At 61.8% G+C, this 114,953-nt stretch carries 108 protein-coding genes (2 of these 108 only partly in view); 84 read left to right on the top strand and 24 right to left on the bottom strand.

The annotated features are described in order from the left end of the window. The 9 genes from QA635_RS15145 to QA635_RS15185 all read left to right on the top strand — a co-directional run. Positions 1–57 carry the end of a hypothetical protein gene (locus QA635_RS15145; protein WP_283070008.1) on the top strand. It extends 252 nt beyond the left edge of the window, so the window shows 57 of its 309 coding nt (coding positions 253–309); its start codon lies beyond the left edge, outside the window; its stop codon occupies positions 55–57. 148 nt (positions 58–205) lie between these two features. After that, positions 206–967, top strand: coding sequence for a hypothetical protein (locus tag QA635_RS15150; RefSeq protein ID WP_283070010.1), 762 nt, complete (start codon positions 206–208; stop codon positions 965–967). A 154-nt stretch (positions 968–1,121) separates the two neighbouring features. Beyond that, positions 1,122–1,466, top strand: coding sequence for a hypothetical protein (locus QA635_RS15155; RefSeq protein WP_283070011.1), 345 nt, complete (start codon positions 1,122–1,124; stop codon positions 1,464–1,466). A 195-nt stretch (positions 1,467–1,661) separates the two neighbouring features. Next, positions 1,662–2,663, top strand: coding sequence for a tail fiber domain-containing protein (locus QA635_RS15160; RefSeq protein WP_283070012.1), 1,002 nt, complete (start codon positions 1,662–1,664; stop codon positions 2,661–2,663). A gap of 561 nt (positions 2,664–3,224) precedes the next feature. Beyond that, the gene (locus QA635_RS15165; protein ID WP_283070013.1) at positions 3,225–4,424 is read left to right on the top strand and encodes a hypothetical protein; all 1,200 of its coding nucleotides are present in this window, start codon (positions 3,225–3,227) and stop codon (positions 4,422–4,424) included. Between the two features lie 45 nt (positions 4,425–4,469). Further along, a complete protein-coding gene (locus tag QA635_RS15170; RefSeq protein WP_283070014.1) occupies positions 4,470–4,733 on the top strand; it encodes a hypothetical protein in 264 nt (87 codons plus the stop codon). Between the two features lie 8 nt (positions 4,734–4,741). Beyond that, the gene (locus tag QA635_RS15175; protein ID WP_283070016.1) at positions 4,742–5,233 is read left to right on the top strand and encodes a hypothetical protein; all 492 of its coding nucleotides are present in this window, start codon (positions 4,742–4,744) and stop codon (positions 5,231–5,233) included. Further along, complete coding sequence (locus QA635_RS15180) at positions 5,205–5,405, top strand: hypothetical protein (protein ID WP_283070018.1); 201 nt, start codon at positions 5,205–5,207, stop codon at positions 5,403–5,405. Before QA635_RS15175 ends, QA635_RS15180 begins: the two co-directional genes overlap by 29 nt. Before the next feature lie 61 nt (positions 5,406–5,466). Beyond that, positions 5,467–6,444 (top strand): phage tail protein, encoded by a 978-nt coding sequence (locus tag QA635_RS15185; RefSeq protein ID WP_283070020.1) that lies wholly within the window; start codon positions 5,467–5,469, stop codon positions 6,442–6,444. On the opposite strand, the gene QA635_RS15190 is transcribed toward QA635_RS15185, so the two are convergent. Then, on the bottom strand, positions 6,423–6,968 hold the full coding sequence (locus QA635_RS15190) for an acyltransferase (RefSeq protein ID WP_283070022.1): 546 nt from the start codon (positions 6,966–6,968) through the stop codon (positions 6,423–6,425). The genes QA635_RS15185 and QA635_RS15190 overlap by 22 nt on opposite strands. A gap of 212 nt (positions 6,969–7,180) precedes the next feature. On the opposite strand from QA635_RS15190, the gene QA635_RS15195 reads away from it, so the two are divergent. The 8 genes from QA635_RS15195 to QA635_RS15230 all read left to right on the top strand — a co-directional run bounded on the left by QA635_RS15195 (position 7,181) and on the right by QA635_RS15230 (position 12,272). Beyond that, complete coding sequence (locus tag QA635_RS15195; protein ID WP_283070024.1) at positions 7,181–7,885, top strand: hypothetical protein; 705 nt, start codon at positions 7,181–7,183, stop codon at positions 7,883–7,885. Between the two features lie 2 nt (positions 7,886–7,887). Continuing rightward, positions 7,888–8,244, top strand: a complete 357-nt coding sequence (locus tag QA635_RS15200; protein WP_283070026.1) for a hypothetical protein — start codon at positions 7,888–7,890, stop codon at positions 8,242–8,244. A 3-nt stretch (positions 8,245–8,247) separates the two neighbouring features. Beyond that, on the top strand, positions 8,248–8,631 hold the full coding sequence (locus QA635_RS15205) for a hypothetical protein (protein ID WP_283070027.1): 384 nt from the start codon (positions 8,248–8,250) through the stop codon (positions 8,629–8,631). A 4-nt stretch (positions 8,632–8,635) separates the two neighbouring features. Beyond that, complete coding sequence (locus QA635_RS15210; RefSeq protein ID WP_196238905.1) at positions 8,636–8,929, top strand: hypothetical protein; 294 nt, start codon at positions 8,636–8,638, stop codon at positions 8,927–8,929. 82 nt (positions 8,930–9,011) lie between these two features. Further along, positions 9,012–9,440: a GNAT family N-acetyltransferase gene (locus tag QA635_RS15215; protein ID WP_283070028.1), complete on the top strand. Its 429-nt coding sequence runs from the start codon at positions 9,012–9,014 to the stop codon at positions 9,438–9,440. Between the two features lie 408 nt (positions 9,441–9,848). Continuing rightward, positions 9,849–11,024, top strand: coding sequence for an acyl-CoA dehydrogenase family protein (locus QA635_RS15220; protein WP_425249188.1), 1,176 nt, complete (start codon positions 9,849–9,851; stop codon positions 11,022–11,024). Positions 11,025–11,034: 10 nt separating this feature from the next. Next, entirely contained in the window at positions 11,035–11,589 is a 555-nt protein-coding gene (locus QA635_RS15225; RefSeq protein WP_283070031.1) for a flavin reductase family protein, read from the top strand. Next, positions 11,586–12,272 carry a TetR/AcrR family transcriptional regulator gene (locus QA635_RS15230; RefSeq protein ID WP_283070033.1) on the top strand — a complete coding sequence of 229 codons (687 nt, stop codon included), beginning with the start codon at positions 11,586–11,588 and terminating at the stop codon, positions 12,270–12,272. The genes QA635_RS15225 and QA635_RS15230 overlap by 4 nt, the downstream gene beginning before the upstream one ends. Positions 12,273–12,278: 6 nt before the next feature. Here QA635_RS15230 and QA635_RS15235 read toward each other — a convergent pair whose 3' ends face one another. Both QA635_RS15235 and QA635_RS15240 read right to left on the bottom strand, forming a co-directional pair. Then, the gene (locus QA635_RS15235; protein ID WP_225162346.1) at positions 12,279–13,154 is read right to left on the bottom strand and encodes a polysaccharide deacetylase family protein; all 876 of its coding nucleotides are present in this window, start codon (positions 13,152–13,154) and stop codon (positions 12,279–12,281) included. 12 nt (positions 13,155–13,166) lie between these two features. Continuing rightward, a complete protein-coding gene (locus QA635_RS15240; protein ID WP_283070036.1) occupies positions 13,167–14,264 on the bottom strand; it encodes an LLM class flavin-dependent oxidoreductase in 1,098 nt (365 codons plus the stop codon). Between the two features lie 169 nt (positions 14,265–14,433). Here QA635_RS15240 and QA635_RS15245 point away from each other — a divergent pair, with 169 nt between their 5' ends. The 8 genes from QA635_RS15245 (at position 14,434) to QA635_RS15280 (ending at position 22,914) form a co-directional block, all read left to right on the top strand. Next, positions 14,434–15,315 (top strand): FAD binding domain-containing protein, encoded by an 882-nt coding sequence (locus QA635_RS15245; protein ID WP_283070038.1) that lies wholly within the window; start codon positions 14,434–14,436, stop codon positions 15,313–15,315. Next, on the top strand, positions 15,312–15,797 hold the full coding sequence (locus tag QA635_RS15250) for a (2Fe-2S)-binding protein (protein ID WP_283070040.1): 486 nt from the start codon (positions 15,312–15,314) through the stop codon (positions 15,795–15,797). Before QA635_RS15245 ends, QA635_RS15250 begins: the two co-directional genes overlap by 4 nt. After that, positions 15,794–18,184 (top strand): xanthine dehydrogenase family protein molybdopterin-binding subunit, encoded by a 2,391-nt coding sequence (locus QA635_RS15255; RefSeq protein WP_283070041.1) that lies wholly within the window; start codon positions 15,794–15,796, stop codon positions 18,182–18,184. Before QA635_RS15250 ends, QA635_RS15255 begins: the two co-directional genes overlap by 4 nt. Before the next feature lie 67 nt (positions 18,185–18,251). Further along, on the top strand, positions 18,252–19,505 hold the full coding sequence (locus QA635_RS15260) for an ABC transporter substrate-binding protein (RefSeq protein WP_283070042.1): 1,254 nt from the start codon (positions 18,252–18,254) through the stop codon (positions 19,503–19,505). A gap of 53 nt (positions 19,506–19,558) precedes the next feature. Further along, a complete protein-coding gene (locus QA635_RS15265) occupies positions 19,559–20,443 on the top strand; it encodes a branched-chain amino acid ABC transporter permease (protein WP_038377831.1) in 885 nt (294 codons plus the stop codon). 9 nt (positions 20,444–20,452) lie between these two features. Then, a complete protein-coding gene (locus QA635_RS15270) occupies positions 20,453–21,439 on the top strand; it encodes a branched-chain amino acid ABC transporter permease (RefSeq protein WP_283070044.1) in 987 nt (328 codons plus the stop codon). Continuing rightward, a complete protein-coding gene (locus tag QA635_RS15275; protein ID WP_283070046.1) occupies positions 21,436–22,206 on the top strand; it encodes an ABC transporter ATP-binding protein in 771 nt (256 codons plus the stop codon). The genes QA635_RS15270 and QA635_RS15275 overlap by 4 nt, the downstream gene beginning before the upstream one ends. 3 nt (positions 22,207–22,209) lie before the next feature. Beyond that, complete coding sequence (locus tag QA635_RS15280; RefSeq protein WP_028336862.1) at positions 22,210–22,914, top strand: ABC transporter ATP-binding protein; 705 nt, start codon at positions 22,210–22,212, stop codon at positions 22,912–22,914. 36 nt (positions 22,915–22,950) lie between these two features. Here QA635_RS15280 and QA635_RS15285 read toward each other — a convergent pair whose 3' ends face one another. Next, positions 22,951–23,964, bottom strand: coding sequence for a zinc-dependent alcohol dehydrogenase (locus QA635_RS15285; RefSeq protein ID WP_283070048.1), 1,014 nt, complete (start codon positions 23,962–23,964; stop codon positions 22,951–22,953). A 330-nt stretch (positions 23,965–24,294) separates the two neighbouring features. Between QA635_RS15285 and QA635_RS15290 the strand changes: the two genes are divergently transcribed. The 5 genes from QA635_RS15290 to QA635_RS15310 are packed head-to-tail and all read left to right on the top strand — an operon-like array spanning position 24,295 to position 28,849. After that, a complete protein-coding gene (locus tag QA635_RS15290; RefSeq protein ID WP_069275426.1) occupies positions 24,295–25,302 on the top strand; it encodes an ABC transporter substrate-binding protein in 1,008 nt (335 codons plus the stop codon). 37 nt (positions 25,303–25,339) lie between these two features. Further along, positions 25,340–26,155 (top strand): ABC transporter permease, encoded by an 816-nt coding sequence (locus QA635_RS15295; protein WP_018272804.1) that lies wholly within the window; start codon positions 25,340–25,342, stop codon positions 26,153–26,155. Between the two features lie 4 nt (positions 26,156–26,159). Continuing rightward, positions 26,160–26,945 (top strand): ABC transporter permease, encoded by a 786-nt coding sequence (locus tag QA635_RS15300; RefSeq protein WP_283070051.1) that lies wholly within the window; start codon positions 26,160–26,162, stop codon positions 26,943–26,945. Beyond that, positions 26,942–28,006: an ABC transporter ATP-binding protein gene (locus QA635_RS15305; RefSeq protein ID WP_283070054.1), complete on the top strand. Its 1,065-nt coding sequence runs from the start codon at positions 26,942–26,944 to the stop codon at positions 28,004–28,006. Before QA635_RS15300 ends, QA635_RS15305 begins: the two co-directional genes overlap by 4 nt. 3 nt (positions 28,007–28,009) lie before the next feature. Next, positions 28,010–28,849: a phosphodiesterase gene (locus QA635_RS15310; protein WP_283070056.1), complete on the top strand. Its 840-nt coding sequence runs from the start codon at positions 28,010–28,012 to the stop codon at positions 28,847–28,849. 217 nt (positions 28,850–29,066) lie between these two features. Here the strand turns inward: QA635_RS15310 and QA635_RS15315 are convergent, their stop codons facing one another. Further along, a complete protein-coding gene (locus tag QA635_RS15315) occupies positions 29,067–29,219 on the bottom strand; it encodes a hypothetical protein (protein WP_225645868.1) in 153 nt (50 codons plus the stop codon). Here QA635_RS15315 and QA635_RS15320 point away from each other — a divergent pair. Together QA635_RS15320 and QA635_RS15325 are read left to right on the top strand one after the other, a co-directional pair. Continuing rightward, a complete protein-coding gene (locus tag QA635_RS15320) occupies positions 29,209–29,880 on the top strand; it encodes a Crp/Fnr family transcriptional regulator (RefSeq protein WP_229188843.1) in 672 nt (223 codons plus the stop codon). The two genes, QA635_RS15315 and QA635_RS15320, sit on opposite strands and share 11 nt — an antisense overlap. Positions 29,881–30,000: 120 nt before the next feature. Beyond that, entirely contained in the window at positions 30,001–30,282 is a 282-nt protein-coding gene (locus tag QA635_RS15325) for a hypothetical protein (RefSeq protein ID WP_283070058.1), read from the top strand. 64 nt (positions 30,283–30,346) lie between these two features. Here the strand turns inward: QA635_RS15325 and QA635_RS15330 are convergent, their stop codons facing one another. The 3 genes from QA635_RS15330 to QA635_RS15340 form a co-directional block, all read right to left on the bottom strand. Next, the gene (locus QA635_RS15330) at positions 30,347–31,441 is read right to left on the bottom strand and encodes an amidohydrolase family protein (protein ID WP_283070060.1); all 1,095 of its coding nucleotides are present in this window, start codon (positions 31,439–31,441) and stop codon (positions 30,347–30,349) included. A 103-nt stretch (positions 31,442–31,544) separates the two neighbouring features. Next, a complete protein-coding gene (locus tag QA635_RS15335) occupies positions 31,545–32,537 on the bottom strand; it encodes a Bug family tripartite tricarboxylate transporter substrate binding protein (RefSeq protein ID WP_283070063.1) in 993 nt (330 codons plus the stop codon). Positions 32,538–32,561: 24 nt separating this feature from the next. Continuing rightward, positions 32,562–33,299, bottom strand: a complete 738-nt coding sequence (locus tag QA635_RS15340) for a cyclase family protein (protein ID WP_283070065.1) — start codon at positions 33,297–33,299, stop codon at positions 32,562–32,564. A gap of 111 nt (positions 33,300–33,410) precedes the next feature. On the opposite strand from QA635_RS15340, the gene QA635_RS15345 reads away from it, so the two are divergent. Then, positions 33,411–34,217 carry an SDR family NAD(P)-dependent oxidoreductase gene (locus QA635_RS15345; protein WP_283070067.1) on the top strand — a complete coding sequence of 269 codons (807 nt, stop codon included), beginning with the start codon at positions 33,411–33,413 and terminating at the stop codon, positions 34,215–34,217. On the opposite strand, the gene QA635_RS15350 is transcribed toward QA635_RS15345, so the two are convergent. Both QA635_RS15350 and QA635_RS15355 read right to left on the bottom strand, forming a co-directional pair. Further along, positions 34,214–34,921, bottom strand: a complete 708-nt coding sequence (locus tag QA635_RS15350) for a molybdate ABC transporter substrate-binding protein (RefSeq protein WP_283070068.1) — start codon at positions 34,919–34,921, stop codon at positions 34,214–34,216. The two genes, QA635_RS15345 and QA635_RS15350, sit on opposite strands and share 4 nt — an antisense overlap. Positions 34,922–34,961: 40 nt before the next feature. Beyond that, the gene (locus tag QA635_RS15355) at positions 34,962–35,882 is read right to left on the bottom strand and encodes a tripartite tricarboxylate transporter substrate binding protein (RefSeq protein ID WP_425249189.1); all 921 of its coding nucleotides are present in this window, start codon (positions 35,880–35,882) and stop codon (positions 34,962–34,964) included. A 205-nt stretch (positions 35,883–36,087) separates the two neighbouring features. On the opposite strand from QA635_RS15355, the gene QA635_RS15360 reads away from it, so the two are divergent. The 3 genes from QA635_RS15360 (at position 36,088) to QA635_RS15370 (ending at position 40,242) form a co-directional block, all read left to right on the top strand. After that, positions 36,088–37,158: a substrate-binding domain-containing protein gene (locus QA635_RS15360; RefSeq protein ID WP_038386991.1), complete on the top strand. Its 1,071-nt coding sequence runs from the start codon at positions 36,088–36,090 to the stop codon at positions 37,156–37,158. Positions 37,159–37,282: 124 nt separating this feature from the next. After that, complete coding sequence (locus QA635_RS15365; protein WP_283070071.1) at positions 37,283–39,382, top strand: molybdopterin oxidoreductase family protein; 2,100 nt, start codon at positions 37,283–37,285, stop codon at positions 39,380–39,382. 80 nt (positions 39,383–39,462) lie between these two features. Continuing rightward, positions 39,463–40,242, top strand: coding sequence for an enoyl-CoA hydratase/isomerase family protein (locus tag QA635_RS15370; RefSeq protein WP_283070072.1), 780 nt, complete (start codon positions 39,463–39,465; stop codon positions 40,240–40,242). 86 nt (positions 40,243–40,328) lie between these two features. Here QA635_RS15370 and QA635_RS15375 read toward each other — a convergent pair whose 3' ends face one another. The 3 genes from QA635_RS15375 to QA635_RS15385 form a co-directional block, all read right to left on the bottom strand. Next, complete coding sequence (locus tag QA635_RS15375) at positions 40,329–40,757, bottom strand: GlcG/HbpS family heme-binding protein (RefSeq protein WP_283070074.1); 429 nt, start codon at positions 40,755–40,757, stop codon at positions 40,329–40,331. Beyond that, complete coding sequence (locus QA635_RS15380) at positions 40,750–43,728, bottom strand: FAD-binding and (Fe-S)-binding domain-containing protein (RefSeq protein WP_283071654.1); 2,979 nt, start codon at positions 43,726–43,728, stop codon at positions 40,750–40,752. Before QA635_RS15380 ends, QA635_RS15375 begins: the two co-directional genes overlap by 8 nt. 132 nt (positions 43,729–43,860) lie before the next feature. Continuing rightward, positions 43,861–44,613, bottom strand: coding sequence for a GntR family transcriptional regulator (locus QA635_RS15385; RefSeq protein ID WP_283070075.1), 753 nt, complete (start codon positions 44,611–44,613; stop codon positions 43,861–43,863). Between the two features lie 132 nt (positions 44,614–44,745). Here QA635_RS15385 and QA635_RS15390 point away from each other — a divergent pair, with 132 nt between their 5' ends. The 9 genes from QA635_RS15390 (at position 44,746) to QA635_RS15430 (ending at position 55,908) form a co-directional block, all read left to right on the top strand. Beyond that, complete coding sequence (locus QA635_RS15390) at positions 44,746–45,948, top strand: pyridoxal-phosphate-dependent aminotransferase family protein (RefSeq protein WP_283070077.1); 1,203 nt, start codon at positions 44,746–44,748, stop codon at positions 45,946–45,948. Positions 45,949–46,106: 158 nt separating this feature from the next. After that, positions 46,107–47,390 carry an MFS transporter gene (locus QA635_RS15395; protein ID WP_283070079.1) on the top strand — a complete coding sequence of 428 codons (1,284 nt, stop codon included), beginning with the start codon at positions 46,107–46,109 and terminating at the stop codon, positions 47,388–47,390. Positions 47,391–47,519: 129 nt separating this feature from the next. Next, positions 47,520–48,713: a pyridoxal-phosphate-dependent aminotransferase family protein gene (locus tag QA635_RS15400; protein ID WP_283070080.1), complete on the top strand. Its 1,194-nt coding sequence runs from the start codon at positions 47,520–47,522 to the stop codon at positions 48,711–48,713. A gap of 32 nt (positions 48,714–48,745) precedes the next feature. Continuing rightward, positions 48,746–49,543: an enoyl-CoA hydratase/isomerase family protein gene (locus tag QA635_RS15405; protein ID WP_057020490.1), complete on the top strand. Its 798-nt coding sequence runs from the start codon at positions 48,746–48,748 to the stop codon at positions 49,541–49,543. A gap of 985 nt (positions 49,544–50,528) precedes the next feature. After that, positions 50,529–51,506: a Bug family tripartite tricarboxylate transporter substrate binding protein gene (locus QA635_RS15410; RefSeq protein WP_370144256.1), complete on the top strand. Its 978-nt coding sequence runs from the start codon at positions 50,529–50,531 to the stop codon at positions 51,504–51,506. Positions 51,507–51,743: 237 nt separating this feature from the next. Beyond that, the gene (locus QA635_RS15415) at positions 51,744–52,619 is read left to right on the top strand and encodes an S-methyl-5'-thioadenosine phosphorylase (RefSeq protein WP_283070083.1); all 876 of its coding nucleotides are present in this window, start codon (positions 51,744–51,746) and stop codon (positions 52,617–52,619) included. Positions 52,620–52,660: 41 nt separating this feature from the next. Continuing rightward, positions 52,661–53,761, top strand: coding sequence for an S-methyl-5-thioribose-1-phosphate isomerase (mtnA, locus tag QA635_RS15420; protein WP_283070084.1), 1,101 nt, complete (start codon positions 52,661–52,663; stop codon positions 53,759–53,761). A gap of 76 nt (positions 53,762–53,837) precedes the next feature. Then, positions 53,838–54,380, top strand: a complete 543-nt coding sequence (locus QA635_RS15425) for a tripartite tricarboxylate transporter TctB family protein (protein WP_283070085.1) — start codon at positions 53,838–53,840, stop codon at positions 54,378–54,380. Positions 54,381–54,396: 16 nt separating this feature from the next. Then, positions 54,397–55,908 carry a tripartite tricarboxylate transporter permease gene (locus tag QA635_RS15430; RefSeq protein WP_038380818.1) on the top strand — a complete coding sequence of 504 codons (1,512 nt, stop codon included), beginning with the start codon at positions 54,397–54,399 and terminating at the stop codon, positions 55,906–55,908. A 56-nt stretch (positions 55,909–55,964) separates the two neighbouring features. Here the strand turns inward: QA635_RS15430 and QA635_RS15435 are convergent, their stop codons facing one another. Then, complete coding sequence (locus QA635_RS15435; RefSeq protein ID WP_028343110.1) at positions 55,965–57,158, bottom strand: CaiB/BaiF CoA transferase family protein; 1,194 nt, start codon at positions 57,156–57,158, stop codon at positions 55,965–55,967. 299 nt (positions 57,159–57,457) lie between these two features. Between QA635_RS15435 and QA635_RS15440 the strand changes: the two genes are divergently transcribed. The 7 genes from QA635_RS15440 (at position 57,458) to QA635_RS15470 (ending at position 65,280) form a co-directional block, all read left to right on the top strand. Beyond that, the gene (locus QA635_RS15440; RefSeq protein ID WP_283070087.1) at positions 57,458–59,011 is read left to right on the top strand and encodes a lipopolysaccharide biosynthesis protein; all 1,554 of its coding nucleotides are present in this window, start codon (positions 57,458–57,460) and stop codon (positions 59,009–59,011) included. Between the two features lie 2 nt (positions 59,012–59,013). Beyond that, positions 59,014–60,852, top strand: coding sequence for an asparagine synthase (glutamine-hydrolyzing) (asnB, locus tag QA635_RS15445; RefSeq protein WP_283070088.1), 1,839 nt, complete (start codon positions 59,014–59,016; stop codon positions 60,850–60,852). A gap of 3 nt (positions 60,853–60,855) precedes the next feature. Then, positions 60,856–61,950: a glycosyltransferase family protein gene (locus tag QA635_RS15450; RefSeq protein ID WP_283070090.1), complete on the top strand. Its 1,095-nt coding sequence runs from the start codon at positions 60,856–60,858 to the stop codon at positions 61,948–61,950. Positions 61,951–62,097: 147 nt separating this feature from the next. Next, the gene (locus QA635_RS15455) at positions 62,098–62,940 is read left to right on the top strand and encodes a methyltransferase domain-containing protein (RefSeq protein ID WP_283070092.1); all 843 of its coding nucleotides are present in this window, start codon (positions 62,098–62,100) and stop codon (positions 62,938–62,940) included. Next, on the top strand, positions 62,937–63,506 hold the full coding sequence (locus QA635_RS15460; RefSeq protein ID WP_283070093.1) for an acyltransferase: 570 nt from the start codon (positions 62,937–62,939) through the stop codon (positions 63,504–63,506). The genes QA635_RS15455 and QA635_RS15460 overlap by 4 nt, the downstream gene beginning before the upstream one ends. Then, entirely contained in the window at positions 63,496–64,347 is an 852-nt protein-coding gene (locus tag QA635_RS15465) for a class I SAM-dependent methyltransferase (protein ID WP_283070094.1), read from the top strand. The genes QA635_RS15460 and QA635_RS15465 overlap by 11 nt, the downstream gene beginning before the upstream one ends. A 15-nt stretch (positions 64,348–64,362) precedes the next feature. Then, complete coding sequence (locus tag QA635_RS15470) at positions 64,363–65,280, top strand: NAD-dependent epimerase/dehydratase family protein (RefSeq protein ID WP_341850425.1); 918 nt, start codon at positions 64,363–64,365, stop codon at positions 65,278–65,280. On the opposite strand, the gene QA635_RS15475 is transcribed toward QA635_RS15470, so the two are convergent. Next, positions 65,247–65,720, bottom strand: a complete 474-nt coding sequence (locus QA635_RS15475; protein WP_283070096.1) for a hypothetical protein — start codon at positions 65,718–65,720, stop codon at positions 65,247–65,249. The two genes, QA635_RS15470 and QA635_RS15475, sit on opposite strands and share 34 nt — an antisense overlap. Between QA635_RS15475 and QA635_RS15480 the strand changes: the two genes are divergently transcribed. From QA635_RS15480 to QA635_RS15615, 28 genes are all read left to right on the top strand, one after another. Continuing rightward, positions 65,715–66,461: a glycosyltransferase gene (locus QA635_RS15480; RefSeq protein ID WP_283070098.1), complete on the top strand. Its 747-nt coding sequence runs from the start codon at positions 65,715–65,717 to the stop codon at positions 66,459–66,461. The two genes, QA635_RS15475 and QA635_RS15480, sit on opposite strands and share 6 nt — an antisense overlap. Positions 66,462–66,631: 170 nt before the next feature. Then, the gene (gene asnB, locus QA635_RS15485) at positions 66,632–68,446 is read left to right on the top strand and encodes an asparagine synthase (glutamine-hydrolyzing) (protein WP_283070100.1); all 1,815 of its coding nucleotides are present in this window, start codon (positions 66,632–66,634) and stop codon (positions 68,444–68,446) included. 8 nt (positions 68,447–68,454) lie between these two features. Then, the gene (locus QA635_RS15490; RefSeq protein ID WP_283070102.1) at positions 68,455–69,531 is read left to right on the top strand and encodes a glycosyltransferase family 4 protein; all 1,077 of its coding nucleotides are present in this window, start codon (positions 68,455–68,457) and stop codon (positions 69,529–69,531) included. After that, positions 69,528–70,745: a glycosyltransferase family 4 protein gene (locus tag QA635_RS15495; protein ID WP_283070104.1), complete on the top strand. Its 1,218-nt coding sequence runs from the start codon at positions 69,528–69,530 to the stop codon at positions 70,743–70,745. Before QA635_RS15490 ends, QA635_RS15495 begins: the two co-directional genes overlap by 4 nt. Positions 70,746–70,884: 139 nt before the next feature. Further along, positions 70,885–71,523: a winged helix-turn-helix transcriptional regulator gene (locus tag QA635_RS15500; RefSeq protein ID WP_229190134.1), complete on the top strand. Its 639-nt coding sequence runs from the start codon at positions 70,885–70,887 to the stop codon at positions 71,521–71,523. Between the two features lie 5 nt (positions 71,524–71,528). After that, positions 71,529–72,038 carry a transcription termination/antitermination protein NusG gene (gene nusG / locus QA635_RS15505; protein ID WP_283070106.1) on the top strand — a complete coding sequence of 170 codons (510 nt, stop codon included), beginning with the start codon at positions 71,529–71,531 and terminating at the stop codon, positions 72,036–72,038. Beyond that, complete coding sequence (locus QA635_RS15510; RefSeq protein WP_283070107.1) at positions 72,039–73,088, top strand: Gfo/Idh/MocA family oxidoreductase; 1,050 nt, start codon at positions 72,039–72,041, stop codon at positions 73,086–73,088. Further along, entirely contained in the window at positions 73,085–73,678 is a 594-nt protein-coding gene (locus QA635_RS15515) for an acyltransferase (RefSeq protein ID WP_283070108.1), read from the top strand. Before QA635_RS15510 ends, QA635_RS15515 begins: the two co-directional genes overlap by 4 nt. A gap of 5 nt (positions 73,679–73,683) precedes the next feature. Next, entirely contained in the window at positions 73,684–74,679 is a 996-nt protein-coding gene (locus tag QA635_RS15520; protein ID WP_229190112.1) for an NAD-dependent epimerase/dehydratase family protein, read from the top strand. A gap of 42 nt (positions 74,680–74,721) precedes the next feature. Beyond that, on the top strand, positions 74,722–76,593 hold the full coding sequence (asnB, locus tag QA635_RS15525; protein WP_283070110.1) for an asparagine synthase (glutamine-hydrolyzing): 1,872 nt from the start codon (positions 74,722–74,724) through the stop codon (positions 76,591–76,593). 30 nt (positions 76,594–76,623) lie between these two features. Beyond that, a complete protein-coding gene (locus QA635_RS15530) occupies positions 76,624–77,487 on the top strand; it encodes an ABC transporter permease (RefSeq protein WP_229190114.1) in 864 nt (287 codons plus the stop codon). After that, positions 77,471–78,793 (top strand): ABC transporter ATP-binding protein, encoded by a 1,323-nt coding sequence (locus QA635_RS15535; RefSeq protein ID WP_229190115.1) that lies wholly within the window; start codon positions 77,471–77,473, stop codon positions 78,791–78,793. The genes QA635_RS15530 and QA635_RS15535 overlap by 17 nt, the downstream gene beginning before the upstream one ends. A gap of 5 nt (positions 78,794–78,798) precedes the next feature. Beyond that, positions 78,799–79,617, top strand: coding sequence for a class I SAM-dependent methyltransferase (locus QA635_RS15540; protein WP_283070112.1), 819 nt, complete (start codon positions 78,799–78,801; stop codon positions 79,615–79,617). Next, entirely contained in the window at positions 79,614–82,157 is a 2,544-nt protein-coding gene (locus tag QA635_RS15545; protein ID WP_283070113.1) for a GNAT family N-acetyltransferase, read from the top strand. The genes QA635_RS15540 and QA635_RS15545 overlap by 4 nt, the downstream gene beginning before the upstream one ends. A 6-nt stretch (positions 82,158–82,163) precedes the next feature. Continuing rightward, positions 82,164–82,856, top strand: coding sequence for a metallophosphoesterase family protein (locus QA635_RS15550; RefSeq protein ID WP_229190118.1), 693 nt, complete (start codon positions 82,164–82,166; stop codon positions 82,854–82,856). Further along, positions 82,853–83,908 carry an ATP-grasp domain-containing protein gene (locus QA635_RS15555; RefSeq protein ID WP_283070114.1) on the top strand — a complete coding sequence of 352 codons (1,056 nt, stop codon included), beginning with the start codon at positions 82,853–82,855 and terminating at the stop codon, positions 83,906–83,908. Before QA635_RS15550 ends, QA635_RS15555 begins: the two co-directional genes overlap by 4 nt. A 37-nt stretch (positions 83,909–83,945) precedes the next feature. Further along, a complete protein-coding gene (locus tag QA635_RS15560) occupies positions 83,946–85,100 on the top strand; it encodes a class I SAM-dependent methyltransferase (RefSeq protein ID WP_283070116.1) in 1,155 nt (384 codons plus the stop codon). Positions 85,101–85,190: 90 nt separating this feature from the next. Further along, positions 85,191–86,324, top strand: a complete 1,134-nt coding sequence (locus QA635_RS15565; protein WP_283070117.1) for a DegT/DnrJ/EryC1/StrS family aminotransferase — start codon at positions 85,191–85,193, stop codon at positions 86,322–86,324. A 170-nt stretch (positions 86,325–86,494) separates the two neighbouring features. After that, the gene (locus tag QA635_RS15570; protein ID WP_283070119.1) at positions 86,495–87,802 is read left to right on the top strand and encodes a glycosyltransferase; all 1,308 of its coding nucleotides are present in this window, start codon (positions 86,495–86,497) and stop codon (positions 87,800–87,802) included. A 391-nt stretch (positions 87,803–88,193) separates the two neighbouring features. Continuing rightward, the gene (locus tag QA635_RS15575; protein ID WP_283070121.1) at positions 88,194–89,357 is read left to right on the top strand and encodes a glycosyltransferase; all 1,164 of its coding nucleotides are present in this window, start codon (positions 88,194–88,196) and stop codon (positions 89,355–89,357) included. Positions 89,358–89,746: 389 nt separating this feature from the next. Further along, the gene (locus QA635_RS15580; protein WP_283070123.1) at positions 89,747–90,979 is read left to right on the top strand and encodes a glycosyltransferase; all 1,233 of its coding nucleotides are present in this window, start codon (positions 89,747–89,749) and stop codon (positions 90,977–90,979) included. A gap of 124 nt (positions 90,980–91,103) precedes the next feature. Further along, entirely contained in the window at positions 91,104–92,228 is a 1,125-nt protein-coding gene (locus QA635_RS15585) for a glycosyltransferase (protein ID WP_283070124.1), read from the top strand. A gap of 23 nt (positions 92,229–92,251) precedes the next feature. Then, the gene (gene asnB / locus QA635_RS15590; protein WP_283070126.1) at positions 92,252–94,105 is read left to right on the top strand and encodes an asparagine synthase (glutamine-hydrolyzing); all 1,854 of its coding nucleotides are present in this window, start codon (positions 92,252–92,254) and stop codon (positions 94,103–94,105) included. 22 nt (positions 94,106–94,127) lie between these two features. Then, complete coding sequence (locus QA635_RS15595; protein ID WP_283070128.1) at positions 94,128–95,252, top strand: class I SAM-dependent methyltransferase; 1,125 nt, start codon at positions 94,128–94,130, stop codon at positions 95,250–95,252. Positions 95,253–95,259: 7 nt separating this feature from the next. Further along, a complete protein-coding gene (locus QA635_RS15600; protein ID WP_229190128.1) occupies positions 95,260–96,138 on the top strand; it encodes an NAD-dependent epimerase/dehydratase family protein in 879 nt (292 codons plus the stop codon). A gap of 34 nt (positions 96,139–96,172) precedes the next feature. Beyond that, positions 96,173–97,219 (top strand): non-hydrolyzing UDP-N-acetylglucosamine 2-epimerase, encoded by a 1,047-nt coding sequence (wecB, locus tag QA635_RS15605; RefSeq protein ID WP_283070132.1) that lies wholly within the window; start codon positions 96,173–96,175, stop codon positions 97,217–97,219. 137 nt (positions 97,220–97,356) lie between these two features. Further along, positions 97,357–98,661 carry a nucleotide sugar dehydrogenase gene (locus tag QA635_RS15610; protein WP_229190130.1) on the top strand — a complete coding sequence of 435 codons (1,305 nt, stop codon included), beginning with the start codon at positions 97,357–97,359 and terminating at the stop codon, positions 98,659–98,661. A gap of 401 nt (positions 98,662–99,062) precedes the next feature. Next, positions 99,063–100,436 carry a D-glucuronyl C5-epimerase family protein gene (locus tag QA635_RS15615; protein WP_283070135.1) on the top strand — a complete coding sequence of 458 codons (1,374 nt, stop codon included), beginning with the start codon at positions 99,063–99,065 and terminating at the stop codon, positions 100,434–100,436. Positions 100,437–100,701: 265 nt separating this feature from the next. On the opposite strand, the gene QA635_RS15620 is transcribed toward QA635_RS15615, so the two are convergent. Further along, a complete protein-coding gene (locus QA635_RS15620; RefSeq protein ID WP_283070137.1) occupies positions 100,702–102,063 on the bottom strand; it encodes a hypothetical protein in 1,362 nt (453 codons plus the stop codon). A gap of 447 nt (positions 102,064–102,510) precedes the next feature. Here QA635_RS15620 and QA635_RS15625 point away from each other — a divergent pair, with 447 nt between their 5' ends. The 3 genes from QA635_RS15625 to QA635_RS15635 are packed head-to-tail and all read left to right on the top strand — an operon-like array spanning position 102,511 to position 105,152. Next, positions 102,511–103,572 carry a Gfo/Idh/MocA family protein gene (locus tag QA635_RS15625; RefSeq protein WP_050383792.1) on the top strand — a complete coding sequence of 354 codons (1,062 nt, stop codon included), beginning with the start codon at positions 102,511–102,513 and terminating at the stop codon, positions 103,570–103,572. After that, the gene (locus QA635_RS15630; RefSeq protein WP_283070140.1) at positions 103,569–104,036 is read left to right on the top strand and encodes an acyltransferase; all 468 of its coding nucleotides are present in this window, start codon (positions 103,569–103,571) and stop codon (positions 104,034–104,036) included. The genes QA635_RS15625 and QA635_RS15630 overlap by 4 nt, the downstream gene beginning before the upstream one ends. Before the next feature lie 18 nt (positions 104,037–104,054). Further along, positions 104,055–105,152: a DegT/DnrJ/EryC1/StrS family aminotransferase gene (locus tag QA635_RS15635; protein WP_283070146.1), complete on the top strand. Its 1,098-nt coding sequence runs from the start codon at positions 104,055–104,057 to the stop codon at positions 105,150–105,152. A 35-nt stretch (positions 105,153–105,187) separates the two neighbouring features. On the opposite strand, the gene QA635_RS15640 is transcribed toward QA635_RS15635, so the two are convergent. Further along, complete coding sequence (locus QA635_RS15640) at positions 105,188–105,718, bottom strand: HAD family hydrolase (protein ID WP_283070148.1); 531 nt, start codon at positions 105,716–105,718, stop codon at positions 105,188–105,190. A 104-nt stretch (positions 105,719–105,822) separates the two neighbouring features. Continuing rightward, entirely contained in the window at positions 105,823–107,046 is a 1,224-nt protein-coding gene (locus QA635_RS15645) for a phenylacetate--CoA ligase family protein (RefSeq protein ID WP_283070150.1), read from the bottom strand. Between the two features lie 95 nt (positions 107,047–107,141). On the opposite strand from QA635_RS15645, the gene QA635_RS15650 reads away from it, so the two are divergent. Then, on the top strand, positions 107,142–108,293 hold the full coding sequence (locus tag QA635_RS15650; RefSeq protein WP_283070152.1) for an AGE family epimerase/isomerase: 1,152 nt from the start codon (positions 107,142–107,144) through the stop codon (positions 108,291–108,293). Between the two features lie 63 nt (positions 108,294–108,356). Here the strand turns inward: QA635_RS15650 and QA635_RS15655 are convergent, their stop codons facing one another. The 6 genes from QA635_RS15655 to QA635_RS15680 all read right to left on the bottom strand — a co-directional run. Beyond that, positions 108,357–109,196, bottom strand: coding sequence for an ABC transporter ATP-binding protein (locus QA635_RS15655; protein WP_038380790.1), 840 nt, complete (start codon positions 109,194–109,196; stop codon positions 108,357–108,359). 167 nt (positions 109,197–109,363) lie between these two features. Beyond that, entirely contained in the window at positions 109,364–110,647 is a 1,284-nt protein-coding gene (locus QA635_RS15660) for an ABC transporter substrate-binding protein (protein WP_283070154.1), read from the bottom strand. Between the two features lie 60 nt (positions 110,648–110,707). Beyond that, positions 110,708–111,781: a branched-chain amino acid ABC transporter permease gene (locus QA635_RS15665; protein WP_038380775.1), complete on the bottom strand. Its 1,074-nt coding sequence runs from the start codon at positions 111,779–111,781 to the stop codon at positions 110,708–110,710. Positions 111,782–111,784: 3 nt separating this feature from the next. Beyond that, positions 111,785–112,678 carry a branched-chain amino acid ABC transporter permease gene (locus tag QA635_RS15670; RefSeq protein WP_028343071.1) on the bottom strand — a complete coding sequence of 298 codons (894 nt, stop codon included), beginning with the start codon at positions 112,676–112,678 and terminating at the stop codon, positions 111,785–111,787. Between the two features lie 136 nt (positions 112,679–112,814). Continuing rightward, entirely contained in the window at positions 112,815–114,743 is a 1,929-nt protein-coding gene (locus QA635_RS15675) for a long-chain fatty acid--CoA ligase (protein WP_283070160.1), read from the bottom strand. Further along, positions 114,740–114,953: the 3' end of an ABC transporter ATP-binding protein gene (locus QA635_RS15680; protein ID WP_028338338.1), read on the bottom strand. 608 nt of this gene lie beyond the right edge of the window; the window shows 214 of its 822 coding nt (coding positions 609–822); its start codon lies off the right edge, out of view; the stop codon is at positions 114,740–114,742. Before QA635_RS15680 ends, QA635_RS15675 begins: the two co-directional genes overlap by 4 nt.

Here is a 114,953-nt window from a genome sequence, read left to right on the forward strand (position 1 = left end):
TATCGCGCCAAGCATGTCATCATGGACAAGGAAATTGCGGTCTCGCAGGTGGGTTGACGAACGTTCACTATATGTTCTAGGGTTGATGTTATGCGCCCCCTCAACTCAACGAAGTGCAGGTAAGGTGTTTGGCTTCCGTGGAGTAAATGTAGCGTTTGCTGCACTCCTTTGGATATTTCTGGGTGCGGAAGCTTCGCGTGCCCAAATGCCAGAGGCGGAGAGCTATTCGGATGCGCTCGCATTCTGCCGAGGGGGCAAGGTGGACTCACCGGCGCTTCAGCCAAAGGCAACCAGCCCGTTGACGCTTCGGGACGACAGGAAGGTCCTGTGTGTCCATGATTGGATATTCTCGCAGCAACAGCTCGCAGTGGTGAGCAACCTTCAGCAGGGCGGATATGCAGTCGTCAAAGGATTTGGCGGCGAGATCTCTGCGACGATCATGCTTGCCGACATGCTCCGGAGCAAGCAGGCGGTCGTCATCGTCAACGACTACTGCTTCGCGGCTTGCGCCAGCTATCTCCTTTTTGCTTCCCCAGAGGCGTTCGTACCGAGAGACGCTATTGTTGCATGGACCAATCTCAAGACTGGGTTGTTGAGCAAGGATTGTTTCCGATTCTTGGAGACGTCCGACTCCGACGCGCAGCATTTTGGCACATACCCATGTTCTACTTTTGCCGATGCCCAACACCAGGCGCTCGCCGATCGCAAGGCGGAGTTCTATCATTCGAGGGGCTTTCCGGCCGGGTTCAAGGAGCCACCCGAAAGCACGACCATCAGAAGAATCCTGAAGCGGAAATTTGACCAAACGGGAACGCCTCCAGCAGATCTTTTTTGGACTTGGAATCCACGGTACGCCGTGCGCCAGAAGACAAGGCTGATCTATGAAGCATATCCGCGTAGTCAGGACGAGGTAGATGCGACCTTGGCGCGACTGGGTCTGTCGCAGTCGGTGATCTTCGATCCCTAGCCAGTCCATCCCTCAATAGCGCGATCTGCTAGGATCGAACTCCGGCTGATGAGAACGGGGGCACGTCCGTGACGCGCCTACGCCTTGTGACGTCCGCATCGTATCTGGCGACCGTATCGCATATTTCTGTCTCGAATTGTTTATGGAGGAATTCATGACGGCGCGGTTCAAGGACGATTCCTACCGGGTGCCAAATTTCGGAATCGACGGAGCGATCCCGCAGGAGTCTTGGTCGCGCATTCGCGACAAATTTCCTGACGTCAACGAGCCGGTGGTGCCGCGGATACCCGGATTTCCCTGGTGGATCGACCCGTGGATGCCGCCGGCGTCAGCTCCTGCTCCCCGACGGCCCAGATACCCCTTTCGGCCTGAGTTTCTAGATAACTCGGCAGCTTCGTCAGTGCAGATGATGCCAGACGAGCGTGCGGGGGGCCTTCTGCGTATGCTTTACGATGTCATGCAAGAAAGGGCGGCCTCGCTCGGCGCAAATAACCGCTGATTTCGCGGCGTGCCCCAGAGGCATCGAGAGCGAAGCCGGTTTGTCGCTTGATCTCGCCGTCGTTGCGTAGCGCCCTGCGCTGCGTGCTCATGCAGTGAACACAATCATTGATTCCAGGAGAAATTGATGGGTGGACAATCTTCCTCGACCCAAACGCAGCAGTCCCAGACCACTCCATGGACGGTCGCCCAGCCGATGTTGCAGGGCATCCTCAGTCAGCTTGGTTCAGGGTTGAACAACACTGGACTCACATCAGCAGAGACCGGTGCATTGAACACCCTTCAGAGCAATGCCGCGCAGGGCAATTCTTATGCGGCTCAAATTGGAGGCTATGCCAACTCGCTCTTGAACGGCGGCGGCGCAAATGCGCAGGCCGGAAACGTGCGGGACAATCTTGCCACGTTGCAGCGGCAGCTCATGCCCTATGCTAACGGCAGCATGATCGGAAACAATCCGGCACTGACGGCGCAACTGGCACAAATCCAGAGCGATGTCGGCAACAGCGTCAATTCGCAGTTCGCCGCGGCCGGCCGTGACCTCAGCGGAGCCAACCAGATGGCCTACGGGCGCGGGGTCGCCGCCGCGGAGGCTCCGGTGATTGCCGCGCAGTACAACCAGAATGTCGCCAACCAGCTCAATGCGGCGAACGCGCTCTACGGAGCGGGCAACACCACTGCGAATACGCTGAGCGGCATGCAGCAGAACTATCTCACCAACCAGGGGCAGGGCGTCACGGCCGCACAATCTGCGCTCGATGCGCAGAACTACGGCGCCAACGCAACGCTCGCCGAGGAGGCGCAGCGGCGCGGTATTCCGGTGCAAGCGCTGAGTCTGCTCGCGCAGATCGGTGTGCCGATCGCGCAGCTCGGCCAGCAAAGCAATGGGACCACGAACACCACCCAGCAGATGTCCGGGGCGCAGCAGTTTGGGGCGATCGCCAACGGCATCGGCAGCCTGTTCAAGTTCACGCCGTCCGACATGCGGCTGAAGGAAGATATCGCACCTGTCGGCACACTATTCGATGGGACGCCCGTCTACGGCTATCGCTATAAGGGAGCGCCGGCCTACCACATCGGCCTGATGGCGCAGGATGTGGAACGGACCGCGCCGCATGCCGTCCTGGACATCAATGGTTACAAGGCTGTCGATTATCATGCCGCGACGAAAACCTCTCGCAAGCTCGGCGAGGTGCGCTGATGGGATTGCTTGACGACTATTTGAGCTTTGATCCGAGGCTTTTCGATCCGGCTGGAGGATTGTATGGTCGGCTGGTCTCCCTGCAGCCGCAGTTGAGTTTCGACCAGCCTGCGCAGGGCTCGCCTTTCCCACCAGTCCCCGGCGCCGGGAGTTCGGGTCTACCGGCAAGCAACCGCGACACAGCGCCGCCAGATGGACCGAGCGCAACTGGGGCGCCTCAAACGCCGTCGAGCTGGCCGCGCGACGATGGGCAGACGCTCAACATGCGTATTGGAGATTACTGGATGCCGCAGTTCGGCCGCGCGGAACCTTCCGCGCCGGTCGCCGCTCCCACATTCGGTGATCGATTGAATGCCGGCTTTCAGAGTTGGGCTCATACCCCGCTAGGCAATCCATTCGCGGCTCTCGCCAACGGCTTGACGGGATTTAACACCGGCCAGCGTTCGGTCGAGCAGACTGGTCGAACCGCCCCTGCGTTTCCTGACAATCAAGGGGCGCCAACACTGGGGGGTGCGCCCGGTCGTAGCCCCGGCGCTTACCTGCGGAGGAGAGGTCTGAACAATGGCCGATGAACCCAGCAATGATCTTACGGGCGCTGCCCATGATTTGGCAGTGGCAGGCTACAAGCCGATGCCGGATCGCAGAGCGGACGAAGAGGAGCCGATCGGCAGCGACAATGCATCGCTTCGCGAGGCCGCAGAGAAGATCTCGGAACAGTCTGAGGACGTAGTTGTCCGGCAGTATCGGGACGCGGAGGGGAAGCCCGCTGCGGCGAATGAAGCGGTAACGTTGCGTCGTGCGAGCCGCGATTACGCGGCTGCCGTCGCGGCCGAGAAACTGATCGCCGACGGCGAAGACGCCGAACGATTGGCCGAGCGGGTCGACGCACTGCGCATGGAGGCGCTCGCAAGCGACCCGGAGGCGGCCGAGTTCTACGGCTTCGACCTGCCTGAAACCGATGCCGCAGAAGCCGGGCGAAGCAACGGCGACGTGAGGACGCAAGATGCCGACACGGGCGCCAACTTCAACGAAGGGCTCGATCCTGCCCTGGCGAGAGCGCTGGAGCATCCGCAGGTGCGTCAGGCGATCGATGAGGAGATCGCAGAGACGCACAAAGTCCGCCAGGGCTATCTTGATGCCCTTACCGGCGCGACGCAGATCGCGCAGGCGAGCTTCATCAATCAATTTCCCGAGTTCGTCGGCGTTCCGCTCGAGAACTTGCCTGGCGTCCTCGAGCAGATGTCGCGGCACGAGCCGGCCAAATTTGCGCGCGTTCGGAGCGCGATCGCGGCGACGGACCAGCTTCTTGCACAACATCAGCAAGAGAGCCAACGACAGGCTGAAGCCGCGTATCACTCCTTTCGCGCTCATGCGAAATCAGAGGACGCGCGGTTTGATGCGATGTTGAAGGGAGAGCCCGTCGAAACCCAGCGCGCCGTGATGCAGGAGATCATCGCATCGGCCAAGGCGAGTGGACTCGAGGCTTCCGAGTTGACGTATTTGCTCAACACCGAGCCGCTGATGCGCAACGCCACCTTTCAGCGGATGATGTACGACGCGGGAAAATATCGCCTGATGATGAAGGCGAAGGATGCCGTCACCACCAGGCCGCTTCCGCCGGTGCAGCGACCGGGCGCTGCGGCATCGCGTGGCGAGCGCGAGAACGTGGATCTTCGATCGCTCAATGCAAGGCTTTCGAGCACTGGCGATATCAAGGATGCGGTAGCGCTTTATCATGCGCGAAGAGGTGCCAGGCGGTGATGTCATTTCGTGTGCGTCTGCCAATCCTTTAACTGAGGTCTCCAAATGACAGACGATCGAGATTTTCTCGAGCAAGCCGAATCCATCACGGAAAAGGCCTGTGGCCAGCCCGCTACCGTTAGCGAGATCGCCGACAACTTTGCCCTTTATGGATTGAGCAAGCGCGCGGCCGCCCTGGACAGGCTCGATGCGGAGCTCGCCGGAGAGATCAATTCGGGCTCGCATAGCCTTCGGCGCCACGTGCGCCTTCAGGAGCTGCGGCGCAGGATGACCGATCTCCATCATGCGATGCGCAGGGCGAAGCGCTGAAGCGGGCGATGGTCAATCCCGTGTTGGCAACGCTCGCGCAAGCTCGCTTGCGTGCCGCACCAATATTTGTTCGCTGGTGTGAGTTGCACGGCGCGGTTTCGTATCCCGCAGCGCCAGCCGTCGTTGCCCGGTTCGTGGTCGACTGCGCATCCCTCGGCGTCGAGCGGCTGTGGCCGGCGGTGCAGGATATCTCGAAACTGCATGTGTCGGCGGGTCTCGCCGACCCCACGCTCGGAGGCCTGGCTGCGGCGGCAATAGCGCATATTGCAGGAATTGAACCGCCGAGATCCTGGCCGGACGATCGCAAGACGCGCTTCCGGTCACTGCCTTACGATGTGCAGATATTCATTGCAGCCCACGAGTCGCGTCGCGACAAGGCGTTGCGACGCGCCCAGAACGAAGCGGCCGCGGCGCTGAAGCGATGTGAGGCGCCGCGGCGAACGCCCTGCGCAGAGCCAGAAAGGACCAGAGATGAAGCCAGCCCGCACGCCACCAATTGAAAGCCGTATCAGTGAACTTCGTGCCGAAATTGAAGCCATCATCGATGCACGTGCGCAGGCTGTCGCCAGGGAAAGCCCCGGCGTGCCCATCGGCGTGATCCGCAATCTCCTGATCGCGCGGGCTCCTGCTTGCCCATGCGCCCAATATCTCCAGCTCGGTCGCGCGGAATAACGGCGGGGCTACTGCTCATCGACGAGAGCTGGCCTCGAGAAAATTCATCAAGGAAAGTACCATGACTCTCTACAAATGGTCCCGGATTGCGGCCTCGGATGCAACCGCTGACAGCTCGATCAATTGGCAGGAGGGACAGGCGCCTTCGAGTGTCAATGACTCCGCGCGCGCGATGATGGCGGCCACAGCAAAGTATCGCGACGATATCGCCGGCGCGATCGTCACAACTGGATCCAGCACATCTTATGCGCTGTCAAGCTATCAGCAATTCGACAGCTTCGCGAATATGAACGGTGCGATGGTTGCCTTCACGCCGCACATCACAAACGGCGGAATAACCGTCATCAACGTCGACGGGCTCGGTAACCGTCCGCTGAGAACTGCGCCAGGCGTCGAATTGCAGGCCGGCGTTATCATCCAGGGTACGCCCTATGCGGCGACTTACAATAACTCTGATGCAGTGTGGTATCTGCACGGCTTTTTTGGCAATCCATACAACGTGCCACTTGCGGCCGGCATGGATTATTGGGCGCCTACCGCTCCGAACAGCTCGTTTGTTTTTCCAGTCGGGCAGGCGATCTCGCGCACGACCTATGCGACGTTGTTTGCGCTGGTCGGAACGCTCTATGGAGCGGGCGACGGTTCGACCACGTTCAACCTACCCGACAAGCGAGGACGTGCCTCTGTGGCAGCAGATGCTGGCGCGGGCCGTATCTCAGGTGCCACGTTCTCCAGTTTGTCGCCCAACGGAACGGGCGGTTCCGAGACCCAAACCCTTGTTACCGCAAACCTGCCACCCTATACCCCGACGGGTTCGGTATCAGGCAGTATAACTGGCAATGCCTTCGCGAACTTCTTCTCGACTACCACTGGCACTCAGGCAAACGTGTACAGTCCGACTACTGGCACTGCGAGCCCACTTCAGGTAAGCGGGACTTTCTCCGGAACGCTGGCGGCTAACCCTCAAGGAGGCACGAGCACGCCATTTTCGAACGTTCAGCCAAGCATTGTCTGCAACTACATCATGCGGATTATTTGATCCGGTGAGGGCATGATGCTTTTGCTCACAATGCTGCCGGGCGTAACGGTGACGTTTTTTCCGATCTCCACGCCGCGCAAGATGATCGCACCTGCTCCTATTTGAACGCCATCGCCGATTGTAACCGGGCGATCTGCAAGCTCAACTTGCCGGGGATGCCCGACGGTGAAGATGCTTCTAATTTGTGTGTGTCGTTCTGCGGCGCGTAGCGGGTGCGTGTGATTATCGAAAATATTCACGTTGGGGCCGACTGTGACGTCGTTCCCTATCTTAATTGACACGCCAGACCATATCCGGGCGCCAACATCAATGTAGCAGTTACTTCCTATCTCGATGTCACCACCGTGAGCAAAAACAAACAGTTCACCGCCTACAAATGAATTCTCGCCGATCCTAATGTGTGCGCTGCTTTCGCGTGCGTTGAGAATCCTGGCCCTCAAGCCTAACCTTGCCCCTGGTGCGAGCGTACAAGTAGGGCGTCCAAGAAATGCTCTCGCCAGAAAGCCTAAGTTGGCCTGAACCATTGCCTGACATCGGCCTTGAGGAAGAGCCACGTGGATTTCAGGACAACCTTCCAATACGGAAGAATACGCGGGTCTCGCGCGTAGCGTCGTATGGTTCGATCAGTGTGCATGTCGCTGCGTTTATCATCACACCCCACGATAGACAATATTTGTAAGCTATGTTGCATTGCAGCGTAGGTGGCCTCTGGGCGGCTTTTTCTTTTGGAGATGCTATGACTGACCTCGTTGCCCTAACGGCGGCGAACGCTACCCGCTGGACAAAAGCCAAGTTGACCCGGAATTTCTCCGGTACCGCCAAGAGGCTCATCGCTCCGACTGCCAAAGCTCGGTATCAGGCGGTGTCGGCCAGGACTGGCGTGCCCTGGTTCTTCATCGCGGTCGCCCATGAGCGGGAGGCTTCACAGAGCTGGAACACCCAGCTTGGGCAGGGCGACCCACTCGGAAGCGTCTCTGTCCATGTTCCGAAGGGAAGGGGGCCGTTCAAGACCTGGGAAGACGGCGCCTTTGACGCGCTGGTCAATTGTGCGCCCTTCGCTGCCCGAAACAGGGACTGGTCGATCGGTGGCACGCTGACCATGCTCGAGCAATATAACGGGCTCGGCTATGCCGCTCGGGGCAAACCGTCGCCCTACATCTGGTCCGGCACCGATCAGTATGTCTCGGGTAAATATGTTCGGGATGGGGTCTTCGACTCGAGCGTCGTGGATCAACAACTCGGCTGCGCCGGCTTGTTGGCGGCGATGATGCAACTCGACCCGACCATCACCTTCACCGGGGCGAAGATTACCCCGGCAGGAACGCCGCCTTCGCCAGCGCCAAAGCCGCCTCCGGGCACTCCATCGATCCACGCTCCCGCCAAAGGCTCCCTCGGAGCCTTTTTTGTTGACCTCTTCAGATCTCTTTTCGGAAGGAAATGACGATGCTCTGGCTGTTCCTGACCTTGCCCGGACTGCTTTGCGCGTATTTCATTGTGCTGCGGCCGGTCTTGCACGCGATTCCAGCTCTCAAATCCTTCTACGATGAGGCCGATACGTTCTGGGGCAAGGCCTGGGCGCTGGCCGGACGATCTGTGACGGTGACCTGGGGCCTCTTCCTGACGGGTCTTGGGACCGTCTTTCAGTGGCTTGATCCGATCGCATCTGCCTTCGGCGATCCTGATCTCAAGGCCCAGATCATGGAGGCTCTGAAGAACAACCCGCGATATCTGGCCTACGCCATGATCGGAATCTCGACGATTACGATCGTCGCGCGGCTGCGGTCGATGGGAAAGAACTGATCCATGTGGATGGCTATTCTTTCATTCCTTGGTGGTCCCGTCATCAAGGGCCTGATCGATGCTTATCAGGCCAAGCTGAAGGCTGGAAACCTTGAGAGCAGGATCGCGGCCGATCTCGCTGCAAGCGAGATCGCAGCCCAGACGGCCGAGGCGGAGGCGCAGAATCAACTCAAGCTCGCTGAGATCGGTCATCCCTGGGAGCCAGAGAAGTTGGCGTTCTATGTCACTCTTACTTTTTACGCGAAGTGCGTCGTGTGGGACAAGGTTCTCGGTCTTGGGACGACGCCGCAGCTCGCGGGAGACGTAAGCACCTGGGCTGGCATGATCATGGGCTTCTATTTTGGAAAGCGCACGTTCGAGAATGTCGCGCGCATTATTCGACGGTGACCGCATGCACGAAGCTGATGTCAAAGCGATCGTGATGGAAACGTTGATTGAGCAAGATCGGGTACGACGAAGCGATATCGACGCCGTGGTAGTCAAGACTATTGCGACTGTTCTGACTTCATTCGGTTTTGAAGAGGGAGACCGACGCGAGCTGCGCGCGGATTTTCAGCACCTCCGGCGCTGGCGACGAAGTGTCGAGCAGGCGCAAAGCTACACATTCAAGGCAGTGATCACTGTGATTGCCACGGGTTTTCTCGGAGCCGTTTGGTTGGGCATCAAGGCCACGCTCGGAAAATGACTCGCAGAGTGCGGAGCGGATTAATGTCCTTGGACATAGATCTGGGCGCCTTGGCGGACAACAGAATTATTGGGGCGCAGAAATGTATCGGATACGCGAGGTCGAAGCCCAGGACGAAGCGGTGGCGGACTCGCTCGCCGAGCTTCATCAGCTGATATTCTGCGACGGGACCCGTGTACCGGACTTCGAGCAAGGATATTGGTGGATTGCGTTCCGTGGAGCGAAGCCAATCGCATTCGCGGGTGTCGTTCCTTCAACCCATGTTACAAATGCTGGATATCTGTGCCGCGTTGGCGTCGTGATGCCGCACTGCGGCCACGGCCTGCAGGTGCGGCTTACTCGCGCGTTGGAAGCACGAGCGCGGCGTGCCGGCTGGAAGGCGATCGTTTCGGATACCACCGACAACATTTTCTCGGCCAATAATTTTATCCGGCGGGGGTATCGGCTCTTCGAACCTGTCTCGCCCTGGGCATGGCAGCACACGCTGTATTGGCGGAAGGAGCTCGTCTAGATCCTGCGACGCGGTTCGGGTTGTTGCGAACAATCGATGACGTGGAGCGCCCGGTGGCTTCGGCCACCGGGCTTTTTTTGCGTTTCTGGCCATGGGTAGCCCTCTTTGGCAAGCCGTGGTCGCAGCCGGCATCGAATTTTGGGCGCGGGGATGCTAGAATGGACCTGTGCAGTGCGAATGAAGCATCGCTGGAAGCGTTTCCTCAAATGGGCGCCCCGGCGGCCGTCGTGGATCCTGGGCGTTGAATTCGCGGAATGCGGGCTTGCGCGTCTTGATCTCTGGTGATCGATCGATAAACTGAGTTAACGGCTCGATCGCACGCGCAAATGTCTTGGAGATCGAACGAAGGAAGAGACCATGGTTGAGGTTGGCCGCGGGCTCGATACGAAGGCACAGCCAGGCCCGGATATGAATCGTTATTCGGTCATGGTCGCACGAGCCAGGGCGCTTGTTCCGGCTTTGCGCGAACGGGCACCGCGGACCGAAGAGCTGCGCAGATTGCCGCCGGAGACCGAGCGGGATTTGCTTGATAGCGGCCTTTTCCGGATCTTGCAGCCCAAGCGCGTCGGAGGCAGCGAGCTCGACTATGTTGCGCTGGTCGACTGTGCCGATGCCCTCGGGCAGGGAGACGCCTCGGTCTCCTGGAATTTTGCCAACCTTGCAAGTCACCACTGGATGCTGGCTATGTTCGCGCCCGAAGCGCAGAGCGCGGTATGGGGAGAGGATCCGGATGCGCTGATCGCGTCCTCCTTTGTCTTCCCGGCAGGTCGTGCGAGGAAGGCCGGCGGCGGATATGTTCTGAGTGGTCATTGGCCGTTTTCGTCCGGGGTGGAATCCTGCGAATGGAACATGCTCGCGAGCGTGGTCGCCTCGGATGATGAGGCCGATGGTGTCGAGTATCGGCTATTCCTATTGAACAGGCGGGACTACAGCATCGACGACACCTGGAATGCGGCTGGTTTGCGCGGAACGGGATCGAACGACGTGCGGGTAATCGACGCATTCGTTCCCGAGCATATGACGGTCGCCGTCAGCGATCTTGCGGGAGGTGCGACGCCGGGCAGTGTCGTCAATCCGAATGCGCTCTACATGCTTCCGGTGTTTTCGTTGTTTCCCTATGTGTTGTCAGGGGTTGGTTTGGGAAATGCGCAGGCTTGCCTTGATGACTATGTCGAGATCGCGCGACACCGCGCTTCGACATATAACCGGGCCAAGATCGGGGACCTGCAAAGCACGCAGATCAAGATCGCCGAGGCGTCGGCGAAGATAGATGCCGCGCGGCTGATCATGCGCACGAACTGCGTTGAGGCGCTTGCGGAGGTCCGGCGTGGCGATATCCCGGGCATTGCAGCGAAGACGAAGCTTCGGCGCGACGGTGCGTTCGCGGTCAATTTGTGCACCGAGGCGGTGTCTCTTCTATTTGCGGCGGGCGGCGCACGCAGCCTGTTCACCTCGGGAGCGTTGCAGCGCCAATTCCGCGACGCGCATGCGGTGAATTCGCATCTCGCGTTCAATTTCGACGCGGCGGGCACCAATTACGGGCGGGTGGCTCTTGGGCTGCCGTCTGAAAACCTGACGCTTTGAGGTAAGCCGGATGTCCGACTCGCCCAAACATCCGCTGGATCCCGCCAGTGAGCTCGCAAGCGATAGTTCGTCGATCGATCCCCGTGATTTCCGCAATGCGCTCGGTACGTTCGCAACAGGTGTGACGATAGTCACCGCGATGTCGGCTGAAGGACGGCCGTATGGAATTACTTGTAATTCCTTTGCATCGGTGTCGCTCAACCCGCCATTGGTGTTGTGGAGCCTGGGCATGTTTTCGCAGGGGCTGCCGATCTTCCAGAACGCCAGCCATTTTACGGTCAACGTTCTGGACGCGTCGCAACAGGCGTTGGCGATGCAGTTTGCCAGATCGTCGGATGACAAGTTCGCGGGTGTGAGCTGGACGCCGGGTCTCGGGAATGCTCCCGTGCTTGCCGATGTGGTCGCGAATTTCCAATGCCGTGCCGCCAACCGCTACTATGGCGGGGATCACGTCATTTTCCTGGGCGCGGTGGAAGCCTACGCCTATAACCGGAACAGTCCGCTGTTGTTCGCGCGCGGAGGTTTTGGCCGGTTCCAGGCTGACGGTGGTGACGAGACATCATGAATCGAAAGACGCCCGTCAAGCGTGTTCGTGCCAAGCAGAGGCGACTATCAGCTGTCGATCGTCGCAGTGAATTCGTTACCAAGGCAACCGAGCTATTTGCGGAGGAGGGATTTGGCGGCGGCACGCGCGCCCTTGCTCACAAGCTCGGCGTGACGCAGCCGCTGCTTTACCGCTACTTTCCGAGCAAGGACGATCTCATCAAGGAGGTCTACCGCAAGGTATATCTCGAACCGCTTGAGATCGGCTGGGAGAAGGTGCTCTCGGATCGGTCACGTCCGCTCCGCGTGCGGCTCCAGGAATTTTACGAAATCTATACCAACACGATCTTCAACCGAAGATGGCTCCGGATCTATCTCTACTCCGGCCTGAAGGGCCTCGATATCAATCGCTGGTATGTTGGCATGGTCAAGGACAAGATCCTGACGCGCATTCTCAGGGAATGCCGCCACGACGCCGGCCTCGCGACGCAAGGCAGGCCCAGCGCAGCAGAACTCGAGCTGGCCTGGGTGTTTCACGGCGGCATCTTCTATTATGGCGTACGCAAGTACATCTACGAAGCGCCTGTCCTCGAGGACAAGGCGCAGATGATCAGTGACGCGCTGGATATCTTCCTCGCGGGATTTGAGAGGATGGCCGAGAGTGCGACCGATCGTCGACGGGCGCCGATCAAGGTCGTCGGCTGACCCGCGCTACATTGTCGCCATCTGACCCCGATACCAATCCCCGATCTCGCTTGCCGTCATGAGGGCGACGCCGTCATGGCCGATGACGTAGTCGAGCAGGGCCTCCAGGTACTTGATACGGTGCGGCACGCCCGTGATGTAGGGATGCACCGAGATGGCCATGATCCGCGCATTCTCTGCGCCCTCAAGGTACAGCCGATCGAACTGGTCAGTGCAGCGCGTCAGGAACTGTTCCGACGGAAGGTGTTGCAGCGCGTGAATGACGATGTCGTTGGTCTCGACCGAATAGGGAATCGTCGTCACGGTGCCGTGCGGCGTGGCGATGTCCTGGGGGAGATCGTCAATCACCCAATCGGCCACGTATTCGATCCCGTTGAGCCGCAGGAGATCGAGCGTGTCTTCGGTTTCGGTCAGGCCCGGGCTTTCCCATGATCGCGGCGGCTTGCCGGTAAATCCAGCAATCGTGTCGACCGCGCGCTTGATTGCGTCCGCCTGGTTCTCGACCTTGTGCATCGGGCCCTGAACAAACCCGTGTCCCATGAATTCGAATCCCGCCTCGCGCGCCGCCGACGCCACACGCGGATAGCTGTTGCAGACGTTGGCGTTCGCAGCCAGCGTCACCGGTATCTTTCGATCGGTGAGGGCTTTGAACTGTCGCCAGAAGCCGGCGCGCATGCCGTACTCATGCCACGACCAGTTCGGCACGTCGGGCAGCAGGGGCTGGCCCATCGGTGGGCTCAGCACGGTGCGGGGCATCGCATTCTCGATGCGCCATTCCTCGACATTGAGGATGACCCACACGGCAAGCTTCTTGCCGTCAGGTAATGTCAGTTTCGGTCGGTCGACCTGCGCCTGGTACGGAATGCGATCAGTAAAGGCCATGTCGAACCTCCTTCACGTCGATGATCCGGCAGCGGTGGCATTGATCCGCGGCAGGACCTTCTCGGCCATCAGGATCATCGATTGACGGCCAAGCTCGCGATCTTTCCAATCCTTGCCGGCGTAAAGCAGGGTTCCAAAGGTGCCAATCTCTTCCTGGAACGCCAGCAACTGGTCAGCCACGCTTTCGGGCGTGCCGTAGATGATCAATTTGTCGCAGATCGATTCCAGTGTGACCTCAGCGTCGGCTTGATCCCGTCGCGTCTTGAACAACTCGAGCCGGCCGCTGCGCTTCAGCTTCGTGAACAACTGGTGATAATAGTACACGTACGGACTGTTGGGCGACGTGGCATAGGCCTTCGCGGTCGCTGCATCCCTTGCCACGAACACGCTCTTGGCGACACGCCAATTGGCAGGCTCGGCTGCCCGGTTCACGCGCGCGCAACCCTCGACATATTTCGGCCAGTGACTCTTCACCCAGGCCGGCATCAGGAAGTTGGCCGAGATCGGATCCCAGCCGCGCGCCGCCGCCTCCGTGACGCCCTTTGAGAATGGCGCAACCGCGGTCACCACGATTGGCGGGTGAGGGGCCTGCAAGGGGCGAGCGACGATTCCCTGGCCGATATCCTCGATCAGAGTCCTTTTGACCGAAATGTTCCAATATTTGCCCTGCAAATCATAGGGCGGCTTACCGGCCCAGATATCAAGAACCTGATTGATGGCCTCGAGGAACATGGCATTACGGTCGGCATCGAGATTGCCGAAAACCTCCGCGTCGGACAGCAATCCACCAGGACTGATTCCAAGTATGAAACGGCCGTCAAGCATGTGATCAAGCATGGCGACAGCCGCTGCGACTGCTGCCGGATGCGTGTTTGGCATGTTGATGGTGCCGGTTCCAAGCTTGATCTGCTTGGTTGCGGCTGCGAGCCAGGCAATGAAGGCGATGCTGGAGGTGATGTTCTCGGCCTTGTCGGTGACGTGCTCGCCGACATACGCCTCGGTGAACCCGAGCTCATCCGCGAGCAGAAAAGCCTCGCGATCCTCCCGTAGCGATTGCCGCCAATCCTTGTCGAGAGGATGGATCGGCATCGTAAAAAAACCGAGCTTCATGATCCGCCTCCCCGCGATTTGAACTTTTGTTGGCAAGGAACCTGCGGCCTTCCCGAGGCGAAGACAAGCCCTGCCGCATAAATAATCACTCGATAAACAAGCTTGACCTTTGAAGAGGGCGGCCCTCTAATCGGGCAAACCAAAATTGGGCCCGGGAGGCCACGCCCACATGAAAGCCGCGGCTTTCGCCTACGCCCGCGCGACCAGCGTCGTGAACGCGCTGGAGTTGCTCGCCATGCACGGCGACAAGGCGAAGGTTCTGTCGGGTGGTCAGAGCCTGATGCCGGCGATGAACCTGCGGCTCCTGTCTCCGGACATTCTGGTCGATATCGGCGGCCTCGCCGAGTTGCGCGGCATCACCGTGAGGGAAGACGTGCTGGTCATTGGCGCGCTGACCCGGCACGTCGATCTGCTCAGATCGCCGGAGGTTGCACTGCACGCGCGGCTGTTGCGCGATGCCGTTGCCCACGTTGCCCATCCCGCAATTCGCAATCGCGGAACGATCGGCGGTAGCCTCGCTCACGCCGATCCTGCATCGGAGCTGCCGGCCTGTGTTTTGGCGCTTGACGCCACGATCGTTGTTCGGGGCTCGGGCGGTGAGCGCCGGATTGCTGCGACGGAGTTTTTCAGGGGAATTTACGAAACGGCGCTGCTGCCGGACGAGTTGCTTGTCGCGGTCGAAGTGCCGGTCGCAGGCCAAAGCTCGACATTTTTCTTTCAGGAGTATGCCCGGCGGCATGGCGACTACGCTGTCGTTGGTCTTGCCGCTCGTGCTGTTGTGGCAGCCGGCAGGTTCTCAGCTCTTCGGCTCGGCTTCTTTGCTGTTGGCGATCGGCCATTGCTCGCAGCGGCCGCCGGCAAACTGATCGATGCCACGGTAACTCCCGCCTTGCTCGCAGAGGCGGCGGCCGCATTGGCCGATGAACTCGATCCACAGGAGGACCAGCAGGCGACCGCGGCCATGCGTCGACACCTCGCGACGGTCTTGCTCCGGCGTTGCGTGGCAGCATTGCTCGCACGGCCAGAACTGGAAACGGGAGTCGGCAGGTGAACGCTCCGGTACCGGTCTCGCTTCTGGTCAACGGCGAACCCATCGAAGCCTTCGTCTTGCCGCGGCTCAATCTTGCTGATTTCCTCCGGGAAAATCTCAAGCTGACCGGAACCCACGTTGGGTGCGAGCACGGCGTTTGCGGTGCCTGCACGGTCCGACTCGATGGCGAGATCGTTCGCTCCTGTCTGATGCTGACGGTCCAGGCGCAGGGCGCGTCAGTTGAGACAATCGAGGGGCTGTCTGACAGCGGTGAAATAGCCGATCTTCAGGCGGCATTTCGCGAGCGCAATGCATTGCAGTGTGGTTATTGCACGCCTGGGATGCTGATCACGGCGCAGGACCTGCTGAAGCACCTGTCCGTGCCTGATCGTCGAGCAATCCGCGAGCATCTTTCCGGCAACTATTGCCGCTGCACGGGCTATCAGGCCATCGTGGATGCGGTTGAGGCGACAGCCATCACGCGCGCGGAGCGGGGCGCATGACGGTGACGCGGGCGCCAGCAGACGCGCTTTCGGTGCTTGATCGCCCGAATTCCTACATCGGCAAGACCGTACCGCGGCCGAACCTCGACAGGTTGCTGCAGGGGCGGGGCCAATATGTCAGTGATCTCGAATTGCCGCGGATGGTGCACGTGGTTTTTCTACGGTCGCCACATGCCCACGCCAAAATCGCAGCGATCGACGCCGACGCGGCAAGGCGCATGCCCGGTGTCGTTTCCATCGTCACGGGTCGTGAACTTGAAGCGGTCATCACGCCGTGGGTCGGGGTGCTCTCGCACCTGAAGGGACTGAAGTCCGCGCCGCAGCACGCGATCGCGTTCGACCGCGTGTGCTGGCAGGGCGAGGCCGTTGCAGCGATTGTGGCGACCAGCCGTGCTGCAGCCGAAGATGCCATGGAGCATATTTCGGTCGACTACGAGGAGCTCGAGGCGGTCACGGACATGCGTGCTGCGCTCGATCCGGCAGCTCCCGTCATTCATGCTGCGCTCGGCGACAATCTTGCCTTTGAGCGGACGCTCGACGCCGGCGACGTCGATCATGCATTGTCGGGGTCCGAACTCGTCGAGGCCGACTTCGTATTCGGGCGCCACACCGGCGTGACACTTGAGCCGCGGGCCGTCGTTGCCGATTGGAATGCGGCCGAGGCGCGGCTCACGATCTATCAGGGCACGCAGGCGCCCCATATGGTGCAGAACATCGCAGCGCTGCATCTTGGGTTAAGGGAAGCGCAGGTGCGGGTGGTCTGCAAGGATGTCGGCGGCTCGTTCGGCATCAAGGTCCATATCTACGCCGACGAAATGGCGACCTACGCGCTGTCCAAGCTGTTGCGTCGGCCAGTCAAGTTCGTGGCGGACCGCGTCGAGAGTTTCAACACGGACATCCACGCCCGCGATCATCGATGCAGGGGGCGGATCGGCGTCAGGCCGGACGGCACCATCACAGCCTTCGAAATCGACGACCTGACGGGGATCGGCCCGTATTCGATGTATCCGCGCACCAGCGCCATCGAGGCCAATCAGGTGGTCAATCTGGTCGGTGGGCCCTATGCCACGGCGAACTATCGGGCGCGGGCGCGCGTCGTCTTCCAGAACAAGAACGTGATGTGCCAGTACCGGGCGGTCGGACACCCGATCGCCTGTTCCGTCACCGAAGGCCTGGTCGATCTGGCGGCAGCAAAGATCGGCATGGACCCCGTCGAAATCCGGCGGCGCAATCTGATCGCCGACGATGCCTATCCGTGTGCATCACCCTCGGGCATGAAGTTCGAGCAGCTCTCGCATCACGCCTCGTTGACCAAGCTGCTTCAGATGATGGATTACGACGCGTTGCGCGCTGAGCAAGCGGCTTTGCGCGCCAGAAACGTCCACCGAGGCATCGGAATCGCGACCTTCATCGAGGTGACCAATCCCAGCGCTGCCTTTTACGGCGTGGGCGGCGCGAAAATCTCATCGCAGGACGGCGTTGCGGTCCGGCTCGACGCGCAAGGGTCGGTGGTCTGCCAGACCAGCATCACGGAACAGGGGCAAGGGTCGGAATCGCTGACGGCCCAGATCGTCGGCAGCGTACTTGGCGTTTCGATGGAACGCGTTCGGGTCATCCTGGGCGACACCGACAACACGCCCTATGGCGGTGGCACCTGGGCCTCGCGCGGTGCCGGCATCGGCGGCGAAGCTGCATTGCAGGCAGCCAAGGCCCTGCGAGAGAACATTCTGAACGTCGCCGCGGCCATCCTGCAATCGACGCCGGCCGAGCTCGATATCGTCGACAACGGTATCGTCAGCGCCGCCGACGGCGCGCCGCGCATCGAACTGAACGAGCTTGCGCGGATCGTCTATTTTCGACCGGACACCCTGCCGCCGGGCATCCAACCCGAATTGATGGCGACCCGGCATTTCGTTCCGCGCCAGTATCCCTTTGCGTTCACCAATGGCGTTCAGGCCTCATGGCTTGAGGTCGATACCGGGACCGGGTTCGTTAAGCTGCTGAAGCATTGGGTTGTCGAAGACTGCGGCACCATCATCAACCCGCAACTGGTCGACGAGCAGATCCGGGGCGGGGTCGTGCAGGGGCTCGGCGCGGCGCTGTTCGAGAAGTGCATCTACGACGAACGCGGTCAGCTGACCAATGCCAATATGGCGGACTATCTGGTCCCGATGTCCGGGGAGATGCCCGATATCGAGGTCGGCCACGTGGTGTCTCCGACGCAGGAATCGGAGCTGGGAGCCAAAGGGGCAGGGGAGGCGGGGACGGCCGGCGCGGCAGCGGCGGTTGCCAACGCGGTCAATGACGCGCTCCGGCCGTTTGGCGCAACAATTACCGAGATTCCGCTCACGCCTCAGGTTATCCTGACCGCCTTGGGACGGATCTGAGCGGAGACGTTCCGGGCAACGATAATACGATAAGCAAAGCGCAGACAGTTCTTGGGGAGGAATAGTCATGACGAAGAAGGTCACCAAAGCTGGATCGATATCACGGCGTCGTCTGCTGACGACGGCAAGCGCCGGCGCCGTTCTCGCCGTCTCGCCTTTTCGCATCAATCTGCTTCGGGCCCAGGAAGCGCCCATCAAGATCGGCTTCCCGGTTCCTTTGACCGGTCCATACGGTGCCGAGGCCCAGGATCAGGTGCGGGCGGGTCAGCTTGCTGTCGCCCAGTTCAATGATGCCGGCGGTCTCAACGGCCGCAAGGCCGAACTCGTCGTGCGTGACGACAAGCTGAATCCCGGTGAGGCGGCGACACGGACCCTGGAATTGGTCGAGAAGGAAAAGGTGAATTTCGTCGTCGGCAGTCTGTCCGCGGCGGTTCAGCTCGCGATCAACAACGTCACCAAGGAGCGCGGCGTCATCTTCAATTCGATTAGCCAGTCCGACGCCATCAACGAGGCGGCAGATTTCAGCAAATACACGTTCCACGAAGCGCTGAACCCGCACATGACGTCAGGGGCGGTCGGTCGCTACGCCTTCACCAAATTCGGCAAGAAGGTGGCATTTCTCACGGCGGACTATGCTTACGGTCACGAGATGGTTCGCGGCTTTCTCGAGGTCGGCAAGGAATTCAACATCGAGAATCTCGGTGACATCCGCCATCCGTTAGGAACGACTGATTTCTCGACCCTGCTGCCACGTCTCCAGGCGCTGAAGCCCGATATTCTATGCATCAGCAATTTCGGCCGGGATCAGCAAATCGCACTGAAACAGGCAACCGACTTCGGCATCAAGAAATCGATCCAGATCATCGCGCCGCTGCTGTCCCATGCCAGTCGCGTTGCGGCGGGCCCTCAGGCATTCGAAGGCGTCGTCGGCGGCTGCTCGTTCTTCTGGGGCATCGAGGACAAGTTCGCCTCGACCAAGGCGTTCAACGACGCGTTCCGCAAGATGTATGACGGCAAATTGCCTACCGACTACGGTGCGCTCGGCTATGGCGGTGTTCGGACGGTGCTCGAGGCGGTCAAGGGCGCGGGCAGCGTGGAGACCGACAAGGTCGTCGCGGCGTTGGAGGCTCTGAAGTACGACTACTACAAGGGGCCGCAATACTATCGCAAATGCGATCACCAGTCGGTGCAATCGGTGCTCGTGATCAAGTCGAAGTCCAAGGACATGAAAAACGAGTCCGATGTGTTCGAGGTTCTATCGACCGAAGAGCCTGACGAGAAGAACCTGCGTAGCTGCGACGCGCTTGGCCACAAGAGCTGAGCCATGCGCCGGCGCGCACCGCGGGGCGGTGCGCGTCGTGCTGAGGGGGACAAATGGCGGGCCTGAGCTTTGACCTGATTGCACTGCAACTATTCGCCGGGCTGGCGCTCGGCGCGATCTATGTGCTGTTTGCGATCGGCCTCTCGCTGATCTTCGGGATGTTGACTGTCGTCAACTTCGCCCATGGCGCCTTCTACATGGTCGGCGCCTATGTCGGGCTGTACCTGATCTCGATCGGCGGCAATTTCTGGCTCTGCTTGCTGGCGGTACCGCTTCTGATCGGGCTGTTCGGCCTTGCCGTCGAGCGCGTGCTGATCCGGCCGCTCTACGGTCGCGGCATCGATTATCCGCTGCTGCTGACCTTCGGGCTGAGCTACGTCATGGTCGAATGCGTACGCATTGCGTTCGGCAAGACCGGTTATCCCTTCGATACGCCCGAGCTTCTGCAGGGGGCTGTCAACATCGGTGTTGGATATTTTCCGCTCTACCGCTTGTTCGTGATCGGCGCGACGGCCGTCGTCTTGTTGGCGCTCTGGCTGTTCCTCGAAAAAACCAGCTTCGGGCTCATTATCCGCGCCGGCGCGCGCGATCCGCAAATCGTCCGCGTCCTTGGGGTCGACGTTTCCAGGGTCTGGTTGATCGTGTTCGGGATAGGCACCGCGATTGCTGGCTTTGCCGGGCTGTTGGCTGCGCCGCTTCAAGGCGTCATTCCCGAGATGGGCGGCACGATTCTCGCCGAGGCTTTCGTGGTGACGGTCGTAGGAGGCATGGGTTCGATCGGCGGCGCCGTACTGGCGGGCCTCCTCGTCGGTGTGGTGGTCAGCATGACGTCGCTGTTTGCACCCGAGATGGCCAAGGTTTCGATCTTTGCCCTGATGGCGATCGTCCTGATCGTCCGTCCCCAGGGCTTCTTCGGCCGCGCCGGATTGATGAGCTGAGAGCCAGGGATGACCGGAGCCACCGAATCCATCAAACAGCCTCGTGCCGCGACGGGCAGTTGGTACGAATTCGCAACGCGGCATCGCGCCAGCATTGTGGCGGCGGTGATCCTGATTTTCCCGTTGGTGATGCCGTTCACGGCCCTCGCGGTGAACATCCTGATCTATGGATTGTACGCCGTCGGCTTCAACCTCGTCTTTGGTTATCTAGGTCTGCTGTCGTTTGGTCACGCGGCGCTGTTCGGAACCGGTGCCTACCTCTGTGGCATCGCCATCGTGCATTTTGGCTGGCCATGGTATGCCGCCATCGCGGCCGGGATCGCCGGCGGCCTGTTGATGGCATCGTTGATTGGCGTGCTCGCGATCAGGACCCGCGGCATCTACTTCGCGATGGTGACGATGGCGCTGTCGCAATGTGTCTACTACCTGTTCTATCAGGCGGTTGACCTGACCGGTGGCGAAAACGGCCTCCGCGGCATCAACGTCCGCACCATCGATCTGTTCGGCTTGCGGCTCGACTTCATCAATCCGATGATCCGTTACTATGTTATCGCCGCTTTCGTGATTGCCGCTTTTTTCGTGATGTCGCGCATTCTCGCCTCGCCATTTGGCGCCGTCATTGAAGCCGTGCGGGAGAATGAGATGCGCGCCCGCGCGTCAGGCTATGACGTCACCAAGACCCGATTGCTGACCTTCGTTTTGTCAGGCGGCTTCTGCGGCCTCGCGGGAGCCTTGCAGGCGCTGCATCTGTCGATCGTTCCGATCGAGATCCTGCACTACGAGACCTCGGGCCTGGTCGTGATGATTGCTCTCCTGGGCGGTATGGGGACGTTCTTCGGGCCGATGATCGGCGCCGCCGTCTTCCTGGTCCTGGAGAACGTGGTCTCGGTGTGGACGGTTCACTGGCAACTGATCGTTGGCGCCATTTTCATTGCCTGCGTGCTGTTCTTCCCCGCCGGCATCTGGGGCACACTGATCGCGCGAGGCAGGCGATGAGCGCCGCGGAAGGCCAAACCAAGGAAATCATTCTGCGCACCAGGGGCGTCGGCAAGACGTTCGGGAAGTTTGTCGCGCTGAACGATATCTCGGCGGAGTTTTCCCGAGGAGCGATCACCTCCATTATTGGTCCGAACGGGGCCGGCAAGAGCACCTATTTCAATTTGCTGTGCGGCGCGTTTGCGCCCACCAATGGCAGCGTTGAATTCGAGGGCAGGGATGTCACCGGCCTGCCGCAGCACCGCTTTGCGCATATGGGCATCGCAAAGTCCTTTCAGATCACCAGCGTGTTTCCGCAGCTCACGACCCGTGAAAACATCCGCGTCGGTCTGCAGGCACTGGTGTCGAGATACGATATCTGGCGTCCCCGCGCTCGCCTGACCGAGTTGGTCGAGCGGGCGGACGAGCTGCTTGCCCTGGTCGGATTGTGGGAATCTCGCGAACGTGCCGCCAAGACGCTGGCCCATGGCGAGCAGCGGGCGCTGGAAATCGGCATGGCACTTGCCAGCCAACCCCGGTTGCTGTTGCTGGACGAGCCGACGGCCGGCATGAGCCCGGAGGAAACCCGGACCATGATGGATCTGATCGTGAAGCTCGCAAAGGAGCGTACGGTCATCCTCGTCGAGCACAAGATGAAGCTGGTGCTCGGGATCAGCGATCGCATCCTCGTGCTGCATCACGGAGAACTCCTCGCCGAAGGAACGCCGCAGGAGGTCCGGCAGAACGAGGCGGTGAAGCGGGTCTATCTCGGCCAGCGGGAGCATTGACGAATGCTGCAGATCGGCAAGCTCAATGCCTGGTACGGCGCAAGTCACGCGCTGCAGGACATAACTCTCGAAGTGACCAAAGGCGAGATCGTCTGCCTCATCGGTCGCAATGGAGCCGGCAAGACGACGACGCTGAAATCGATCATGGGGTTGATGGGACGAACGCGCGGCTCGGTCACCTTCAAGGGCAAGGAGCTGCTGAGCCGGCCGGCGCATGTGCGCTTCGCGCTGGGACTTGCCTATGTTCCCGAAGAGCGGCGGATTGTGCAGGGATTGTCGGTCCGGGAAAATTTGCGGCTCGGGCTGGTGGCGTCGCCGGCGAAGAAGCGGGAAGCCGAGCTGATCGACGAGATCGCGGTGATATTCCCACGGCTGGCCGAGCGCATGGACCAGGAGGCGGTCACGATGTCCGGCGGCGAGCAGCAAATGCTGGCGATCGCGCGGGCGATGATCGCAAAGCCCGACCTGATCATGCTGGATGAGCCTTCGGAGGGCATCATGCCGGTCCTGGTCGACGAGATGTTCGAGCTATTTCGCAACATGAAGGCGCAGGGAACGACGGTGCTGTTGGTTGAGCAGAACGTCGAGCTCGCGCTCGGCATCGCCGATCGTGCCTACGTCCTTGATCAGGGGGCGGTGGTGCACCAGGCGTCGGCGCAGGCCCTGCTGGCCGACGACGAGATCAAGGAGCGGTATTGTTCGGTGTGAGCGGGCTTTCCGGTCTCCCGCCGGCGCGAGCGGACCTTACTCCGCAGCGCGCGCGATCGCGTCGGCCTTGCGAGTGGTGACGACGACCTTGATCGCGTCATCCACGCGATCCCGCGCATATCTGAGCGCCGTCGGCAGGTCTTCCAGCGGAAACGTATGCGTGTGGATCCTCGTCGCGTCGAACCGCTTTGCCGCCATCAATTCCATGGCGCGGCGCGTGGCGCTGCGGCCCTCGCCGCGGATCCCGTAAGCGTAGATGTTGTTTCGCACGAGATGCGCGATATCCAGCGTCGCAGCCTTGTGCGGGAAGGCGGCCAGACAAATCTTGCCGCCACGATTGGTCATGTGAATGGCCTGGTTGAGTGTCGCTTCGGTGCCGGCACATTCGACGACATAGTCCGCGCCGATTCCCCCTGTTAGTTGCTTCACGACCTCAACGGCGCCTTCGTCGTTGACGTTGATGACGCGGTCGGCCCCCAGTTCCTGGCCGATCGCCAGCCGCTTGTTGCGCGTGCCGGTCAAAATCACCGGACTTGCGCCAAGCGCCTTGGCCACAGCAACTGCGAGAAGTCCGATCGGCCCCGGGCCGATCACCACGACGCTCTCGCCGGCCACCAATCCTCCCAATTCCGTCAAGCCGTACATCGACGTGCCCGCGGTCACCACGAGCGTCGCCTCCGCGTCGCTCATGCTATCCGGTACGCGCGCCAGCGTATTGATGTGGTTGACTGCGTACTCCGCGAATCCGCCGTCGGTCGTGAAGCCGTTGGCGCGGTGGCCCTTCTCCGGCTTTCCATAGTTGAGACAGGACGTGTACATGCCCTGGCGGCAGCGTTTGCATTGACCGCAGCCGGCATGGATTTCGACGCTGACCCGCTCACCGATCCTGAATTCGTCAACGTCCGGTCCGAGTGCGGCGACCGTGCCCATGTATTCATGGCCTGGCGTGAAGTTCTTGTTGAAGGGCAGACCGCCCTGAATGCTTGCCGGCGACCCGGCATGGATAATTTCGAGATCGGTGGCGCAGATCGCAACCGCGTCGATGCGCACCAGCACCTCGGCACGCGAGGGGACCGGCGTCGACTTTTCGCGAAGCAGGAGCTGGCCGGGGTCACCAAGGACCCAGGCCTTCATCAGGCCGGGAACGGGCAGATCAGGCGATGTGTTGACGCCGGGCGGCTGGTACATGGGCTTCCTCTTTTGGCCGGCAGCCTAGCGCGAAACCAGTGGTTGCCGCGAGCACCCGATGGTCGGCATCGGGGCCGTTGCATTTGCTGCACGGCAGCAAGCGCGTCGCAAAACATTCATACGCGGCCTATACTTGGTCGCCCGGTTGATGTTGAAATCCTCATTGCATCCTCTCCCAGACCGGAGCCTCCCATGAAGACCGTCCGCCTTGTCCTTGCGTTGCTGGCGCTGATGCTGATCGCGCCGTGGCAATCCGCCAGGGCGGCCGACGTGATCTGCTACAATTGTCCGCCGGAATGGGCGGATTGGGCCTCGATGCTGAAGGCGATCAAGGCGGATCTCAACTACGATATCCCGCACGACAACAAGAATTCCGGTCAGGCACTGGCCCAGATCCTGGCCGAGAAGAGCAATCCGGTCGGCGATATCGGCTATTTCGGCGTGACTTTCGGCATGAAGGCCAAGGCGCAGGACGCGCTCGAGCCTTACAAGCCGGCGCATTGGGATCAGGTCCCGGCCGGCCTCAAGGACGCGGATGGCTACTGGACCACGATCCACTCCGGCACGCTCGGCCTGTTCGTGAACAAGGATGCGCTTGGCGGCAAGCCGGTGCCGGCCTGCTGGAAGGATCTCCTGAAGCCCGACTACAAGGGGATGGTCGGCTATCTCGATCCGTCGTCGGCGGCGGTCGGCTATGTCGGCGCGGTCGCCGTCAATCTGGCGCTCGGCGGCTCGCCAGGCAACTTCGATCCGGCGATCAGCTTCTTCAAGGAGCTGCGCAAGAACGATCCTATCGTACCCAAGCAGACGTCGTATGCCCGCGTCGTCTCCGGCGAGATGCCGATCCTGTTCGACTACGACTTCAATGCCTATCGTGCGAAATATTCGGAGAAGGGCAACTTCGAGTTTGTGATTCCCTGCGAGGGATCGGTGGTGTTTCCCTATGTCGTTGGTCTCGTGAAGAACGCACCCGACAAGGAGAAGGCCAAGAAGGTGATGGACTATCTCTTGTCCGACAAGGGGCAGGCGATCTGGACCAATGCCTATCTGCGTCCGGCCCGTCCGATCGAACTGCCGGCCTCCGTGAAGGGGAAATTCCTCCCCGACAGCGACTATGCCCGCGCCAAGAGCGTCGACTGGGGCGAGATGGAAAACGTGCAAAAAGCCTTCGTCGACCGCTATCTCGCCGAGGTTCGCTGAGGCAATATGGTGCCTTCGCCGGGGCACCATTCTTCCGATGTCGCAAAAATCCTTCGTTTGGCTCTGCCTGCTGCCGCTCGCGGTCGTGACCACGGCATTCTTCCTGCTGCCGATGGCACGGCTGGTGGTCGCGGGTGCCGAAGGACCGCACGGGCTCGCCGGATATCTCGCCATCCTGACCGAAGCTCGTTATCGCGCGACGCTGATCAATACCGTGTTGCTGGCGGCGGCAACGACGGTCGTCACGCTGATCGTGGCGACGATTGCCGGAATGTTTCTGCAGCGGCACCGCTTTCCAGGACGGGCCGTGCTGATCGCGATGCTGACCTTTCCGCTGGCGTTTCCCGGCGTGGTGGTCGGCTTCATGATCATTCTGTTGGCCGGGCGGCAGGGGCTGATCGGCGATCTGTCGAACCGGATCTTCGGCGAGAAATTCGTCTTCGCCTATTCGATCTACGGGTTGTTCCTCGGCTATCTCTACTTCTCGATCCCGCGCGTGATCCTGACCATCATGGCGGCCGTGCAAAAGCTCGATGTCGGTCTGGAGGAAGCCGCGCGTTCGCTCGGCGCCAGCCCCTGGGCGGTCCAGCGTGACGTCGTGCTGCCCGCGCTCGCGCCGGCCTTCGTTGCGTCCGGCGCGATCGCATTTGCGACCGCTATGGGGGCCTTCGGGACTGCGTTTACGCTGGCGACGAATATCGATGTGCTGCCGATGCTGATCTATACCGAGTTCACGCTGGCCGCCAATTTCGCGACCTCGGCCGCCCTGTCGGTGGGACTTGGCCTGATCACCTGGCTCATCCTCGCGCTCGCCCGCTCGTTCAGCGGCAGCGCGGTCGCGGCGGCCGGGTGAACGCATGCGCGATCGCTTGATCTTCACCGGCCAGTTCATCTTCACGCTGCTCGTTGCCGCCTTCCTGGTGGTCCCCGCGGGGCTGTCGATCTCCGCCGGCGTCACCGTGAATTATTTCCGAGGCATCCAATCCGGCGTGACCCTGCAATGGGTCGCGCAGGTCTGGGAGCTCTATGCCGGCACCATCCTGCTCTCTTTCGTGATCGCATTCGCGACCCTTGCCGTCACGCTGCTTGCCGGCGTTCCCGCAGCCTACGCGCTGCATGCGCGGGGAGGCCGGCTTGCGCGCATCGTCGAGGAGATCATCACGTTGCCTTTGGCGATCCCCGGGCTTGCGATTGCGCTTGCATTGCTGCTCACCTATGGCAACTTGGGCGACTTTCGCCGTTCCTGGCTGTTCATCCTGGTCGGTCACGTGATCTTCACCATGCCGTTCATGGTGCGGTCGGTGATGGCGGTGTTCGCGACCGTGGACATCAAGACGCTGGATGAGGGCGCCGCCTCGCTCGGGGCGTCGCCATGGCGGCGTTTCCGCGACGTCATCGTGCCGAACGCACTGCCGGGAATTCTCGCCGGCGCGCTGATGGTGGTCACGCTGTCGCTCGGTGAATTCAACCTGACCTGGATGCTGCATACGCCGTTGACGAAGACACTGCCGATCGGGCTCGCCGACAGCTACGCCTCGATGCGGCTCGAAGTGGCGTCGGCCTATACGTTGATCTTCTTCGTGATGATCATTCCGCTGCTGGTCGCGATGCAGCTGCTGGCCGACAGGGATCACAAGCGATGAGCACGGCCGGGCATGGCGCAGCGGTGCGGATCGAGGCATGCGGCAAGACCTTTGCCGACGGCACGCGCGCGCTCGATCCCGCAACCCTCGACATTGCGCGCGGCGAGACGCTGGTGCTGCTTGGGCCGTCCGGCTGCGGCAAGACCACGATGCTGCGCATCATCGCAGGCCTCGAGTTGCCGGATGTGGGCGGCAAGGTCCTGTTCGACGGCAAGGACATGACTTCGGTCCCGATCGAGCGGCGCAATGTCGGGATGGTGTTCCAGTCCTACGCCCTGTTCCCCAACATGACGGTGGCGGACAATATCGCCTACGGGCTGAAGATCCGCGGTGTTGCCAGGGGCGAGCGTGCCGCACGCGTCGCCGAGTTGGTTGCTCTGACGAACATCACGGGATTGGAGAATCGCCGCATCGACCAGCTTTCAGGCGGCCAGCGTCAGCGCGTCGCACTGGCGCGTGCCGTCGCGATCCGGCCCGGCATCTTGCTGCTCGACGAGCCCTTGACCGCGCTCGACGCCGCACTGCGGGACCGGCTGCGCAGCGAGCTCAACCGGCTGTTGCGCGCGCTTGGCATCACGACGATCTATGTCACCCATGATCAGGCCGAAGCCATGGAATTGGGCGACCGGATTGTCGTGATGCGGAAAGGCGCAATCGCCCAGATCGGCACGCCGCGCGAGGTCTACTTCGCGCCGAAGGACCGGTTCGTGGCGGAGTTCATCGGAGCGGCGAACATTGTCGAGGCTCCGATCGAGAACGGCGCATTGATCCTGCCCGGCGGGCGACTGCCGATCGAGGGTGGCGCGACGACCGCGAACGCGACCGTCATGGTCCGCCCCGAAACCATTCGCGTGACGGAGGCGGGCGAGGGGATACTCTCGGGAATCGTCGATTCCGTCAGCTTTATCGGCGACCGGCAGCGGCTCGTCGTGAGTGATGCATCGAGCAAGCCGCTCAATGTCGACGCTCCCAACACGATTCAAGCCAGGATCGGCGATCGTGTCGGGCTTTCGATTGCGCCCGACGCTGTCCGTCTGCTCCCCTTCGAACCACGAGATTGATCGATGCCGTCGAAACCGGTCCTCATCGCCCAGATTTCCGACCTCCACATCAAGCCGCCGGGAGCGTTGGCCTATGGCCGGGTCGATACCGCGAAGGCGCTTGAACGCTGCGTGGCGGCGATCAATGGATTCGAGCCGGCGCCCGAATTCGTCGTCATCTCGGGCGACCTTGTCGATACGCCGTCGGTCGAGGAATACGACTACCTCAAACGACTGCTCGCGCCGCTGCGCGTTCCGTTTGCCGGAATTCCCGGCAATCACGACTCGCGTGCGTGGATGCGCGCCGCGTTTCCTGCCGCACCCTATGTTCACGCGACAGGCCCGCTCGACCAGAAGATCGAGGTTAATGGCCTCGATCTGCTGCTGCTTGATTCAAGCGTTGCCGGGAAGCCTCATGGCATGCTCGAACCGTCGACGCTGCAATGGTTGGACGCGACACTGGCGGCAGCAGTCGACCGGCCCGCGCTGCTTTTCCTGCATCACCCGCCGTTCAAGGGCGGCATCTGGCACATGGACCGCCAGGACCTTTTCAATGCCGCAGAACTGGCAGCAATCGTCAGGCGTCACCCGCGGGTGCGTTTGATCGGCTGCGGGCACGTCCATCGTGCCATGCTGACCTCCTTCGCCGGGATTCCCGTAACATTGTGCCCCGCGCCGAACCATGCGGTTGACCTGGACCTCGGACAACTCCGCGAACCATCGTTCAAGGTGGAACCGCCGGCGTTTCACTTGCACACGTGGTTTCCCGGGCCGGATTTTGGACAATTGGTCACGCACCAGGTCCCGATCGGCCAGTTTGATGGGCCGCATCCGTTCTTTGGGCCAGACGGCAAGCTGCTGTGAGTTGGCCGCGTTGACCCCTCGTACAGACGGATCCACCAGGCGAGATTGTCGCGGATGGGCCGGCTATGTCAGATCAAGGGCAGCCCGCAGCTGCAATTGAGCGTTGCATCGACGCAGATTTATTCCAAATTGTACCTTGGATGCCTTCTATCCCATTGCGCCGGCTCGGACCTTTTGTTGCTGTAGGCCCCCGGGGGGGCTATACTTCCGTCTGCTTTCATTGATCGATGGCTTTGTCGGCGTCCGCTGTGCTGGCGGGCCGATTGAACGCAACACAATCAGTCTGGATCACGATGACCGGTGCGTCGCCCATAGAACGAACTTCCGGCGCGCCGTTGTTTTCGAACAACAAGCTGTCGGTGTTGCGCAAGCATCCCTATTTCGCCGATCTCGAGCCCGAGGCATTCGATCAGCTCTGCCGCTACGCCAAGCACACCACGCTGAAGCGGGGCACGACGATCTTTTCCAAGGGCGATCCGGGCACCAGCCTGATTGCGGTGATCTCGGGCACGGTCAAGATCAGCATCTCGTCGCCGGATGGTCGCAACGCGATTTTGAACCTGATCGAGGCCGGAGAGATATTCGGCGAGATCGCGCTGCTCGACGGCTTGTCGCGGACGGCCGATGCCACCGCCAACACCAATTGCGAGCTGTTCGTCATTGACCGGCGCGAGTTCATTCCGTTCGTGCGCAGCCAGCCGACGCTTGCGATGAAGTTCATCGAGCTGCTTTGTGAAAGACTGCGCCGGACCAGCGATCAGGTCGAGCAGGTCATCCTGCAGAACTTGCCCGGCCGTTTGGCCAGCGCGCTGCTGCGCCTGAGCGACAAGCACAAGCCGCAAGGACGCACCATCTCGATCACCCAGCAGGAGATCAGCGAGATGGTCGGGATGACGCGCGAGAGCATCAACAAGCAGCTCCGCGCGTGGGCAATACGCGGTTGGGTCAGGCTCGAGCATGGCGCGATCGTCGTGCTGAAGCCCGAGACGCTCCAGGAGCTGGTCGACGCCGGGGCGAACGACGGCGAGTAGTCGCGCCGGCTGCCCGGTCGGTCGCGCATTTCACGAAACGGTGAGCTGAACAAGGCCTGTGAAGCCATTCACATCGGCCTTGCGTGCGCTGCGGTAAGTGACGCGTCGGGGGAGCACAATATGGACAAATCCATGCAGAGCTCTTTCGACAAGCGGCGGCAGGACCCACAGCACAATTACCAAAGCTTCAGCATCAAGCTTGTCGCGTTGCCGTTGCTCGTCGTCGTTGCGTTGATCGGGATGCTGGTCAGTCGTCCGGCGGCGGTCAGATGGATATCGGACGCGGCGCAAGCCGAGTTCGTCGGAACCGACACCGTCTACACTGATCCGATACCCAATATCGCGCGGGTGGCACCAACGATTCGGCCGGGCAGCGAGATCCGGACGGTGAAGGCCTACTGATCGTTGATGCTGTCGTTGTGCGGCAAGGCGCGACGACAGCCGCTTGTCCAGCAGCAAGCCGTCCTCACGCGGCTACGCCAAGCAGCTTTGCTGCGGTCCGCCCGAGAATATTGGCCTTGTCATCGTCGCTCAGCGACGACGAGGCGAAGATGTGGTCGACCGGTGCCAGTTGCCATGGATAAGGATAGTCGCTTCCCAGCACGATCTGACCGACGCCAACCTGGGCGGCGAGGTGCCTGATCGCCTCCGGCGTGAAGATCAGAGAGTCGAAATAGATCTGTTTGAGATATTCCGCCGGCGCCTTCTGGAGCTTGATCTCCGGATTGCATCCCTTCGGTCCAACCAGACAGGCATGGTCCGAGCGGTCGGCATACGAGCCGAGATAACCGCCGCCATGTGCGGCGACGATTTTCAATCCCGGGAAGCGATCGAGCGTGCCCTCGAAGATCAAATGGGAGAGTGCGATCGTCGTCTCGAGCGGATTGCCGATCGTGTTGCCGAGCCACCCATTGCCGGAGAGCCGCTTGTTGAGCTCGGGCACGCCCTGCGGATGGATGAACAGCGGGACGCCGAGCTCCTCGGCCTTCGCCCATACCGGATGAAACTTCGGGTCGGAGAATTCGACGCCATCGACGACACCGCCGATCGCCGCGCCTTTCAGCCCCTGTTTTTTCACCGCCGTCTCCAACTCCTGCACCGCAAGGTCCGGAGCCTGCAGCGTCAGCGAGGCGAAAGCCGCGAACCGGTCGGGCTTCGAGGCACACAGTTCGGCGAGCTTTTCATTCTGGATTTTCACGATCTGCGCGGCAAGGTCGCGGTCGCGTTCGTACCAGAACGGATTGATCGAAAGCACCTCCATATCGACGGCCTGCGCGTCCATCGCAGCCAGCCGCTTGTCGATCTCGACAAAGGCCTCGGAGGCGCCATTGACCGGCGGCAGTTGATATTTTCCGGCGTCCGCGCCGAGCAGCGCACCCGCCTCGCGGAAATGGCAATGCGAGTGAATGTCGATCGTCTTGACACGTTTGCCGTTGACCGTGACCGGCAACTGCTGGCGCGATTGCTGCGCATTTGCGTTGTGGACGAGCCCGCAGCCGCAGAACACGATGCCTGCCGTCGCCGTTGCTCCCGCTCTCAGGAAATCCCGCCTTGTGGTCATGACGATCGCCTCCCTGGTTGTTTTGTTATGGACGGGGAGCCTAGGGATGCTGGCTAGTGCTCGCAAGATCACACGCTGTGCGTGTCGCGCAATGTTGATCTGCTCAGACCGGCTTGATCCCCGCCTTTGCAATGATGTCGCGCCATTTCGGCACTTCGTCTGCAATACGCCTGCGCATGCCATCGGACCCGTTCGCAAGCACCTCGAAGCCGTCGTTGCGCAGCTGTTCCGCGATCTTCGGCGTCTTCAGAATCTCGATCGATTTCGCCGACAGCAACGCGACAACGGAGGAAGGCGTATTCGCAGGCGCGAGAAAGCCTTGAAACGTGTCGGAGACGAAATCCCTGTAGCCGAGCTCGATCATGGTCGGCACATCAGGCAAATCGAACCATCGATGGGTTCCGGTGACCGCCAATGCTTTCAACGCCCCTGACTCGATGTGCGGATGGGCAGGCGGAAGCGCCGCAAAGGCGACCTGGGTCGTTCCGCTCAGGATCGCCTGGATGGCGGGACCGGCGCCCGAGAACGGCACATGTGTCATCTGGATCTGACCCATGATCTTGAGCAGCTCGCCGGCGAGATGTGGCGTCGTCCCGAGGCCTGGGCTGGCATAGTTCAGTTCGTCCGGGTTAGCCTTGGCGCGTGCGATCAGCTCTGCGATTGAATTGATCCCGAGCTTCGGATCGACCAGGATCACGTTCGGTGACGTGCCAAGCTCGGCAATCGGCGCGAAGTCCCTGACCGGATCGTACGGGATCTTGGCGTAGAGGCCGGGGTTGACGACATAGGCGCTCGACGTGATCAGGAGCGTATAGCCGTCGGGCTCGGCATGTGCGGCAATGCCGATCCCGATATTGCCACCGCCACCGGGGCGGTTCTCAACCACGATGGTGCCGCCGAGCGCTTCGCCAAGATGGGTGCCGAGGATGCGGGCCATGATGTCGGTCGGTCCGCCCGGCGCAAACGGCACGATGACCTTGATCGGGCGTTCCGGGTAGCCGGCGGCCTTGGCCTGCCCGACGAGGCCAGCGATCGCAAGTGCGCTGCACCCGTTCAGGATCGAACGACGCGAGGGAGGGGCGGATCTACCTGTCATCGGATATGCCCCCGCATCACGAATCTAAAGGTCGAATACCGCTACGGCGCGGATCGGCGACGCCGTCCCGTCGCGCCATTTCATCGGCAGACCGATGAAGGTGAATTGCCCCTGGCCGAGCAGCGCTTCCAGATTGCACAGGCTTTCGATGTGGGTGATGTCGAGATCGAGGCAGGCCTTGTGAACAAGCAGGTTCTCGTCGCTGTCGGGACCTGGGCGCATCGAGTCGATACCGAAATGAACGATGCCTTGTTGCGCCAGCCATTCGGTCGCCGCGACATTCACGCCACAATTGTCGGTCGCATATTCCTTGCGTGGAAACGTCCGGGCATGGTGGCCGGTGCAGAGCAGGACGGTGCCACCCATCGGGATTGGCCGTCCGGCGTTCGTCACGGCAGTTTCGAGGTCGGAAGGGGTGATCTCGGCACGCGGCGCAATGTGGCGAAGGTCGAGACAGATGCCCGGTACAATGCACTTTTCCAGCGGATATTCATTGATCGGTATGCCGCTGGGGCCGAAATGCCGGGGCGCATCGATGTGGGTTCCGCCGTGGTCAGGCATCGAGATGAACATCGATGCCAGGCCAAAGACGTTTCGAGATTCCGCAAGGGCTTCCTCGTGGTTCTTCCACATCCCGTGCATGATGGGCGGATGGCCGGGATAGCTCGGCGTGCGGTGATAGAGCTCTCGGCTCAGGTCAATGATCCTCACGACGGGTGCCCTTTCTTGACGGAGCTGGCGCAGGCGCGCTTCTGCCCACAATGCTGACGCGTTTGCCGCGCTTGTGCAAGATGGCGCTTGCCCTCGGTGTCGAACCTGAAGCAAATCGGGAAAGTGCTGCATTCCGGCAGCGTCGCCGAAGGGAGGATTCACGTGACCGACTATCGCAAGCTATTCGATCTCACCGGCAAGACCGCCGTCGTGCTGGGAGCGGCCTCAGGAATCGGCAAATCCTCGGCCGAAGCGCTGGCCTCGCTCGGCGCGCGCGTGCTCTGCGCCGATCGCGCACAGGAAGGCGCGGAGGCAACGGCAGCTGCAATCCGGCAGCAGGGCGGATCGGCAACGTCAGCCAGCTGCGATGCGGCCGATCGTGCCGACGTCGAGGCGCTGGCGGCGAGGGCGCTGGCGGAATTCACGCGGATCGACATCGCGGTGACGACGCCGGGACTGAATATCCGCAAGACCATCCTCGACTACACCGAGGAGGATCTCGACCGGGTCATCAACCTCAACGTAAAGGGCACGGTCTGGTTCTTTCAGGCGTTCGGTCGCATCATGGTCAAGCAACAGGGCGGCAGCCTGATTGCATGTTCCTCGGTGCGTGCCGTGACCATCGAGCCGGGGCTTGCAGTCTATGGATCGACCAAGGCGGCGATCGGCCTTCTGGTCAAGGGCTTCGCGTCCGAGGTCGGGCGATCCGGCGTTCGCGTCAATGCGATCGCGCCGAGCATCTCGGAGACCGCATTGACCGGTCCGTTCAAGCAGCGGCCCGATATCTACAACCTCTATGCCGGTCATACGGTGTTCAATCGCTGGAGCAGCGCCGACGAGGTCGCGACCGCCGTCGCCTACCTTGCATCGGACGCGGCGAGCTATGTCAGCGGCAGCACGCTGTTCGTCGACGGCGGCTGGACCGCGGTCGATGGACCGCCAACCGGTCTCACGCAGCTGGCGCGCTAGGTTGCGTCGGAAACGAAGCCAGCCTGGCTGCGAACCTCAGACGTTTCCGGCGACGTCAGTAGCGCGATCAGGCGTTGCGCCTGCGATGCCGACGATGCCCGCGTCGGGATCGCAGCCGTATACATCGTCGCGAGCCCGCATTCCGACGGCAAGGCGCCCGACAGCACGACGCCAATGGTGCTGATGATCTCGGTCGATTGCGTGCAACCGATCGGCTGCCGGTCATTGGACTCCGCCAGATGCCGCATCGCGGTCGCGCCATTCGGAAAGATTCTCAGTCGATCCGCGACGACATCAGCGATGCCGAGCTGCGCCAGCAGCTTGGCGACATGAATTCCGGCCGTCGACGCCTTCGTATCGGGCACGAAGATCGCGTCCGCCGCGAGCAACGCCGCACGCAAGCTGGCCGCGTCGTCGGCCCCGACCAATGGAGCGCCGGCCCGAACTGCGAGGGCGGTTTCAACCCGGCCGATGTCCGTGATCGAGCTGCGCAAAACCAGCCCTTCATCGGCGAGCTTCGCGATCAGAGCGGCGGTCAGGATGACGATGTCGGTCGGTACGCCGGCGCGCAATCTGTCGGCCATGGCGCCGACCGCGCCAAAATCGCCGGCAATGCCGAGGCCGGTTTCAGCTTCAAATGCTGGCGCGAGGCTGCGCACAAGGTCCTGCGCCGCACCGCCGCTCAGGATGTTCAACGTCTTCATCTGCACTGTTCCTTCGCTCGCGGTCTTTGCCGCTGCGCGCTTACTGGGGCTTGTCCAGCCTTTTGACGACGCCTGCCCACTTCACGATATCGGCGCGCAGGAATGCGCCGAACGCCTCCGGCGTCATGGTCATCGGCACCGCGCCCTGCGCGGCCCAGAGCTTCTCGACCTCCGGCCGCCTGATCGCCGCATTCACCGCCGCGTTGAGCTTGTCGACGATCGGCTTCGGCGTGCCCGCCGGAGCCATCAGGCCGAGCCAGATCGTCGCCTCATAGCCGGACACGCCCGCCTCGATCACCGTCGGAACGTTGGGCAGCACCGTCGAACGAGTCTTGCCGGTCGTTGCGAGCGCTCGCACCTGGTTTTCGGCGACATTCGGCGCCATCGCGGGAACGGCATCGATCATCATCTGGACCTGGCCGCCGATGACGCCGCCGCGGGCTTCGCCGCTATTGCGGTAGGGCACGTGCACGACGTCGATCCCGGCCATGGCTTTGAACAGCTCGCCCGCCATGTGATACGGCGTGCCCTGACCTGACGACGCATAGTTCAGCTTTCCGGGCTGGGCCTTTGCGAGGGCGATGAACTCCTGCAAGGTCTTTGCCTGCACGGCGGGGTGGACCACGATCACGAGATCCGAAGTGTTCAACGACGCGATCGGCATCAGGTCGCGCATCAGCTCATATTTGCGCTGCGGTACCAGCGATTCGTTCGCGGTCTGGGTGTTCGACATCATCAGGAGGGTGTAGCCGTCGGCCGGTGCCTTTGCGACCTCGAGCGTGCCGATCACGCCGCCGGCGCCGGTGCGGTTTTCCACCACGAAGGGCTGGCCGAGGCTTTCCTGCAAGATGCTGCCGATTTGTCGCGCGACGACGTCGGCCGGACCGCCGGGGCCAAAGGGAACGATGATCCTGACCGGCCGCGCGGGATAGTCTTCGGCGTCAGCATATGAGCCTGACATGGACACGGTCAGCAACGCCGCGACAAACACCAAGGCGTATCGCAGGCTTGCCATTGACTGAATCCCCCAACTTTAGTCTTGTTTCTTGATCAGAAGTCTAGCTGCAACTTGAAGCTTCTGTCGACGACAGACTCCGTTTTCGCGCATCGGAATAAGAGCGGGAGGACGGTGTACTCAAACTTCGCCATCGCGTGCGGGGAATCATATGAGGAAACATCCTGGGCTATCGCGTCGCGACATGCTGAAGGGCTCGGGCGCGGTGCTGGCTGGGGCCGCCCTTTCAACGCGCGTGATGGCCGCCGCGCCACCTGCGGAACCGGTGACGCCGACGTTGATCGAAGCGGCGAAGAAAGAGGGGCAGGTCGTCTACTACACGTCGACCGATCTGCCGGTTGCCGAGAAGCTGGCAAGGGCATTTGAAGCCAAATATCCCGATATCACCGTGCGCGTCGAACGCACCGGCGCGGAGCGTGTGTTCCAGCGGGTCGGCCAGGAATATTCCAGCAACATTCATGCCGTCGACGTCGTGAATTCCTCCGACGCCGCACATTTCATCGTGTGGAAGCGCGACGGCATTCTCGCGCCCTATGTTCCGGAGGAGGTCGCGAAATACTACCCCGAGGAGCATCGCGACGCGGACGGGCAATTCGCAAGCTTCCGGGTCTGGCTTTCGATCATTGCCTACAACACCAATCTCGTGAAGGCAGAGGAGGCGCCCCAGAGCTTTGCCGATCTGCTGGATCCCAAATGGAAGGGCAAGATCGTCAAGGCGCATCCCGGCTATAGCGGCACCATTATGACCGCAACCTATCAGATGCAGCGCGATCTCGGCTGGAGCTTCTTCGAGAAGCTGGCCAAGCAGAACATCATGCAGGTGCAGTCCTCGACGGATCCACCCAAGAAGCTCGATCTCGGCGAGCGTGCTGTCATGGCCGACGGCAACGAATACAACATCTTCCAGATGAAGGAGGCCGGCCGCCCAGTCGAGCCGGTCTACGCCACCGAGGGGTCGCCGATCATTGTCGGCCCCAACGGGATCTTCAAGGACTGTCCGCATCCGAATGCCGCCAGGCTGTTCCAGTCCTTCGCGCTCGGGCGTGAGGGCCAGCAGCTCAATGTCGAGATCGGCGGCCTCAGATCCGTCCACGCGCAGGCCAAGGAGAAGGCTGGACGCAGGCCGCTAAAGGACATCAAGACCATGAAGGACGATCCGGTGGCGGTGGAGCGGGAAGGGGAATCGATCAAATCGCACTACACCCGCATCTTCCGCGTCTGATGGACGGCTCAGGCCAATAGCTGCCCGTCCGGGCGCCTCCCGCATGGCACGTGCCCGGATTTCGCGCCGGCTGGGTCGATAATGCCCCTCGGCGGAGGCGGCATTTGATGTTACCAATTTGGCCATGAACCAGCATGCCAAGGTCGACATCCGCCATTCCACCTGTCCGCACGACTGCCCCTCGGCATGTGCGCTCGACGTCGAGGTGATCGAGGGACGCTCGATCGGGAGGGTGCGCGGCTCAAAGCAGCAGACCTATACGGCCGGTGTGGTCTGCGCCAAGGTGGCGCGCTATGCCGAGCGGATTCATCACGCCGAGCGGCTGATGTATCCGCTGCGCCGGACCGGCCCGAAGGGCTCCGGCCAGTTCGCGCGGATCTCCTGGGACGAGGCACTGGACGAGATCGCGGCGCGCTTCGACGCGGCCGAGCGGGAGTTCGGCGCCGAGTCGGTCTGGCCCTATTACTACGCCGGCACGATGGGGCTGGTGATGCGCGACGGCCTCAATCGGCTGTCGCATGTGAAGAAGTATTCGCGCTTCTACGGCACGATCTGCGCAACCATCGCGCGCATCGGCTTTGCCGCCGGGACCGGCAAGATCGCCGGCGTCGATCCCCGCGAGATGGGCGTCTCCGACCTCGTCGTGATCTGGGGCACCAATCCGGTGAACACCCAGGTCAACGTGATGACGCATGCATCCCGCGCGCGCAAGGAGCGCGGCGCGAAGATCGCGGCGGTCGACGTCTACAACAACGAGACCATGAAGCAGGCCGACATCAAGATCCTGCTGCGGCCGGGCACCGATGGCGCGTTTGCCTGCGCCGTGATGCATGTGCTGTTCCGCGAGGGATTTGCCGATCGCGATTATCTTGCGCGCCATACCGATTGCCCCGACGAACTCGAAGCGCATCTGAAGACCCGCACGCCGGAATGGGCCTCGGCGATCTCAAGCGTGCCGGTCGAGGAGATCGAGGCGTTCGCGCGGCTGGTCGGACAGACCAAGCGCTCGTTCTTCCGTCTTGGCTACGGGTTCACCCGCAGCCGCAACGGCGCCGCCCAGATGCACGCCGCATCGTGCATCCCCGCGGTCACCGGTGCCTGGCAATATGAGGGCGGCGGCGCGTTCTTCAACAATGCCGCAATCTGGCGTTTCGACGAGTCGATCATCGAAGGCCATGACGCGATCGATCCCTCGACGCGGGTGCTCGATCAGTCCAAGATCGGCCGCATCCTCACCGGCGATCCCGAAGCGCTGCGCGGCGGCGGGCCGGTCAAGGCGATGCTGATCCAGAACACCAACCCAATGACGGTGGCGCCCGAGCAGGCGCTGGTGCGCCAGGGCTTTGCCCGCGAGGATCTGTTCGTCGCGGTGCACGAGCAGTTCATGACCGAGACGGCGCAGATGGCCGATATCGTGCTGCCGGCGACCATGTTCATGGAGCACGACGACCTCTATTACGGCGGCGGTCATCAGCACATCTCGGTCGGCCCGAAGCTGATCGATCCGCCCGGCGAGTGCCGTTCCAATCACGAGGTGATGCAGGGGCTCGGCCGCCGCCTCAACGCCGTGCATCCCGGCTTCGACATGACGCCGCGCCAGCTGATCGATGCGACGCTTAAGAAGAGCGGCCACGGCGACATCGACACGCTCGAAGCCGAGCTGTGGCGCGACCTGCAGCCTGATTTCCGCACCTCGCATTATCTCGACGGCTTTGCCCATGCCGACAAGAAGTTCCACTTCAAGGTCGATTGGGGCAAGGTGCCCGTCGGCACCGGCGGGCTGATGGGCGCATGGGACAAGATGCCCTCGCTGCCCGACCACTGGACCATCATCGAGGAGGCGGATGCGCAGCATCCGTTCCGGCTTGCGACCTCGCCGTCCCGCAGCTTCCTCAACACCAGCTTCAACGAAACGCCGTCGTCGCAGGCCCGCGAGGGCGCGCCGACCGTGATGATCCATCCCGACGATGCGGCTGATCTCTTGATCGCCGATGGCGACGCGGTGACGCTCGGCAACATGCGCGGCGAGACCACACTGACCGCAAAACTGTTCGACGGCGTTCGCCGCGGCGTGGTGATCGCCGAGTCGATCCATCCGAACAAGTCGCATATCGGCGGGCGTGGCATCAACATGCTGACCGGGGCGGAGGCCGTCGCACCGCTCGGCGGCGCAGCATTCCACGACAACAAGGTCTGGATCAGGAAGGCGTCCGCCGCCGCATAATCCTGCTTGCAGTCGGCGCCGATCCTGCCGCAAATGTCGGCTGACAACGGCGCACATGGCCAAGAAAACAGGCAGGAAACATGACCGACAACAGCGTTCTTCTCGAGAAGCGCGGGCAGGCGTTCTGGATCACCATCAACCGCCCGGACAAGCGCAACGCGCTCAATGCCGGGGTGATCGCGGGCATCGCCAGGGGCTATCGCGAGGCGCATGACGACAAGGACGTCCGCGTCATCGTGCTGACCGGCGCGGGCGACAAAGCGTTCTGCGCCGGCGCTGATCTGCAGAACAGCGGCGCGGCCTTCTCGATGGATTTCTCGCGCCCTAATGTCGACTATGCCGACCTGCTGCGGCTGTCGCAGAACGCGACCAAGCCCGCGATCGCGCGGGTCGGCGGCGTCTGCATGGCCGGCGGCATGGGTCTGTTGTGCATGACCGACATGGCGGTGGCTGCCGATGGCGTGATCTTCGGTCTGCCCGAGGTGAAGGTCGGCGTGTTTCCGATGCAGGTGCTGAGCCTGCTGCAATCGATTGCCCCGCCGCGCCTCGTCAACGAATGGGCGCTGACCGGCGAGCCGTTCGACGCCAGGGCCGCGCAGGCTGCGGGTCTGCTCAACTATGTGGTGCCGGCGGCCGAGCTCGACGCCAAGGTCGATTGGCTGATCGGCCGCATTGTCGACAAGTCGCCGACGGCGATCCGTCGCGGCAAATACGCGATGCGGGCGATCGCCTCGATGTCGTTCGATGAAAGCATCGCCTACACCGAAAGCCAGATCGCGCTGCTCGCGATGACCGAGGACGCCAAGGAAGGCCTCAAGGCCTTCGGCGAGAAGCGCAAGCCGACCTGGACCGGCCGCTGAGCACTTCGCTTCACCTCGCCCCGTAAGAACGGGGCGAGAGAGCACAGTCCCGTCTCGGTCGCTATTCGACCTGAACTGACCGCACTCTAGCCCGCGTTGGGCTTCAGGCCGGCGGCTTCGATGCCGGCCACGGCGCAGATCTCGTCGTTGTCCGAGGTGTCGCCGCTGACGCCGACGGCGCCGAGCAGGGTCGCACCGTCCATGATCAGGACGCCGCCGGGGACCGGCACCATCCGGCCCTGCGCCAGCGTGTTCACGGCGTCGACGAAGTAGGCCTGCTCCTGCGCGCGCTGAAACAGCGCCCGCGATCCCATCCCCAGCGCCAGCGCGCCATAGGCCTTGCCATGGGCGATCTCGGCCCGCATCAGGCTGGTGCCGTCCTGTGCCGCGGTCACCTTCACCGCGCCGCGGGCGTCGAGGATGGTGACGACCAGCGGCTTGAACTTCTTCTCGATCCCCTTGGCCAGCGCGGCATCCAGAATCTTGCGGGCAATTTCGAGAGTGAGCTCAGCCATGGGCCTCTTCCTTTGTCGGTAACAATCTGTCGGAATTTGATTTCGCACGTTTCAGGCTCATCGCCAATACGCTGGCGACATGCAGCGGCGTCCGCCCGCTGCCGTCCTTGATCTGGTGCCGGCATGAGGTCCCGTCGGCCACGATCAGCGTGTCCTGATCGGCGCCTCTGACAGCTGGCAGCAGCGACAATTCAGCCATCTCGATCGAGGCCTGATAGGTGTCGGCACCATAGCCGAACGCGCCGGCCATGCCGCAGCAGCTCGACTCGATGGTATTGACCTCGAGGCCCGGCACCAGGCGCAGTACCTTCTCCACCGGCTTGAACGCGCCGAAGGATTTTTGGTGGCAATGACCGTGCACCACGGCCTTGCCGGCGACCGCGCCGAGCGGCAAAGCGAGGCGCCCGGCCTCGGCCTCACGCACCAGAAACTCCTCCAACAGCAGCGCGTGGGCGCTGACCGTTTTGGCGGCCTCATCCGAGCGCAGCGACAGCAGCTCGTCGCGCAAGGTGAGAAGGCAGCTTGGCTCGAGACCAATGATCGGCACGCCGCGGGCCGCGAACGGGACGTAGGTCGCAACCAGCCGGTCAAGCTCGGCGCGGGCCTGCTCCACCAGTCCGGCCGACAGGAACGTTCGCCCGCAGCACGGCGGCCGTCCGCCGTCCGATGGCCTCGGCAGATGCACGCGATAGCCGCCGGCGACAAGCACCTCGATCGCGGCGTCGAGATTCTCCCGCTCGTAGCCGCGGTTGAACGTATCGGCGAACAGCACCACTTCGCGGCCATCCACCGGGCCCAGTGCCTCAGCGGCGGGCCGGAACGTGTCGTTGCGAAATTCCGGCAACGCGCGCCTGGCGCTGATCCCTGCAAGTTTCTCGAACAGCGCGCGCAGCAGCGGGCTCCGGTTACGCCAGTTCGCGATCGGGGCAAAGCGCGAGGCGAGATCGACATAGCGCGGCAGATAGCCGACCAGCCGGTCGCGCAGCGACAGACCGTGCGTCGCCGCGCGCGCGGCCAGCACCTCGATCTTCATCTTGGCCATGTCGACGCCGGTCGGGCATTCGTGGCGGCACGCCTTGCAGGAAACGCAGAGTTTCAGCGTCTCCATCATCTCGTCGGAGGCGAGCGCGTCCGCACCCAACTGGCCTGAGATCGCCAGCCGCAGCGTATTGGCGCGGCCGCGGGTGACGTCCTTCTCGTTGCGCGTCGCCCGATAGGACGGGCACATCACGCCGCCTTCGAGCTTCCGGCAGGCGCCGTTGTTGTTGCACATCTCGACGGCGCCCTGGAAGCCGCCGCCGGCGCCGGGATAGGCCGACCAGTCCAGCACCGTCTTCAATTCGCCGACGCGATAATCCGGCGCGAAGCGGAACAGCGAGCGGTCGTCCATGGCAGGCGGATCGACGATCTTGCCCGGGTTGAGCGTGTTGGTCGGATCGAAGCGCTGCTTGACCTCGCGGAAATCGGCCACGATGCGCTGCCCGAACATCGCTTCGTGGAATTCCGAGCGCACCAGTCCGTCGCCGTGCTCGCCTGAATGCGAGCCCTTGTATTCGCGCACCATCGCGAAGGCTTCCTCGGCAATGGCGCGCATTGCCTTGACGTCCTTCTCCAGCTTGAGATTCAGCACCGGGCGCACATGCAGGCAGCCTTCGGAGGCATGCGCATACATCGTGCCGCGGGTGCCGTGCTTGGCGAACACGGCATTGAGCCGCTCGGTGTAGTCGGCGAGATGCGGCAGCGGCACCGCGCAATCCTCGACGAACGAGACCGGCTTGCCCTCCTGCTTCATCGACATCATGACGTTGAGGCCGGCCGCGCGGAAATCGGCGATGCCGGTTTGCAGCGCGGGCTCGACGATCTCGACCACGCCGCCCCATTTGCGCTGCGGCTTGTCCCAGCCGAAGCCGAGGTCGGCCATCAGCTCGCCGAGTTGCTTGAGGCGGGCGAGATTGTCGGCCTGGTCCTCTTCGGCGAACTCGACCACCAGGATGGCGTCCGGATCGCCGCGCACCGCCGCCGAGATGATCGGCTGGAACATCGCGATCTCGCGGCCGAGCGCGATCATGGTGCGGTCGACCAGCTCCACGGCAATCGGCCGCAGCTTGACCAGATGCTGGGCCGCGTCCATCGCCTCGTAGAAGCTGCCGAAATGGCAAACGCCGAGCGCCTTGTTGCGGATCACCGGCCACAGTTTGAGTTCGACCTGCGTCGTGAAGGCAAGGGTGCCCTCCGAGCCGACCAACAGATGCGCCAGGTTGTTCGGCGCGTTGCGCGGCACCAGCGCGTCGAGGTTATAGCCGCCGACGCGGCGCTGCACCTTGGGGAATTTGTCGGCGATCTCGAGCGCCTCGCGCTCGCCGAGATCGAGCATGTCGCGAAACAGCTTCAGTCCGCTGTCGGACGAATTGACCCGCGTCAGGTCGCGCGGCACCTCGCCGAAATGCAGCAGTGTACCGTCGGCGAGCGCGGCATCCATCGACAGCGTGTTGTCGCGCATGGTGCCGTAGCGCAGCGAGCGGCCGCCGCAGGAATTGTTGCCGGCCATGCCGCCGATCGTGGCGCGGGAGGCGGTCGAGACGTCGACCGGAAACCACAGCCCGTGCTTCCTGAGTTGCCGGTTGAGGTCGTCGAGCACGATGCCCGGCTCGACCACGCAGGTCCGATTCTCGACGTCGAGCGAGAGGATCCGGTTCAGGTGCTTGGACAGGTCGACGACGATGCCGTCATTGACGGTCTGGCCGCATTGCGAGGTGCCGCCGCCGCGCGGGGTGACGATCCGCCCGGCGTCGCGGACGATCGCCAGGGCCCGCAGCGCCTCGTCGACGGTTCGCGGCACCACCACGCCGGCCGGCATGATCTGGTAGAACGAGGCGTCGGTCGCGTACCGGCCGCGGTTGAAGGCGTCGAAAAACACGTCGCCGGTCAGTTCGGACCGCAGGCGTTGTTCGTGCGAGGAGGCGTTCTTCATCCCAGATCCGATGTGATCCATGACGCCATTGTAGTTGCTCATGGATTATGCATTCTCTCGACGTGAGAATTACATTATGAATTCATAATGGGCAAGGATGGCTGCCCTCCAGCCATCCTTGTGCCGACCCCTTTAGTCGTTCCGGGGCGTCGTCTCCAGGCCGCTGTCCGGCCCCTCCGCGAGGTGATCGATCGCGGCGGCCCGCTTGTTGCGCAGGTGCTGGAACAGGATGTCGCTGAGCTCGCTTGCCGCGCGGCGGCGCAGCGCATCGAGGATCGCCTCGTGCTCGCGCATCGCCTCGGCCCAGCGCTGCCGCTTGCGGGCGAAATTGGCGGAATAGCGCACGCGGCGAATCCGGCCGGCGAAGTTGGCGTAGGTCGCCTTCAGCGTCTCGTTGCGCGCGGCCGCAACGATGCTCTCATGGATTTGCTGGTTGGTCTGGAAATAGCCGTGCATGTCGCGGTGCAGGTAATGGCCGTACATCTCGTAATGCAGGCGCTCGATCGCGACGATTTCCTCGTCGGTGATGATCTCGCATGCAAGTCGTCCGGCGAGGCTCTCGAGCCCGGCCATGACGTCGAACAATTCCTCGAGGTCGCGCGGGCTGAGCCGGCGCACCCGCGCGCCGCGGTTGGGCAAGAGCTCGATCAGGCCCTCGGCGGCCAGCACCTTGAGCGCTTCGCGCAGCGGCGTTCTTGAGATACCCAGCATCTCGCAGAGCTGCCGCTCGGGAACGCGGGCGCCCTCGGGAATGTTGCCCTCCACCACATAGTCGCGGAGCCGCAGCAGGATCTCGCCGTGAAGCGAGACCTCCTGGCGGTCGCTGCCATTGCCGGCGGCGGGCGGGGTGATTGGAACCCCGGCTTCGGGAATCGCGGATTTCATATTCTGAACAATAATTTGCCCGCGCGGTCGCGTCGATGCTCTCGATCGAATACCAAAATTGGATTGAAAAGACAAAAAATGAATGCAAAATAGCTGGCAGAGGAGCCGAAATCCGGCGATTGGGAGGTTCTCATGCATCAAGGGCGCCATTTTCTGCAGATTCCAGGGCCGAGCCCGGTCCCGGATCGTATTCTTCGCGCGATGGATATGCCGGTCATCGACCACCGCAGCGCCGAATTCGCCGCGCTCGGCCGTGCCGTGCTCGAGGGCAGCCAGAAGGTGTTTCAGACCAAGGGGCCGGTGGTGATCTTCCCGTCATCCGGGACCGGTGCCTGGGAGGCCGCGATCGTCAACACGCTGTCGCCGGGCGACAAGGTCCTGATGGTCGAGACCGGCCACTTCGCCACCCTGTGGCGGCAGATGGCCGGCCGGTTCGGCATCGAGGTGGACTTCATGCCGGGCGATTGGCGCCTCGGTGCCGACCCCACCCAGATTGAAGCAAGGCTCGCCGCCGACACCGCGCACAGCATCAAGGCGGTGATGGTCGTCCACAACGAGACCTCGACCGGCGCGACCAGCCGGATCGCGGACATCCGTGCCGCCATCGACCGCACCGCGCATCCGGCGCTCCTGATGGTCGACACCATTTCCTCGCTGGGCTCGGTCGATTACCGGCACGACGAGTGGAAGGTCGATGTCAGCGTCAGCTGCTCGCAGAAGGGCTTCATGCTGCCGCCCGGCCTCGGCTTCAACGCGATCTCGGAAAAGGCCCGCGCCGCGTCGCGCACCAACAAGATGCCGCGCTCCTATTTCGACTGGGAGGAAATGCTGAAGCCGAACGCCAAGGGCTTCTTCCCCTATACGCCGGCGACGAACCTGCTCTACGGGCTGCGCGAGGCCATCGCGATGCTGCTGGAGGAGGGGCTCGACAACGTGTTCGCCCGTCATCAGCGGCTGGCTGCCGCGACGCGCGCCGCCGTCAATCAGTGGGGGCTCGAGGTGCTGTGCCAGGAGCCCTCGGAATTCTCGCCGGTGCTGACCGCGGTGATGATGCCGCCCGGCCATGATGCCGATCAGTTCCGCAAGGTCGTGCTCGACAATTTCAACATGTCGCTCGGTGCCGGCCTGTCGAAGGTCGCGGGCAAGGTGTTCCGCATCGGTCATCTCGGCGAGTGCAACGAGCTGACGCTGCTTGGCGCGCTGACCGGCGTCGAGATGGGGCTGTCGGTCGCCGGCGTCCCGCATCGCCCGGGCGGCGTCGAGGCCGCGATGCGGCTTCTCGAGCAACGCGACCAGCGCAACGCGTCGTCGCATCTGAAGGTGGTCAGCACTTAGAGCGTTTTCGAGCGAAGTGGACGCCGGTTCGCGTGAAGAAAACGCGTCAACAAAACCTAGAGCTTCGGTTCTGATTCAATCAGAACCGAAGCTCTGGCAGCCACGGCATCCGCAGCGCAACGAACTCAGAACAATCGCGGATCGGGGGAGGGGATGATATGAGGCTTCGGTTCAAGGCCACCCATGTCGTGTTGGCCATGCTCTGCGTGATGTACTTCATCACCTATGTGGACCGGGTGAACATCGGCACCGCGGCCGGCGAGATCCAGAAGGAGCTCGGCCTGTCCAACACCGAGCTCGGTCTGGTGTTCTCGGCCTTCGCCTATCCGTACCTGCTGTTCCAGGTGATCGGCGGCTGGGTCGGCGATCGCTTCGGGCCGCGCCAGACCTTGTTCTGGTGCGGCATGATCTGGGCCGCGGCGACCATCATGACAGGCTTTGTCCATGGTCTTGCCGCGCTGTTCGTCGCGCGATTCGCGCTGGGGTTCGGCGAAGGCGCGACGTTTCCGACCGCGACGCGCGCGATGCAGTACTGGACGCCGGCGAACCGCCGTGGCTTCGCGCAAGGCCTGACGCATTCATTCGCGCGGCTCGGCAATGCCATCACCCCGCCGGTGGTCGCGCTGCTGATCCTCTGGCTGACTTGGCGCGGCGCGTTCGTCGTGCTCGGCGTCGTCAGCCTGATCTGGGGCATCGCGTGGGTCTGGTACTTCCGCAACGAGCCGCGGGACCATGGCTCGATCACCGCGGCCGAGCTTGCGACCTTGCCGCCGCGTCCGCAGGGCGAGCGGCCGAAGGTGCCGTGGGGACCGCTGCTACAGCGGATGTGGCCGGTGACGCTGACCTATTTCTGCTACGGCTGGTGCCTGTGGCTCTATCTCAACTGGCTGCCGCTGTTCTTCAAGAACAACTACAGCCTCGATCTGAAGAACTCGGCCCTGTTCGCATCCGGCGTGTTCTTTGCCGGCGTCGTCGGCGACAGCATCGGCGGCGTCATCTCCGATCGCATTCTCGAGCGCACCGGCAATGTACGGCTGGCGCGACTCAGCGTGACGGTCGTGGGCTTTGCCGGCGCGCTGCTCTCGCTGATGCCGATCCTGTTCGTTCACGACATCACGTTGGTGGCGCTCTGCCTGTCGGCCGGCTTCTTCTGCGCCGAGCTCGTGATCGGGCCGATGTGGTCGATCCCGATGGACATCGCGGCGAAATATTCCGGCACTGCCGCCGGGATCATGAACACCGGCTCGGCTTTCGCGGCCATCGTCTCGCCGTTGGTCGCCGGCTTCGTCATCGACGCCACCGGAAACTGGTACCTGCCGTTCCTGATGTCGATGGGCCTGCTGCTGGTCGGCGGCTTCTCGGCGTTCCTGATGCATCCCGAGCGGCCGTTCGAGGAGACCGGCGAACTGGTGGCGTCGGGCAAGGTGGTGGCCGCCGAATAAGGCGCTGCCGGCCCCGGCGGAGCGCCGTCAGATATGCATGACGGACCCCCGCCGGGCCTAGGACAAACCCGGCGAATAGTGATATGCGAGCGGCTCACCACGACCAAGACGAGACCGGGAAAGACGCTCATGACCGTGCATACTGGAAGGCATTTTCTGCAGATTCCGGGACCGACCAACGTGCCGGACCGGGTGCTGCGGGCCATGGATATGCCGACCATGGACCATCGCGGTCCCGAGTTCGCCGAGATCGGTTTTGCCGTGCTTTCTGCGATGCAGCGTGTGTTCCGGACCAAGCAGCCGGTGATCATCTACCCGTCGTCGGGGACCGGTGCCTGGGAGGCCGCGATCGTCAACACGCTGCAGCCCGGCGACAAGGTCCTGATGTGCGAGACCGGCCAGTTCGCGGTGCTGTGGCATGGCATTGCCGACAAGTTCAAGCTCGACGTCGATTTCATCGCGGGCGACTGGCGCCACGGTGCCGACCTCGAGCAGATCGAGGCCAGGCTGTCCGCCGACAAGGCGCACAAGATCAAGGCGGTCTGCGTGGTCCATAACGAGACCTCGACCGCCTGCGTCACCTATCCGCGCGACGTCCGCAAGATCCTCGACACGCTGAAGCATCCGGCGCTCTTGATGGTCGATACCATCTCCGGCCTCGGCTCGCTGGAATATGAGCATGATGCATGGGGCATCGATGTCTCCATCGCCGGCTCCCAGAAGGGGCTGATGCTGCCGCCCGGCCTCGGCTTCAACGCCGTGTCGGAGAAGGCGCTCGCCGTGGCCAAGGCCAATCCGGGCATGCGCTCCTATTGGGACTGGCAGGAAGTCATCAACATCAACAAGGCCGGCACCTGGCCCTATACGCCCGCCACCAACCTGCTGTTCGGCCTGCGCGAGGCCGTGAAGATGCTGGAGGAGGAGGGCCTCGAGAACGTCTTCGCCCGCCACAAGCGCCACAGCGAAGCGACCCGCGCGGCGATCAAGGTCTGGGGCCTCGAGACACAGTGCCAGGAGCAGGGCGCACACTCGCCGGCGCTGACCGCGGTGCGGGTGCCCGATGGCCACGACGCCGACCACTTCCGTAAGGTCGTGCTGGAGAATTTCGACATGTCGCTCGGCACCGGCCTCAACAAGGTCAAGGGCAAGGTGTTCCGGATCGGCCATATCGGGCACTTCAACGACCTGATGCTGATGGGTACGCTGTCCGGCGTCGAGATGGGCCTTGATCTGGCCAAGGTGCCGCATCGCAGCGGCGGCGTGCTGGCGGCGATGGAGGTCCTGAAGGGCCGAGACGCCGCGCAGTCGAAGGCTGTCGCCTGAAATCGAACCGCAAACAACAGAAAGAGCGAGACATGAACGCGCCCGTCACTTCGACCGAAGACCTGATCTATTCCGTCGAGGACGGGATCGCGCGCATCACGTTCAACCGGCCGCAGGCGCGCAATGCGCTGACCTTTGCAATGTACGAGCAGATGGCGGCGATCTGCGAGAACATCAATCAGGATCGCTCCATCAAGGCGCTGATCATGACCGGCGCCGGCGACAAGGCGTTCGCCTCGGGCACCGACATCTCGCAGTTCCGCGCGTTCAAGACGGCGCAGGATGCGCTCGACTATGAGGCGCGGATCGATCGCGTGCTGGGAACGCTCGAGCAGTGCCGTGTGCCTGTGATCGCGGCGATCGCCGGCGCCTGCACCGGCGGTGGCGCCGGCATCGCCGCCTGCTGCGATATCCGGATCGGCACCGAGGCGACGCGGATCGGCTTCCCGATCGCGCGCACGCTCGGCAACTGCCTGTCGATGTCCAACATCTCGCGGCTGGTGTCGCTGATCGGTCCGGCGCGGACCAAGGATCTGATCTTCAAGGCGCGCCTCGTCGAGGCGCCGGAAGCGCTGGCGCTCGGGCTGTTGAACGAAGTCGTCCCCGATGTGGAAACGTTGCAGCGCCGCGCCACCGAGACGGCGAAGCTCGTCGCCGGCCACGCGCCGATCACGCTCGAAGTGACCAAGGAGGCGGTGCGCCGCATCCGCCGCACGCTGTCGCGCGAGGAGGGCGAGGATTTGATCCTGCGCGCCTATATGAGCGAAGATTTCCGCGAGGGCATGGACGCCTTCCTCAACAAGCGCGCGCCCAACTTCAAGGGCAAGTAGCGGCGGCGCTCAATCATTGAGTTGCCCGACGGGTCAAGCCCTCAAAGCAAAAATATTTCGCTTTATCCGAAAGCCAACTCAGTGCTATAGAAATAGCCGTCTCACCCGATCGAGGGGCGCTGCGCATCGTCATGGGTGTTGCGGTGAGATGCGGTGGACGCCGGTTGCGCGACTGACGAGTGCGCATCCGGCGGACGGCGAAATCGTGCAGGCCTGACGCCCTAGCGGCAGGTGTCCTCTCGCAAAGCGCGCAAGCGTTTTTGCGAGGGCGGTGACAACAAAGCCCAGTCTCGCCGGGGTGAGCACGTATAAGCCGTAAACCATCGCGCAGGGAAAGCCGGGTTGTTTCCGGTTACACCTGTGGTCCTACCCCCGAGCTTTCTACCTTTTGCTCGGGGCCCATGGGTGCGATCGGCACCCGGCTTTCCCTGCGCCCTCCGTTCAAGAGAGGGCGGATCGAACTGCAAAGCTCGGGCAGATCATGTCGCGAGAGCGCGGATGTGTGACTCGCAAATCGCTCCACAAATTGGGTGTCGTCCCGGGCGAGCGAAGCGCGACCCGGGACCCACAACCACCGAAGGTCATTGTCGCACAACGCTGGAGCCACAGCTCGCTTCAACAACGAACGTCTGTGGTTATGGGTCCCTGCTTTTGCAGGGACGACAGCGAACAAGCTGTTTGAAAGTTGAATCAAAACTCACCCCGTCATCCTGAGGTGCGAGCGGAGCGAGCCTCGAAGGATGCACGGCCCGGCTGGTGACCGTCGATCCTTCGAGACGCGCGTTCCGCGCTCCTCAGGATGACGGGACTGTTGCAAAGCGGCTATGCTAAGCGAAGTGACGCACCCACCTCATTCCAAAGTCATAGGCCATGCGGCAGTTCGCGGCTTGAACTCACCTTCATTCTCGGCACAATGACGCGAGCCCGCCACCTCGCAGGTTTTGCCAAGCCGAACAAATAGATAGGGAAGAAACACGTGGGACAGATTGTAAAGACCACGGCTGCAATCGCGGCCCTCTTGCTGAGCACGCCGGCCTTTGCCGGCTGGGAGCCGAGCAAGCCGGTCGAAATCGTGGTCGCGGCCGGTGCCGGCGGCGCCTCCGACCAGATGGCGCGCATGATGCAGGCGGCGATCCAGAAGAACAATCTGATGAAGCAGCCGATGGTAGTGTCGCTGAAGGGCGGCGCGTCGGGTGCGGAAGCGCTGATGTACATGAAGTCCAGCGAGGGTGATCCCAACAAGGTGCTGATCGCCTATTCGCTGATCTACATGTTGCCGCTGTCGGCCAAGATTCCGTTCAACTGGCGCGACCTCACCCCGGTGTCGGTGATCGCGCTCGATCAGTTCGTGTTGTGGGACAACGCCTCCGGTCCGAAGACCGTGAAGGAGTTCATCGCTGCCGCGAAAGCGGCGAGTGCGCCGTTCAAGATGGGCGGCACGGGCTCCAAGCGCGAGGATCACGTGCTGACCGTGTTCATGGAGCAGAAGACCGGCGCAAAATTCTCGTACCTGCCGTACAAGTCCGGCGGCGAGGCCGCGACCCAGCTGGTCGGCGGCCACACCGAGTCCAACGTCAACAATCCGAGCGAGAACCTCGAAGTCTGGCGCGCCGGACAGGTTCGCGCGCTCTGCGTGTTCGACAAGGAGCGCATCTCCTACAAGACCAAGGTCACCGACACGCAATCCTGGAACGACATCCCGACCTGCAAGGAGGAGGGGCTCGACGTGCAGTATCTGATGCTGCGCGCGATGTTCCTGCCGGGCAAGGTCACGCAGGAGCAGCAGGCGTTCTATGTCGACCTGTTCCAGAAGGTGACGCAGACGGCTGAATACAAGGACTACATGGAGAAGCAGGCGCTGAAGCCGATCTTCCTCACCGGCAAGGACATGGTCGAGTTCCTCGAGGATGACGACAAGCAGAATGCCTCGCTGATGAACGCGGCAGGGTTCGTCGCGAAGTAGCGGATCCGCCGTCATTCCGGGGCGATGCGGAGCATCGAACCCAGAATCTCGAGATTCCGGGGGCACCCTTCGGGTGTCCCGGAATGACTGGGCCGGCTGCTTTCCTGTTAGCTTGGAATTGCCTTGCAAGTGGCAGCGGCGCAGTGATTACTGCGCCGCAGTATGGCCGAACGTCCGGCGAGCCCGATTGGGCTCGGTCACCCCTCCGGCGCCGTTGCGGGACCGTGAGGAGCGATCATGACCAAAGCCGTGTTGGGGATCATCGGTGGATCTGGCATCTACGATCTGCCGGGCCTGGAAAATGTCCGCGAGGAGGCGATCACAAGCCCCTGGGGCGAGCCGTCGGCGCCGCTCCGCCGCGGCGAGATGGCGGGACTCCCGATCGTGTTCCTGCCGCGCCACGGCCATGGACACGCGCTGTCGCCGTCCGACATCAACTATCGCGCCAATATCGATGTGCTGAAGCGGGCGGGGGTCACCGACCTCGTCGCGCTGTCCGCATGCGGCTCGTTCAAGGAAGAGCTGCCGCCCGGTACTTTCGTGCTGGTCGACCAGTTCGTCGATCGCACCCACAAGCGCGAGAGCTCGTTCTTCGGCAGGGGCTGCGTCGCACATGTCTCGATGGCGCATCCGGTGTCGCCGTTGCTGGCGAGGCATCTCGCCGCCGCTGCCGAGGCCGAAGACATCGCGTTCGCCCGCGGCGGCACCTACCTCTGCATGGAAGGGCCGCAGTTCTCCTCGCTCGCCGAAAGCCTGACCTACAAGGCGCAGGGCTATTCGGTGATCGGCATGACCAATATGCCGGAAGCCAAGCTCGCCCGCGAGGCCGAGATCTGCTACGCCAGCGTGGCGATGGTCACCGATTTCGATTGCTGGCATCCGGCGCATGATGCCGTGACGGTGCAGGATATCATCCGCGTGCTGAATTCGAACGCCGAGAAGGCAAAGGCGCTGGTCGCGCGGCTGGCGCGGGATTTCCCGCGCGAGCACGAGCCGTGCCCGGTCGGTTCGGATCGGGCGCTGGATACCGCGCTGATCACGGCGCCCGCGGCCCGCGATCCGCAGCTGCTGGCCAAGCTCGATGCCGTCGCCGGACGGGTGTTGCGGTCGTGAAGAAGTCCTCTAGCGAGCGCGCGACGCGAAGGGCGTAGGACATGAAAGTCGATGGACGACATTTTCGCAGCATCTGGCTCGAGCCCGACGGCTGGTCGGTCGGCGCGATCGATCAGCGCCGGTTGCCGCATGAATTCATCGTCGCCAAACTTACCACAGCGGACGAGGCCGGCGAGGCGATCCGCTCGATGCTGGTCCGCGGCGCGCCGCTGATCGGCGCGACCGCAGCCCATGGCGTGGCGCTTGCGATGCGCGCCGATGCCTCGGATGCGGCGCTCGAGCGCGCCGGCAAGATGCTGCTTGCGACCCGGCCGACCGCGGTCAATCTGAAATGGGCTGTTGACGAGATGCAGCGCGCGCTGGCGCCGCTCGCGGCTTCGGCCCGCGCCGAGGCGGCCTATGCCCGCGCGCGCGAGATCGCCGATGAGGATGTCGAGATCAACCGCGAGATCGGCCGTCACGGGCTCGGCCTGATCGAGACGATCGCCGCGACCAAGAGGCCGGGCGAGGTGGTGAACATCCTGACGCATTGCAACGCCGGCTGGCTTGCAACCGTGGATTGGGGAACGGCGACATCGCCGATCTACCAGGCGCATGATCGCGGCATTCCGGTCCACGTCTGGGTCGACGAGACGCGTCCGCGCAATCAGGGCGCTTCGCTCACCGCCTGGGAACTCGGTCACCACGGCGTGCCGCACACCGTGATCCCCGACAACACCGGCGGCCATCTGATGCAGCATCGGATGGTCGATCTCGCGATCGTCGGGACCGATCGCGTCGCCGCCAATGGCGACGTCTGCAACAAGATCGGGACCTATCTGAAAGCGCTCGCGGCCCGCGACAACAGCGTGCCATTCTATGTTGCGCTGCCGTCACCGACCATCGACTTTAGTATCGACGACGGCGTCAGGCAGATTCCGATAGAGCAGCGCGCGGCCGCCGAGGTGACGCACCTCACGGGACGTACGGCGGATGGCCGGATCGAGACCGTGCGCGTGGTTCCGGACGGCTCGTCGGTTGCCAATTTCGGCTTCGACGTGACGCCGGCGCGGCTTGTGACCGGATTGATCACCGAGCGCGGCGTTCTCAAGCCGGAGCGTGCTGCACTTGCGAGCGCCTTTCCCGAACGTTCCACTGTTTAGCTGAAGGCTGCATTGACGGTGGTTGCATCAGCACGCTATCCCAATCGTTGCCCTCGCAACCCAGACCGTCTCATCCATGTCCAATACCGAACTTGAGATCGTCGTCGACGATCCGACCGCCCCTGAAGATAACTCGCCGGCGGTCGTCAGCACCGGCGTCGTCGACGTCGTCGTGTCGCTGCTGTTGCTTGCGCTCGCCGTGGTGCTCGGCTGGGACAATTGGCGCACCGGCGCGTCGTGGGACTCGACCGGTCCGCAGCCGGGCTATTTTCCGTTCTACCTCTCGGTCATCCTCGGCGGCGCCAGCCTCTATGGCCTGGGTGCGGCCTTTGTCTCGCGCCAGGAGGCTGCCGAGACCTTTGTCACCCGCGCCCAGCTTCGCCGGGTGATGGCGGTGTTCGTGCCGACATTGCTGTTCTGCCTCGCCACCCAATATCTCGGCCTCTACGTCGCGAGCTTTCTCTTGATCGCGGGCTTCATGCGCCTCGTCGGCAAGATCGCGCTGTGGAAGTCGCTGCTCACCGCCTTTGTCTTCACCGCCGCAATGTTCGTGACCTTCGACATCGCATTCGACGTCATCATGCCGAAGGGGCCGCTCGAAGCGGCTCTCGGCCGCTAGCGAACCGAGTCGAACCATGGAAGCTTTCGGTCTCCTGCTGCACGGCTTTGCCGTCCTTTTGACGTGGAAGACGCTGCTCCTGATGATGGTCGGGCTGGTGCTCGGTATCTTCGTCGGCGTGCTGCCCGGGCTTGGCGGCCCCAACGGCGTCGCGATCCTGCTGCCGCTGACCTTCACCATGGATCCGACCTCCGCCATCGTGATGCTGTCGTGCATCTATTGGGGCGCGCTGTTCGGTGGCGCCATCACCTCGATCCTGTTCAACATCCCGGGCGAAGCCTGGTCGGTCGCGACCACCTTCGACGGCTATCCGATGGCGCAGCAGGGCAGGGCGGCGGAAGCGCTCACCGCGGCGTTCACCTCGTCCTTTGTCGGTTCGCTGGTCGCGGTGCTGCTGATCACCTTCCTGGCGCCGATGATCTCGTCGTTTGCGCTGAGGTTCGGCCCGCCGGAATTCTTCGCCGTCTATCTCCTGACCTTCTGTTCCTTCGTCGGCCTCGGCCGCGAGGCCAAGCACAAGACGGTCATCTCGATGTCGCTCGGGCTGCTGCTCGCCGGCGTCGGCATGGATACGGTGTCCGGGCAATTGCGCATGACGTTCGGCTCCGCGGAGCTCCTGCGCGGCATCAACTTCCTCGTCGCTGTCATCGGCCTGTTCGGCATCAGCGAGATCCTGCTCACGATGGAGGAGCGCCTCGCGCTGCGCGGACACGCGGCCGGCATCAGCCTGCGCGTCGTGCTCTCGGTGTGGAAGGACCTGCCGAAATACTGGGTGACGCTGCTGCGCTCGTCGGTGATCGGCTGCTGGCTCGGCATCACGCCGGGCGGCGCGATCGCGGCCTCCTTTATGGGCTACAACCTCGCCAAGCGCTTCGCCAAGGATCAGGAGAGCTTTGGCAAGGGCCGGATCGAGGGCGTGTTCGCGCCGGAGACCGCCGCGCATGCCTCAGGCACCTCGGCGCTGTTGCCGATGCTGGCGCTCGGCATTCCCGGTTCGGGGACCGCTGCGATCCTGCTCGGCGGCCTGATGGTGTGGGGCCTCAACCCGGGGCCGCTGCTGTTCGTCGAGCACAAGGATTTCGTCTGGGGCCTGATCGCCTCGATGTATCTCGGCAATGTCGTCGGCCTGGTGCTGGTGCTGACCACGGTGCCGATCTTCGCCTCGATCCTGCGCGTGCCGTTCGCGGCCGTAGCGCCGATGATCGTGGTGTCCTGCGCGATCGGCGCCTATGCGATCCAGAATGCGATGTTCGATATCTGGCTGATGCTGGGCTTCGGTGTCGTCGGCTACGTCTTCAAGAAAATCGGGATCCCGCTCGCGCCGTTCACCCTCGCATTGGTGCTCGGCAACCGCGCCGAGGATGCGTTCCGCCTCTCGATGATCGGCTCCGGCGGCGACATGAAGGTGTTCTGGTCGAACGGCCTGGTCGGCACCATCACGACGCTGGCGATCGTGCTGCTGTTCTGGCCGGTGATCGACAAGGCGTTCGTCGGGCTCGGACGAATGCTGCGGCCTGCGCGGGCGTAGTGGCGGTCCGGGATCTGGCGACCTCGAACCGCTAGGGCGTTGGTGGCTTGATACCGTCAAACCACCTTGCGCTGACGGAGCTCGGCGATCTCATCCTTGCCGAAGCCGAATTCGGCCAGTAGCTCTTCGGTCTGCTCGCCGAACTCCGGCGGCCGGGCGGCCATCCTGCTCGGCGTCCGCGACAGCGTCACAGGCTGGCTGACCAGCTGGATCTGCCGGTTCTCGTCATTGGGCACGTGCTGGGCCATGCCGAGATGCTTGACCTGGGCATCCTCGAACATCTGGTCGATGGAGTAGATCGGCCCGCACGGCACGCCGGCGGCGTTCAGCTCCTGTACCCAGGTCTCGGTCGATTTCTTCGCGGTCAGCGCGCCGATCCTGGCATTCAGCGCGTCGCGGTTCTTCGAGCGCGCCGGCGCGGTCGCGTAGTCTGGGTCGGTGATCAGCTCGGGCGCGCCGATCGCCTGTGCACAACGCTCCCAGATCCGCCCGCCTGTCGTGGCGATGTTGATGTAGCCGTCGGAGGTCTTGAACACGCCGGTCGGGATCGAGGTCGGATGGTTGTTGCCCGCCTGCTTGGCCACTTCCTTTTCCATCAGCCAGCGGGCCGCCTGGAAATCCAGCATGAAGATCTGGGCCTGCAGCAGCGAGGTCTGCACCCACTGGCCTTCGCCGGATACGTCGCGCTCCAGCAGCGCTGTGAGGATGCCGATCGCACAGAACAGACCCGCGGTAAGGTCGGCGACGGGAATGCCGACCCGCATCGGTCCGCCGCCGGGCGCGCCGGTCACCGACATCAGGCCGCCCATGCCTTGGGCGATCTGATCGAAGCCAGGGCGCTTGTGATAGGGGCCGTCCTGACCGAACCCGGAGATGCTGCCATAGACGATCCGCGGATTGATCTTGCGGATGCTCTCGTAATCGATGCCGAGCTTGGCCTTGACGTCCGGCCGGAAGTTTTCGACCACGACATCAGCCTGTTCGGCCAGCCGCTTGAACACCTCGAGCCCCTTGGGGTCCTTGAGGTTCAGCGTCATTGCGCGCTTGTTGCGATGCAGGTTCTGGAAATCGGACCCGCCGCGCGGGCCGCCCGGCTGCTCGCCACCGCCGTCCTCCAGAAGCGCATCGATCTTGACGACATTGGCGCCCCAATCGGCGAGCTGACGCACGCAGGTCGGCCCAGACCGGACCCGGGTCAAATCCAGCACGGTGAAACGGGACAGGGCTTGGGATGCGCGGGGAAAGGGCATTGAGACACCTCTTGTTGGGCGGGCTGCCCGGGGGCTTGAGCCCATCTGCCATAGACAATTTGGCAGGCCTTTCCAACTGTTACCCGGATCACAAACAGGGCCGGAAACAACCAGCCATGGTTCCGCGGAGATCGGCTCCTGCATTTGCCGCGGCCCTGGCCCGGACCCACGCCTCCCCGCCGTCCGCCAACCCTCGACAATCACCGCGCCGGCTGCTAGCCCGTCGCCATGCCGAATGGGGTTTTGCCCTTACGGAAGAGGCACTTGAGGCGTATCGGAGCGATGGACCGAAAGCGGGCATGGCGGTGAAAAAGGGTCCATCCCATCTGCTCGGTAACTCGGCATGGAACGCGACCGCCTTCGCGGTCGCGGTGCTGCTCAATCTCGCGATCCTGCCGTTCGTGATTTTCCGGCTCGGTCTCGCCGCGTTCGGCGTTGCGGGTCTGGTGACGGCCTGTGTCGCGCCGGCGCTGATGTTCAGCAATGCGCTCGGCCTTTCGACGGCGCGCGAGCTCGCGCAAAGGTTGGAACCGTCCGACCGCGACCAGGCGCGGCGATTTTTCGCGACCGCTCTCGCGCTTGCCATCGTCTTTGGCGGCCTGATCGCGGCGTTGCTTGCCTTTGCCGGCGCGCCGCTCGCACGACTGGGATTCCACCTCGGCGGCCCTGCCGCCGACGACCTCGGGCTCGCCTTCGCATTGGCCGGCGCCGGTTGGCTGTTCCAGTGCCTGTTCGCCGTCTTCCTCTCGTTGTTCACGGCGCGTCAGGACTATCGGCGGATCGCGTCGATCAGCATCACGGGCACGGTGGTGACGACGATGTCGATGCTGCTGCTGATCCCCTACGCGCCGCGTGCCTCGACCTTCCTCGGCTGTCAGGCCTTGGGCTTTGCAACAAATCTCGTGATGGCGTTTGCCTGGTCGCGCCACGCCATCAGTGACTGGCTGGCACGGCCGGCGCTCGATCGCGGTGCGCTGCGTGCGCTGGTCAAGCTTGGCGGTTGGCAGTTCGCGGCGCAAAGCGGCGCGCTGTTCGCCGGGCAGGCGGACCGCTATCTGCTCGGCGCTCTGCTGCAGCCGCAATTCGTCGGCTTCTACAGCGTCGCGCAGCGGCTGGAGGAGGCTGTCTATATCGGTGTGCTGAAGATCGGCGAGATCTTGTTCCCGTTCTTCAGCACCCTGCAGAGGGAGGATGACGATCGCAAGGTCGACCTCCTGCTTCGCTCGTCCTGGATTCTCAATGTGCTTGCCGCAAGCGCGCTGGGCGGCCTGATCCCGGTCGCAGGCGCGTTGTTGCATCGATGGACCGGCGCCGAGGTCGCCGCCGAGGCCCAGCTGGTGCTGGTGGTGCTCGCGATCAGCGGAATATTGGGGTCCAGCGCCAATGTGTTTGCGTTCTATCTGCTGTCGCAGGGGCGCTCCAGTTCCAACGCGTTGATCTCGCTCGTCACGGGCATCTTCACGCTGGCGACCAGCGCCGTCGCGTTGCCGTATTTCGGCTGGCAGGCGGCCGGATGGAGCTCCTGCGTCGGGATGGTCGCCCAGATGGTGATCACCGTGCTGTTGCTGCGGCGAACCTTCCGCCTTTCAGGTATGTGGTCACGGATGTTGCATTTCGTATTGATTCCGCTTGGCACGGGAGTAGCCATCGCGCTGGCGCTGCGTTCGCAGCTCGGCCACGCGTCGTTCGACCACGCGCCGTCATGGTGGTATGTGGTGTCGCTCTACGGCGTGTCGGCGGCGGCGATTTTTGTTGCCGCCGTCGCGATGTCGCAGCTCGGTCCCTATCGCGCCGTGTGCTGGCGGGATCTCCGCGTCATCAGCAGTCGCTTCCTACCCTTCAAGGCCATTTAGACATGTGCGGCATCGCAGGCATCGTCAATCTGCGCGGCGCTCCCGTGGAGCCGGTCGACATCTCGCGGCTCACCAATTTGATCGCGCATCGCGGTCCGTTCGGCGAGGGCACCTGGTTCAACGCCAAGCGAAACGTCGCCTTCGGCCATCGTCGGCTCGCCATCATCGATCCCGGTGAGGGCGGCTATCAGCCGATGGTGTCAGGCGATGGCCGCCATGTGATCGTCTACAACGGCGAGATCTACAACTTCCTCGAATTGCGCCGCGAGCTCGAGGCGAAGGGCGCGGTTTTCCGCAGCCAGTCCGATACCGAAGTGATCCTTGCCGCCTGGCAGGCATGGGGCGAGGACATGCTGCTGCGCTTCAACGGCATGTGGGCGCTGGCGATCTACGACACGGCCACCGATGATCTGTTCCTGGCGCGCGATCGCTTCGGCATCAAGCCGATGCTGTATGCGCTGTCGTCCGAGCGGTTCGTGTTCGCGTCCGAACAGCGGGCGCTGGCGCGGAGCGGGCTGGTCGAGACGTCGCTCGATGTCGACGTAGCGCGGCGGCTGTTGCTTGACCCGTTCGGGATCGAAGGCAGCGAGCGGACGCTGTTCGCGCAACTGCGCCGCCTGCAGGGCGGCCACTGCATGTGGTTGCGCCAGGGGCGTGTGCAGGTGCGCCGCTGGTGGCGGACCGTGGATCACCTGCCGGCGATCCCGGATACCGAGGCCGAACGCGTCGAACGCTTTCGCGACCTGTTTCAGGATTCCGTCGCGCTGCGGATGCGCAGCGACGTTCCGATCGGGACCTGCCTGTCCGGCGGCTTCGATTCGTCTGCGGTGATCTGCGCCATGGCGACCCATGAGAAGGCCGGCATGGGGCCGCGTGACTCGACCGCCTGGCGGCACGCCTTTGTCGCGACCTTTCCCGGCGCGAGCAATGACGAGCGGCCGATGGCGGAGGAAGCGGCCGCGTGGGCCGAGGTGGCACCGAGCTTTCTCGAGATCGGGCGCTCCGACGCGCTCACCGACCTTGACCGCATCCTCGACGACAATGACGACGTCTATATCGGGCTGCCGAGCGCGCCGTGGCTGATCTATCGCGAGCTCCGGCGCCAGAACGTCACCGTGTCGCTGGACGGCCATGGCGCGGACGAATTGATGGGCGCCTATCTGCAGGAAGGACAGTCGGCCGCATTCCGGATCCGGAACGCAGCAGCCGCGCTCACCTCACGATCGCAGCTGGCGCAGCGCGGCATCGACTTCTTGCGCGCGCAGATGATCAGGCGCGAGGGGCACTACTTCCTGCGCGGAGGCGCTACGGCCGCGCCCGCGCCGCTGCCGCTGGTCGCCGAGGACGACGAATTGCCTGATGCATGGGGTGCGTTGAACCGGCGCCTCTACCGCATGTTCCATTCGACCACGCTGCCCACCATCCTGCGCAATTTCGACCGGCTCTCGATGGCGCACGGGATCGAGGTCCGCATGCCGTTCATGGACTGGCGGCTGGTCACCTACACGATGGCGCTGCCGGAAACGAGCAAGTCGGCGGATGGCCTGACCAAGGTGGTGGCGCGGCAGGCGATGGCGAACCTGATGCCCGAAACCATCCGCACCGCGCGCCGCAAGGTAGGCTTCAACTCGCCGATGCCGGAATGGCTGAACGGGCCATTGGCGGGCTGGACGGCAGAGCTGCTCGATCGGAATGTTCCGGCTTTCGCCGAGTTCGTCGACGAAACGCCCCTTCGAAAGGCGGTCGGCCGCTTGACGGCGTCGCAGAGCTGGGATTGGAAGAGCGTTGGCCGGATCTGGCCTTACTTGAACATGAAATGGATGTTGGCAAGGTCCGCGTAACCAATGCGTCTGTTCCAGAATAGCGGTCTCTATCCGTCCTATTTGCCGAGGCTGAACCAACTCGCGGCAAAGGCGTCAAGTTTCGACGCGCGCCGCGACGTGTTCCTGCATGACCGGTTTGGCGCCGCGCATTTTCTCAAGCCCGTGCTCGACGGCGCAGCGCAAGCCTTCTTCACGAATGGCGACGATGAGGTGCTGCAGCGCCAGTGGGCACGTGAGCAGGGCATGAAGGAAGCGCCGACGCTCGAGGCCATTCTGCTCGCGCAGATTGAGCATCACAGAACCGAGGTGTTCTACAATCTCGATCCGGTGCGCTATCCGAGCGCGTTTGTCGCCAAGCTTCCCGGCTGCGTGAAGAAGACGCTGTGCTGGCGCGCCGCGCCTTCCGGAAATGCCGATCTCACCGCCTATGGCGCGGTGCTTGGAAACTTCCCCTCGATCCTCGAGGCGTGGCGCACCAAGGGGTGCCGGGCGGAGCTCTTCTTTCCCGCGCTCGACCCTGTCATGGAGCAGTACGGCCACGGCGAACGGCCGATCGACGTGGCGTTTGTCGGTGGATATTCGCGGCATCATAGCGCGCGGGGCAGGACGCTAGAGCAGGTCGCCGCGCTGGCAGCTGATCGCAAGATAGTGTTCTGCCTCGATGCGTCGCGGCTGACACGGCTTGCTGAAAGCGCGGTCGGTCGATTGCTGCCGCTGCGCAAGCACCGGCGCCCCGACGCCATCGCGCGAATCGCGAGGTTGCCGCTGTTCGGCAGGGACCTCTACGAGCTGTTCGGATCGGCGAAGATCGTGCTCAACGGCGCGATCGACATGGCCGGCAACGATCGCGGCAATATGCGCTGCTTCGAGGCGATGGGTTGCGGGTCGCTGCTCGTGTCGGATGCCGGCAACTATCCGGAGGCGATGCAGGACGGCGTCACGATGCGCACCTACGACGCTCCCGAACGGGCCGCCGAGGCGATCTCACGCAGCCTGCAGGATTGGCCTCAATGGGCTGGGATCGCCGCCTCCGGCAGGAGCCGCGTGCAGGAGACCTACAGCAAGGCCTCGCAATGGGCGCAGTTTATCGACCTCGTCGCGCGGATTGAGCCGTGATAGAGCGTTTTCGAGCGAAGTGGGCGCCGGTTCGCGCAGGGAAAATGCGTCAAAACAACAATCTGGAGCCCCGTTCCGATTCCATCGGAACGGAAAAGGCTCTAGACGGTGCACAGGGCCGGCCAGCGGGCGGGCGATCGGGCCGAGATGATGTCTGCAAGTGACTTGATCCATCAGCTGAAATGGGTGGCCGACGGGCTCGCCGTGCCGCTGTTCAAGCTGCGGCCGCGGCCGTTCGGCCCGGGCTATCAGACGGTCAAGCGCGATACCATCACTGCGGCCATCGATGCGGGCTTGCTTCAGGCAGGAAAGGAGCTTCCGCCTGGCTACGGCGTCGCCATGGACGAGCGCGTGGTGGAATATCCCTGGGTCTATGCCCGATTGAACAATGTCGGCAAGATGCTGGACGCGGGATCGACGTTCAACCACGATTTCCTGCTGCAGCGTCCGCCGTTGCGCGGCGCGGATCTCACCATCATGACGCTGGCGCCGGAGAAGCGGTGCTATTGGCATGACGGCTACTCCTATGTGTTCGGCGATCTTCGCAACACGATGTTCAGCGATCAGGTCTTCGACACCGTCGCCAGCATTTCGACGATCGAGCACATCGGCCTCGACAATCAGATGCTGTACACGGGCGATCCGCGCGACGCCGAGACCGATCGCGACGGCTTCGTTCCGGCGGTGCGGGAGTTCAAGCGCATCCTCAAGCCCGGCGGGACCTGCTTGATCTCGGTGCCGTTCGGCAAGCGCGACAATCTCGGCTGGTATCAGGTGTTCGATCTTGCCATGATCGAGCGGATCATCGAGGCATTCGGCGCGACATCTCACCATGTCGATTATTTCGGCTATTCGCGGCAGGGCTGGTCGCGCCGGAGTGCCGAGGCGCTCGCCGACGCGACCGTTTTCGACGTCCATACCGGCAAAGGGCAGGGCAATGACCTTGCGGCGTCGTCGCGCGCCGTCGCTTGTCTGCAGTTGACGGCATGAATGTCGATTACCTGATCCAGCGCCTGATCGGTCGCGCGACTTGCCGGCTGCAGCCGGACGCGGCGCTCGGCCGCTATGCCAGGATCAGAAACATCCGCGGCGATTCCGACAAGATCATCGTGGGCCGCAATAGCCGCATCCTGGGTGAACTCCTGACCTTCGCGCATGGTGGTGAGATCAAGATCGGCGAATGGTGCTATGTCGGAGAAGGAACCCGGATCTGGTCGGCGGCGTCGATCGAGATCGGCAACCGCGTCCTGATCTCGCATTCGGCGAATGTCTTCGACAATCTCACGCACCCGCTGCGGGCGGCCGAGCGGCACAAACAGGTCCAGCAGATTTTCACCCGCGGGCATCCGAACGATATCTCGCTTGATGAGAGTCCGGTCAAAATCTGCGATGATGCCTGGATCGGCGCGAGTGCGATGGTCTTGCGCGGTGTGACGGTGGGCCAGGGCGCTATCGTCGCGGCCGGCGCGGTCGTGACCAGGGATGTCGCGGCGTTTTCGATCGTGGCGGGCAATCCGGCCGTATTGGTGAGGGAGCTTGGGCCCGATGAACGGTGAGCGCAAGTTTACCACCTGGGAGGACGCGGTGGTCTGGCTGCGCAATCAGCCGGACCAGCGCCAGCTTGTGCTCGATGCATTCTACGACGATCCGCTGGCCGAAGCTGCCGAACGCTATTTCCGGAGCTCCGAGTGGCAGGCGGTCGCTTCGCTGCTGGCCGGCCGGTCCGGCACCGCGCTCGATGTTGGCGCCGGTCGCGGCATTGCGAGTTACGCGCTCGCCCGAACCGGCTTTGCCGTGACGGCGCTCGAGCCGGATCCGAGCGCAATCGTGGGAGCGGCGGCGATCCGCGATCTGGCAGGGCAGACGCAACTGCCGATCCGGGTGGTCGAAGAGTTTTCCGAGCGGCTGCCGTTCGCCGACGCGGCGTTCGATCTCGTCTTCGCCCGCGCCGTGCTGCACCACACGCGCGATCTCGAGGGAGCATGCCGGGAGATGTTTCGCGTGCTGCGGCCCGGTGGCATGCTGATCGCCGCGCGCGAGCATGTCATCAGCAACGAGACGGACCTTCCCCAGTTCCTCGCGCAGCATCCGTTGCATCATCTTTACGGGGGCGAGCATGCGTTCCTGCTCGATCGCTACACCGGCGCGCTGACCGCCGCAGGCTTTTCCGCGATCGACACGCTGGCGCCGCTGCAAAGCCCGATCAACCTGTTTCCCTATACGCTGGAGACCCTGAAATCGGCGATCGTGACCAGGTTGACGCAAAAGGTTCCGGTGGCGCCGCTGTGGCGAACCGCGTTTGCGTCACGCCTTGTGTTCGGCTCGCTGCTGTCGATGGCGGAACGCTTCGACAATCGACCGGGCCGGCTCTACTCCTTTGTCTGTCACAAGGCCTGAGCGATGATCGTCTGGGTGACAGGCGCGAATGGGTTCATCGGCCGCCATCTCGTGCATGAGCTGGCGGGAGCGGGCCATGCGGTGCACGGCGTCGGGCACGGCGCACTCGATGCAGCGGAATCCCGGCGGCTTGGTTTGCAGAGCTGGATCAACGGTGAAATCGACGCGGCCAATCTCAACGCGCTTGCCGCCGCGCACGGGCTGCCGGCGCAGATCTTTCATCTGGCTGGCGGATCGTCGGTCGGCATCTCGATCGAGCGGCCGTTCGAGGACTTTTCGCGGACCGTGGCGAGCACCGCGCGGCTGCTCGAATGGCTGCGCGGATCCGCGCCGAACTGCAACGTGATCGCGGCGTCAAGTGCGGCCGTCTATGGAGCCGACCATGTCGGCCCGATCGCTGAAAGCGCGATCACAACTCCGATGTCGCCCTATGGGCGGCACAAGTTGATGATGGAGCAATTGTGCGGGAGCTACGCGCAGTCGTTTGGCATCCGCTGTGCGATCGTGCGGCTGTTCTCGGTCTATGGACCCAATTTGCGCAAGCAGCTGCTCTGGGACATCTGCTCGCGGCTGGCGGCCAAGGAGCAGGTGCTCACGCTTGGCGGGACCGGCAACGAAATCCGCGACTGGACCGACGTGCGTGATGTCGCAAGGCTGCTCGCAAGCGTCGCAGCGCCGTCGTCGCCGGCGGCCTTCCGGGTCATCAATGGCGGGTCGGGCCGCGGGACCAGCGTTGCCGATATCGCAGCCGGTCTCATCCGGCAGTGGGGCGGCAATACCGTTGTGCGGCACTCGGGCGTAAGCCGGCCCGGCGATCCCCTGAGCCTGTTGGCCGACGATGCCGTGCTGCGTCAGATAGGGTTCGATTGGCGCATTCCGCTCGATCAGGGCCTTGCCGACTACGTGGCCTGGTTCAAGGGGCAGGCTTCGTGACGCCCCGCCCATTGCGGTTCGCGTTCAGTCACATTTCGCGACGGCTTTGGGCCGGCGGCTACAATTATCAGCGCAATCTGTTTGCGGCGCTTGCCAGGTTTCTGCCCGGCGAATTCGTTCCGATTGTCTTTGCCGGGAACAGGGCCGAGCAGAGTGAGCTCGCGGAGCTTGCCGCAATACCGAGTGTCGAGGTCGTTCGATCGGACGCGTTCGATGGACAGCCAGGGTTGGCCGCGGCACTCGGGCTTGGTCTGGATCGCGGCGCCGCAGCGGCGTTTCGAGGCGCCGGGATCGATGTCGTCGTCGAATCGGCACGTTTCTTTGGTTGGCGGCTCCCGCATCCGGCAGTGGCATGGATTCCGGATCTGCAGCACCGCTCTCTGCCGCAGCTGTTTCCAGCGACGGCACGCTGGCGCCGCGAGCTTGGCTTTCGCATGCAAATCGCCTCGGGCCGAACCATCATGCTGAGCAGCGAGAGTGCGCTGCGGGATTTCAAGGCCTATTATCCAGGCGCAGGAAACCAGGTCTGCGTCGTTCGCTTCGCAACCCAGCCGCCGGCCGCGTTCCTGAACACGGACCCGGCGGGAGTGATCGCGGCATATAATCTGCCGGCGAACTATTTCTATTTGCCCAATCAGTTCTATCGCCACAAGAACCACCAGCTCGTCGTCGACGCCTTGACGATCCTGAAGGGGCGGGCGATCGACGTGGTGATCTGTGCATCCGGCAGCAAGGAAGATCGGCGCGAGCCGGGCTATTATGATCTGGTCAACTCCGAGATCCAGAAGCGCGGCCTTGAAGCGCAGTTCCGCCACCTCGGTGTTATCCCGCTGCCGCATGTCTACGCGCTGCTGCGCGCTTCAACCGCACTGATCAACCCATCGCGCTTCGAGGGCTGGAGCACCACCGTCGAGGAGGCGAAGTCGTTTGGCGTTCCGATGATCCTGTCGGACATCGACGTGCATCGGGAGCAGACCGCGGGTAGCGCCCGCTATTTCGGCGTCGACGATCCGGTCGCGCTGGCAGACCACCTGATGCAGGCCGCGCAGGAGGCTCACGGGCCCATCATTCGGAACGTCGTCCCGCACCAGGACGACAATGTCAGCGCGTTCGCAGCGAGTTTTGCGGCGACAATGCGACAGGCTGAAGGTCAGGATCTCGGTGAACCGATCGAAAGATAGACGGTAAGTCAGCTCGCGCGATCGCTCCTTCACCCGGTGAGGTTGACGTTCATCGCGTGAACGGGTTAGAGGTGAGCTCAGGCGCCGGATGGGATTTCAAGCCATAGCGGCTCGAATGCGTTTCCTGTCGCATTGTCCACGAAACCCAAGCGGATATAGGTCAGTCACTCGTGTGCGGCATATTCGGCCTAGTCGCCAAGAACGGGCTCGTTGATGCTGATCAAGTCGATCGACTGACCGATCTCGTCGCTCACCGCGGTCCGGACGGGCGCGGAGTGCGGGTCAATGGCGCGGTCGGGTTGGGGCACCGGCGGTTAGCCATCATCGACTTGACCGACGACGGCGCGCAGCCGATGCGCGATCGACTGCTCCCGATTTGGATCACCTACAACGGTGAGATCTACAACTATCTCGAGCTTCGTGCAGAACTCGAAGCGCTCGGTCACGTCTTTCATACCGCCTCCGACACCGAGGTCTTGCTGGCCGCCTATGTCCGCTGGGGCGAGAAGTGCCTCGACCGCTTTAACGGCATGTGGTCGTTCGCGATTCACGACGAGCGCGACAATACGCTGTTCTGCGCGCGCGATCGTTTTGGCGTAAAGCCGTTCTACTTCGCAAATACGGCGACGCAGTTCGCGTTCGGCTCGGAAATTCGCCAGCTGCTTCCCCTGATCGGGCGTTCGATCGCGGACGACGATCTCGTCAGGGATTTTCTCGTCTGCGGTTTGAGCGATCACACCAGCCGGACCTTCTTCAAGGGTATCGAGAAGCTGCCGCCCGGACACAAGATGCGCGTCGACGTGTCGACAGGCCGGATCGAGATCCAGCGCTACTATTCGCTGGCGCCTCGTTTGGCCGTGGCGAACGAACAGGATGCGGCCAAGTTGCTGGCGGAGCTGCTCGACGATGCGACGCGCCTGCGTCTGCGCTCGGATGTTCGCGTCGGAACCTGCTTGTCGGGAGGTTTGGACAGTTCGAGCGTCGCGACGCTGGCCGCAAGGCACTACGCGTCGTCCTCCAATGGTCGCTTCTTTGCCATCACTGCGGTGAGCGAGCAGGCGGCGAACAACGAGGAAGCGTACGCGGCCGACGTCGTGGAAAAGGCCGAGCTGAACTGGTTGCGCACCAAGCCGAGCTATGAGGATTTCGCATCGACTGCGGAAGCCTTGCTCGAGGTGCAGGAAGAGCCGTTCGCAGGCCCCTCGATTATGATGCAATACGAGGTGATGAAGACGGCGCGCGCGAACGGCGTGATTGTGCTGCTGGATGGTCAGGGGGGCGATGAGACGCTGCTGGGCTATCATCGCTATTATGCGGCGTGGCTCCGCGACCAGCTGGATCGCTCCGGTGTGAGGGGATTTCTCACCGCCTTCCGCGCGGCTACACAGGCTGGCATTTCGGCTCAGCGCTTGCTGATGTACCTGTTTGGCGCCAGTTCGGCGGTGCTGAGGGCCACATTCTACCGTTGGCGATACGCCTTCCTGAAGAACCCGGACCTGCCGGAGTGTCTTCGCCGTTTTGCGCGGGAGACGCGGGACGCGCAGGAAATGCAGGTACTGGAGATCACGGAAACCAACCTGCCGATGCTGCTTCGTTTCGAGGACAAGAACTCGATGCGGTTTGGGATCGAGACGCGATTGCCGTTCCTGGATTACCGATTTGTTGAGTTTGCGTTGAGCTTGCCGACGCGCATCAAGTTGAACAATGGGTGGACGAAGTGGCCGCTTCGTGCAGCCATGCAGGAGGTTCTTCCGGCCAGCATCTCCTGGCGCAAGGACAAGATCGGTTTCGCCGCGCCCGATCGGCTATGGCTCAACCGACACTCGCCTGCAATGTATGAAAAGGTGGCCGGCAGCGCACTGCTTGCTCGGTACGTGAACATGGCTGCGGTGAAGAGGAAATTTCACCGGCTCGACCTCGGAATGCGCTGGCGGCTCTATTGCGTGGCGCTTTGGGCTGAGCGCTTTGGGGTTGAAGCCCCATGAAGATTTGCATGTTGTCGAGTGTCCATTCGGCCGATGACATTCGGATTGTCGAGAAGGAGGCGCGGAGCCTTTCCGAGGCCGGTCACGACGTGACTGTCGTGGCGCGATCACCCCGTCCGAGCGATCCAGGTCGCATTGAATTCAAGTTGATCGAGGTGCCGCCGGTTCCCCGATGGAAGCGCCCGTGGGTCGCGGGACGAGCGGCGCTTGCGCTTGCCCGCGCGACCGGCGCGGATGTCGTGCAATTTCACGATCCTGAGCTGATACCGTTCGCGCTGCGGCTGAAGAGCCGACGTTGCAGGGTGATCTACGACGTCCACGAGGACGTGCCGGCGGACATTTATTCCAAGAAGTGGATACCTCGGTGGATGCAGCCGATTGTCGCATTCGGTATGGAATTGGTGGAGCGGAAGACGGCGTGTCGGTTCGATGCCATCATCGCGGCGACACCGGCGATTGCGCAGCGTTTTCGTGACTTTGGCGCGGCCGTGACGCTAGTCCGAAATAGCGTTCGGTTGAATGAGTTTATCGAGCCGACTGATAACGCGCCGAGAAAGAGACAAGCGGTCTATGTAGGGCATGTGAGCTTTAATCGGGGGCTTGTTGAAATGGTCGAAGCCTGTGAAGCGGCTGGTTTGCCGCTGGTCCTGGCGGGGAGTATCGGTGTGGCCGAAGCTGACTGGTTGAAGTCGGTGTCTGGTGACGTCGTTCACCGTGGAAAATTGGATCGATCCGAGATCGCTACTCTGCTTAACGAGAGTCTAATCGGACTATGCCTCTTCCATCACGAGCCCAATCACCTTCATGCCATGCCAACGAAGATCTTCGAGTATATGGCTGCGGGAACGGCGGTTATTACCAGCGACTTGCCAAGATCGAAAGAAATCGTCGAGGCGGCCGGCTGCGGATTCTCGGTGTCTCTGGATGACAAAGATGAACTAGTGGAGCGTATCGCATTGCTAGCGGGAGAACCTGAACAAGCGATCAAAGTGGGGCAAGCAGGTAGAGTAGCCGTTGTCAGAGACTACAATTGGCAGCATGATGCGGCCGAACTGAAAAATCTCTACGAGAAGCTCGCGTCATGAACATTTGGCTGCTGCATCCCTTTGCAGGGGGGCCGGCCCTGGGGCGTCATTGGCGTCCGTTCTGGCTTGCAGACGCTTGGCGAAAGATGGGGCATCGGGTGTTGGTGGTCAGCGCCGCCTTCCATCATCTGCACAGGGAGCCACGCGTACCGGGACCGCAGTGGATCAATGACGTCGACTTCTGGTTTCTCGACACACCGCGCTATGGCAATGGCAGCTTGGGGCGGCTTCGCAACAACCTGAGCTTTGGGCCAGCCTTCCGCTCCGCAGCGCCTGCAATCGCCGCGCAGTTCGGTAAACCGGATCTGATGATTGCGTCGAGCCCGCATTTGTTCTTCATCTCGGCGGCAGATCAGATCGCGCGGCAGTTCGGTGCCAGGTTCTGGCTGGAGGTCCGCGACCTCTGGCCGGAGAGCATCGTGGCGCTTGGAATGACGCCCGCCTGGCATCCGCTGATGAAGGTGCTCGGCTGGAAGGAGCGCTCGGCCTATCGCGCGGCAGATCGCGTGATCTGTCTGCTGGCCGGAGCTGAAGCCCATATGCGCGCGCGTGGCCTGCCGTCTGGCAAGTTCATGTGGATCCCCAACGGAGTGTCCGACGGTGAAATACAGAGCGCGCTGACGATCGAAAATCTGGCTCACCCTCTGATCGATCGCATTAATCTGCTGAAGCGGCAGGGCAGGCGCGTCGTTCTCTACGCCGGCGGCATGGGCCCGCCAAATGCCGTGGAGGCCATTCTCGACGCTGCTTCCATCCTCGGCAAAGCAAACCCCGAGATCCATTTCGTGATGATCGGTTCAGGCACTTCGAGGGAGGCGTTGAGACAGCGGGCGGCCACGCTTGCCAATGTGGAGTTTCATGATGAAGTCGATCGATCGGTCGTGCACGGCATGCTGCATGCCTCCGATTGCGCGGTCGTGGCCTTCCACAAGAACGCGCTCTATCACCATGGCATCAGCCCCAACAAGCTGTTCGACTACTGCCTGTTCGCGCCGCGCAGCGTCATTGCCTGCGAAGAGCGGGCGCTTGCCGGCCTCGAGGATTTGGTGACCGCGCGATGCGCGCCGAACGATCCCGGTGCGCTCGCTGCGTCCCTGCGCGCCGCCCTCGACGGTCCAGCGCGTCCACTGGGCGATCGAATAGCTGTCGCGCGGCAATACAGTTATTCAACGCTCGCGGCGCAATATTTGGCCACCCCCCCTGATCGGGCCTGAAGTGTGGCCATTGCGACACATTGGCTTGATTAAAAATTCCTTTGCAATCAGTTAGTTGCGGCGTTCATCGTATGAACGAATTCGCTTGACGTTCATTGAGTGAACGCGCTATCAGCCTCTCCCAGTGGGGATAGGTGTGATGGCAGGCATTCTACCGACGGATGAGAATGACAGCGACCGGCTCGTGCTCGGCCTGCTCACCTCCCTCGAGGCGGATGGTGCGCAATCGCAGCGGCGGATCGCAGCCGAACTGGGCGTCGCGCTCGGCCTAGTCAACGCTTACCTGAAGCGAGCGGTCAAGAAGGGCTTCGTCAAGGTCGGGCAGGCGCCTGCGCGGCGATATGCCTACTACCTCACGCCGCAGGGCTTCTCCGAGAAATCGCGGCTGACCGTTCAATTCCTTTCGGACTCCTTTTCGCTCTTCCGCAAGGCGAAGGACGAATATGGCCGGCTGTTTGAACGCGCGCAGGCGCGTGGCTTCAGGCGGGTTGTGCTCGCCGGACAATCGGACCTTTGCGAAATCGCGATCCTGTGCGCGGTCGACGGGCCAATCTCGATCCTTGCTATCGTTGATCCCGATGCAACCGCGACGCGGTTCATCGGCGTCAAGGTGGTTGCCTCCTATGCGCTGGTGGACGAGCCGTTTGATGCGGTCGTTGTGACCCATTTGACGGGCGCTCGAAGTGTATTCGACCAGGCCGTCAGCAATTTCGGGGCAGAGAAAGTGCTCGCGCCAGACCTGCTGGGCTTGCGTCCGAAGCAGTCGCTGGGAGCGTGATCGCCATGGAGTCCAGTTCCCGCTGGTACGTCGTGCGGACACAGGTCAATGCCGAGGCAAAAGCGGCGGCTGGCCTCGTGCGGCAGGGCTTCTCCACCTACCTCCCCCGTTATCAGAAGCGCCGCAGTCATGCGCGGAAGGTGGAGTTTGTGCCGCGACCGCTATTCCCGCGCTACCTCTTCGTCGCGATCGACATTGCGGCCCAGCGGTGGCGCGCGATTCAATCGACGCTCGGGGTTTCACATCTCGTGTGCGTGGGAGACCGGCCGGCCGCGGTGGAAAATGGCGTCATCGATGCCTTGAAATCGCGCGAGGATGAAACCGGATTCGTCGCCCTTGCGCGCAGGCCGGCGTTCTCGCCGGGCGACACGGTGCGAATCGTCGAGGGTGCATTCGTCGACAGTCTTGCGCTCGTGGAAGATGCCAGCGATCACCATCGCGTGGCGGTTCTATTGAACTTGTTGGGCCGAAAGGTTCGCGTTCTCGTCGGGGCGGATCTCATCGCTGCGGCTTGAGTGCGTCTGCCGCCTGGCAGGCGTGATGGATTATTTTGGCTTGGGTGTGACGCTCGATTCACCCCGAGTGCGGTAGCTTGCCTAAATCAGAAGCTCGAAGAGAGGAATTTCATGACGATCTACGCGCTGATCGGTGCCGCCGGCTACATCGCGCCGCGACACATGCGGGCAATGGCCGATACCGGCGGAAAGCTCGCTGCGGCCTACGATCCAAATGACTCCGTGGGAATCATGGACAGCCATTTTCCCGATGCCGAATTCTTTACGGAGTTCGAGTTGTTTGATCGTCATGTCGGTGCGTTGCAGCGCGACGGCAAGAAGATCGACTACATGACGATCTGCTCGCCGAATTACCTTCACGACGCGCACTGCCGATTTGCGCTTCGCTCCGGGGTGGATGCTATCTGCGAAAAGCCGCTGGTCCTCAATCCCGGCGACATCGACGGGCTGGCGGCGATCGAGCGCGATACCGGCCGGCGCATCTCCACCATCCTGCAGCTGCGGCTGCATCCGGCGATCATCGCGCTTCGGGATCGCTTCGCGAAATCACAGAGGCGCCACAAGGTCGAGCTTACCTACATCACGTCGCGGGGACGCTGGTATCACGCCTCCTGGAAAGGTGCCGAGGCGAGATCCGGTGGCGTCGCCACCAATATCGGAGTGCACTTCTTCGATATGCTGAGCTTCGTGTTTGGACCCGCCAGCCGCAACGAGGCGCATCTGCGCGAGGCGGAGCGGGCGGCCGGCTCGCTGGAGTGCGAGCGCGCCGATGTCAGCTGGTTCCTGTCTCTGGACCGCAACGACCTGCCGGACAGCGTGAAAGGCAAGAAGACGACCTTTCGCTCGATCACGGTCGACGGTGAAGAGGTCGAGTTCTCCGAAGGCTTCACCGATCTCCATACCAGAAGCTACGAGGAAATCATCGCCGGCCGAGGCTTCAGCCTGGACGAAGTCCGCCCCTCGATTGATATCGTCTCCACCTTTCGGACGGCGCCGATCGTTCGCAGCAATGGCGTTCACGCGTTTGCCCAGAAGGCGATGCACAAATGAGCGGGATGCGCGAAGATCCGCGCTTTCCGGGCGTATTGATCCATCAATCCAGCTACGTCGACGACGGCGCAGTGCTTGGACGCGGCACCAAGGTCTGGCACTTCTGCCACATCCTGCCGCGCACGCTCATCGGTGAGAACTGCTCGATCGGCCAGAACGTGATGATCGGCCCCAATGTTAGGATTGGAAACGGCTGCAAGATCCAGAACAACGTCTCGATCTATGACGGCGTCGAGCTCGCCGACGACGTGTTTTGCGGCCCGAGCTGCGTCTTCACCAATGTCAACAATCCGCGTGCCGACGTTTCGAGGAAGGATGAGTTTCGCAAGACGCCGATCGGGCGCGGGGTGAGCATTGGCGCCAATGCGACCGTCGTCTGCGGACATTCCTTGGGTGACTACTGCTTCATCGGGGCCGGTGCGGTGATCACGAAGGATGTCCCGGCATTTGCGCTGATGGCGGGTAATCCAGCACGACGAATTGGCTGGATGAGCAGAGCAGGCGAGCGGCTGGGCAGCGATTTGGTGTGCCCGCGCACTCACCGTCGCTATGAACTTCAAAATGAAGCGTTGGTAGAAATCGAGGATTGAAGAGAATGGACATTCGCGGAAAGAAGGTAGTCGTTATCGGGGGCGCCGGACTGATTGGATCGCATGCGGTCGATCAGCTGACGAAGACCGATGTCGGCGAGATCGTCATTTACGATAATTTCGTACGTGGTACGCATGAAAACCTTGCCGTCGCGTTGCGCGACCCCCGCGTCAAGGTTTTCGAGGCCGGCGGCGATATTACCCAGACCGATATCCTCGATGCTGCCCTGAAAGGAGCCGACGGCGTCTTCCAGTTCGCGGCGCTCTGGCTGCTGCAATGCCACGAATTTCCGAGGACGGCCTTTGACGTCAACGTCAAAGGAATGTTCAACGTCCTGGACGGCTGCGTCCGCAACGGAGTGAAGCGGCTGGTCTGGTCATCGTCGGCGTCGGTGTATGGCGACGCCGTCGAGGAGCCGATGACGGAAGATCATCCCTTCAACAACAAGAACTTCTACGGCGCCACGAAGATCTGCGGCGAGGCGATGGCTCGCGCCTACCACTTCCGGTACGGCCTCGACTATGTCGGACTTCGCTATATGAATGTGTACGGCCCCCGGCAGGATTATCGCGGCGCCTATATCGCGGTCATTATGAAGATGCTCGATGCAATCGACAAGGGAGAGGGGCCGACGATCCTGGGCGACGGATCGGAAGCTTTCGATTTCGTTGCGGTCGAGGATTGCGCGCAGGCCAATCTTTGCGCGATGCAGGCGACCGCCACCGACCGCTTCTACAACGTCGGTACGGGAAAACGCACCTCGCTGAAGGAGATTGCCGAAAAATTGCTCAACCTCACTGGCTCCAACCAGCCCGTCAACTACGCGCCCCGCAGTCAGGCGACGCTGGTTCGCAACCGCATCGGCTCGCCGAAGCGCGCGCAGGGGGAGATCGGCTTTACGGCCGCAATCGACCTGGATGAGGGCCTGCGTCGGCTGATCGACTGGCGGAAGCAGCACATCGATCAGGTCGAGCAGCGTCGTGCAAAAGCACAAATATGAACTCGCGGACCTGAATTCGTTGAATAGATCGGCGAGCGACACATGTGCGGCATAGCCGGAATTCTGCACCGCGACGGGCGACCCGCTTCGATCGCCGCGCTGACCGCGATGACAGACGTCATCGCGCATCGCGGACCGGACGGCCAGGGACAGTACTGCAACGGTCCTGTCGGACTTGGTCATCGGCGGTTATCGATTATCGATTTGACCGACGCGGCGCGTCAGCCGATGGAGACGCGCGACGGCAGGTTTGTGCTGACCTACAACGGGGAGATTTACAACTACAAGGAACTCAAGCTCGAGTTGTCGTCCCGAGGACACACGTTCAACTCGTCGGGCGACAGCGAGGTTCTGCTCCAGGCGTTTGCCGAGTGGGGGCTCGATGCCCTGCTCAAGTTCAACGGCATGTTCGCGTTCGCAATCTGGGATACCAAAGAGCGCAGGCTTACCATCGCGCGCGATCGGTTTGGGGTGAAGCCGATCTACTATGCGGAGATCAACGGCACGTTCCTGTTTGCCTCGGAACACAAGGCCTTCCGGGCGTTTCCCGAATACGTCTCCCGCCTGGACGTCGAGGGACTTGCTGAATACCTTTCGTTTCAGAACTTCTTCACGGATCGCACGCTCTTTTGCAACGTGAAGCTCCTGCCGGCGGGTTGCTACATGCAGCTAGATCAGACCGGGAAGAAGGCCGAGCCGGTCCAGTATTGGGATTTTCATTTCGAAGAGCCTGAAGGCAATATCGGCGAAGCCGATGCGCTCGACGAACTCGACCGGCTGTTTCAACAGGCGGTCAATCGGCAGCTGGTCAGTGACGTCGAGGTTGGGTCGTACCTCTCCGGTGGAATGGATTCCGGTTCGATCACGGCGCTGGCTGCCGCGCAATTGCCGTTCATGCGAACATTCACCGTGGGCTTCGACCTTAGCTCTGCCTCGGGCGTCGAGCTTGGCTACGACGAACGCTCGAAAGCCGAGTACATGTCGTACCGCTTCAAGACCGAGCACTATGAAATGGTGCTCAAGGCCGGCGATATGGAGCGTGCTCTGCCGACCCTCGCCTGGCATCTCGAGGAGCCGCGCGTCGGACAGTCGTATCCAAATTTTTACGCGGCGAAGCTGGCCTCGAGGTTCGGCAAGGTCGTCTTGAGCGGGACGGGAGGAGACGAACTGTTCGGCGGGTATCCCTGGCGTTACTACAGGGCCGTGGTGAACGATGACTTCGACCACTACGTCGAGAAATATTTCGGCTTCTGGCAGCGCATGGTTCCGAGCGGAACGCTTCCGCGATTGATGGCTCCGGTGTGGAGCGATGCGAGCCGCGCGTCGCCGATCGAGATTTTCCGGAGCGTCTTCAAGGACCACGCTCCGCAGCTGACGCGTCCAGAGGATTACGTCAATCACTCGCTCTATTTCGAGGCCAAGACGTTCCTTAACGGGTTGCTCGTGGTCGACGACAAGCTTGCAATGGCACACGGGCTTGAGAGCAGGGTGCCGTTTCTCGACAACGATCTCGTCGATTTCGCAATGAAGCTTCCGGCCAAATTGAAGCTTGGAAACCTGACCGAGGTTGTTCGTCTCAACGAGAACGAACCAGGCGGCAAGGCGCAGCGCTATTACGAGCGCACGAGAGACGGCAAGTTGATCCTGCGCAGGATGATGAGCCGGCACATTCCTGAAGAGGTTGCCGAGCGCGAGAAGCAGGGTTTCTCCGCACCGGATGCAAGCTGGTTCAAGGGCGAGAGCATCGACTACGTCAAGCGCAGGCTCTTCAGCAACAGCGCCCGCATCTACGATCTGGTCGACCGGAAGACCGTCCATTCACTCGTCGACGATCACCTGGAGGGGCGCGAGAACCGGCGGTTGCTGATTTGGTCCCTGCTCAATCTCGAGCAAATCATGGAAAGCTACTTTTAGTCACGTGCAAATGAGAGCTGACGTCAGAACATGAGCGGCATTTTTCCGGCAGCGAGATGGGTACGGGTCGGCTTGTCTCCGTACCGCAATTCCCAAGCGCTATGGATCAGCATCAAACAGATCCGGCGATATCGCGAGCTCTTGCGAGAGATGGTGCATCGTGACCTAAGCGCCGCCCATGCGATGCATGGTTTTGGTGCCTTGTGGATATTCATACATCCCCTGGTCATCGTCGCGACGTACCTGCTTATCTTTGGATTCGTGTTGGGCAGCAAGTTGGCGATTAACGCTGATTTCCCCGGCGATTATTCCGCCTACATCCTGGCCAGTCTTGTCCCGTGGCTGATGCTACAAGCTGCGATCGTTCGCGGTCCCGGGGCACTGCTCGCAAGCGCAAATCTCGTCAAGCAGGTCGTGTTTCCGATCGAGGTGCTGCCGATTGCAGCGACGATCGCCGCAACGATCCCTCATCTGCCTGCGCTCGCGCTGGTCATTCTCTACAAGGCCTACGTTGGTGGTCTCAGCTGGATGGTGCTGCTCCTTCCGGTGGTGCTGGTCATGCATGGCATTCTGGCGATCGGCTTGAGCTTTGCTCTTTCTGCGATCACGCCTTTTTTCCGTGATTTGCGCGATATCGTCACGGTCTTCACCTCAATTGTCATGTACTTGATGCCGACGGTGTATCTCCCGGATTGGATGCCAAGTGTCCTTCGCCCGTTGATCTATTCGAATCCGTTCAGCTACGTCGTCTGGGTGTATCAGGACGTCCTCTTCTTCGGCACGTTCAAGCATCCCTACGCCTGGGTGGTCACTCTCCTGTTTGCGTTGCTGAGCCTGGGGCTCGGATACCGCACGTTCGAAAAGTTGAAGCCCTACTATGGCAATGCTCTCTGACAATCAGCTAGCCGGCGCGCTAAATCCGCTGATCGGCTCATCGGTGCCCGGATACGCCATTCGTGTCACCGGTCTGGGAAAGGCCTACCGGCTCTACCAGCAGCCGTTGGATTTCCTGAAAGAAGTCGTTACGGGCAAGCCTCGACACGTCGAGCACTGGGCAATTCAGAACGTCTCGTTCGAAGTGCCGCGGGGCTGCGTGGTCGGCATCATCGGGCCCAACGGAGCCGGGAAGAGCACGCTCCTGAAGATCATCGCCGGGTTGCTGGATGCCACAACTGGGCGCGTCGAGGTGGCTGGCAAATTGTCCGCGATTCTGGAGTTGGGGACCGGCTTTCATCCGGATGTGTCGGGCCGCGACAATATCGTCCTGGGCGGCATGTGCCTGGGAATGTCGCGGGCGGAAATAGAGGCGAAGGTTCCCTGGATCATCGACTTCAGTGAGCTTGGAGATGTCATTGATCAGCCATTCCGGACCTACTCCAGCGGGATGCAGGCTCGACTCACGTTCGCCACGGCCATCAGCGTTGATCCGGAAATCTTCATCGTCGACGAGGCTCTTGCGGCTGGCGACGCGGCGTTCGTTCACAAGTGCATGAAGCGCGTTCGCGAGATCTGTGAAAGCGGAGCTACGGTCTTGTTCGTCTCGCATTCGAGTGGATTGATCGGCGAGTTGTGCGACGAGGCGATCTGGATCGAGAAGGGGCGGGTCCTGATGCAAGGCAATGCTCAGCGCGTCAGCAAGGCGTATGAGCAGAGTGTCTGGGATCTTGAGGAAGCGCGCAATCTCAAGGCAACGCAGAAGCTAAGCCAGGCGGTCGAGAACACGTCCGAAACCGGCAAATATGAGCTTGGCGGCGATACGCTGCGTATTGCCTCGGTCGAGGTGATCGATGCCGAGGGCCGGGCGGTGGGCCTCGTAACGAACGGTCAGCCGCTTCGGGTGCGGATCTCGTGGTCAGGAACAACGGAGCACAAGCAGATCTACGCCAGCTTGCGGATCGATAGCGGCCGCCTGCAAGCCGTCGCGGGAATTGAAGGCTATGACGGTGGCATGTTTCTGGACGCGGACGGCGTTTTGCCGGCGCGCGGGAGCATCGTCTACGAAATACCGGAACTCGCCCTCGGCGAGGGCCAGTACTTCGTTTCCGCGGCTCTCTGCCGTCACATGCTGCCGAAGGGATCGGAAGCCATTCTCCACTACGTGGAAAAGGCCGCTCAGTTCTCGGTTGCCCGGAATTCCCTCTGGCACTTCAACTATATCTATGACCCGAAATTCACATGTCGGATAGAGAGCACTGAATAGCACAAATGACAGATCGTGATTGGCAGGAAAAGCTTGAGGCGTTCTTCGAGCTGCGCGCGAGACAGATTTCGGAGGTGCCCACGCTGGATGACCTCTGCTATCTCGCTGGCAGAAATCCGCTGCTCTGGACCGACCAAAACCTGCTTTCCGATCTCAAGTCCCATGTCCTTGATCTGATGCAGCTTGATCAGACTTCCAAGGTGCTGGAAGTCGGGTGTGCGGCTGGCCTTCTGGCATCCCTGATTGCGCCGAAGGTTGGCAAATACGTCGGGATCGATCTTGCGGAGGCTCCTCTCAGTGTCGCACGGCGGCTAAAGCTGGCCAATGCCGAGTTCCGGAAAGGTGATGGACAGAACCTGCCATTTGGAGATCGCGAGTTCGACGCTGCATTGTGCTACGACGTGTTCTCCAATTTTCCGGCGTTTGAGACAGGCGAGAAGATCATCCGCGAAATGCTGCGCGTGGTGCGAAGCGGCGGGCGCGTGCTGGTCGGTTCTATCCCGGATCAGAACGAAATCGAGCAGTCACAGCAAATCTCGGCTCGATTGGCCGCCGGATTTGGCACGCAACAGAGTCGTCCCCCCCTGCAAACCTTGGTCAAGGCCGAGAAGGCCGGCCCTCTTGCAAGACTTTCGAACTATTTGGGATTGACCGATAAGGACGCAGTCCGGGAGATCAAGCCGGAGATCGTGTCGTATTATTTTTCCAAAGACGACTTTGTCCAGTTCGGAAGTCGTCTTCAAGTTGAGACCCGAATTGCGGACATTCATCCGCGCAATCCGTATGCCGGCACTCGCTTCAACGTCATATTCACCGCAAAATGAAGATCCTCAGGTTTCACGAACTCGGTCCTGATCGCTGGAACCTGCTGGCCGCGTCCTCGGCCGAGGCGTGGCTGAACCACGACGCTGCGTGGGTTGCGATCGAGGAGCGGTTCTTTGTGGGCGCCAACTTGTCGTTTGCTCTCGTTGAAAACGACGAAGTGCTCGGAATACAGCCGCTCTATCTGGACGAGGGGGCAAGGGTACCGTTCGGCGAACGACTGCTTCATTCGGGAATCCATCGGCATGCCGGCTTGGCGACAAGCGAAGCAATCGGTCGGAGCACCAGGAGGGCCGTGCGCTCGGCGGCCATGGAGGAAATATTCAGGCTTGCCGAACTGTACGATGTCGATCGCATTCAGTTGAATACTCATAACCTCGCGCCGGTCAATCGCTCGACTTCACGCGAGGAAATTCCTTTCTGGGTGAGTGACTTCGGATTCCAGCTGGGAATTGCTTTTGGTCCGAATGGAATGATGCCGTTTCCGGGCCTTTCGACGGTTAATGCTGATCAGTTGATTGATCTTGATCGATCCGAGAATGATCTGTTCGCGAGTTTGGATGAGGGGTGTCGCAGGGCGGTTCGAAAGGCCATCAAGGCGGGTTTCGAATTCGAGCCTGCCAACGATCGTTCCGCGCTGCGGAGCTATGTGGAGATCGCCGAGGAATCCGCCACAAGGACCGGTGAGGTACTCCCGCCCATAGACTATTACGAAGCGATCCTGGACCAATTCCTTCCCCAGGGTCGCGCCCATCTGCTGTTCGCGCGTACTCCGGCTACCCGAGCGGCAGGCCTGATCCTGTTGAGTGACAAGAATGCCGTGCACTTCTTGGCGGGGGTTTCACGGCCCGATGAATTGAAGCTCAGGCCAAACGATTTTCTCCACTGGAGCGCGATGGTATGGGCGAAGAGCGCTGGCTTTCAAACCTACCGATTGGGGCCGTGGTTTCCTGAAGTGCCGCGAGACTGGCCAATTTCCAAGGTGTCGCGCTTCAAGACCAAGTTCGGATCGAAGTCTTTGCCTATCATTCAGGGCAGCCTGTTTCGACGCCCCGAGAAATACATTCAACAGCTTCCCGCAATCCGGAATGATTTGAAGATTGGACATGGTGCTGCATCGACCTCGGCATCTGCGCGAACCGGAGGCGAATTTGTTGCTCATCTTCTCCGGATTTTTGGCCTTCCCGGGGCCTCGGCATCTATGGACGGAGTGCCTGTCGTATTGTATCGCCCCCGGCAGGAGGCTGTAGTCGAGGCGCGCGAAGTTCTTGCTCGCGGGGGGACGGTCGTGGCGATGCTGCCCGCACTCGAATTTGCTGAAGCATTTGCCGTCGTCCTGCAGGCAAGAACCACCGGCTCGCCACAAGCTCTGCAAGCCGAGATGGCGGGGTCCAATGCCTGGAGAAGGCTGCGAACCTTGCATTCCTACATGCGCTTTTCCTCGGCGGATGGCGTATCGGTCGTATCCGACGACCAGGGATGCGCCGCTTGGCTTTACCTCGACGTGGTCGCGGGAGGCCGGATCCTATTCATCGGAACCGATTTGGTTTCGGACGTCGTTCGCTATCGCCAGGGCGATCCAGCCGCGGCCGCAAGGCGGCCAACGGAAGCGCAGTGGGGCTACGCCGGCGAGCGGCCAAACTACCTGTTCGAACCCCAGCTTGCCGGCGAAGACGCTCGTGCACGGCCGGCGGATTGGTGGTGTGAAGCGCTGGCCGATGCGTTGGAAAAGCTCTGCGGTCTGGCCAGATCACCGATGTTGCCGAAGGGGGCACCCGGCGCGATCGTCGTGACCGGCGATGACGACCAGGCGCCGCTGCATCGCTATGCTCAGCAGCAAGAGGCGTTGGGGTCGATGCCGATCACCTATTTTCTTCATCCGCTCACGAAGCACGACAAGGCTTCGTTGCAGCAGCTTGGAGAGGGTCGGCGCGTTGAACTCGGGCTTCATCCCGATGCGCTTGATCGTCCCGACCAATACAGAGAGCTGTTTTGCGAGCAGGCGGACTGGTTCAGGCAATTGACGGGCGAGGACGCGCGCACGGTTCGAAACCACGGCTTCCTCAATGACGGCTATTGGGGGCATGCGGCAACGTGGAACGACCACGGTGTCGAAGGGAGCTCCAATCTGCCGGGATTGGATGGCCGCATCATCAATGGCTCGCTCCTCCCGGCGCGACTACTGCTTGACGATGAACTAACGGAGCACTGGAGCATCCTTACCGCCATCGGAGATGGGATCGTCTTCGTGCACGGTTGGGACGATGTCCAGTCGGCGGCGTGCGTACTGGATCTAGCCGACCGGATTCGGGCGAGCGGCGTCCCCGGGGTGATCGTCATCAATCTCCATCCCGAGAACATTGACAAGACGCGAGGAATGCACCAGGCGGTCCTTAAGGTTGTCGAGGACGGATTCCTGCCCTGGACGATGAGTGAGTGCTTCGAATGGTTCGGAAAAAGTGCATCGCGAAGTGCCACGGCAGTTGCTTCAGATCGTGGGCGCAGCTCCGTTCTCGAAAAGGTTCGCCATCTGCTGAGTTGAACCGAAATGCTGCTAGGTGTTCTGTCAGATGCTCACGGAAATGTGGAAGCGTTTCAGCTTGGATTGAATCTGTTGGCGGAAGCCGGCGTCGACGCCGTCTATTTCCTCGGCGACGCCGTCGGATACATTCCGGATGCCGGCGTGGTGTCCCTGCTTCGTCAGGGTGAAATCCGTTCGATCAGGGGAAATCACGACGACATGCTGGTGCGACGAAGCGCGACCGCCGACCTCGACAAAGTCTACCGCCACAGCGAGACTTTTGCGAAGCTCAGCGATGACGAGCGAGATTTCCTGATGACGCTACCGTCACAGCTCAGGCTCAGCAGGCCGGGAACTGATATTCTGTTTGTTCACGGCAGTCCGTCCGATCCCCTGGCCGGTTACGTGTATCCAGACACCAGCCTGACCGATTTTATGAACGTGAATGCAGATGTCGTGTTCATGGGCCACACGCACCATCCGTTTGTTCGTCGGCAAGATGAGAAGCTGTTTGTGAATGTCGGCAGTTGTGGCCTGCCAAGAGGACAGGACCTTCGCGGAACGGTCTGTATCTTCAATGTCGATCAGCGGGACGTTGAGATCATCAGGTACGACATCTCGGCATGCTGTGAACGCGTACTTTCGCGCCATTTGCTATCATCGTCGGTTGCCGCACTGTTGGATCGATGTTCTCAGCCTATGACGGGAGAACAAGCATGAAGACTCGGCGCGCAAAGGTCTTGCTGACAGGAATTGGCGGCGGAGGGCACGGCGAGCAGATTTTGAAGGCGCTTCGGCTTGGCGAGATCGAATACAATATCGTCGGGACCGATACCAGCGATGCCTGCGCGAACCGCAATCGTGTCAATAAGTTCGTCCAACTGCCGCGGGCAACCGATCCGAAGTATCTCGATGAGCTGCGATCCCTGGCCCAATCGGAGAAATGTCTTGCGATCTTTCACGGCTCCGAGCCGGAGATGGCGGTCTTCAGCCGATCCAAGCCGTTGCTGGAAGCCGATGGATTCTATGTGCCCGTCAACCCTCCCGCGGTCCTCGAGATCTGCCAGGACAAGTTCAGAACGATGGCGCACCTGACCTCTCGCGGCTTTCGTACCCCGAAATTCATCGAGGTGCGCAAGCTCGAGGATACGGAAGCGTGGCACCAACTGCCGGCCATCTTGAAACCGTCGGTCGGCGGAGGCGGCTCTGCGAATGTCTTCATCGTGCAATCGAGGAACGAATTGCTGGCGTTCTCGCAGTACCTGCTGGGGATATGCGAATGCTTCATATTGCAGGAGTATGTCGGCAGCTCCAACGAGGAATACACCGTCGGAGTATTGTTCGGGAGAGATGGCTCGTTCATCAACTCGATCGCGATAAGGCGCGTCATAAACAATGCATTGACGATCCGAACTCAGGTACCGAACCGGACCTCGCGGGGCGAGCTCGGCTCTCGATTGATTGTATCGACGGGTATCTCACAGGGACATGTCGCCGATTGGCCTCAGGTTCGAGAAGCGTGCGAGGCAATCGCCGCGTCCCTTGGGCCCACTGCTCCCGTGAACGTCCAATGTCGCGTGGTGGATGGTGCGGTCATTCCGTTCGAGATCAATCCGAGGTTCTCCGGAACCACCTCGCTCAGGGCAATGGTCGGCTACAATGAGCCCGACGTCTTGATCCGCAGAGATGTGTTCGGCGAGAGTATCGCGCCGCGTTTTCCATGCAGGGAAGCGATGATCCTGCGCGGTCTTGAAGAGCATGCCGTCGCTTAACCTGGATTTCCCGGTACCCTCGAAGGAGAATGAACCGATGTCTGTTCGCTGTCCGGTCTGTAGTTCCGATCAGTTGCATGATCTCTATCCGTCGTTTTCGGGCACTTGCATCACGTCCGATATGATGGTGCTGCGCAATGCTTCGCTGGACAATCGGCTCTGCTCGGGCTGTGGGCTGATATTCAACGCCGGCGGCACGCGTGGCTGGAGTGAGGCCTTCTACAAGGACAGCTACAGCTTGATGATGAGAAGCCCAAACGCGGCCATTCAGAGCTTTTCGGGCCCGGCGCCGATTTCGCAGGCGGAGCGCACGCATCAGATATTGAGAGAGATGAGCGAATTGCCTTCGCAGGGAGCGATCCTGGAGGTGGGGGCCGGAAAAGGCGATTTCCTGGGACACTTCCTTGAGCAATCGACGGAATGGCGGGCCACCGCGTTCGAGCCGAGTTCGGCTTTCGATGTGTTGAAGCAACGGTTTCCGAGCGCCTCAATTCATCACTGCGATTACAAGGTGTTCGATGCCGGCGCGGCGAGGTTCGATTTGGTCGTGGCACTCGGCGTCTTGGAGCATGTGGAGAACCCGCTCGACATGCTTCGATGGGGGTACGAGCGTCTGCACGAGTCCGGGTTGTTCTACATTCGTGTTCCCAATTTCGCACGCAATCCCAACGACCTGTTTTGTGCGGATCACCTTTCGAAGCTTACGATCCACAGCCTAACGTCGTTGGCGAAAGCTGCCGGATTTGATGTGGTCGCGTCGAAGGAGGCGGGTGTCCCGATCTTCGTGCTGCTTAGAAAGAACGGCCATCCGGCAGCTTCGATCGAGAACGTAGCGGCCGTCAACCGGAGCGTGCTGGACCAGAATTTGCCTGTTGCTGGGAATGCGATGGAGGCGATCAACCGTTGCCAGACGGCAGCGCGTGCAGCGGGAGAGCCGTTCGCGATCTTTGGACTGGGACCCTCGGGCCTGTTCGCTCCGTTCTATTTTGGATTCGATGTGGCGGAGATTTCGGCGTACCTCGATGAGAACCGATCGACGTGGGGAAGCGGCATTCATGGTCGCCTGGTGGGCGGACTGGACAAGATCGACGAGCTGGGCATCCGCCACGTAGCGCTCGCCATAAGTCCGGTCTACTTCGACCAGGTGAAGGCAAAATTGGCCGGGCACAAGGTTCAAGTGTATTCGGCCTAAAGGTCAATGATCGTCCCGGTAACTCACCAGCGAACTACGGAATGGTTCGTAGGAGGTGGACGGGATATCTGCATCAAGAGTAACAGTTAGATGAACATCACAGAGCCAAGTTTCGACGAGACTGAAATAGAGTTGCTTCGGGAATGTCTCAGCTCGAAATGGGTCACGCAAGGCCCGTTCACCGAGCGGTTCGAGCGGCTTATCGCCGAGAAGCAGGACGTGAAACATGCGCTCGCCTGCACGTCATGCACCGCCGCCCTGCATTTGGCGACGATGGCGCTCAAGCTCGGTCCTGGAGACGAGGTTATTGTTCCGGCGTTCACGTGGGTGACAAGTGCGCATTCGGCCGAATACGTTGGCGCAAAACCGGTATTCGTCGACATCGACCTATCGACCTTCAACATCGACCCGGATGCCCTTCAGGCGGCGATTACGCCGCGAACAAAGGCAATTGTCGCCGTCCATCTGTTCGGCCTTGCCGCACCGATGGATGAAATAAAAGCCATTGCGGAGCGTCAGGGCATTGCCGTGATCGAGGATGCTGCCTGCGCGATCGGCACCACTTACAGGGGCGCACCGGTTGGCGCGATCGGCGATATAGCTTGCTTCTCGTTCCACCCGCGTAAGGCGGTTACGACGGGAGAGGGAGGAGCTGTAACCACGAACCGCGATGATCTCGCCGAGCGCGTGCGATCGCAACGAAACCACGGCTCCACGGGCGCGCCGGATTCGTCGATTGAGCCGCATGGTCCGTGGACGATGGCGACGTTCGACAACCTTGGCTTCAATTTGCGCTTATCGGACATTCAGGCGGCTGTCGGAGTTGCACAGATGGGAAAGCTCGACCGTTTGCTATCGGAGCGCAGACGTCTCGGACGTCGCTATTCCGAGCTGCTAGCCGGAAACAATTCGATCGGGCGACCGCTGGGCGGGGACGTCGATGGACATACGTATCAGTCCTACGTCATTCGCCTCTCCGAGGGGAATCGAGTGCGCCGTAACGCGGTGATGGCGGCGCTGGCGGCGGCGGGAATCCAAACCAGGCCGGGCACCCACGCGGTACATCGGCTCGGCTATTACAAGAGCAAGTATGGACTCAAGGCCGAGCAGTTTCCAAGGGCGGCACTTGCGGAGGACACCACGATTACGCTGCCCATTTTTCCCGGCATGACCGAGCAGGATCAGGAGTTCGTAGCCGATACCGTAAATCGAGCCGTTACTTGAGGCGTCCCGTTGTGTTTGCGCTAAGGCTGGCTTGGTCGGTTCGAAAGCTGTTTGGGATCGATTCGGACTTTCCCAATCTCAAGCGGTTCGCAAGACGAAACGCGAGCTTTCGCGAAGCTTCGCGAAAGCTGTTCCCAAATAGCTCACTTGCAAGGATAGGCGAGAACCTCTTGCAAACGGCAGATCGAATTGCTGTTGAAAAGGATTATTCGCAGGTCATTCTTCTCCTGGATGTCTTGCGGCCCTTCCTCAATCCGGATCAATCTACCGACGCGCAGGATTTCTGGAACGCCTTTGTTGGCGATTGCCGCAAGATCTCCGAGAAGCGAGTCCTGGCCGGCCATCTCAACTCGCTATGGGGGGTCACGCCAATCGTCAGTCTTCGCGCGTGCGTCGCGGCGGATCGTGCTCTGAACGTGAATGCGAGTTCAGTCGTATTTACCACTTATCACACGGCATCGGATTTTGATTTCGTCTTCGCCGAGATTCAGTCGCGGCTTGCCGCCGAGCGCAGTGAGGACGTTTATTTGTTTAGGTGGATCATATTGATCTGGGCCATTGCGAATTTCGATTTCTTTCACCTGTACAATGACCGGGGAATTATTGAGCCTGCGGGCGGTTACGGCAGCCCGCGCTTTGGAATCGCAGTGCGGGAAATGGAGCTGTATCGAGAGGCGGGAAAGCGTCTCTACACGTATGCGTATGGCGCTGACCACCGAACGCGCAATAAGACTCTAGCCTTGGGAAAATGGAGCTTCTGTTCGGAATGTCCTGAGCCAGGCCAGTATTGTGTCTGCGACGATGCCGGCGGGGCGAGCATGTTGGGGACCATCAGAGAATATTCGACAGCGGTCGTTGCGCACGGTCTTGCCGCAAAGCTGATTCCTGGCGCCAGGAATGTCCCGTATCTTACGGTGGATGTTGCCAAGTTTAACCCGCGAAAACTTGTGGGGCGCCGGGGTGGGGAATTGCTTGTTGGTCACTTTCCAAACCATCCCTATTTTAAGGGATCCAGGTATCTTGAGAAGGCTGTGCTTGAACTGCAGTCGGAGGGATATCGTATTGAGCTCCTGCAGCTCAGTGGAAAGCCAAATGACGAGATCCTGGCCGCAATGCAGACGATCGACGTCCTTGTTGATCAACTTGTGAGCGGATCGTTTGGGCTGACCGCTGTCGAAGCGATGGCCTCGGGGTGCCCCGTGATCTGCTACTTGCACGCAGGAGTAGGTGTTGCAAATCTCGACACCTGTCCAGTGATCTACGCCGATCCGGATACGATCAAGGATGTCCTGAGAGATCTTGTCTCGGACCGCACGCGCCTCTCTGTGGCTGAAGCGGCCGGGCCAATTTATGTCAAGCGAAACTACTCGATAGAGGCACTCGCGGGACATTTGGCAAGCCTGTACGTGGAGACGGCAGATCTTCCCGAGCTCGAAGCAGCCAAAATGGATCAGAGAGCCAAGGCTCTCGCTCTATAGGCCGTGCCATTGAACGCGAGCAGCTTCCCGGTTCGCATTGGGCGCCAAAGAAGCGAGCGCTGTGCATCCATGCGAATGCGGCGGTGTCGAGAACGAAAGGGGCAAGAGCTTGTTGAATGCTATGACAACCGTGGTAGCGCGGTATCCTAGGCTGAAGAAGTGGTTGCGCCCGGTTTGGTGGTTCGTCAACTCGCGGCGACCGAAGCTGGCGCGTAAACTGGAATTCCCAGCGCGGGTCGTCCGTGGCGTGCGGTCGAGATATCTGCGTATCAGCACCATGTTTTTGCAGAACGCGGAATTGATGCGTCAGCGCCTTCCGTTGCTCCGGGCGGCTTCGCGGCAAGGTCCTTTCTCCCGGATCGGCACGAATGCCAGCGGGACGGAGGTTGTCATGCTTGTAGTATCCGATCTCCGGATCGATCCTCGCGTGGAGCGCGAGGCTCGCGCGCTGGCCGAGGCCGGATATGAGGTCACGGTGCTTTGTCCGGAGCCGTCCGACGGGGCCGGAGAAAGCTTCAAGATCGATTGGGGGCCGTCGGTGTCGATCAAATGGCTGAATTGGACGGCAGCGTCATTCGTCAGCGAATCTCCCGGATATGTCGGAAATCAGCTCTATGCCGCCGCCGTCACGCTAAAGCCATTTGCGTTTCATGCACACGATCTCAATACGGCCTATGTCGCGCTTGCCGCAGCCAACGTCACCGGCGCCCATCTGATTGTGGACTTTCATGAATGGTTTTCAGAGAACGTGCATTGGGACTCGGGGCGCAAGGAGTACTTGCCATATCCGCAGCCTTGGAAGCGGCAATTGCAGAAACTGGAAGCTCGCTGTTTGCGTGAGGCGTCCGCCACGGTCACGGTTTGCGATTCAATCGCCGATGCCATGAACGCGGAATTGGGAGGCAAGCGTCCCTTGGTGGTGCGGAACATACCTAACATTCACCGCAGCCCGACGAAGAAATATCCGCCGCTCAAGGAACAGCTGAGTCTCGATCAATCGACCTTCGTCCTGCTCTGGCAAGGCGGAACGGGGCCCACCCGCTTGATAGAGCCGATTATTCAGGCTTTGGAATACGCAACGAAGTGCGTGCTCGTCATCAGAGGGCCTTCGCTTGATCTGTTCGGTGAGGGGTATCGTAAGCTAGCGGCCGAGATCGGTGCTGAAGGCCGGCTCATTCTCTTGCCTCCCGTGCCCTCCCACGATGTCGTAGCGGCCGCGCGGGGCGCTGATGCGGGCATTTGGACCTTGCCGGCTCTGTGCAGGAATTTTACGTTTGCCCTGCCCAACAAGATCTTTGAATACCTCGCTTCGGATCTGCCGGTCCTGGCCGCCGATTACCCGGAAGCAAGACGTCTCGTGTCAGGTAACCAGGTCGGGTTGATGTTCGACCCGTACGATCCGAAGTCGATCGCCCGTTCCATCAACAAGCTGATCGAGCAGGCGGATCTGACTGCCAGGCTCCGCGCCAACATAGGCGTAACGCTCGCAAGTCTTGATGCAGGGCGTGAATGGCAGCGTCTGGTGGAAGTCTACAAGCAGCTGCCACGGCGATGATGCAACGTGTCATCCGCTAGTGACGGCATGTATAACCTGCTTCCGTTCATGGCATGCCGCAATACGGCATTTCGGCGACATGCCGCATGGCTAGATTCGTTTTGGCCAACGACGGCCCTGTCCTAAGAACATTTGTCTCTGCAGGTAATTTCGCTATGTATGACCGGTTAAGAGCGGCCTCCAGGCGCGTGCTCCCCGTAACAGTCCGCAGATGGCTGCTTACTGTCTGGTCGATTGCGCGTTCACCAGATCGGAACACCCTGATTCTCTACCAGCTGAGAGCGCTTAGTCGAAAGCTCGCTCGCCTGGTCTTCATCCCGCCGGCCGGCACCGCAGTCTCGAAGGCAATTTTGGATGCCGCTATTTGGCTCAGTCCACGATTCGGCGCCATGCGGTTAAGGTTGGGCCGCGTTCGAACGCTGTGGGGCGTAACACCAATTTTGACGCTGCCACTGAAAGCCAAGGCGGATCGAGCGCTCGGGTTTCGCTCAACGTCTCTTGTTTATGTCACCTACATCATAACCTCGCAGTTCGACATCAATCTCAGGCGTCCCTATGCATTCGCCTGTTCGTTCGGCCTTGGCCTTGCGTTTCAGCGGCTGGTTCTTGCTTGGGCTCTGCTGCGGTATGATGTGTTTCATTTTTTTGCGGATCGCGGGCTGCTGGATTCGACGGCCCGCTTGCAGATCAATTTCGAGGAGCTTGCCGCGCTCCGGCGCGCTGGCAAGCGGGTCTATGTCTACGCCTATGGCGCGGACGTTCGCACCAGGCAGGCAACATTGGCGCTGGGCAGGTGGAATTTCTGCGTCGATTGCACCGAGCCGCCCAAATACTGTACGTGTCATGATGCCGATGCTCAGCGATACGTCTCCGAATTGGACAAGACGGTGACGGCCTTGGTTTCGCTGGGCGACATGCTGACCTACATGCCGACAGCGAGACATATCAATTACTGGCCGCTTGACCTGGGTCCAGCGAGGGCATCCGGTCCCGGCACCTCGTCTGGCTCACTTCGGATCGCTCATGCTCCAAATCACACGCATTTCAAGGGATCAACGTACCTTGAGCAAGTGATCGAGAAGCTGCGTGCTCAGGGGCATCAAATCGAATACTTCAAGATACAGGGCGTTCGTAACAGTCAGGTCCTCAGCCTGTTTGCCGAGAGCGACGTCGTTGCCGACCAGTTTATCGGGGGCGCATACGGCTATACTGCCCTGGAAGGGATGGCGCTCGGCAAGCCGGTGCTGAGCTTCGTGAGGAGCAGAGCTCTGGTCGATGCACCGGACGAATGCCCAATCATCAACACGACCCCAGACGAGCTCGAGCAGGTCCTGCTTTGGATGATGGATAACCGAAGCCGTCTTCGACTGATCGGCGAGCAAGGACGGCGCTACGTGGAACGGTGGCACACGGTTTCGGCCGTTGCTACCCGTTTGGGGCAACTCTACGAGGATACCGCAGACTTCCCGCCCCCAGTGCTGAGCCGGATAAGGAAAATGCGCGCGCAGGAAGAGACACGGCGAAACTCCATTCCGGTAGCCACCGGCTGGCAGCATCCGTTTCAGGTCTCAAGACAATGTGGCGCCGAACAACTTGGCGCTACCGGGACATCCGACACATGACGTTCGTGAGAAAGCACCGCCATCGGCGCAAACAACGAGCGACCGGCCTCGGGCCGAGGCTTGTCTTCGGCCAGGCCGATCGTCGCAATCCCGGATTGGTTGCGTCAGAAGGGGTGGACGCGCGATGAGAATTCTTCACGGCCCCTTCAACATCGGCAATCAGCCTTGGTCGCTCTCGCGCGCGGAACGGCGCCGCGGCAACAGCAGCGACCTGGTGGTAAGAAGCGGCACTTGGTTCAAGTATCCGGTGGACCGGGTCTTGTACGACGACAGCACTAGCCGCTTTCAAAAGACGCTTCGCAGTGCCGCTTTTGGGCTGTTGGCGCTGTTTCGCTACGATGTCCTGCACTACTACTTCGGCTTGACGTTCCTGTATCCGGGATTTCCGTTCCCTGAAACCACTCGAAGGGGCCGCCTGCTCAATCTTCTGGCGACAATTGATCTCAGGATAGCCAAGCGTCTCCGCACCAAGAGATTCATGACGCTTCAGGGGTGCGACGCGCGACTGGCAGGAGAGGGTAACAAGCGAAATCAGTGGACCATGTGCAGCAAGGGCCGCTGTTCAGCGTACGAGACCTGCATCAGCATGCTGGACGCGCGGCGTCGACACCTGATCGACCACGTTCTGCCGCTGTTCGACCGCGTGTTCTATCTCAATCCGGAACTCGGCCACCTCGTCCCGACGGGGCAGTTTCTGCCCTATGCCAATGTCGAAATCGACAAATTTGCGCCTCAGTACCCATCGCCAAGAGGCAAGCCCAAGATTGTGCATGCTCCCAGCGACGGGAGTATCAAGGGTACCCAGCTCATTCTCGATGCTCTGGAGCTCTTGAAATCGAGATTTGAATTCGAGTTGATCCTGGTCGAAAAAAAGACCCACGAGGAGGCGCTGGCCATCTACCGGTCGGCCGATCTTGCCATTGACCAGGTGCTTGCAGGTTGGTACGGCGGCTTTGCCGTTGAGATGATGGCGATGGGGAAGCCGGTGGCATGCTACATTCGGGAAAGCGACCTGAAATTCGTGCCTGAAGCGATGAGGGACGATTTGGCGATTCTGAACATCGATCCCGGACGGCTTGCCGAGGATATCGCTGCAATTCTGGAACGCCGGGACGAGTGGCCCGAACTGGGAAGAAAGGCCCGTCGTTACGTCGAGCGCTGGCACAACCACGATCATATCGCCGATGCGATGCTTGCAGCCTATCACGATACGCACAGCTTGTTTGTGCTGACCCCCGCCGGTTCCTGATCCGTCGCGCTGGCCAGATTCACATGTGCGGTATCTCCGGCATTTTGCATTTCGGTTCGTGTTCGGACGCGGAATTACGCATTCGGCGAATGACATCGAGTATTGAGCATCGGGGCCCCGACGACAGCGGCTATTATTCCTCACCCGACGTCGTGCTCGGTTTTCGCCGCCTTTCGATCGTCGATCTTGCGACAGGCCACCAGCCGATGCGCAACGAGGATGGGACCGTTTGGGTGATATTCAACGGTGAGATCTACAATCACCGTGAGCTGCGCAAGGAACTCGAGGCGGCTGGCCATCGCTTTATGACGGATCACTCGGACACGGAAGTCCTGGTCCATGGCTGGGAGCAATGGGCGACGAATTTGTTCTCGCGGCTCAACGGTATGTTTGCCTGTGCGATCTGGGACGAGAAGCAAGGCGAACTTGTCGTGGCCCGCGACCGCTACGGAATCAAACCGCTTTACCTCTCAAACTTGCCCGGCGGGGGTGTGGTCTTCGGTTCAGAGGTTCGCTGCCTGCATTCCAGCGGTCTGGTCCAGAAGGCCTTTGATGCGTCCGCAACGCTTGAATATTTTACACTGATGAATAACTGGAACGGGCGTACTCCGTTCCGCGACGCTCGGCTTCTGCAGCCCGGCACTTTCGAGCGTTTCGCGAGAGGCCGCCACTCCCGCGGAACGTACTGGTCGGCGTCCTACAACCGCGTTTACTCGCCCAGCCTGTCGCAAGCCTCCGGCGAATTCGCCGAGATCGTTCAGGCTGCGCTGCGGCGACAGTTGGCCGCCGATGTTCCGGTGATGACCTATCTTTCGGGCGGGATCGACAGTTCGGCCATCACGTCCGCCGCCCACCAGATCGATCATAATGTGCGGGCGTATTCCTGCATTTTCGACCTGGAGAATGTCGGAGCGGATAGCTTTGTCGACGAACGGGATTTCTCCCGTGCCGTTGCCAAGAGCTTGGACATCGAGCGCATTGAGTTGACGGTGCCGCAGGATGCGTTGGCAACCAATCTGGACTCCACAGTCGCCGCGCTCGAATATCCCCGAATGGGCATGGCTTATGTGAACTATCTGATTGCGCGCAGGGTCGCCCAGGACGCCAAGGTCGTAATGTCAGGCACGGGCGGTGACGAGGTTACCGGAGGCTATGTAGGGAGATACGCTATCGTGTCTCGGCCTGCATCGCTGATGCTGCGGGCAGCTCGATGGCTTCGTTCGGTCAGGTATCGAAGGCCGTCGCCGACAGATCCTTTTGCTTTGTACAGGGCCAATTTGAACGTTCCTGTTTCGGCCCAACAAATCGGAGACGCGTTCACGCCGGAGTTTCTCCGGGCCGCGGCCGGATTTGATCCAGTCGCGGCGATCAATGACGCTATCAATGCGGCGCCGTCACGAGATCCGTGGGACGTCGTGATGCACGTGGATTTTACGACCTACCTGCCAGGTCTGCTGGTCCTAGAAGACAAATTGTCGATGGCGCACTCTTTGGAAGCGAGGGTGCCGCTCCTGGACAACGAGGTTGTGGACTACTTGCTCAACGTCGATTGGAAGCTCCTGTCCGATGGCGTAACCGGAAAGATTCTGTTTCGCGAAGCTGTTCGGCCGCTCGTGCCGGAGGTCATATACCGCAAGCCGAAAATGGGCTTTGGACCGCCGGATGCTTCCTGGTACAGAGGAATCCTTCGTCCATGGATCGAGGAGCAGCTTTCGGAATCCCGAATCAAGCGGAGAGGCGTACTGCAACATGCATTCGTCCGCCGGATTCTTGACGAGCATTTTTCCGAGAAGGCTAACCACGTCGCCTTGATATGGAGCCTGTTGAGTTTCGAAGCATGGTGCCGACAACACGGCGCCTACGGCGGTCCCGTCTGATAGCGACACGAGGTATTAATTCATGCGACCTGTCGACAGTTCTCTGCTGCGGCCTGCCGGCCAGGCCTTGAACCTGGAGGTTTTCTCTCAGGTCGATGGTCATGTGCTCGAGGGTCTGCTTCGGACGCATGAGCCGTCGGTTTGGTATCCGATCTTACAGGGAGTTCCGTGCTTCCTGGGTGGGCCGATGAAACCCGACCTGACGGACTTCTGCGCGCGCCACGGACTGAAGGAACCGGTGACGGCTCCAACACGACCGGAGGCCAGCGAACAAGCCAAGACCAACGAAACCTTTTCCGACAAGTGGCGGCGTTTCAAGCAGTACGGCTTGGAGCCCGAGCACAAGGAATTTCTGTTCGGCTGGTACTGCAAGAAGCTCGGTCTGCCGGATATTGACGCGCTTCAGGATTTCTATCGCGCCAAGCGGCGCGTGTTGGAGGTTGGGCCGGGCTCTGGGTTCAACACTCGCTTCATCGCTGAGAATTGTCCTGGCGAGGTGTTCGCACTTGACGTTTCGGATGCGGCGTTCACGACCTTCGAGAATACCCGCGATCTGCACAATTGCTGCGTGGTTCAGGCCGATCTGATGGAAGCACCGTTTCCTGACGACACATTCGATTTCATTATTGCAGACGGGGTGCTGCATCACACGCCGAACACTCAATTGGCTGTGGAAGCGCTATACAAGAAGGTGCGTCCGGGCGGACAGTTCTTCTTCTATGTCTACCGGAAGATGGGCGCTGTCCGCGTATTTACCGACGGCTACCTGCGCGAAAACTTCATGCCGCTTTCGGCGGAAGAGTGTTATGCGGCTTGCGAAGGCATCACCGAGCTCGGACGCGAATTGTCTCGCCTGAATGCGACCATCGAGCTCAAGAAACCCATTCCCGCGTTGGGAATTCCTGCAGGCAAGCACAACGTTCAACGGTTGCTTTATTACAATTTCCTGAAATGCTTCTGGAACGAAGCCTTCGACTACGAGACCAACAATATGGTCAATTTCGACTGGTATCATCCTCACAATGCCTGGCAGCACACCGAGGAGGAAGTCGAGGGCTGGCTGAAGGGATTGGGTGTAGAGACCTACAGCTTCAACGACTCTAATCCGAATGGGATCTCCGTCCTTGCGACGAAGCCTTTAGCCTGATTTGAACATGCGGATATTGCTGACAGGGGCCACCGGGTTTGTCGGCTCTACACTTGGTCCTCGGCTAGTTGCCGCGGGTCACGAGCTCTTTTGTGTTTGCCGGCCCGAATCGCCGGTCGCTTTCGGCGACAAGGTGATTTGGGACGGGCGGGCGGAAATTGATTTCCCCAAGCTGCCTGACAAAGTCGACGTCGTCATTCATCTCGCGCAGTCGCGCAACTACCGTCATTTTCCGGCGGATGCGGGCGACATGTTTGCGGTCAACGTGGCGATGACGATGTTCCTGCTCGAATGGGCAGCGAAATCCAAGGTCAAACAGTTCTGCCTGGTGTCATCCGGAGCCGTATACGAGCCGTTCGTCGGCTCTCTGAAGGAAGACAAATCGCTGGCTCCCGCCGGCTTTTTGGGGGCGAGCAAGCTTGCGTCGGAGATCATCGCAAGGCCGTTCGCCAGCGTCTTCGCATTAAACATCTTGAGACTGTTTTTTCCCTACGGACCCGGTCAACATGGTCGTCTCATCCCGGAGCTCGTACGTCGAGTTCGTGACGGCACGGCGGTTCACTTGACCGACAACGGCGAGGGCGTTCGTCTGACGCCGACTCTTGTCGATGATGTCGTCGAAGTCATCCTTGCAAGCGTCACACATGGCTGGACGGAAACGTTGAATGTTGCGACGCCAGAGATGCTGACGATTCGTCAAATTGCCGATATGATCGGCAGGCAGCTCGGTGTTGAGCCGAAATTCGAGCTCGTCAAGACACCGTCGGCCAGCATCGTTCCTGATCTCGGTCGGCTTGCAAGCCGGTTTCAGCTCGATCGTTTCACGCGATTTGAGGACGGCTTGCGCAAGACCATAGGCGCGGATCTTCCACGCAGCACCACATGACGATCAACCCTGTACCAGTCTCTGGGGAGTACTCGTGAAGATCCTCACCATCGTCGGCGCGCGGCCGCAGTTCATCAAAGCGGCGGCCGTCAGTCGCGCAATTCGGGAAACCGGCGGGCTTACCGAAGTGATGATCCATACCGGTCAACACTTCGATGCGAACATGTCCGCAGTGTTTTTCGAAGAACTAGACATTCCTGAGCCCCGCCATCACCTCGATATCAACGGCGGTGGCCACGGAGATATGACCGGACGGATGCTGGCGGCCATTGAGCCGATCCTGCTCGCGGAGAAGCCCGACTGGGTCGTCGTCTACGGCGACACGAACTCCACACTGGCCGGGTCGCTCGCGGCCTCCAAGCTGCACATCCCGGTGGCTCACGTAGAGGCAGGGCTTCGCTCGTTCAACCGGCGCATGCCCGAGGAAATCAATCGACTGGTCACCGACCATCTCTCGACGATGCATCTTTGCCCAACCGGGACCGCCGTCGCAAATCTCGCGGCCGAAGGCGTCACCGACGGCGTTCATCACGTCGGCGACGTCATGTATGACGCCACGCTGTTCGCTATCGACAGGGCTGCAAAGAGCTCGACGATACTTTCTGATCTGTCCCTGTCGCCGAAGGAATATGCCATCGCTACGGTGCATCGCGCGGAGAACACCGATGACCCGCGGAACCTTCGCGCGGTCGTGCACTTTCTGCAGGAGCACGCGAAGCAGTACCAGATAGTCGTGCCATTGCACCCGCGGACCCGGCAGGCCGCAGCCCGAATGGGAGTGAGCCTGGATGGGCTAAGGGTTATTGATCCGATCGGCTATCTAGACATGGCGAAGCTGTTACACCACGCTACAGAGGTCTATACGGATTCCGGCGGACTTCAAAAGGAGGCCTATTTCCATCGTGTACCGTGCACGACGCTCCGTGACGAAACCGAATGGACCGAGACGATCGAGAACGGGTGGAACCGGCTCTGGAAGGGGCCGGAGCGTGCCGAACGCCGAGAGATCGGGGAATACGGGCAGGGGCGGGCAGCCTTCGCGATTTCCAGTCTGCTGAAAACCGGAATCCAGATGCAGTAATGACGTAAGTTCGACGAAAACTGCCCTCTTGGGGTTGTTCGCCGACCAAGGCTAGTCTAGGAAACCCGTGCAGGCTGTCCTTTTCTGCCATCCATTAATCCGAAAATGCCGCTATACCCGGCTCACGAGTCTCAACAATGAACTCCGACCTGATCGAGAAGCTCGACCGTAAAACGGCGAAGATTGGCATCGTTGGTTTGGGCTATGTCGGCCTTCCGCTGTTGCTCCGCTATTGCGAGGTTGGCTACCAGGTCATCGGCTTCGACATCGACCAACGCAAGGTTGATCAGCTTCAAGCCGGCCATTCCTACATCGAGCATATTCCGGCTTCGAGCGTGAAGGCTGCAAACGAGCGTGGCTTTGAAGCAACAACGGATTTTTCCAGAGCCAAGGAAGTGGACGCGCTGATTCTTTGCGTTCCTACTCCACTCAATAAGTATCGCGAACCCGATCTTAGCTTCGTGCTGAGCACGACGGAGTCGTTGCTGCCCCATCTGCACCAAGGCATGATCATATCGCTTGAGAGCACAACCTACCCCGGAACGACTGAAGAGGAACTGAGGCCGCGCGTCGAGAGCCGTGGGCTAAAGGCAGGAAGCGACGTATTTCTGGTCTTTTCACCGGAGCGCGAAGATCCCGGCAATCAAAACTTCACGACGCGATCCATTCCGAAGGTCTGCGGCGGCTGTACGCCGGCGTGCCTCGAGGCGGGCATCGCGCTCTATCGGCAGGTGATCGACAAGGTTGTCCCGGTGAGCTCGACTCAGGCCGCCGAACTCACGAAGCTCCTGGAGAATATCCACCGTTCGGTCAACATCGGCCTCGTCAACGAGATGAAGATGGTCGCCGACCGGATGGGCATCGACATTCACGAAGTGATCCGCGCCGCAGCAACCAAGCCGTTCGGATTCGTGCCCTATTATCCCGGCCCGGGAATTGGTGGTCACTGCATTCCGATCGATCCGTTCTACCTCACCTGGAAAGCGCGCGAATTCGGTATGCACACGCGCTTCATCGAGCTTGCCGGTGAGATCAATTCGTCGATGCCGGACTATGTGGTTTCGAAACTCTCGCTTGCGCTCAACCAGCGCAACAAGTCGATCAACGGCAGTTCGGTGCTTGTACTGGGGATTGCATACAAGAAGAATGTCGATGATGTTCGCGAGTCACCATCCGTGTTGCTCATGGAGAGGCTTCGGGATCTCGGCGCCAAGGTGGCGTATAGCGACCCGCACGTGGCTTCATTCCCGAAAATGCGCGCGCATTCGTTCGACCTGTCGAGCGTAGCGCTGACTGCCGACAACCTGCGGCGTTTCGATTGCGTCCTGCTCGCAACTGATCACGATAAGTTTGACTATGAGTTGATCCGGGCACAGGCACCGCTGATTGTCGATTGTCGCGGCAAATTCATTCAGTCGGCCGACAACGTGGTTCGCGCGTAAACGCGAGCGGGCGCCGGCTGTTTTGGTGATCGAGCCGAGAGCCGCCTAATAGCATGAGCAACCGGGCCGGTCGTGGCGCGGACGCTGCGATGATCGCTGCCGTCGTCCAGGCGCTGAAGGCGACGAGGTGATCGGCCCTTCCCGTCCGGAGCAGTTTGGGTGACGGTAGCCATCAAGCCGGTCAACTTCCGCAAGGGAATGGAGGGCTTGCGATGCTGGTGCGCGAGCACAGCCGCCCAGCCACGCCTTCACAAGCGCGTCTTCGAATCGCAGGCAGATTGGAAGCGTGTGGGGCGGTCATGGCGCGTCGGGAGCGGTCATGGATTGCCGATCTTGGATGTGAGTTGTTGGCATGACCTTCCCCCGGGAGGTCTACACCTTGTGCGACTTGAGGAATTCAAATGACTAGAGCGAGCGCCGCATTGTTCACGGCAATCTTCATCATTGGAGGCGCCGCCAAGGCTGAGCCAATGCAGTCGACGACGACTGAATCGTCTCCCTATCTCGGCATTCCAGCTCTCGTCGAACACAAGAACGCGCAATTCCTGCGACCTTACTTCGCTATGAGGGCCGGCTTGCGAGTGCGCTACGTTAAGAATATCTTCTCGACCTACCAACCAGACATGATGTGGTTCCCCTCGATCGAGAACGGCAGGCAGATTCTCGCCTGGCAGACATTTGACGGATCGGCCGGCCTTTACGGTGTGTTCCCTGGTAGTGAGCTTGAGCTGGTCGATGACACTTTGTACGATTTCGGGGTTGGCGCGCTCTTCGTTAAGGTCAAATCGAAGGACAAGCCGGAGTGTTACCTTCCATTGGAAACTCTTGTCGGGGAGACAGAGCCCGCAAACTCCGCGTTGTTGGCTGCTTCTGATCGGTCTCAGTTTTACAGGCATGCGTCGGTAGAGTTTGATGGCATAAGGCTTTACGAACAAACCGTCAGTCATGATCGGAAACAGTTCGAGAAGTTTGTTAGTCTGCTCGCTCGTCCAGAAGACTATGCCACTCAACTTTCCGGCGGACAGCCTGGCGGAGTTCACCCGTTGTTCGCTGCCTCATCGGTACGCGGAATGCTCTTCACTGCTCTATCGGACGGGATAGCGCCAGAGCAAAAGGCCGACGCGATCGCCTCAGCCGAGATCTTCGCCAAGCATTATATCAGTTCCGCAAAGAGAGAGGTTGCGCCCGGCGTCTTCGCTTGGCCATACAACTTCGAATGGACCATGAACTGGGGAATTAAACTGAGCCCGCCCTGGTATTCCGCGTTTGCGAATGGTCAGATCCTGAGTGTGTGTGCTCTTCTTTACCGGCTGACCGGAAAGGATGAATACAAAACTCTCGCAGGCGAGGCCTTCAGCTTCATTAAAACGCCAATATCATCTGGCGGCTCCGAATATGATGTCTCAGGGTTCAAGCTTCCGGCGGAGTACGTATACCCAACTCCACCTACGCCAAATGTTCGCGTGCTCGACGGAGAACTTGCCGCTTCGATTGCAATCTACAATGCGTCCCGCCTCTTGGGAGATTCCGAGATGCTAAGGGTTTCCTTTCGATATTTGGCGAGTCTGGCCATGCAGCTGGACCTCTATACGACTGCAAATGGAGACTTGCGGTTTTCGATGTATGGCGGATCCATGCCGGATGGCTATCGTTGGCCAATGTGGGCCATGTTGCAGGAAGCAGCGATCATCACGAAGGACCGACGGTTTACTGAAGCGGCCCGCAAGCTTACACCGTTCATCGGTAAGGCTTGGTGCGACCAGTACGGGTGCTGACCGCGTTGGCTCTTCTTAACGTGGCTCCAATACGTTCAAGTGTGTCGGACCAATTCATTTGAGCCGCTAGCAGTACGCTCAACCTGTGCTTCGTTGCTGCCGGTTTGTTTCGCCCTAAGCCTCGGCCCTGATCGGCGGTAGGTCACTTACGGTGATCCGCAAGTCTCCCCGTTCCCAAAAGATGCAGGCGCATTCGTTCGACCTGTCGAGTGTGGCGCTCACTGAGGACAATGTGCGCCGCTTCGATTGCGCCCCGAGCGGCGCGCTAGCCGGCACTTGCCGCTTGCAAATGTTCGCTCATAGCGGTCGTCGACGCTGCCGTCTGGCCGAATGCTGACCGCGGCGTAATGTACCAGAGCAGGAACAGCAGACCGGTGCCGTTCGTCAGCAGGGCGGTCGAAAGCGGCACATTGAGGAGGACCTGGGGGAGCAGCCCCGCGGAGAGCAGCACGAATTGCGACGGCAATCCGGACGACAGGCGATTGCCGAGAGCAATGATCAGGCCGCAGCCCAGCGCGGATACCGGGGCGAGTACGAGGCCGACCGAAGCGACGCCTTCGGTGGCGAACAGCGAAGCATTAAAGGCGCCGAGATCGTAGGCCTTGGCCATGACGGCCCATATTGGCTCATCATAGGCGCAGGCAACCACGAGCTTCAACGCGTTGATCTGGCAGAAATGGGTCAGCGGGTGCGCCGAGAAGTAGTTGTTGTAGACTTCAAGGGCGAGCGACGGGATCGCAACCATCCTGGTGTTGACGGTGCCGAAATAAACCAATGCGGGCTTGATTGGCAGCACCTCGGCCTTGACCAGGAAGAACAGGATAGTGCCGATCAGGATCGGCAGGAAAAACGACAGGATCGTCGTGACCCTGGCCTCAGCCAGCTTGCAGATCAGCGCGAGAAACAGCAGCCAGACCGGAGCAAACAGCGCCATCTTGGTCAGCATGATCGGGTAGAACATCAGCATCAGAAGCAGAGCGGCTCCTGCCTGCCAGATCCGCTTGCTGGCGACGAAGCAGGCAAAGGCGAACGGCAACAGCGCGTTCGAGACGATCCAGACCGCATATCGCAGGACGCCCGGCAACGCGAGCTCCGCTCGATATTTGTAGATCTCGGCGAGATCGACCAGCTTGAGGTTGTAGAGAGACCCGATGCCGATGATCGCGACTGAGGCAATCAGGATGACGGAAGGCATCATGTGAAAGGCGCGCGCCGGCATGACGACAGCCTGCCGTACCGGCGCGGTGATGAACAGCACGGGGGCGAGGAATGCGAGCGCCGAAAGCACGATCGAGGCGAGCGCCAGGCGATGATCGTAATCGAGCACCGAAAATTCGATCAGCCAGAGATACCCCAGGACCATGATGTAGAAGTAGAAGCCGACGAGATAGCCAAAGCTGAAGCGACCGATCGCGAACAGGATGACGACGGGACTGAACGCCAATACGTTGACGATTGCGGATGCCAGGTGTGCCTTGTCGAAGGCGATGACACCCGGGAAGGAATCGATGATCGTGATGCAGTACAGCGAGATGCAGCAAACCACGACGTGGGCATAGGCAAGCAGGGCAAGCTTGGCCTGGCGCCATCCGAAACCGGCCTCCAGCTGAATAACGCGATCGTTCATTCTCACCTACCGCCGTCTTGGGCTGCGCGTTTGGGACCGTCTCGTGGATAGTCATCGTATTCGGCAGACTAACCTGCGATCGCCAACCGATGCCGCCCTTTGAGCCAGGGGCATGGCACGACGCCGATAAGACGACAAGAACTATGCTGGTCCTTCATCCTATTATTCCTGGTTAATAACGCAAATGCCGCTTGTTGCTCCGGGGGGTAGGGGAGCGGTTGTCCCTGATCGGATCGCCGTTACCCGGCGATGCTTGTCGCAAGGACTTTTGCCATGCTCACAAAGGCCAAGCGCGCCGAGGCCGCGCCGCCTGACTGGTGCATGGCCTTGCCTTACCCCGAGTTTTCTGGGTAATGGACGTTGTCGCGCGGCTCGCAAGGCCGCTTGTTCCCTCGGCTCTTCGGCAGGCTGCAATGGCCGGCCACGAGACAAGACAGGGCCTGTTGCATGATCAGATTTGGCCTGCTCGGATGCGGGCGTATCGCCAAGCGCCACTCCGATCTCCTGGGTGGCAATCACATCGAGGGAGCGAGCCTGGTCGCGGTCTGCGATCCGATCCGCGCACGCGCCGATGCGGTTGCCGGGAAGTTCGGTGTTGCGGCCCATTACGACATGGACGAATTCCTGGCGCGGAAGGACATCGATGCCGTCGCCGTGCTGACGCCGAGCGGGCTGCATCCCGCGCATGTGATCGCCTGCGCCAAGGCCGGCAAGCACACCGTGGTCGAGAAGCCCATGGCGCTGCGGCTGCAGGACGCCGACGACATGATCCGGGCCTGCGACCAGGCCGGCGTCAAGATGTTCATCGTCAAGCAGAACCGCTTCAACGTGCCGGTGGTCAAGGCGCGCGAGGCGCTCGACGCCGGCCGCTTCGGCAAGCTCATCCTGGGGACGGTCCGGGTGCGCTGGTGCCGCGACCAGGCCTATTACGACCAGGACGATTGGCGCGGCACCTGGGCCTATGACGGCGGCGTGCTGACCAATCAGGCGAGCCACCATGTCGACATGCTGGAGTGGTTCTTCGGCGACGTGGTGAGCGTGCATGCGCGCGCGGCAACGGCGCTGGCCAATATCGAAACCGAGGATACGGCCGTCGCAACGCTGAAGTTCCGCAACGGCGCGCTCGGGATCATCGAGGCGACCACCGCGGCGCGCCCGACCGATCTCGAGGGCTCGCTCTCGATCCTGGGCGAAAAGGGCACCGTCGAGATTTCGGGCTTCGCGGTCAACCAGATCCGGCACTGGCGGTTTGTCGACGAGCTGCCGTCCGACAAGGACGTCGTGGAGAAGTTCTCGGTCAACCCGCCCAACGTCTACGGCTTCGGCCATCAGGCCTATTATCACCATGTGGTCGATTGCCTCGAGAACCAGCGCGCCGCGCTGGTCGACGGGCTCGAGGGCCGCAAGAGCCTGGAGTTGATCTCGGCCCTCTATGAGTCGATCGAGACCGGCGAGGAAGTCGCGCTGCGCTTCACGCCACGGCTGAGCCGGCTGGGCGTCGTTTCGTGAACCGGCCGGAGGTGCATCAGGCGAGCGTGCGTGATGTCGCGTTCGGCGAACGCGTCAAGATCGTCGAGCCGTGCAACCTCTATGGCTGCAAGCTCGGCGACGACTGCTTCGTCGGCCCCTTCACCGAAATCCAGAAGGGCGTGATCGTCGGCGCGCGCACCCGCGTGCAGTCGCATGCCTTCGTCTGCGAGCTCGTCACCATCGGCGAGGACTGTTTCATCGGTCACGGTGTGATGTTCGTCAACGACACGTTCTCCACCGGCGGCCCGGCGCGTGGACGCAAGGAGCTGTGGCGCGAGACGGTGATCGGCAACCGGGTGTCGATCGGCTCCAACGCGACGATCATGCCGGTCAGGATCGTCGACGACGTCGTCATCGGCGCCGGATCGGTGGTGACCAAGGACATCACGACGCCGGGCACCTATGCCGGCAATCCGGCGCGCCGGCTGCTGACGAGCCAATAGGGCAATAGGGGAATATCGATGGCGGTGCCGTATGCCGACCTGCAACTGCAATACCAGTCCATCAAGGGCGAGATCGACGCTGCGATCGCCGGCGTGATCGGCGACAACGCCTTCATTCGCGGCAGCTATGTCGACGCCTTCGAACGCGAATTTGCGGCGGCGGCCGAGGTCGCTCATTGCGTGTCCTGCGCCAACGGCACCGACGCGCTTTACCTCGCCATGCGGGCGCTGAAGGTGAAGCCGGGCGACGAGGTGATCACGACGGCGCATTCCTGGATATCGACCGCGGCGATGATCACCCATTCCGGTGCCACCGTCGTGTTCTGCGACACCGACGAGGCGACGTTCACGATCGATCCGGCGGCCATCGAGGCCGCGATCACGCCGCGGACGGTCGGCATCATCCCGGTGCATCTCTATGGCCAGCCCGCGGACATGGACGCGATCATGGCGATCGCGCGGAAACACAAGCTGTGGGTGATCGAGGATTGCGCCCAGGCCCATCTCGCGCGCTACAAGGGCCGTATGGTCGGCACCTTCGGCGAGGCCGCGACCTATTCATTCTATCCCGGCAAGAATCTCGGCGCGATGGGAGATGCCGGCGCGGTCGTCACCAACGACGCGGCGCTCGCCGAGCAGATGGCCATGCTGGCGCGCCACGGTGGACTGGTGAAGCACCAGCACCACATCGAAGGCATCAACAGCCGGCTCGACGGCATGCAGGCGGCGATCCTCTCCGCCAAGCTGCCGCATCTTGCCGCCTGGACCCAGGCCCGGCAGACGGCGGCCGAGGTCTATGATGTCGGCCTCAACCAGATCGAGGATGTCGTGGTGCCCGAGGTCGCGCCGGCGCGCAGCCACGTCTATCACCTCTACACGATCAGGCATCCGCGCCGCGCCGCGCTCGCCGCCCATCTCAACGCGAATGGCGTGCAGACCGCCATCAACTATCCCACCGCGCTGCCATTCCTGCCGGCCTATACGCGGTTCGATCACCGGCCGGAGCAGTTCCCCAACGCGCATCGCGATCAGGGCCGGATTCTCTCGCTGCCGATGTTCGCCGAGATCACGCGCCGGCAGCAGGACGAGGTGATCGAGCTGATCCGGAAGTTCTGATCGCGATCGCGGCCTCGTGCCTGACGCTGTGGTCGTCAGCTCCCGAGCAGCAGAGGCCTCAGGAACTGTTCCAGATTGGAGCCTGAGAACAGGTAGCCCTTCAGCCCGGCCGCACGTGCCGCCTCGAGATCCGTCGGCTGATCGCCGACCAGAAAGCTGCGTTCGACGTCGACCGGAAAGCGTTCCAGCAGATCATTAATCATGCCCGGCGACGGTTTGCGCCGGTGGCTGACCTGCCGATATCGTTCAACGGTCCCTTCAGGATGGAACGGGCAGTATTCAAAGGCGTCGATATGCGCGCCGATCCTGCCGAGCTCATCCGCCATCCAGTCGTGAAGCTGCCGGACGTGTGTCTCCTCGTAGAGACCCCTTGCGACGCCTGACTGGTTGGTCACGACGAACGCAAAATACCCCATGTCGTTGACGGCCTTGACCGCCTCGCGCGCGCCGTCGATCCAGACCACCCTGTGGCTTTCGAACAGGTAACCGATGTCCTGGTTCAGGACGCCGTCCCGATCGAAGAACACGGCCGGCCTTCGCGGCTGATCTCCGGAAGCGCTGCTCATGAGGTGATGATCCGTCCGTCTCCACGGGGCACGAGCTAGCTCAATAGTTCACAACGCCGCGCGCGACAAATCCGGACGGGTCAAACGCCGGGTGATCTCAAGGCCTATCGCTCGTCCGCAATCACCTTGCCGTCGTTCGGCAGCGAGCCCGGGCCGACCAGCTCGACGGTGCCGCCGAGCTTTGTCACGGCACGCAGCGTTGCCGCGACCTCGCCCTGCAGGGCATCCGGTGCCGAGGCGCATTCGGCCCGCAGCGTCATCGCGTCGGCCTCGCCGGCGCGTGTGACGACGAGGCGAAGCCGTCCAAGCTCGGGATGCCGCTTGCCGATCTCCGCGATCTGCTCGGGGCGCACGAACATCCCCTTCACCTTGGTGGTCTGGTCAGCGCGGCCCATCCAGCCCTTGATTCGCATGTTGGTGCGTCCGCACCGGCTCGCGCCGGGCAGGGCGGCGGTCAGGTCGCCGAGCGCGAGGCGAATCCAGGGGTGGTGCGGATCGAGCGAGGTCACCACGATCTCGCCGACGTCACCCGGCGCAACCGGATCGCCGGTGCCGGGCTTGACGATCTCCAGGATCAGGTCCTCGTTGACCGTCATCCCCTCGCGCGCCGCCGTCTCGAACGCGATCAGGCCGAGATCGGCGGTGCCGAAGGCTTGGTAGGCCTCGACGCCGCGCGACTTCATCTCCTCCTGCAGCGACTTCGGAAATGCCGCGCCTGAGACCAGCGCGCGCTTGATCGAGGATACGTCGCGGCCGGCGGTGGCGGCGGCGTCGAGCAGGATCTTCAGGAAGTCCGGGGTGCCGCTATAGCCGACCGGGCGATAGGCCTCGATCAGCTCGAATTGCTGCTCGGTGTTGCCGGGGCCCGCCGGGATCACCGCACAGCCGAGCGCCCGCGCCGAGGCGTCGAAAATGAAGCCACCGGGGGTGAGGTGATAGCTGAAGGTGTTCAGCACCACATCCCCCTCGCGAAAGCCCGCCGCAAACAGCGCCCGGGCGCCGCGCCAGGGATCCGCCTGGCGGCCCTCGGGCTCGAAGATCGGTCCGGGCGAGGTGAAGAGCCGGGCGAACGAGCCGGGCCTGTCGGCCACGAAGCCGCCGAACGGCGGGGCGGCCTTGTGCAGGGCCGGCAGTTCCGACTTGCGCAGCACCGGCAGCCCCGCCAGCGCCTCCCGGCTGGTGATGGAGGCGGGATCGGTACCCCTCAACAGGTCGGCATAGGCGGGCGCTGCCATCGCCTTGCACAGCATCTCAGGCAGCCGGGCGAACAACGCGGCCTCGCGCTGGGCCGGATCGCGCGTTTCAAGGGCGTCGTAATGGTCGGTCATGGCAGGTCCTTGAGAGGATGTGCGCGGGTTGCGTGCCGGTCCGCCCGTGCTATCAGACGGTGACCGCTGACATTGGGACGGTTCCAGGGAGCACGATGGCTGAGGCAGAGAGCGTTGCGGCGGACGGGGCCGCCGACGTCGTCGCGAGGCTGAAGCGCCGCATCATTGGCGAGGCCCTGCCGCTGTGGTCGACCGCAGGCTGGGACAGCAGCGCCGGCGGCTTTGTCGACCGGCTGCACAAGGACGGGACAGCCGACCGCGCCGCCCCGCGCCGGATCATGGTGCAGGCGCGCCAGATTTATTGCTACGCCAAGGCGGCCCAGCTGGGCTGGTACCCGGAAGGACGCGCGGTCGCGCTTAAGGGGCTGGACTACCTGCTGGCCAAGGCCAAGGCGCCGGACGGCCGGCCCGGCTTCGTCTACAGCCTGACCGCGGAGGGCGGCGTGCACGATCCGCTGCGCGACACCTACGGCCACGCCTTCGTGCTGCTCGCGCTCGCGACCGCCTACGGCCTCGACCAGGACGCCCAGATCCGCGCCGAGATCGACGCGCTGCTGTCGTTCCTCGATACCCAGCTGCGCTCGCCCCATGGCGGCTTCCACGAGGGCCTGCCGCCCTCGATGCCGCGCCGGCAGAACCCGCAGATGCATCTGTTCGAGGCGATGATCGCCTGCTTCGACGCGACCCACGATTTGTCGTTCCAGAACCGCGCCGGCGATTTCTTCGCGCTGTTCCTGGCCAACCTCTACGACAAGCAGACGCGCACCCTCGGCGAATATTTCGAGGAGGACTGGTCGAAGATCCCGCCGGTCAGCGTCGAGCCCGGCCACCTCGCGGAATGGGTCTGGCTGCTGAAGGGATTCGAGCGGATCACCGGCTGTCCGACCGGGCGACCGCGCGGCGAGCTGCTGGCGTCGGCGCTGCGCTATCGCGACGCGGCCACCGGCTGCCTGGTCGACGAGGGCGACGCCGAGGGCAACATCCGCCGCCACACACGCCGGCTGTGGCCGCAGAGCGAGCTGGCGAAGGCCTGGATCGCGCAGGCCGAGTCGGGCGAAGCCGGCGCGACGGACGAGGCGCGTGCGGCGCTGGTGCTGCTCGAGCGGCACTATCTTGGCCATGCCGTGGCCGGCGGCTGGTACGACCAGTTCGACCGCGAGGGCAATTCGCTGGTCGACACGATCCCGGCGTCGTCGTTCTATCATGTGCTCTGCGCGGTCACTGAAGCCGAGCAAGTGCTCGGATAGAACCGCCTTCCTGGTCTGACGCGTTTCTGCACACGCAACTCCGCCCGAAAACCCTCGCTATCCTCACAGCCAGCGCTTGCGCCGCTTGAAGCTCTTCAGGTTCTTGAAGCTCTTGCGCTGGTCGCCGGCGCCGCCGAGGTAGAATTCCTTGACGTCCTCGTTGTCGCGCAGCTCGTCGGCGGAGCCGTCGAGCACGACCTTGCCCTGTTCCATGATGTAGCCGTGGCTCGCGACCGAGAGCGCGGCGCGCGCATTCTGCTCGACCAGGAGGATCGTGACGCCGAGATCGCGGTTGATCTCCTTGATGATCGCGAACACTTCCTTGACGAGCAGCGGCGACAGCCCCATCGACGGCTCGTCCATCAAGATCATCTTCGGGCGCGCCATCAGCGCGCGGCCGATCGCGAGCATCTGCTGCTCGCCGCCGGAGAGATAGCCGGCGAGGCCGGTGCGCTCCTTCAGGCGTGGGAAATACTTGAACACCATGTCGATGTCATCGGAGACCTCGCCGTCGCGCCGGGTGAAGGCGCCGAGCCGCAGGTTCTCCAGCGACGTCATGTCGGCGACGATGCGGCGGCCTTCCATGACCTGGAAGATGCCGCGGCGGACGATCTTGTCCGGATCGATGCCGTTGATGCGCTGGCCCTCGAACAGGATCTCGCCACGGGTGACCTCGCCGTCCTCGGTCTTGAGCAGGCCGGAAATCGCCTTCAGCGTGGTCGACTTGCCGGCGCCGTTGGCGCCGAGCAGCGCCACGATCGCGCCCTTCGGCACCTCGAGGCTGAGGCCGCGCAGCACCAGGATGACGTCGTCATAGACGACCTCGATGTTGTTGACGCTGAGCAGCGGCGGCGGCGGGACTGCCGTCGGCCCCGGGCGGGTGGCTTCGAGGGTTTCGTTCATGGCCTGTGTTACCCTTCGACGTCATTGCCGGGCATAGCCGTCCGAAGGACGGCGTCGCTTCCGCTCGCCTTTGATCCGGCATTCCATCGATCGGAATACGTCTTCGCTTGATGGATGCGCGGGCCTAGCCCGCGCATGACGATGTGTGGACGTGATCGGCTGCCGCCTCACCACCCAAACCATTCCGGCTTGCGCGGCAGGTCGACGGTCTTCACCTTCTCGAGCTTGATCGTGCCCTTGCCCATCAGGTCGTTGATGTCGCCGTCGGTCGCGCCCGAGATCTTTGAGCGATACAGGTCGACCTTCGTGGTCGGGCGGTGATCCTTCTCGGTCCAGGTCGACGGATTGCAGACGCCGTCCATGCCGGCCGGCACCCAATCCTTCTTCTGGTAGAAGCCCTTGGCGACGTTCTCGCCGGTGGCGCCGCCGTTCTTGGCGGCCCAGTCGAGCGCTTCCTTCAGATAGAGCGCGCTGCAGACCGCGGCGATGTAGTGCACGGGCCGATAGACCTTGCCGGACGGATCGGACATCTTGGAGATTTCCATCACCGTCTTCATGCCGGGCGCGTTGCCGCCCCAGCTCACCGCCGTGCGGAGCGGGAAGATGACGCCGTCGGCTGCGTCGCCGGCAGTCTTCGCCGCGTTCTCGTCCATGCCCCAGACATTGCCGAGGAACTGGACATCGACGCCGGCGGTCTTGCAGGCCTTCAGCACCGAGATGTTGGAGGCCGCCGTGTTGCCGAGATAGGCATAATTTGCGCCTGAGCTCTTCAGACTGAGACACTGCGCCGAGTAGTCACCGGGGGAGAGCGCGAACACCAGCGGCGGCAGGACCTCGAAGCCGAGCTCGGTCGCGAGCGCTTCACCGGCCGCCTTCGGTGCGTTCGGATACGGATGGTTGGCGCCCATGTGGACGAATTTCGGCTTGCCGGGCTTGCCCTTGGCCTTCCAGTCCTCGGCAGCCCAGGTCAGCATCGCGCGCATCGAGTCCGAATAGCTCGGGCCGTAGAAGAAATTGTACGGCGCGGGCTTGGCCTTGCCGCTGGTGCCTTCCGGATCGGTCAGCGCCGCGGCGTAGGAGCCGGAGATGTCCGGAATCTTGTCCTGCGCCAGGAAGCCGGTCAGGGCCTCGGTATCCGCAGTGCCCCAGCCCATGATCGCCGCGACCTTGCCGTCGGGCGCCGACCATTTCTTGTACAGCGCGATGGCGCGCGGCACCTGGTAGCCATAGTCGTTGCTGTCGACATTGAGCTGCTTGCCGCCGATGCCGCCGTTCTTGTTGACCCAGGCGAAGGTGTCCGCGACGCCCTGGCCATAGGGGGTACCGACGTCGGACGTGCCGCCCGAGAGGTCCTGCAGATGGCCGATGGCGATCTGCGCCTGCGCGGTGGCGGCCGCGCTGCTGATCAGCAGCGCAACGGAGACCGAGCTCAAAAGGGATCTAATCGTCATTTTTGCTTTCCTCCTGCTTATTCGTTGAACCGAATTTTGAGTTGCGTTCCGTGCCTTGCGTCAATGCGAGAACGGGTAGAGCTTCCAGTAAGCCTTGATCTGCCGCCAGCGATGCGCGAGGCCGTCCGGCTCGAACATCAAGAAGCCGATGATGATCAGGCCGATCGCGATCTCGCGCAGGAAGGTGATGTTGTTGTTGAGCTGCAGCGCCTTGTCGATGGCGCCGCCCTTCAGCCAGGCGCTCAGCCATTCCATCGATTCCGGCAGCAGCACCACGAAGGCCGTGCCCATCAGCGTGCCCATCACCGAGCCGGTGCCGCCGATGATGACCATGGCGAGGAACAGCACCGAGCGCTCGATGCCAAAGCCTTCCTGCGAGACCACGAGCTGATAGTGCGCGTAGAGCGCGCCGGCGATGCCGGCAAAGAAGGCGGCAAGCCCGAACGACAGCGTCCGGTACTTGGTGAGGTTGATGCCCATGATCTCGGCGGAGAGATAGTGATCGCGGATCGCGACCAGCGCGCGGCCGTCGCGGGTGCGCATCAGATTGGTGACCAGCAAATAGCTGATCACCATGTAGGCGAGCACGACGTAGAAATACTGCCGGTCGCCGCGCAGGGTGTAGCCGAAAATCGAGAACGGATTGGCGCTGGCCGGCACCGAGCCGCCCGAGAACCATTCGGCGCGCGAGAAGAAGTCGAGCAGGATGTACTGCGCGGCGAGCGTCGCGATCACGAGATAGAGCCCCTTCAGCCGCGCCGCCGGCACGCCGAAGATCAGGCCGACCAGCGCCGTGACGACGCCGGCGAGGGGGATGGCGAAGAACACCGGGATCGGCGCGTTGTTGGAGATGTAGGCCGAGGTGAACGCGCCGAACAGGAAGAACGCGGCGTGGCCGATCGAGATCTGGCCGGTGAAGCCGACCAGGACGTTGAGGCCGAGGGCCGCGATCGCGAAGATGCCGATCTGGATCGCGATCGAGAGCAGGTAGTTGGATAGCAGCATCGGCGCGAAGCAGGCGAGAGCGATGCCGAGGATCGCGAAATTGCGGCTGGTCGCGGTCGGGAAGATCGTGGTGTCGGCCGCATAGCTGGTGCGGAAATCGCCCGAGGGGATGAGTGTGCTTGTCGCCATTGATCAGACCCGCTCAATATCCTTGGTGCCGAACAGGCCGTACGGCTTGATCATCAGAATGATGATCAGGACGTAGAACGGCGCGATCTCGTAGAGATTGCCCCAGTGCAGGTACTGGCTGTCGACATACTGGGCGACGTTTTCCAACAGCCCGATGATGATGCCGCCGAGCACGGCGCCGCCGACCGAGTCGAGCCCGCCAAGGATCGCGGCCGGAAACACCTTGATGCCGTAGGCGGAGAGGCCGGACGACACGCCGTTGACCACCGCGACCACGACACCGGCGACCGCCGAGACCGTGGCCGAGATCGCCCACGCCATCGCGAACACGTTCTTGACGGAAATGCCGAGCGACTGCGCGACCTGCTGGTTGAAGGCGGTGGCGCGCATCGCAAGGCCATATTTGGAGGCGCGGAAGAACCAGGCCATGCCGACCATCATGGCGAGCGAGACCACGAGGCTCATGACATAGACGGTCTGGATCTGCAGCCCGAACAGGCTGACCGACTGGCTCTGGAACACGCGCGGGAACGGTTGCGGGTTGACGCCGAATATCCACTTCAGCGCGGCCTGGAACACCGTCGACAGGCCGATCGTCACCATGATCACGGAGATGATCGGCTCGCCGATCATCGGACGCAGGATCACGACCTGGATCGCGATGCCGAAGATGAACATGAAGACCAGCGTGATCGGCATGCCGACCCAGAACGGCACCTGATACTTCGTCAGCAGCGCCCAGCACACCCAGGCGCCGACCAGCAGCAATTCGCCCTGCGCGAAGTTCACGACCTGCGTCGCCTTGTAGATCAGCACGAACGACATCGCGACCACGCCGTACAGCGTGCCGACCACGAGGCCGTTGACGATCAGCTGGATCAGGAACTGGGTGTTCATGGGGTCTCGCCGAATTTGTGGGTCGTCATTGCCGGGCTCGACCCGGCGATCCATCGCGCAAGACCGTCCTCGCGAAGAGGATGGATGCGCGGGTCAAGCCCGCGCATGACGATCGGGCATGCTGTTGTCGACGATCTCATTCCGCGGCCTCCGCGAGCACGGCGCGGCCGAGGTCGACGACCTCGAGCGTGGTGCGGACGCGCTGGGTCGAGCCGTCCTGGAAGCGGATCACGGTGTCGACGGGGATGCTGGCCTTGCCGCGGTAGATCGCATCGATGATGTCGGCGTATTTCTCGTTGATGACGCCGCGGCGGACTTTTCGGGTACGGGTCAGCTCGCCGTCATCGGCATCGAGCTCCTTGTAGAGCAGCAGAAAGCGCGAGATGCGCTGCGCCGGCGGCAGGGTGGCATTGACCGTCTCGACCTCTTTCTTCAGCAGCGCATAGACTTCGGGCCGCGAGGACAGGTCGGTGTAGGTCGTGAACGAGATCCGGTTCTTCTCCGCCCATTTCGAGATGATCGAGTAGCGGATGCAGATCATCGCGGCGAGCGCGTCGCGGCCGGCGCCGAGCACGACTGCTTCGGCGACATAGGGCGAGAACTTCAGCTTGTTCTCGATGTATTGCGGCGAGAAGCGCTCGCCGCGCGAGGTCTCGGCGAGATCCTTGATGCGGTCGATCACCACGAGCTGCCCGTTGTCGTTGTAGTAGCCGGCATCGCCCGAATGCATCCAGCCGTCCTTGATGTCGGCGACCGAGGCTTCGGGGTTCTTGTAATAGCCGTGGAACATGTTGGGATGCCGCACCACGATCTCGCCGACGCCGTTGACGTCGGCATTGTCGATGCGGATCTCGATGTTGTTGGCCATCGGCACGCCGGTGGTGTCGGGATCGACCTTGCCTTCGGGATGCAGCGTGTAGGCGCCGAGCAGCTCGGTCTGGCCGTACAGCGTGCGCAGCGGCACGCCCATCGCCTGGAAAAACTTGAAGGTATCCGGCCCGAGCGCCGCGCCGCCGGTCGCCGCCGAGCGCAGCCGCGTGAAGCCGAGCCGGTCGCGCAGCGCGCGGAACAGGAGCTGGTCGGCGAACATCGAGCGCTTGCCCTCGGCGAGCGCCGCAAGGCCGGTCTTCATGCCGAGGTCATAGAGCCGCTGCTTGAACGGCGAGGCGTCCATCACCCCGGCGCGGACGTCGGCCGCGATCGATTCCCAGACCCGCGGCGCGAACAGCACGAAGGTCGGCGCGATCTCGCGGAAGTCGTGCATCATGGTGTCGGGCTCTTCGACGAAGTTGACCTTCATCCGGGAGAGCAGCCCTTTGCCCAGCGCGTAGATCTGTTCCATGATCCAGGGCAGCGGCAGCACCGAAACATATTCGTCGTCCGGCCCCTTCGGATCGAAGGCGAGATAGGTCGCGCAGTGCCGCAGCACGCGCCCGGCCGAGAGCATCGCAAGCTTCGGGTTGGCCGTCGTGCCCGACGTGGTGCAGAGGATCGCGACGTCCTCGCCATCAGTGGCGTCGACCAGCCTCTCGTAGAGCCCAGGCTCGCGCGCGGCGCGATCGCGGCCCAGCGCAACGAGCTTGCTCGCCTCCATCAATCGCGGATCGTCGTATTTGCGCATGCCGCGCGGGTCGGAATAGACGATGTGCTTGAGGTGGGGCACGCGATCGGCAAGGCCGAGCATCTTGTCGACCTGTTCCTCGTCCTCGGCGAAGACCAGCTTGGCCTCGCCATAGGTCAGGAGATAGGCGGCTTCCTCGTCCAGCACGTCGCGGTAAAGGCCGAGGCTCATCGCACCGATCGCGTGGGCCGCGATCTCGGCGGCGACCCAGTCCGGCCGGTTGTCGCCGATGATGCCGATCACGTCGCCGCGGCCAAGGCCGAGCTCGACCATGCCGAGCGCGAAATCATGGGTGCGGGTCTGGTAGTCGTTCCAGGTGAATTCGCGCCACAGCCCGAAATCCTTCTCGCGCAGCGCGATCTCTTGGCCGTGCTCCTTCGCGTTCAGGCGCAGCATCTTGGGAAAGGTGTCGGCCTGCGCGGCGCGACCGGCATAGTCCATCATGCGGCGCTCTCCCGCACCGCCGGCTTGTCGTCGGGATCGACCAGCGCCTCGTCCTCTTCGCCGAGATAGGCGCGCTTGACATGGGGATCGGCGAGCACGGTGGCCGGATCGCCCTCGGCGATCTTGCGGCCGAAGTCGAGCACCATGACGCGGTGGGAGATGTCCATCACGACGCCCATGTCGTGCTCGATCATCATCACCGTCATGCCG

The organism is Bradyrhizobium brasilense (genome assembly GCF_029714345.1).
Classification (GTDB): domain Bacteria; phylum Pseudomonadota; class Alphaproteobacteria; order Rhizobiales; family Xanthobacteraceae; genus Bradyrhizobium; species Bradyrhizobium australafricanum.

Excerpts from the sequence above, each read along its gene's own strand:
- QA635_RS15450 (WP_283070090.1), top strand. The coding sequence starts at position 60,856 with ATGCGTCTGTTCCAGAATAGCGGTCTCTATCCGTCCTATTTGCCGAGG.
- QA635_RS15580 (WP_283070123.1), top strand. The coding sequence starts at position 89,747 with ATGCGGTTAAGGTTGGGCCGCGTTCGAACGCTGTGGGGCGTAACACCA.
- QA635_RS15385 (WP_283070075.1), bottom strand. The coding sequence starts at position 44,613 with ATGAAATCCGCGATTCCCGAAGCCGGGGTTCCAATCACCCCGCCCGCC.
- QA635_RS15355 (WP_425249189.1), bottom strand. The coding sequence starts at position 35,882 with ATGTCAGGCTCATATGCTGACGCCGAAGACTATCCCGCGCGGCCGGTC.
- QA635_RS15215 (WP_283070028.1), top strand. The coding sequence starts at position 9,012 with ATGTATCGGATACGCGAGGTCGAAGCCCAGGACGAAGCGGTGGCGGAC.
- QA635_RS15275 (WP_283070046.1), top strand. The coding sequence starts at position 21,436 with ATGAGCGCCGCGGAAGGCCAAACCAAGGAAATCATTCTGCGCACCAGG.
- QA635_RS15460 (WP_283070093.1), top strand. The coding sequence starts at position 62,937 with ATGAATGTCGATTACCTGATCCAGCGCCTGATCGGTCGCGCGACTTGC.
- QA635_RS15170 (WP_283070014.1), top strand. The coding sequence starts at position 4,470 with ATGACAGACGATCGAGATTTTCTCGAGCAAGCCGAATCCATCACGGAA.
- QA635_RS15375 (WP_283070074.1), bottom strand. The coding sequence starts at position 40,757 with ATGGCTGAGCTCACTCTCGAAATTGCCCGCAAGATTCTGGATGCCGCG.
- QA635_RS15665 (WP_038380775.1), bottom strand. The coding sequence starts at position 111,781 with ATGGCGACAAGCACACTCATCCCCTCGGGCGATTTCCGCACCAGCTAT.
- QA635_RS15390 (WP_283070077.1), top strand. The coding sequence starts at position 44,746 with ATGCATCAAGGGCGCCATTTTCTGCAGATTCCAGGGCCGAGCCCGGTC.
- QA635_RS15225 (WP_283070031.1), top strand. The coding sequence starts at position 11,035 with ATGTCCGACTCGCCCAAACATCCGCTGGATCCCGCCAGTGAGCTCGCA.
- QA635_RS15465 (WP_283070094.1), top strand. The coding sequence starts at position 63,496 with ATGAACGGTGAGCGCAAGTTTACCACCTGGGAGGACGCGGTGGTCTGG.
- QA635_RS15260 (WP_283070042.1), top strand. The coding sequence starts at position 18,252 with ATGACGAAGAAGGTCACCAAAGCTGGATCGATATCACGGCGTCGTCTG.
- QA635_RS15455 (WP_283070092.1), top strand. The coding sequence starts at position 62,098 with ATGATGTCTGCAAGTGACTTGATCCATCAGCTGAAATGGGTGGCCGAC.
- QA635_RS15160 (WP_283070012.1), top strand. The coding sequence starts at position 1,662 with ATGTTGCAGGGCATCCTCAGTCAGCTTGGTTCAGGGTTGAACAACACT.
- QA635_RS15425 (WP_283070085.1), top strand. The coding sequence starts at position 53,838 with ATGTCCAATACCGAACTTGAGATCGTCGTCGACGATCCGACCGCCCCT.
- QA635_RS15270 (WP_283070044.1), top strand. The coding sequence starts at position 20,453 with ATGACCGGAGCCACCGAATCCATCAAACAGCCTCGTGCCGCGACGGGC.
- QA635_RS15400 (WP_283070080.1), top strand. The coding sequence starts at position 47,520 with ATGACCGTGCATACTGGAAGGCATTTTCTGCAGATTCCGGGACCGACC.
- QA635_RS15440 (WP_283070087.1), top strand. The coding sequence starts at position 57,458 with ATGGCGGTGAAAAAGGGTCCATCCCATCTGCTCGGTAACTCGGCATGG.
- QA635_RS15280 (WP_028336862.1), top strand. The coding sequence starts at position 22,210 with ATGCTGCAGATCGGCAAGCTCAATGCCTGGTACGGCGCAAGTCACGCG.
- QA635_RS15210 (WP_196238905.1), top strand. The coding sequence starts at position 8,636 with ATGCACGAAGCTGATGTCAAAGCGATCGTGATGGAAACGTTGATTGAG.
- QA635_RS15565 (WP_283070117.1), top strand. The coding sequence starts at position 85,191 with ATGAACATCACAGAGCCAAGTTTCGACGAGACTGAAATAGAGTTGCTT.
- QA635_RS15360 (WP_038386991.1), top strand. The coding sequence starts at position 36,088 with ATGAGGAAACATCCTGGGCTATCGCGTCGCGACATGCTGAAGGGCTCG.
- QA635_RS15305 (WP_283070054.1), top strand. The coding sequence starts at position 26,942 with ATGAGCACGGCCGGGCATGGCGCAGCGGTGCGGATCGAGGCATGCGGC.
- QA635_RS15600 (WP_229190128.1), top strand. The coding sequence starts at position 95,260 with ATGCGGATATTGCTGACAGGGGCCACCGGGTTTGTCGGCTCTACACTT.
- QA635_RS15290 (WP_069275426.1), top strand. The coding sequence starts at position 24,295 with ATGAAGACCGTCCGCCTTGTCCTTGCGTTGCTGGCGCTGATGCTGATC.
- asnB (WP_283070088.1), top strand. The coding sequence starts at position 59,014 with ATGTGCGGCATCGCAGGCATCGTCAATCTGCGCGGCGCTCCCGTGGAG.
- QA635_RS15640 (WP_283070148.1), bottom strand. The coding sequence starts at position 105,718 with ATGAGCAGCGCTTCCGGAGATCAGCCGCGAAGGCCGGCCGTGTTCTTC.
- QA635_RS15520 (WP_229190112.1), top strand. The coding sequence starts at position 73,684 with ATGGACATTCGCGGAAAGAAGGTAGTCGTTATCGGGGGCGCCGGACTG.
- QA635_RS15635 (WP_283070146.1), top strand. The coding sequence starts at position 104,055 with ATGGCGGTGCCGTATGCCGACCTGCAACTGCAATACCAGTCCATCAAG.
- QA635_RS15190 (WP_283070022.1), bottom strand. The coding sequence starts at position 6,968 with ATGGTTCAGGCCAACTTAGGCTTTCTGGCGAGAGCATTTCTTGGACGC.
- QA635_RS15380 (WP_283071654.1), bottom strand. The coding sequence starts at position 43,728 with ATGAAGAACGCCTCCTCGCACGAACAACGCCTGCGGTCCGAACTGACC.
- nusG (WP_283070106.1), top strand. The coding sequence starts at position 71,529 with ATGGAGTCCAGTTCCCGCTGGTACGTCGTGCGGACACAGGTCAATGCC.
- QA635_RS15660 (WP_283070154.1), bottom strand. The coding sequence starts at position 110,647 with ATGACGATTAGATCCCTTTTGAGCTCGGTCTCCGTTGCGCTGCTGATC.
- QA635_RS15495 (WP_283070104.1), top strand. The coding sequence starts at position 69,528 with ATGAACATTTGGCTGCTGCATCCCTTTGCAGGGGGGCCGGCCCTGGGG.
- QA635_RS15165 (WP_283070013.1), top strand. The coding sequence starts at position 3,225 with ATGGCCGATGAACCCAGCAATGATCTTACGGGCGCTGCCCATGATTTG.
- QA635_RS15300 (WP_283070051.1), top strand. The coding sequence starts at position 26,160 with ATGCGCGATCGCTTGATCTTCACCGGCCAGTTCATCTTCACGCTGCTC.
- mtnA (WP_283070084.1), top strand. The coding sequence starts at position 52,661 with ATGAAAGTCGATGGACGACATTTTCGCAGCATCTGGCTCGAGCCCGAC.
- QA635_RS15650 (WP_283070152.1), top strand. The coding sequence starts at position 107,142 with ATGGCTGAGGCAGAGAGCGTTGCGGCGGACGGGGCCGCCGACGTCGTC.
- QA635_RS15350 (WP_283070068.1), bottom strand. The coding sequence starts at position 34,921 with ATGAAGACGTTGAACATCCTGAGCGGCGGTGCGGCGCAGGACCTTGTG.
- QA635_RS15405 (WP_057020490.1), top strand. The coding sequence starts at position 48,746 with ATGAACGCGCCCGTCACTTCGACCGAAGACCTGATCTATTCCGTCGAG.
- QA635_RS15295 (WP_018272804.1), top strand. The coding sequence starts at position 25,340 with ATGTCGCAAAAATCCTTCGTTTGGCTCTGCCTGCTGCCGCTCGCGGTC.
- QA635_RS15370 (WP_283070072.1), top strand. The coding sequence starts at position 39,463 with ATGACCGACAACAGCGTTCTTCTCGAGAAGCGCGGGCAGGCGTTCTGG.
- QA635_RS15540 (WP_283070112.1), top strand. The coding sequence starts at position 78,799 with ATGACAGATCGTGATTGGCAGGAAAAGCTTGAGGCGTTCTTCGAGCTG.
- QA635_RS15515 (WP_283070108.1), top strand. The coding sequence starts at position 73,085 with ATGAGCGGGATGCGCGAAGATCCGCGCTTTCCGGGCGTATTGATCCAT.
- QA635_RS15185 (WP_283070020.1), top strand. The coding sequence starts at position 5,467 with ATGACTCTCTACAAATGGTCCCGGATTGCGGCCTCGGATGCAACCGCT.
- QA635_RS15245 (WP_283070038.1), top strand. The coding sequence starts at position 14,434 with ATGAAAGCCGCGGCTTTCGCCTACGCCCGCGCGACCAGCGTCGTGAAC.
- QA635_RS15220 (WP_425249188.1), top strand. The coding sequence starts at position 9,849 with ATGAATCGTTATTCGGTCATGGTCGCACGAGCCAGGGCGCTTGTTCCG.
- QA635_RS15550 (WP_229190118.1), top strand. The coding sequence starts at position 82,164 with ATGCTGCTAGGTGTTCTGTCAGATGCTCACGGAAATGTGGAAGCGTTT.
- QA635_RS15395 (WP_283070079.1), top strand. The coding sequence starts at position 46,107 with ATGAGGCTTCGGTTCAAGGCCACCCATGTCGTGTTGGCCATGCTCTGC.
- QA635_RS15655 (WP_038380790.1), bottom strand. The coding sequence starts at position 109,196 with ATGAACGAAACCCTCGAAGCCACCCGCCCGGGGCCGACGGCAGTCCCG.
- QA635_RS15205 (WP_283070027.1), top strand. The coding sequence starts at position 8,248 with ATGTGGATGGCTATTCTTTCATTCCTTGGTGGTCCCGTCATCAAGGGC.
- QA635_RS15325 (WP_283070058.1), top strand. The coding sequence starts at position 30,001 with ATGGACAAATCCATGCAGAGCTCTTTCGACAAGCGGCGGCAGGACCCA.
- QA635_RS15610 (WP_229190130.1), top strand. The coding sequence starts at position 97,357 with ATGAACTCCGACCTGATCGAGAAGCTCGACCGTAAAACGGCGAAGATT.
- QA635_RS15195 (WP_283070024.1), top strand. The coding sequence starts at position 7,181 with ATGACTGACCTCGTTGCCCTAACGGCGGCGAACGCTACCCGCTGGACA.
- QA635_RS15645 (WP_283070150.1), bottom strand. The coding sequence starts at position 107,046 with ATGACCGACCATTACGACGCCCTTGAAACGCGCGATCCGGCCCAGCGC.
- QA635_RS15240 (WP_283070036.1), bottom strand. The coding sequence starts at position 14,264 with ATGAAGCTCGGTTTTTTTACGATGCCGATCCATCCTCTCGACAAGGAT.
- QA635_RS15560 (WP_283070116.1), top strand. The coding sequence starts at position 83,946 with ATGTCTGTTCGCTGTCCGGTCTGTAGTTCCGATCAGTTGCATGATCTC.
- QA635_RS15330 (WP_283070060.1), bottom strand. The coding sequence starts at position 31,441 with ATGACCACAAGGCGGGATTTCCTGAGAGCGGGAGCAACGGCGACGGCA.
- QA635_RS15415 (WP_283070083.1), top strand. The coding sequence starts at position 51,744 with ATGACCAAAGCCGTGTTGGGGATCATCGGTGGATCTGGCATCTACGAT.
- QA635_RS15500 (WP_229190134.1), top strand. The coding sequence starts at position 70,885 with ATGGCAGGCATTCTACCGACGGATGAGAATGACAGCGACCGGCTCGTG.
- QA635_RS15535 (WP_229190115.1), top strand. The coding sequence starts at position 77,471 with ATGGCAATGCTCTCTGACAATCAGCTAGCCGGCGCGCTAAATCCGCTG.
- QA635_RS15545 (WP_283070113.1), top strand. The coding sequence starts at position 79,614 with ATGAAGATCCTCAGGTTTCACGAACTCGGTCCTGATCGCTGGAACCTG.
- QA635_RS15595 (WP_283070128.1), top strand. The coding sequence starts at position 94,128 with ATGCGACCTGTCGACAGTTCTCTGCTGCGGCCTGCCGGCCAGGCCTTG.
- QA635_RS15230 (WP_283070033.1), top strand. The coding sequence starts at position 11,586 with ATGAATCGAAAGACGCCCGTCAAGCGTGTTCGTGCCAAGCAGAGGCGA.
- QA635_RS15625 (WP_050383792.1), top strand. The coding sequence starts at position 102,511 with ATGATCAGATTTGGCCTGCTCGGATGCGGGCGTATCGCCAAGCGCCAC.
- asnB (WP_283070110.1), top strand. The coding sequence starts at position 74,722 with ATGTGCGGCATAGCCGGAATTCTGCACCGCGACGGGCGACCCGCTTCG.
- QA635_RS15675 (WP_283070160.1), bottom strand. The coding sequence starts at position 114,743 with ATGATGGACTATGCCGGTCGCGCCGCGCAGGCCGACACCTTTCCCAAG.
- QA635_RS15575 (WP_283070121.1), top strand. The coding sequence starts at position 88,194 with ATGCTTGTAGTATCCGATCTCCGGATCGATCCTCGCGTGGAGCGCGAG.
- QA635_RS15615 (WP_283070135.1), top strand. The coding sequence starts at position 99,063 with ATGACTAGAGCGAGCGCCGCATTGTTCACGGCAATCTTCATCATTGGA.
- QA635_RS15555 (WP_283070114.1), top strand. The coding sequence starts at position 82,853 with ATGAAGACTCGGCGCGCAAAGGTCTTGCTGACAGGAATTGGCGGCGGA.
- QA635_RS15150 (WP_283070010.1), top strand. The coding sequence starts at position 206 with ATGCCAGAGGCGGAGAGCTATTCGGATGCGCTCGCATTCTGCCGAGGG.
- QA635_RS15585 (WP_283070124.1), top strand. The coding sequence starts at position 91,104 with ATGAGAATTCTTCACGGCCCCTTCAACATCGGCAATCAGCCTTGGTCG.
- QA635_RS15265 (WP_038377831.1), top strand. The coding sequence starts at position 19,559 with ATGGCGGGCCTGAGCTTTGACCTGATTGCACTGCAACTATTCGCCGGG.
- QA635_RS15200 (WP_283070026.1), top strand. The coding sequence starts at position 7,888 with ATGCTCTGGCTGTTCCTGACCTTGCCCGGACTGCTTTGCGCGTATTTC.
- QA635_RS15310 (WP_283070056.1), top strand. The coding sequence starts at position 28,010 with ATGCCGTCGAAACCGGTCCTCATCGCCCAGATTTCCGACCTCCACATC.
- QA635_RS15670 (WP_028343071.1), bottom strand. The coding sequence starts at position 112,678 with ATGAACACCCAGTTCCTGATCCAGCTGATCGTCAACGGCCTCGTGGTC.
- QA635_RS15155 (WP_283070011.1), top strand. The coding sequence starts at position 1,122 with ATGACGGCGCGGTTCAAGGACGATTCCTACCGGGTGCCAAATTTCGGA.
- QA635_RS15365 (WP_283070071.1), top strand. The coding sequence starts at position 37,283 with ATGAACCAGCATGCCAAGGTCGACATCCGCCATTCCACCTGTCCGCAC.
- QA635_RS15255 (WP_283070041.1), top strand. The coding sequence starts at position 15,794 with ATGACGGTGACGCGGGCGCCAGCAGACGCGCTTTCGGTGCTTGATCGC.
- QA635_RS15175 (WP_283070016.1), top strand. The coding sequence starts at position 4,742 with ATGGTCAATCCCGTGTTGGCAACGCTCGCGCAAGCTCGCTTGCGTGCC.
- QA635_RS15430 (WP_038380818.1), top strand. The coding sequence starts at position 54,397 with ATGGAAGCTTTCGGTCTCCTGCTGCACGGCTTTGCCGTCCTTTTGACG.
- QA635_RS15235 (WP_225162346.1), bottom strand. The coding sequence starts at position 13,154 with ATGGCCTTTACTGATCGCATTCCGTACCAGGCGCAGGTCGACCGACCG.
- QA635_RS15490 (WP_283070102.1), top strand. The coding sequence starts at position 68,455 with ATGTTGTCGAGTGTCCATTCGGCCGATGACATTCGGATTGTCGAGAAG.
- QA635_RS15480 (WP_283070098.1), top strand. The coding sequence starts at position 65,715 with ATGCAAATCGCCTCGGGCCGAACCATCATGCTGAGCAGCGAGAGTGCG.
- QA635_RS15530 (WP_229190114.1), top strand. The coding sequence starts at position 76,624 with ATGAGCGGCATTTTTCCGGCAGCGAGATGGGTACGGGTCGGCTTGTCT.
- QA635_RS15335 (WP_283070063.1), bottom strand. The coding sequence starts at position 32,537 with ATGACAGGTAGATCCGCCCCTCCCTCGCGTCGTTCGATCCTGAACGGG.
- asnB (WP_283070126.1), top strand. The coding sequence starts at position 92,252 with ATGTGCGGTATCTCCGGCATTTTGCATTTCGGTTCGTGTTCGGACGCG.
- QA635_RS15180 (WP_283070018.1), top strand. The coding sequence starts at position 5,205 with ATGAAGCCAGCCCGCACGCCACCAATTGAAAGCCGTATCAGTGAACTT.
- QA635_RS15435 (WP_028343110.1), bottom strand. The coding sequence starts at position 57,158 with ATGCCCTTTCCCCGCGCATCCCAAGCCCTGTCCCGTTTCACCGTGCTG.
- QA635_RS15620 (WP_283070137.1), bottom strand. The coding sequence starts at position 102,063 with ATGAACGATCGCGTTATTCAGCTGGAGGCCGGTTTCGGATGGCGCCAG.